105 protein-coding genes, 1 other RNA gene and 1 pseudogene (1 of these 107 running past the window's edge) are annotated in these 115343 nt (G+C 40.3%); 78 read left to right on the top strand and 29 right to left on the bottom strand.

Features of this window, described 5'->3' with window-relative positions; translation table 11 throughout:
- From fldA to ACSLUK_RS06590, 4 genes are all read right to left on the bottom strand, one after another.
- A protein-coding gene (gene fldA / locus ACSLUK_RS06605; RefSeq protein ID WP_448547751.1) for a flavodoxin FldA crosses the window boundary here: on the bottom strand, positions 1-48 show its beginning. The gene continues 480 nt to the left of window position 1, outside the view; 48 of the gene's 528 nt are visible here — the first part of the coding sequence; its start codon is at positions 46-48; the stop codon falls past the left edge of the window.
- 33 nt (positions 49-81) lie between these two features.
- Positions 82-363 (bottom strand): LexA regulated protein, encoded by a 282-nt coding sequence (gene ybfE / locus ACSLUK_RS06600; protein WP_448547750.1) that lies wholly within the window; start codon positions 361-363, stop codon positions 82-84.
- A 3-nt stretch (positions 364-366) separates the two neighbouring features.
- A complete protein-coding gene (locus tag ACSLUK_RS06595; RefSeq protein WP_448547749.1) occupies positions 367-588 on the bottom strand; it encodes a DUF2788 domain-containing protein in 222 nt (73 codons plus the stop codon).
- A gap of 174 nt (positions 589-762) precedes the next feature.
- Positions 763-1527 (bottom strand): alpha/beta fold hydrolase, encoded by a 765-nt coding sequence (locus ACSLUK_RS06590; protein WP_448547748.1) that lies wholly within the window; start codon positions 1525-1527, stop codon positions 763-765.
- Positions 1528-1699: 172 nt separating this feature from the next.
- Between ACSLUK_RS06590 and seqA the strand changes: the two genes are divergently transcribed.
- From seqA to ACSLUK_RS06510, 16 genes are all read left to right on the top strand, one after another.
- Positions 1700-2269 carry a replication initiation negative regulator SeqA gene (gene seqA / locus ACSLUK_RS06585; RefSeq protein WP_448547747.1) on the top strand — a complete coding sequence of 190 codons (570 nt, stop codon included), beginning with the start codon at positions 1700-1702 and terminating at the stop codon, positions 2267-2269.
- Between the two features lie 18 nt (positions 2270-2287).
- Entirely contained in the window at positions 2288-3940 is a 1653-nt protein-coding gene (gene pgm, locus ACSLUK_RS06580) for a phosphoglucomutase (alpha-D-glucose-1,6-bisphosphate-dependent) (RefSeq protein ID WP_448547746.1), read from the top strand.
- Between the two features lie 244 nt (positions 3941-4184).
- Positions 4185-6581, top strand: coding sequence for an ATP-binding protein (locus ACSLUK_RS06575; protein ID WP_448547745.1), 2397 nt, complete (start codon positions 4185-4187; stop codon positions 6579-6581).
- On the top strand, positions 6553-7329 hold the full coding sequence (locus ACSLUK_RS06570; protein ID WP_448547743.1) for a response regulator transcription factor: 777 nt from the start codon (positions 6553-6555) through the stop codon (positions 7327-7329). The genes ACSLUK_RS06575 and ACSLUK_RS06570 overlap by 29 nt, the downstream gene beginning before the upstream one ends.
- 191 nt (positions 7330-7520) lie before the next feature.
- The gene (locus ACSLUK_RS06565; protein WP_448547742.1) at positions 7521-8438 is read left to right on the top strand and encodes a helix-turn-helix transcriptional regulator; all 918 of its coding nucleotides are present in this window, start codon (positions 7521-7523) and stop codon (positions 8436-8438) included.
- Positions 8439-8672: 234 nt separating this feature from the next.
- On the top strand, positions 8673-9161 hold the full coding sequence (gene nusG / locus ACSLUK_RS06560) for a transcription termination/antitermination protein NusG (RefSeq protein ID WP_448547741.1): 489 nt from the start codon (positions 8673-8675) through the stop codon (positions 9159-9161).
- Between the two features lie 127 nt (positions 9162-9288).
- Positions 9289-10092 (top strand): hypothetical protein, encoded by an 804-nt coding sequence (locus tag ACSLUK_RS06555; RefSeq protein ID WP_448547740.1) that lies wholly within the window; start codon positions 9289-9291, stop codon positions 10090-10092.
- Between the two features lie 324 nt (positions 10093-10416).
- Positions 10417-11031, top strand: a complete 615-nt coding sequence (locus ACSLUK_RS06550) for a hypothetical protein (RefSeq protein ID WP_448547739.1) — start codon at positions 10417-10419, stop codon at positions 11029-11031.
- A 687-nt stretch (positions 11032-11718) separates the two neighbouring features.
- Positions 11719-12180, top strand: a complete 462-nt coding sequence (locus ACSLUK_RS06545) for a hypothetical protein (RefSeq protein ID WP_448547738.1) — start codon at positions 11719-11721, stop codon at positions 12178-12180.
- Positions 12181-12404: 224 nt separating this feature from the next.
- Complete coding sequence (locus ACSLUK_RS06540; RefSeq protein WP_448547737.1) at positions 12405-15299, top strand: DUF6603 domain-containing protein; 2895 nt, start codon at positions 12405-12407, stop codon at positions 15297-15299.
- A gap of 29 nt (positions 15300-15328) precedes the next feature.
- The gene (locus ACSLUK_RS06535) at positions 15329-17686 is read left to right on the top strand and encodes a hypothetical protein (protein ID WP_448547736.1); all 2358 of its coding nucleotides are present in this window, start codon (positions 15329-15331) and stop codon (positions 17684-17686) included.
- On the top strand, positions 17679-21257 hold the full coding sequence (locus ACSLUK_RS06530) for a hypothetical protein (RefSeq protein ID WP_448547735.1): 3579 nt from the start codon (positions 17679-17681) through the stop codon (positions 21255-21257). The genes ACSLUK_RS06535 and ACSLUK_RS06530 overlap by 8 nt, the downstream gene beginning before the upstream one ends.
- Positions 21258-21263: 6 nt before the next feature.
- Positions 21264-22922, top strand: a complete 1659-nt coding sequence (locus ACSLUK_RS06525) for a hypothetical protein (RefSeq protein WP_448547734.1) — start codon at positions 21264-21266, stop codon at positions 22920-22922.
- Positions 22923-23236: 314 nt separating this feature from the next.
- Positions 23237-23458, top strand: a complete 222-nt coding sequence (locus ACSLUK_RS06520; protein WP_448547732.1) for a hypothetical protein — start codon at positions 23237-23239, stop codon at positions 23456-23458.
- A gap of 208 nt (positions 23459-23666) precedes the next feature.
- Positions 23667-24203 (top strand): hypothetical protein, encoded by a 537-nt coding sequence (locus ACSLUK_RS06515; RefSeq protein ID WP_448547731.1) that lies wholly within the window; start codon positions 23667-23669, stop codon positions 24201-24203.
- Positions 24204-24451: 248 nt separating this feature from the next.
- On the top strand, positions 24452-25432 hold the full coding sequence (locus ACSLUK_RS06510) for a transposase (protein WP_448547730.1): 981 nt from the start codon (positions 24452-24454) through the stop codon (positions 25430-25432).
- 330 nt (positions 25433-25762) lie between these two features.
- On the opposite strand, the gene ACSLUK_RS06505 is transcribed toward ACSLUK_RS06510, so the two are convergent.
- Both ACSLUK_RS06505 and ACSLUK_RS06500 read right to left on the bottom strand, forming a co-directional pair.
- Positions 25763-25885, bottom strand: coding sequence for a PEP-CTERM sorting domain-containing protein (locus ACSLUK_RS06505; RefSeq protein WP_448547729.1), 123 nt, complete (start codon positions 25883-25885; stop codon positions 25763-25765).
- Positions 25860-26594, bottom strand: a complete 735-nt coding sequence (locus ACSLUK_RS06500; protein WP_448547728.1) for a hypothetical protein — start codon at positions 26592-26594, stop codon at positions 25860-25862. The genes ACSLUK_RS06505 and ACSLUK_RS06500 overlap by 26 nt, the downstream gene beginning before the upstream one ends.
- Before the next feature lie 244 nt (positions 26595-26838).
- Between ACSLUK_RS06500 and ACSLUK_RS06495 the strand changes: the two genes are divergently transcribed.
- Positions 26839-27960: an IS4 family transposase gene (locus ACSLUK_RS06495; RefSeq protein ID WP_448547727.1), complete on the top strand. Its 1122-nt coding sequence runs from the start codon at positions 26839-26841 to the stop codon at positions 27958-27960.
- Positions 27961-28004: 44 nt separating this feature from the next.
- Here the strand turns inward: ACSLUK_RS06495 and ACSLUK_RS06490 are convergent, their stop codons facing one another.
- Positions 28005-28799 (bottom strand): hypothetical protein, encoded by a 795-nt coding sequence (locus ACSLUK_RS06490; protein ID WP_448547726.1) that lies wholly within the window; start codon positions 28797-28799, stop codon positions 28005-28007.
- A gap of 439 nt (positions 28800-29238) precedes the next feature.
- Here ACSLUK_RS06490 and astE point away from each other — a divergent pair, with 439 nt between their 5' ends.
- From astE to ACSLUK_RS06470, 4 genes are all read left to right on the top strand, one after another.
- Entirely contained in the window at positions 29239-30309 is a 1071-nt protein-coding gene (gene astE, locus ACSLUK_RS06485) for a succinylglutamate desuccinylase (protein ID WP_448547725.1), read from the top strand.
- A 490-nt stretch (positions 30310-30799) separates the two neighbouring features.
- Complete coding sequence (locus tag ACSLUK_RS06480) at positions 30800-31984, top strand: thiamine pyrophosphate-dependent dehydrogenase E1 component subunit alpha (protein WP_448547724.1); 1185 nt, start codon at positions 30800-30802, stop codon at positions 31982-31984.
- Positions 31984-32961: an alpha-ketoacid dehydrogenase subunit beta gene (locus tag ACSLUK_RS06475; protein WP_448547723.1), complete on the top strand. Its 978-nt coding sequence runs from the start codon at positions 31984-31986 to the stop codon at positions 32959-32961. Before ACSLUK_RS06480 ends, ACSLUK_RS06475 begins: the two co-directional genes overlap by 1 nt.
- Positions 32962-32971: 10 nt before the next feature.
- A complete protein-coding gene (locus ACSLUK_RS06470) occupies positions 32972-34531 on the top strand; it encodes a dihydrolipoyllysine-residue acetyltransferase (protein WP_448547722.1) in 1560 nt (519 codons plus the stop codon).
- Positions 34532-34660: 129 nt separating this feature from the next.
- On the opposite strand, the gene ACSLUK_RS06465 is transcribed toward ACSLUK_RS06470, so the two are convergent.
- Positions 34661-35635, bottom strand: coding sequence for an ABC transporter substrate-binding protein (locus ACSLUK_RS06465; RefSeq protein ID WP_448547721.1), 975 nt, complete (start codon positions 35633-35635; stop codon positions 34661-34663).
- Between the two features lie 141 nt (positions 35636-35776).
- On the opposite strand from ACSLUK_RS06465, the gene ACSLUK_RS06460 reads away from it, so the two are divergent.
- Complete coding sequence (locus ACSLUK_RS06460; protein WP_448547720.1) at positions 35777-36451, top strand: oxygenase MpaB family protein; 675 nt, start codon at positions 35777-35779, stop codon at positions 36449-36451.
- Positions 36452-36568: 117 nt separating this feature from the next.
- Here the strand turns inward: ACSLUK_RS06460 and metK are convergent, their stop codons facing one another.
- Both metK and murI read right to left on the bottom strand, forming a co-directional pair.
- The gene (gene metK, locus ACSLUK_RS06455; RefSeq protein WP_448547719.1) at positions 36569-37756 is read right to left on the bottom strand and encodes a methionine adenosyltransferase; all 1188 of its coding nucleotides are present in this window, start codon (positions 37754-37756) and stop codon (positions 36569-36571) included.
- Positions 37757-38034: 278 nt separating this feature from the next.
- Positions 38035-38868: a glutamate racemase gene (murI, locus tag ACSLUK_RS06450; RefSeq protein WP_448547718.1), complete on the bottom strand. Its 834-nt coding sequence runs from the start codon at positions 38866-38868 to the stop codon at positions 38035-38037.
- Positions 38869-39005: 137 nt separating this feature from the next.
- On the opposite strand from murI, the gene ACSLUK_RS06445 reads away from it, so the two are divergent.
- Positions 39006-40277, top strand: a complete 1272-nt coding sequence (locus tag ACSLUK_RS06445) for an MDR family MFS transporter (RefSeq protein WP_448547717.1) — start codon at positions 39006-39008, stop codon at positions 40275-40277.
- A 37-nt stretch (positions 40278-40314) separates the two neighbouring features.
- Here ACSLUK_RS06445 and ssrS read toward each other — a convergent pair.
- Both ssrS and ACSLUK_RS06435 read right to left on the bottom strand, forming a co-directional pair.
- Positions 40315-40497: non-coding RNA, 6S RNA (gene ssrS / locus ACSLUK_RS06440), on the bottom strand.
- Positions 40498-40655: 158 nt separating this feature from the next.
- Positions 40656-40967 carry a cell division protein ZapA gene (locus ACSLUK_RS06435; protein WP_448547716.1) on the bottom strand — a complete coding sequence of 104 codons (312 nt, stop codon included), beginning with the start codon at positions 40965-40967 and terminating at the stop codon, positions 40656-40658.
- 232 nt (positions 40968-41199) lie between these two features.
- Here ACSLUK_RS06435 and ACSLUK_RS06430 point away from each other — a divergent pair, with 232 nt between their 5' ends.
- The 10 genes from ACSLUK_RS06430 to ACSLUK_RS06385 all read left to right on the top strand — a co-directional run bounded on the left by ACSLUK_RS06430 (position 41200) and on the right by ACSLUK_RS06385 (position 52133).
- The gene (locus ACSLUK_RS06430) at positions 41200-41769 is read left to right on the top strand and encodes a UPF0149 family protein (protein WP_448547715.1); all 570 of its coding nucleotides are present in this window, start codon (positions 41200-41202) and stop codon (positions 41767-41769) included.
- Positions 41770-41825: 56 nt separating this feature from the next.
- The gene (gene pepP, locus ACSLUK_RS06425) at positions 41826-43166 is read left to right on the top strand and encodes a Xaa-Pro aminopeptidase (protein WP_448547714.1); all 1341 of its coding nucleotides are present in this window, start codon (positions 41826-41828) and stop codon (positions 43164-43166) included.
- 33 nt (positions 43167-43199) lie between these two features.
- Positions 43200-44426, top strand: a complete 1227-nt coding sequence (ubiH, locus tag ACSLUK_RS06420; RefSeq protein WP_448547713.1) for a 2-octaprenyl-6-methoxyphenyl hydroxylase — start codon at positions 43200-43202, stop codon at positions 44424-44426.
- A 35-nt stretch (positions 44427-44461) separates the two neighbouring features.
- A complete protein-coding gene (locus ACSLUK_RS06415; protein ID WP_448547712.1) occupies positions 44462-45694 on the top strand; it encodes a UbiH/UbiF/VisC/COQ6 family ubiquinone biosynthesis hydroxylase in 1233 nt (410 codons plus the stop codon).
- A 236-nt stretch (positions 45695-45930) separates the two neighbouring features.
- Positions 45931-47019 (top strand): glycine cleavage system aminomethyltransferase GcvT, encoded by a 1089-nt coding sequence (gene gcvT, locus ACSLUK_RS06410; RefSeq protein WP_448547711.1) that lies wholly within the window; start codon positions 45931-45933, stop codon positions 47017-47019.
- 120 nt (positions 47020-47139) lie between these two features.
- Positions 47140-47529, top strand: a complete 390-nt coding sequence (gcvH, locus tag ACSLUK_RS06405) for a glycine cleavage system protein GcvH (protein ID WP_448547710.1) — start codon at positions 47140-47142, stop codon at positions 47527-47529.
- A gap of 123 nt (positions 47530-47652) precedes the next feature.
- Positions 47653-50541, top strand: coding sequence for an aminomethyl-transferring glycine dehydrogenase (gcvP, locus tag ACSLUK_RS06400; RefSeq protein WP_448547709.1), 2889 nt, complete (start codon positions 47653-47655; stop codon positions 50539-50541).
- Positions 50542-50994: 453 nt separating this feature from the next.
- The gene (locus ACSLUK_RS06395; protein WP_448547708.1) at positions 50995-51246 is read left to right on the top strand and encodes a ribbon-helix-helix domain-containing protein; all 252 of its coding nucleotides are present in this window, start codon (positions 50995-50997) and stop codon (positions 51244-51246) included.
- Positions 51233-51520, top strand: coding sequence for a type II toxin-antitoxin system RelE/ParE family toxin (locus ACSLUK_RS06390; protein WP_448547707.1), 288 nt, complete (start codon positions 51233-51235; stop codon positions 51518-51520). Before ACSLUK_RS06395 ends, ACSLUK_RS06390 begins: the two co-directional genes overlap by 14 nt.
- A gap of 175 nt (positions 51521-51695) precedes the next feature.
- Complete coding sequence (locus ACSLUK_RS06385) at positions 51696-52133, top strand: FAD-binding oxidoreductase (protein WP_448547706.1); 438 nt, start codon at positions 51696-51698, stop codon at positions 52131-52133.
- A gap of 89 nt (positions 52134-52222) precedes the next feature.
- Here ACSLUK_RS06385 and ACSLUK_RS06380 read toward each other — a convergent pair whose 3' ends face one another.
- Positions 52223-52588, bottom strand: a complete 366-nt coding sequence (locus ACSLUK_RS06380; protein WP_448547705.1) for a hypothetical protein — start codon at positions 52586-52588, stop codon at positions 52223-52225.
- 467 nt (positions 52589-53055) lie between these two features.
- Here ACSLUK_RS06380 and ACSLUK_RS06375 point away from each other — a divergent pair, with 467 nt between their 5' ends.
- A complete protein-coding gene (locus tag ACSLUK_RS06375; RefSeq protein ID WP_448547704.1) occupies positions 53056-54216 on the top strand; it encodes an alpha/beta hydrolase-fold protein in 1161 nt (386 codons plus the stop codon).
- Positions 54217-54367: 151 nt separating this feature from the next.
- Here the strand turns inward: ACSLUK_RS06375 and ACSLUK_RS06370 are convergent, their stop codons facing one another.
- The gene (locus ACSLUK_RS06370) at positions 54368-55327 is read right to left on the bottom strand and encodes a helix-turn-helix transcriptional regulator (RefSeq protein WP_448547703.1); all 960 of its coding nucleotides are present in this window, start codon (positions 55325-55327) and stop codon (positions 54368-54370) included.
- A gap of 106 nt (positions 55328-55433) precedes the next feature.
- On the opposite strand from ACSLUK_RS06370, the gene ACSLUK_RS06365 reads away from it, so the two are divergent.
- Positions 55434-56087 (top strand): glutathione S-transferase family protein, encoded by a 654-nt coding sequence (locus tag ACSLUK_RS06365; RefSeq protein WP_448547702.1) that lies wholly within the window; start codon positions 55434-55436, stop codon positions 56085-56087.
- 215 nt (positions 56088-56302) lie between these two features.
- Here ACSLUK_RS06365 and ACSLUK_RS06360 read toward each other — a convergent pair whose 3' ends face one another.
- Positions 56303-59224, bottom strand: a complete 2922-nt coding sequence (locus ACSLUK_RS06360; protein ID WP_448547700.1) for a putative Ig domain-containing protein — start codon at positions 59222-59224, stop codon at positions 56303-56305.
- 357 nt (positions 59225-59581) lie between these two features.
- Here ACSLUK_RS06360 and ACSLUK_RS06355 point away from each other — a divergent pair, with 357 nt between their 5' ends.
- A complete protein-coding gene (locus ACSLUK_RS06355; protein WP_448547699.1) occupies positions 59582-60190 on the top strand; it encodes a PEP-CTERM sorting domain-containing protein in 609 nt (202 codons plus the stop codon).
- 137 nt (positions 60191-60327) lie between these two features.
- On the opposite strand, the gene ACSLUK_RS06350 is transcribed toward ACSLUK_RS06355, so the two are convergent.
- On the bottom strand, positions 60328-60492 hold the full coding sequence (locus ACSLUK_RS06350) for a DUF2986 domain-containing protein (RefSeq protein WP_448547698.1): 165 nt from the start codon (positions 60490-60492) through the stop codon (positions 60328-60330).
- A gap of 358 nt (positions 60493-60850) precedes the next feature.
- Between ACSLUK_RS06350 and ACSLUK_RS06345 the strand changes: the two genes are divergently transcribed.
- The 8 genes from ACSLUK_RS06345 (at position 60851) to ACSLUK_RS06310 (ending at position 70754) form a co-directional block, all read left to right on the top strand.
- On the top strand, positions 60851-61273 hold the full coding sequence (locus ACSLUK_RS06345) for a hypothetical protein (RefSeq protein ID WP_448547697.1): 423 nt from the start codon (positions 60851-60853) through the stop codon (positions 61271-61273).
- Positions 61274-61383: 110 nt separating this feature from the next.
- Positions 61384-61881: a DUF411 domain-containing protein gene (locus tag ACSLUK_RS06340; protein ID WP_448547696.1), complete on the top strand. Its 498-nt coding sequence runs from the start codon at positions 61384-61386 to the stop codon at positions 61879-61881.
- Positions 61882-61940: 59 nt separating this feature from the next.
- Positions 61941-63320: a TolC family protein gene (locus ACSLUK_RS06335; RefSeq protein WP_448547961.1), complete on the top strand. Its 1380-nt coding sequence runs from the start codon at positions 61941-61943 to the stop codon at positions 63318-63320.
- Positions 63320-65113 (top strand): efflux RND transporter periplasmic adaptor subunit, encoded by a 1794-nt coding sequence (locus ACSLUK_RS06330; RefSeq protein ID WP_448547695.1) that lies wholly within the window; start codon positions 63320-63322, stop codon positions 65111-65113. Before ACSLUK_RS06335 ends, ACSLUK_RS06330 begins: the two co-directional genes overlap by 1 nt.
- A 17-nt stretch (positions 65114-65130) precedes the next feature.
- Positions 65131-68295 carry an efflux RND transporter permease subunit gene (locus tag ACSLUK_RS06325; protein ID WP_448547694.1) on the top strand — a complete coding sequence of 1055 codons (3165 nt, stop codon included), beginning with the start codon at positions 65131-65133 and terminating at the stop codon, positions 68293-68295.
- On the top strand, positions 68288-69013 hold the full coding sequence (locus ACSLUK_RS06320; protein ID WP_448547693.1) for a PepSY domain-containing protein: 726 nt from the start codon (positions 68288-68290) through the stop codon (positions 69011-69013). The genes ACSLUK_RS06325 and ACSLUK_RS06320 overlap by 8 nt, the downstream gene beginning before the upstream one ends.
- A complete protein-coding gene (locus ACSLUK_RS06315) occupies positions 68995-69726 on the top strand; it encodes a PepSY domain-containing protein (RefSeq protein WP_448547692.1) in 732 nt (243 codons plus the stop codon). Before ACSLUK_RS06320 ends, ACSLUK_RS06315 begins: the two co-directional genes overlap by 19 nt.
- 158 nt (positions 69727-69884) lie before the next feature.
- On the top strand, positions 69885-70754 hold the full coding sequence (locus ACSLUK_RS06310; protein ID WP_448547691.1) for a TIGR02285 family protein: 870 nt from the start codon (positions 69885-69887) through the stop codon (positions 70752-70754).
- 346 nt (positions 70755-71100) lie between these two features.
- Here ACSLUK_RS06310 and ACSLUK_RS06305 read toward each other — a convergent pair whose 3' ends face one another.
- Entirely contained in the window at positions 71101-72861 is a 1761-nt protein-coding gene (locus ACSLUK_RS06305) for an amidohydrolase (RefSeq protein ID WP_448547690.1), read from the bottom strand.
- Positions 72862-73037: 176 nt separating this feature from the next.
- On the opposite strand from ACSLUK_RS06305, the gene ACSLUK_RS06300 reads away from it, so the two are divergent.
- From ACSLUK_RS06300 to ACSLUK_RS06290, 3 genes are all read left to right on the top strand, one after another.
- On the top strand, positions 73038-73700 hold the full coding sequence (locus ACSLUK_RS06300) for a response regulator transcription factor (protein WP_448547689.1): 663 nt from the start codon (positions 73038-73040) through the stop codon (positions 73698-73700).
- The gene (locus ACSLUK_RS06295) at positions 73700-74983 is read left to right on the top strand and encodes a sensor histidine kinase (RefSeq protein ID WP_448547688.1); all 1284 of its coding nucleotides are present in this window, start codon (positions 73700-73702) and stop codon (positions 74981-74983) included. Before ACSLUK_RS06300 ends, ACSLUK_RS06295 begins: the two co-directional genes overlap by 1 nt.
- Before the next feature lie 610 nt (positions 74984-75593).
- Positions 75594-76808, top strand: a complete 1215-nt coding sequence (locus ACSLUK_RS06290) for a type III PLP-dependent enzyme (RefSeq protein ID WP_448547687.1) — start codon at positions 75594-75596, stop codon at positions 76806-76808.
- A 79-nt stretch (positions 76809-76887) separates the two neighbouring features.
- Here ACSLUK_RS06290 and ACSLUK_RS06285 read toward each other — a convergent pair whose 3' ends face one another.
- Complete coding sequence (locus ACSLUK_RS06285; protein WP_448547686.1) at positions 76888-77451, bottom strand: lipid-binding SYLF domain-containing protein; 564 nt, start codon at positions 77449-77451, stop codon at positions 76888-76890.
- A 329-nt stretch (positions 77452-77780) separates the two neighbouring features.
- Between ACSLUK_RS06285 and ACSLUK_RS06280 the strand changes: the two genes are divergently transcribed.
- A complete protein-coding gene (locus ACSLUK_RS06280; protein ID WP_448547685.1) occupies positions 77781-79724 on the top strand; it encodes a BCCT family transporter in 1944 nt (647 codons plus the stop codon).
- Positions 79725-80023: 299 nt separating this feature from the next.
- Complete coding sequence (locus ACSLUK_RS06275) at positions 80024-80848, top strand: M90 family metallopeptidase (protein ID WP_448547684.1); 825 nt, start codon at positions 80024-80026, stop codon at positions 80846-80848.
- 203 nt (positions 80849-81051) lie between these two features.
- Here ACSLUK_RS06275 and ACSLUK_RS06270 read toward each other — a convergent pair whose 3' ends face one another.
- The 4 genes from ACSLUK_RS06270 to ACSLUK_RS06255 form a co-directional block, all read right to left on the bottom strand.
- Positions 81052-81690, bottom strand: a complete 639-nt coding sequence (locus ACSLUK_RS06270) for a DMP19 family protein (protein WP_448547683.1) — start codon at positions 81688-81690, stop codon at positions 81052-81054.
- Between the two features lie 91 nt (positions 81691-81781).
- Entirely contained in the window at positions 81782-83029 is a 1248-nt protein-coding gene (locus tag ACSLUK_RS06265) for a hypothetical protein (RefSeq protein WP_448547682.1), read from the bottom strand.
- Positions 83030-83200: 171 nt separating this feature from the next.
- Positions 83201-83626: a hypothetical protein gene (locus tag ACSLUK_RS06260; RefSeq protein WP_448547681.1), complete on the bottom strand. Its 426-nt coding sequence runs from the start codon at positions 83624-83626 to the stop codon at positions 83201-83203.
- Between the two features lie 152 nt (positions 83627-83778).
- Positions 83779-86043, bottom strand: a complete 2265-nt coding sequence (locus ACSLUK_RS06255) for a TonB-dependent receptor (RefSeq protein WP_448547680.1) — start codon at positions 86041-86043, stop codon at positions 83779-83781.
- A gap of 249 nt (positions 86044-86292) precedes the next feature.
- On the opposite strand from ACSLUK_RS06255, the gene ACSLUK_RS06250 reads away from it, so the two are divergent.
- From ACSLUK_RS06250 to ACSLUK_RS06215, 8 genes are all read left to right on the top strand, one after another.
- Positions 86293-87345, top strand: coding sequence for a LacI family DNA-binding transcriptional regulator (locus ACSLUK_RS06250; protein ID WP_448547679.1), 1053 nt, complete (start codon positions 86293-86295; stop codon positions 87343-87345).
- A gap of 167 nt (positions 87346-87512) precedes the next feature.
- A complete protein-coding gene (locus tag ACSLUK_RS06245) occupies positions 87513-88751 on the top strand; it encodes an MFS transporter (RefSeq protein ID WP_448547678.1) in 1239 nt (412 codons plus the stop codon).
- Positions 88752-88804: 53 nt separating this feature from the next.
- Positions 88805-90376 carry an alpha,alpha-trehalase TreF gene (gene treF / locus ACSLUK_RS06240; protein WP_448547677.1) on the top strand — a complete coding sequence of 524 codons (1572 nt, stop codon included), beginning with the start codon at positions 88805-88807 and terminating at the stop codon, positions 90374-90376.
- Positions 90377-90617: 241 nt separating this feature from the next.
- The gene (locus ACSLUK_RS06235; protein WP_448547676.1) at positions 90618-92237 is read left to right on the top strand and encodes a PAS domain-containing protein; all 1620 of its coding nucleotides are present in this window, start codon (positions 90618-90620) and stop codon (positions 92235-92237) included.
- On the top strand, positions 92224-93951 hold the full coding sequence (locus ACSLUK_RS06230; RefSeq protein WP_448547675.1) for a sensor histidine kinase: 1728 nt from the start codon (positions 92224-92226) through the stop codon (positions 93949-93951). Before ACSLUK_RS06235 ends, ACSLUK_RS06230 begins: the two co-directional genes overlap by 14 nt.
- 64 nt (positions 93952-94015) lie before the next feature.
- Positions 94016-94432, top strand: a complete 417-nt coding sequence (locus ACSLUK_RS06225) for a response regulator (protein ID WP_448547674.1) — start codon at positions 94016-94018, stop codon at positions 94430-94432.
- 66 nt (positions 94433-94498) lie between these two features.
- Positions 94499-96193, top strand: a complete 1695-nt coding sequence (locus ACSLUK_RS06220) for a putative bifunctional diguanylate cyclase/phosphodiesterase (RefSeq protein ID WP_448547673.1) — start codon at positions 94499-94501, stop codon at positions 96191-96193.
- Between the two features lie 190 nt (positions 96194-96383).
- Complete coding sequence (locus ACSLUK_RS06215) at positions 96384-98573, top strand: OsmC domain/YcaO domain-containing protein (RefSeq protein ID WP_448547672.1); 2190 nt, start codon at positions 96384-96386, stop codon at positions 98571-98573.
- Between the two features lie 119 nt (positions 98574-98692).
- On the opposite strand, the gene ACSLUK_RS06210 is transcribed toward ACSLUK_RS06215, so the two are convergent.
- On the bottom strand, positions 98693-99331 hold the full coding sequence (locus ACSLUK_RS06210) for a dioxygenase family protein (RefSeq protein WP_448547671.1): 639 nt from the start codon (positions 99329-99331) through the stop codon (positions 98693-98695).
- A 351-nt stretch (positions 99332-99682) separates the two neighbouring features.
- On the opposite strand from ACSLUK_RS06210, the gene ACSLUK_RS06205 reads away from it, so the two are divergent.
- The 11 genes from ACSLUK_RS06205 to ACSLUK_RS06155 all read left to right on the top strand — a co-directional run bounded on the left by ACSLUK_RS06205 (position 99683) and on the right by ACSLUK_RS06155 (position 107090).
- Complete coding sequence (locus ACSLUK_RS06205; RefSeq protein WP_448547670.1) at positions 99683-100357, top strand: substrate-binding periplasmic protein; 675 nt, start codon at positions 99683-99685, stop codon at positions 100355-100357.
- Between the two features lie 77 nt (positions 100358-100434).
- Entirely contained in the window at positions 100435-101166 is a 732-nt protein-coding gene (locus tag ACSLUK_RS06200) for a DUF4097 family beta strand repeat-containing protein (RefSeq protein ID WP_448547669.1), read from the top strand.
- Positions 101167-101632: 466 nt separating this feature from the next.
- Positions 101633-102169 (top strand): NUDIX hydrolase, encoded by a 537-nt coding sequence (locus ACSLUK_RS06195; RefSeq protein WP_448547668.1) that lies wholly within the window; start codon positions 101633-101635, stop codon positions 102167-102169.
- Positions 102170-102193: 24 nt separating this feature from the next.
- Positions 102194-102724: a hypothetical protein gene (locus tag ACSLUK_RS06190; RefSeq protein WP_448547667.1), complete on the top strand. Its 531-nt coding sequence runs from the start codon at positions 102194-102196 to the stop codon at positions 102722-102724.
- Positions 102725-102748: 24 nt separating this feature from the next.
- Positions 102749-103390, top strand: a complete 642-nt coding sequence (locus ACSLUK_RS06185; protein ID WP_448547666.1) for a glutathione S-transferase family protein — start codon at positions 102749-102751, stop codon at positions 103388-103390.
- A 756-nt stretch (positions 103391-104146) separates the two neighbouring features.
- Positions 104147-104488: a hypothetical protein gene (locus ACSLUK_RS06180; protein WP_448547665.1), complete on the top strand. Its 342-nt coding sequence runs from the start codon at positions 104147-104149 to the stop codon at positions 104486-104488.
- Between the two features lie 114 nt (positions 104489-104602).
- The gene (locus tag ACSLUK_RS06175; RefSeq protein ID WP_448547664.1) at positions 104603-105136 is read left to right on the top strand and encodes a DUF6985 domain-containing protein; all 534 of its coding nucleotides are present in this window, start codon (positions 104603-104605) and stop codon (positions 105134-105136) included.
- A gap of 148 nt (positions 105137-105284) precedes the next feature.
- Positions 105285-105635: a zinc ribbon domain-containing protein gene (locus ACSLUK_RS06170; RefSeq protein WP_448547663.1), complete on the top strand. Its 351-nt coding sequence runs from the start codon at positions 105285-105287 to the stop codon at positions 105633-105635.
- A gap of 134 nt (positions 105636-105769) precedes the next feature.
- Positions 105770-106207, top strand: a complete 438-nt coding sequence (locus tag ACSLUK_RS06165) for a hypothetical protein (protein WP_448547662.1) — start codon at positions 105770-105772, stop codon at positions 106205-106207.
- Between the two features lie 120 nt (positions 106208-106327).
- The gene (locus ACSLUK_RS06160; RefSeq protein WP_448547661.1) at positions 106328-106621 is read left to right on the top strand and encodes a hypothetical protein; all 294 of its coding nucleotides are present in this window, start codon (positions 106328-106330) and stop codon (positions 106619-106621) included.
- Between the two features lie 127 nt (positions 106622-106748).
- Positions 106749-107090 (top strand): hypothetical protein, encoded by a 342-nt coding sequence (locus ACSLUK_RS06155; protein ID WP_448547660.1) that lies wholly within the window; start codon positions 106749-106751, stop codon positions 107088-107090.
- Between the two features lie 91 nt (positions 107091-107181).
- On the opposite strand, the gene ACSLUK_RS06150 is transcribed toward ACSLUK_RS06155, so the two are convergent.
- Together ACSLUK_RS06150 and ACSLUK_RS06145 are read right to left on the bottom strand one after the other, a co-directional pair.
- A complete protein-coding gene (locus ACSLUK_RS06150) occupies positions 107182-107499 on the bottom strand; it encodes a CcdB family protein (protein WP_448547659.1) in 318 nt (105 codons plus the stop codon).
- Complete coding sequence (locus tag ACSLUK_RS06145; protein ID WP_448547658.1) at positions 107499-107744, bottom strand: type II toxin-antitoxin system CcdA family antitoxin; 246 nt, start codon at positions 107742-107744, stop codon at positions 107499-107501. The genes ACSLUK_RS06150 and ACSLUK_RS06145 overlap by 1 nt, the downstream gene beginning before the upstream one ends.
- A 168-nt stretch (positions 107745-107912) precedes the next feature.
- Between ACSLUK_RS06145 and ACSLUK_RS06140 the strand changes: the two genes are divergently transcribed.
- The 3 genes from ACSLUK_RS06140 to ACSLUK_RS06130 all read left to right on the top strand — a co-directional run bounded on the left by ACSLUK_RS06140 (position 107913) and on the right by ACSLUK_RS06130 (position 109734).
- Positions 107913-108254, top strand: coding sequence for a hypothetical protein (locus ACSLUK_RS06140; protein WP_448547657.1), 342 nt, complete (start codon positions 107913-107915; stop codon positions 108252-108254).
- 597 nt (positions 108255-108851) lie between these two features.
- Positions 108852-109184, top strand: a complete 333-nt coding sequence (locus tag ACSLUK_RS06135) for a hypothetical protein (RefSeq protein ID WP_448547656.1) — start codon at positions 108852-108854, stop codon at positions 109182-109184.
- 121 nt (positions 109185-109305) lie between these two features.
- Positions 109306-109734 (top strand): hypothetical protein, encoded by a 429-nt coding sequence (locus ACSLUK_RS06130; protein WP_448547655.1) that lies wholly within the window; start codon positions 109306-109308, stop codon positions 109732-109734.
- 134 nt (positions 109735-109868) lie between these two features.
- Here the strand turns inward: ACSLUK_RS06130 and ACSLUK_RS06125 are convergent.
- Positions 109869-110102, bottom strand: a pseudogene (locus ACSLUK_RS06125) (type II toxin-antitoxin system RelE family toxin); the annotation flags it as partial.
- A gap of 43 nt (positions 110103-110145) precedes the next feature.
- Entirely contained in the window at positions 110146-110394 is a 249-nt protein-coding gene (locus ACSLUK_RS06120; protein ID WP_448547654.1) for a type II toxin-antitoxin system Phd/YefM family antitoxin, read from the bottom strand.
- A gap of 172 nt (positions 110395-110566) precedes the next feature.
- Here ACSLUK_RS06120 and ACSLUK_RS06115 point away from each other — a divergent pair, with 172 nt between their 5' ends.
- Complete coding sequence (locus ACSLUK_RS06115; protein ID WP_448547653.1) at positions 110567-110986, top strand: helix-turn-helix domain-containing protein; 420 nt, start codon at positions 110567-110569, stop codon at positions 110984-110986.
- A gap of 71 nt (positions 110987-111057) precedes the next feature.
- Positions 111058-111471, top strand: coding sequence for a VOC family protein (locus tag ACSLUK_RS06110; protein WP_448547652.1), 414 nt, complete (start codon positions 111058-111060; stop codon positions 111469-111471).
- Between the two features lie 98 nt (positions 111472-111569).
- Here ACSLUK_RS06110 and ACSLUK_RS06105 read toward each other — a convergent pair whose 3' ends face one another.
- Both ACSLUK_RS06105 and ACSLUK_RS06100 read right to left on the bottom strand, forming a co-directional pair.
- Positions 111570-111863, bottom strand: coding sequence for a type II toxin-antitoxin system RelE/ParE family toxin (locus tag ACSLUK_RS06105; RefSeq protein WP_448547651.1), 294 nt, complete (start codon positions 111861-111863; stop codon positions 111570-111572).
- A complete protein-coding gene (locus ACSLUK_RS06100; RefSeq protein WP_448547650.1) occupies positions 111863-112102 on the bottom strand; it encodes a type II toxin-antitoxin system ParD family antitoxin in 240 nt (79 codons plus the stop codon). Before ACSLUK_RS06100 ends, ACSLUK_RS06105 begins: the two co-directional genes overlap by 1 nt.
- Before the next feature lie 161 nt (positions 112103-112263).
- On the opposite strand from ACSLUK_RS06100, the gene ACSLUK_RS06095 reads away from it, so the two are divergent.
- From ACSLUK_RS06095 to ACSLUK_RS06075, 5 genes are all read left to right on the top strand, one after another.
- The gene (locus ACSLUK_RS06095; protein WP_448547649.1) at positions 112264-112620 is read left to right on the top strand and encodes a hypothetical protein; all 357 of its coding nucleotides are present in this window, start codon (positions 112264-112266) and stop codon (positions 112618-112620) included.
- A 13-nt stretch (positions 112621-112633) separates the two neighbouring features.
- The gene (locus ACSLUK_RS06090; protein WP_448547648.1) at positions 112634-113713 is read left to right on the top strand and encodes a serine hydrolase domain-containing protein; all 1080 of its coding nucleotides are present in this window, start codon (positions 112634-112636) and stop codon (positions 113711-113713) included.
- A 152-nt stretch (positions 113714-113865) separates the two neighbouring features.
- The gene (locus ACSLUK_RS06085) at positions 113866-114081 is read left to right on the top strand and encodes a hypothetical protein (RefSeq protein WP_448547647.1); all 216 of its coding nucleotides are present in this window, start codon (positions 113866-113868) and stop codon (positions 114079-114081) included.
- A 400-nt stretch (positions 114082-114481) separates the two neighbouring features.
- Positions 114482-114763: a hypothetical protein gene (locus tag ACSLUK_RS06080; protein WP_448547646.1), complete on the top strand. Its 282-nt coding sequence runs from the start codon at positions 114482-114484 to the stop codon at positions 114761-114763.
- Between the two features lie 41 nt (positions 114764-114804).
- Entirely contained in the window at positions 114805-115167 is a 363-nt protein-coding gene (locus ACSLUK_RS06075; protein WP_448547645.1) for a hypothetical protein, read from the top strand.
- The last annotated feature ends 176 nt before the right edge of the window (positions 115168-115343 follow it).

Genomic DNA, 115343 nt, shown 5'->3' with positions numbered 1-115343 from the left:
TTCGGTGTTACCTGTATCGCTTCCGAAGAATAAGCCTACAATTGCCATCGAAAATAACCTTAATTCTAACTTTGAAAAAATTTACTGTTGTTCGTCTGCCAGTGCTTTCACTAGCAAAGTCTCAATTAACTCACCTCGGTTAACGCCTTTGTCTTTAGCCATGGCATCTAACCGCTCAAATAAACTCAAATGAACCTTAAATTCAACGCGCTTTAGTCCGTTAGTGCGGTCGCGTTTTACTTGGTTGCGTTTATTTATTTTAACTTGAACACTGCGCGAGTGCGGATTAGTTCGTGGTCGACCCGGGCGTTTGTCGTCACTGAACAAATCAATCGTTGTGACATCTGCTGCTTCTTTCGCCATAAATCAACCTACGCCCTGGCTTTCCCACACAAATTGGATCACGCCTTTAGCAACAAAGCCTGCGCATCCCAAAAATAAAACGAAGTAGACAACGTATCGCCCCATTTTAGGTACATCATTTTTCTTCATAACGTCATTTATCGATAACCCTATGAAAACAAAGATGAAAGCAAAAAATAAATTTAGCCCAATGGCCTCTATTAATTCAAAATGTTCCGCTAACATATACCACCCTAAAATTTTCAGGGCGCACTATACCACAAGCGATGCGTGAAACACATAAATTTTAACCCTTATAATGTTGCATATGCAACAAGTGGGCGGTTGCGGTATAGCACCTTTACTGTAAAATTTTGTTTACTGTGTTTTTTACTGGTATCTCTGTGGGCTGAGTTATCGTTATTTTTGCAAAAAATCACTGACAATTTTATTGAAGGCAGTCGTTTTTTCCGCATGCAACCAATGCCCCGCGCCTTGAATAATCTTGGCTTGGCTTTGTGGAAAATGCTGCATGATTTTGCTTCGATGTGCACTGGTAATGTAGTCTGAATTTCCACCTTTAACAAATAAGGTTGGTTTATCAAAGGTATTATCACCATCGTATCCAACGACAATTTGAGGATAGTTTCTTGCGATAAAATCTAATGCGCAACGAAAATAAAAGCGACCATTCTCTTGTGCTAAATTACGCAGCAGAAATTGGCGTACACCTGCTTCTTCAACATATTTTGCTAGCTGTGCATCAGCATCTTTTCTACTTTTTACAATGCTCAGGTCAATAGACTGCAATCCTTCAATAATTTGATTGTGATGCTGTGGGTATTCGACAGGGGCAATGTCAGCCACAATCAACTTGCTGATAGGTGAGGGCTCGTTTAGTGCCATTTGCATTGCAACCTTTCCACCCATGCTATGACCGAGCAATGCGTATTTGGTGATGCCAAGAGACGCCAATGTTTCTAATACATCGTTGGCTAACTCGCTATATGTCATTGAATCTTGGTGAAATGATTGGCCATGGTTGCGTACATCTACGCTAGTAACAAGGTAATGTTGCGCAAGGCCTTTGGCAACCATATTGAGGTTTTCTAAACTGCCAAAAAGTCCGTGAATTAATACCACGTCTTCACCTTGACCTTGTTGCTGATAATGTAAAATACCCATAAGAAATAAGAAACAGTGCTAAATGAGGCTATTGTCCTGATTTTATCCGTATGATGCAATTGTCATAAAAGTTTCGCTTGAAAAAATGTAAACTAAATTGAATCTTAGCTAGAGACTTAACGGCAAGGTTAGTATAATCACGCCCGTTATCTGAATATCTCCAAGGTTATCAATGAAAAACATCGAAATAGACGAAGAACTATATCAATACATTGCTTCTAAAACTCAATACATAGGGGAAAGCGCCTCTTCTATTATTAGACGCTTATTGACCTTGCCCGATGCTGCATCAGATCAAGACACCGCAACGACAGCGGAACAAGAACTAAAAGTAACGTCGACGCAAGAAACAACAGTAGAAGAAAACACACAGGCGCCCAAAGAGCAGAAAGCGCGTGACACGGCTAAATCAGTATTCAATGTGATTAACAAAGAAGAACTGGCGATGCAACGTGGCGCTGTGGGTAGATTCCTGATCATATTATCAGCGCTTCATCGTGTGCACAGTGAAGATTTTGACGCGGTGTGTGATGTGCGAGGTCGTGACAGATTGTACTTTGCTGACAGTGAAGACAAACTGGCTGAAAGTGGTAGCAGCACTAAACCGCGCCAAATCCCCGATAGCCCTTACTGGGTGATTACTAATTCAAATACTACCCGTAAAAAAATGATGCTGACAGAAGCTGCTAAGATTTTAGGGTACTCGCAGGCTGAAATAGAAAAAATTCGCGATTTACTGTAAATCAACCAAGGACTGACAATGACAGTACATGAACACGCTGGAAAACCCGTAAGACCACAAGATAGAATTAATATTGGTCGGCTAGTGAGTGACTATTTCAATTTACAGCCAAACGTAGCTCAAGCAACTGAAAAAGTCACATTTGGAACTTCTGGTCATCGTGGCAATGCCAGTAAAAAGAGTTTCAACGAAGTTCATATTGTCGCAATTTGTCAGGCCGTTGCTGAATATCGGCAGCAACAAAATCACCAAGGCCCCCTGTATTTAGGTAAAGACACACATGCGTTATCGGAGCCTGCTTTTGCCAGCGCATTGTCGGTACTTATTGCGAATAATGTAGCTGTGGTCATACAGGATGATGAAGGCTTTACGCCAACGCCTGTTGTGTCGCGTTTGATAATTGCTCATAACAAACGGCATCAGGCAAGAAGTGCCGACGGTTTGATTATCACCCCGTCACATAATCCACCAACGGATGGCGGGATTAAATATAACCCGCCTCATGGTGGACCTGCTGAAGGCGAAGTTACCAGTGTTATTGAACAGCGCGCCAATGCCATTATTGCAGATGGTTTAAAAGACGTTAAACGCGTGACTGTAGGCCAAGCAATGGTTTCATCTTTGTTAACCAAACAAGATTTTAAAACGTTTTATGCCAAAGAGTTATCACAAGTAATTGACTTAGCAGCAATTGCTAAAGCAGGCGTAAATATTGGTGTTGATCCACTTGGTGGGTCTGGCATTGAGTATTGGCCGGTAATTGCTGATATGTATGGCTTGAAACTGACCGTAGTTAATCCTGTGGTTGACGGTAGTTTTGCATTTATGCCGCTTGATAAAGATGGCAAAATTCGCATGGATTGTTCGTCGCCCTATGCCATGGCTGGCTTGATCGCCATGAAAGATGACTTTGATGTGGCAGTAGGTAATGACCCTGACTTTGATCGTCACGGTATAGTAACCCGAACGGGTGGGTTGATGAACCCAAATCATTATCTCGCGGTTGCGATTCATTATTTGATGACACATCGCAATTGGTCGTCCGACAAAAAAATTGGCAAAACGCTGGTTTCCAGCTCGTTGATTGATCGAGTAGCTAAACTCATTGACCGTCCAGTATCCGAAGTGCCGGTTGGTTTTAAGTGGTTTGTAGATGGTCTACGTAATGGCAGTTATGCCTTTGGTGGTGAAGAAAGTGCTGGCGCTTCATTCATCGCCAAAGACGGTTCGTGTTGGACAACTGATAAAGACGGTTTTGTGATGACACTTCTTGCGGCTGAAATGATCGCTGTTACTGGTAAAGATCCATACGAGTTATACCTAGCTTTGGTTGAACAACTGGGACAACCATTTTATGGCCGAGTAGAAGCGCCTGCTAACTTTGCACAAAAAGAAGTATTAAAATCACTGACCATTGCTGATGTCACGATGGATACACTTGCAGGTGAGAAAATTGACCAAGTGTTATCGCGCGCACCTGGCAATGATGCTGCCATTGGTGGGGTAAAAGTGTTAACGGAAAATGGCTGGTTTGCCGCACGTCCTTCTGGCACTGAAGATATCTATAAGATATATGCTGAAAGCTTTATTAGCGAACAACATCTTCAACAGATTATTAGCGATGCGCAGGTATTAATAACAAGTGTATTTGAGCAGAAAGGCTTGAACTAATTCTCGCACAGTTTATTGGGAGTAAAAAAGCGCAAATGGTTTATGCCTTTGCGCTTTTTTGATGCGTGAGCCTATTAATCGGCTAGCGAAATAATGATTGCTACCAGCTTTGGCGCTTCTTAAATTGCTTCGTTCCAAGTTCAATTAATTTAGTTTGTGCGCTTATGGTTTTAGACTGGATGCCAATATTAGGATGGATTTTTTTAACTATCCTTCTCATTTTAGCATTGAATTGGAGATATTCATGTTGGATGTACTCGATATACCGACATTATGGATCATGTCGGTATTTAGTATGTTATTTTGCACTGTGATCATGTTTTTTATCTGGTATCTGAATATAAAAATTGCAGGAAGCTTTGCGTGGTTTATGGGCATGTTAAGTTTCTCAGCCTGCTTAGTCTTGTTGACTGTATTTAGCCTTGCGGGTCACGCCAATTCCGATTTGCTCTCACTATTAGTAAAAGAATGTACCTTAGTTGGTTATATTTTTATTCTGTTAGGGACGCGGCAGTTTTTTTCATTTCACCGTTACAATAAAATAATATTCTATTCGCTACTGGTTAGTTTCAGTACATTGTTGATAGTGTTTAAAATGTGGCTGATGAATGAGTCTTTTGCTTTGGCTTTGATGAGTATAGCTTCCATTAGTATTTTTGGTTGGAGTTTCATCACTATATTACAAGGTTATATAAATTCACCAGCGTCTGAGCGTGTCTTAACTGGCAGTATTTTCTTGGGTTTCGTTTTATTGGCGACTATTCCAAAAGATATCTACCAGATTCTGCTCGTCTTGTCCGAGCCCCTTCAATCGCAGTTTGTACCTAGCTTACTTAATATTTTGTTAGCATTTTATGCTATCTATTTGCCTATGGTTCTGCTAGTAAGTTTTGCGATTCTATGCAATGAGAGAAAAGAGAATAGTTTGAAGAAGTTGCATCAACAATCAAAAGAGCATGTAGCACAACGTAGTCGTTTTCTAGCAACCATGAGCCATGAAATAAGAACACCGTTAAATGGTATTATGGGCATCGCTCAGCTAATGCAAGCAAGCCATAATGAGCCCGATATTCAAAATGACTGTCAGACAATAGTACATTCTGCTGAGCTATTGAGTGAGTTAGCAAATAATGTGCTTGAGTATTCTAAATTAGATTATTCAGACATTCCCCTAGAAGAGTCGGATACAGACTTAAGCCAGTGTCTGAATGAGATTATCTTATTAACTGAGCCTTTAGCTCAAAGCAAATCAATTAATCTTTTGATAGAACCCTCCAAAAAGCTGAATCAGTATTATTTTTTTGATAACAATAAATTACGCCAGATACTCCTTAATTTGGTTGGCAATGCAATCAAATTTACTCATCAGGGAGAAGTCACATTAAAGGTTGAATTGATCAAACGTAATTTACCCACCCGTGGAAACGAAAATGAAATGACAAGCGATAGCTTGTTATTTAGTGTGCGAGATACAGGTATAGGGATTCCAGTTGAAGAACAAGAGAATATTCTTGAACCTTTTCGTCAAGCTTCCAATTCAGCCTGTCAATATCCGGGCTCTGGCTTAGGTTTGGCAATCTCCGATAAATTACTTAAATTGATGGGGTCTAGCCTCCAATTTAGCAGTGAACTATATATTGGAAGTTGTTTTTATTTTCAATTGACATTACCGCATGGTGATGCGGAGCTGGCAAGGTTAAATGAGTCGATCGCAAGTTCAGCTATACAAAACACCTCCGAAATTACAGGGCTCAACGTACTCCTTATTGAAGATCTGCCTCTTATTCAATTTGTCGCCATTAATTTACTAGCGCAAGACAAGCATAAGGTGACACTTGCTAGTGAAATACTTCAAGCTATTGCTTTAGTAGGTGAAACTAAATTCGACATAATTTTTACTGATATTAATTTGCCAGATGGCAATGGTATTGAATTGAGTCATTTGGTTAGAAATGGAAATAGCTTAAACAAAGATACACCTATTGTAGCAATGACTGCAAGAGTATCGAAAGTCGACCTACAAACGTATCATCAAGCTGGTATGTATTATTGTGCAACTAAACCAATCAAATTAAGTCAACTGCAATCTGTGATAAAGCAGGCACTAGGGCTGTACGACACTTCTAATCTTAATTGTTTTGCTAACGCTAATGAATCTGAAGTAAAAAAACATTCTAGTGCTGAATTTATGCAGTATTTCAATAGTCAGCTTTCTGTATTTAACCCCAAAATACTTGAAAGCTTAGTTGAGACAATAGAGTCTGCTGTTTTCCAACAACTGATTGAACAATTGGAACCGCAACTTGAACAATTTTGGCAACAAGTATTAACAGCGCGAAATTGCAACGAACTACGAACAGTACGAGAAGCATTGCACAAATGTGCCGGTACAGCTGCACAACTTGGCTTTGAACAATTAACTGACGCGTGTAGTCAATTAGAAAAACTAACGGATCTACGACTACGACAAGAATTTGTCGTAGACAATCAAGTTTCGAAGCAGCTCGATGCGCTAATTGAATTGAGTTTGCATCAGCTCAACGACTATAAAGTGCATTTAACGAGCAAGCAAAGATATTACGGGAATATGGCGAACAGGGAGTTAAAAAAGCATGTTGGACCTACTTTTCACACACGGTAAGCAAGGTGTCCATGACATATTACAGTTCTCTGAACAACAGCCACATGTGGTGATCGTGGAAGATGATCAGGTTCTGTTAGAGTTTTTGGTTAGCTATTTTAAACAAAACAACTTTCACGTTAGTCATTTTAGTAGCACTATTGGCGTGATCGACTGGGTTAAGAAGCAAATGGTAGATCCATTAGCACGACTAGACGTAATCATTAGTGATGTTGAATTGCCTAATGGTAGTGGCCTCGAAATTTTAGAAAAACTTCATGGGTTTACTGGCCTTGGTAAAATATTGATTTCTGTTCGTAACGAAGAAGCTGATCGTATTAAAGGGCTAAAACTAGGCGCTGATGACTATGTTTGCAAACCATTGAATCCGGAAGAGCTGTTATTACGAACCCAAAGTTTAATACGAAAGTTAGGTTTTACAACCTATAATCCTGACAGAGAAAGTTATATCCAATTTGGACGTTGTTTGTTGCATCCAGAAACGCGTTTATTACTGTTTGAACAGAGAAAGCTATTGCTAACTGAAGGAGAGCTACAAATATTGTTAAGCTTGATCGGGCGACAAGGAAAGATAGTTAGTCGCGATGAACTAGCTATGTCACTGGGAAAGAAAGCAATCAATTTATCTAGTAGATCTATTGATGTATTGGTAGGGCGGTTACGAAGAAAGTTAGAAGACAGCGCCCGTATACCTGAGCAAATAATCACTTGTCGTGGCAAAGGTTATATGCTCAGTAGCAGCGAATAATTTAATCCAAATCTAACCAGTTGGCTTAATTGCAGCTAGGTGAACTTGTTAATTTCAATAATTCTCACAGTGAGGCATTTACATTTATTATACATCTTGTATCCACTTGTGTAATACTTTGTAAACGGAAAAGTTTTGATTGTTTTGTATCAAATAGGCTAAAGGGACTAATAACCCATGGTCGCTTAGATATGAAAAACAACTTTTTCCAAACACTATTACTAGTGGAATTTGAACTGCCAATCGCTCATTCATTTACACGGGTATTACTTGAACCGCAAGTTAATATAGACCAACTTAAACCGTACAATATTGAGCGAGTAAGTCTTATCGATTTAAAAACTAAGCTTAGTTTTTTAAAACAGCAAAAAATCGAAACGGTCGTCATAGTAAATTGCCTAAATAGAGTTAACTCTTCGCTAACAATTGTAAAAGACTTGCGGTTTACTAACGAACAATCACCTGCAATTCTAGCATTAGTCAAAGACGATAAACTTTCCAAACAAAGAGTTTTAGAACTAGGAGCTACCGACTATCTTACGTTTCCAATGATCACTCCAGAAATACAAAGACGTGTTTCACAGCAAGTGCAGCTAATTCAACTAAAAAAACAAGTGAATTTTCAGTTGTCGATATCCAATCAAACATTACCTGAACAAACAAACACTAGCTCCAAATTACTGAGTGAGCCTAAATCTTTGAACAAAATTCAAATCGATAAACAGTGGGGCTTTGGTCTGAAAGACCAATTACTTACGTACAGCAAAGAACATGCATTGGCACAAAAGACTGCAGGTTATCTGTTGGAAAACCTTTCACAAGAAATAAGCTTAGACAGACTGGCCAAACAAATGGGAACCAATAGAACCAAGCTGACGAGTGTATTTAAAACCAGTTTTGGTCAAACCATTATTAGCTGGCTACGTGAGCAGCGTATGTTAGTCGCTGCTGACTTCTTGAGCCAGAGTCATACTTCAATCATTGAAATCGCGGAGCAGGTTGGTTATTCAGATTCTAATAACTTTTCGACTGCATTCAAGCGACAATTCGATGTTTCACCTAGACAATACAGGTTGCAATGTAGGCAAACAAATGACTTTGTAGTGTAACAATGTTGTGTAGAGTACTTACTGCTTAAATCAAAGGTTTTACTGATTAAATCAAAGGATCAGACCCTAAGCAGGGATCTATGATAATTGAGACGTAAGTTAAATGGCTACTGGTATTCAAGAGTCGATTTAATACTAATTACAGCATTAAGGGTAGGTTTTTTACCCAAACACAGGTCAATGACTTTAACTTCCAACTAGTTAAAGTGGCGGAGCCTGCTCAAAGGAATAACTATGAGTCAAATGCAGTGGTACGCGATTAGAACAAAACCCAAAGCTGAAATTAAAGTCTTTCAGCAGGCTGAACGTAAACTATCCGAAGTGGGTGGTAGCCAAGCATATTTACCGATGGAAGATAAGGGTGAAATGTTGCAGCCTTTGTTCAAAGGGTATGTTTTTGTGAAACATGATGATTCTGGTTTCCATGCACTCAAATATACCCCAGGTGTGCGGGATTATGTACGGTTTAGCCAGTTTCCAACTCCCATACCTGAACAGGAGATTGAATTGGTCAAGAAAATGGAAGCTCATTTTAATCACGTAGCGCTAATTGACTCATGTTTAGTAAAGGGAAGCAGAGTAAAAGTTATCAGAGGAATCCTAGCCGGAAGGGAAGGTATACTTAGCCAAGATCAAAAAGGCAAGAAAATAGCAATTCAACTTTTCTCAATTGGCAAAAGTGCAGTGTTGCAAGTTTCAGGCAGTGATGTGGTGGCAATTTAGTTATATATCAATCAAAGAGTAAATATAGGTTTGTAATAGTATTACATGCGTAGTATTAAACTCAGGATGAAGTGTCTTAGGAAATTAATGATTGCAGCAGTAAATTAAAACCAAGTAAGGAAATAAAATGTTAGAAGCAAACAACGATAGAATACATGGTTATAACCCCTTGTATAATTCACCTGAAAACTCAGAGCCTAGCCAGTATAGGTGCTTCGAGCTTAAAAAAAAAGTGGATAAAAATGAATATGAGCCCGGGGGATTTAGGGATAATTTGGTACCTGGAGATTACGATAACTCAAACAAATTTCAATATAAAGTGAAAGATCACCAAGGTCATATAGTGCCGCAAAAAATGCTACTAGACATACTTCGGCCTATTGCAGAAGATGTATGTAGCTATTTTGAAGAAGGAGAGCCTGGTAGTGAAACTGAATTGACTTTAGATAATCTAACTAAATACTTACAGGCCAAATACAAAGAATTACATTTCAAAAACGTCACCAAGTACATACAAAAGCAATTAATGGGAGAGGGAAAGGCAACAGAAAAACTGTTTTTGGCGAAAGATGCTGAAAGCGTTGATGGTAAGGTTGGTGGGTACTTCTCAGTAATTGTCTGGAATCCTGTTAATATTTGTAGGGCACCTGAAGATAGTCACAGGGGGAATTATCCAGCAAATGATATAGACGACAAAGTTCGTAAATTCTTAACGCAAAAAGCCGATGTTCAAGGAATACCCCTACCAGAAACTATGCTGAAAGCTCTGAATGATCTAGGAACTTCTCCTGACGAAGAAAAGCAGAAAAAATACATAACTAGTTGCAACGATGCTTTACTAGAGATTCAATCTAAACAAATGGGATACTATTCCTTTGATTGGCAGCAAAGCCTAAATAATTTAAATATACTTGAACCAAAGGCTCAGTAGCCTATAACAAAACCTAAGAAATAGCTCCGGCTAGGAAGCTGTAGTCGAAAAGGAAAGCCCATAAAACAAAGTTAAATCTAATTTAAGGGGGATGATAAATATGCCGGTATCGGACGTGAAGAAGGCATAGCACCAAACAACCAATATAATTTATTTTTAGCCCCTGTGTATTGATGCTTTTTTTATGTGAAGCAAATTCCTTTATCGATTTTTTTCATCAGTTGGAGAGGTTGCAAGTGACCCATAATATATAGAGTCATAAAGTATGAATTTACTGAATGGTTTAACAACAAACTAAGCTACAAATTAAAATGAGAATTTACTATGGATATTGTTGAATGGAATAACGCTGTAATTGCATTTAGGACTGCTCTTCTTGGAGATGTTGGTAATAATAATGGTTTTGGCGCTTACCTTATGTACGAGCCTAGGGGGGGGGAGATTATTGATTACGCATTTCCCGTTAATTGTGGAAACCTATCAGGCCAACATATCGCTGTGAAAGGAGATGAATCATATGTTTACGGTTATAGAGAAAATGGCAGATGGCTTTTAATGAAAGACGGTCAAGCTTATCCTGACGGCCTAACCACCGTTTGTAATCCCCACGATGATGCCGATTTTAAAGCTGCGTATGAAACACCAAATGAGAACGCCGCTGCTTCATTGGAAATATTAACTTCGATAATAGGACGGATGTTTATTGGCGAAAATAAAAAAGCCGAAAAAGCAGATGTAGATGCCTTCATACTACTTATTGTTGAACCCGCTAGGTCAGAACAAATTCGTTTGAAAATGGAACAAAAACTTATGACGGTCGAAAACCCCTTGATAAATCTACATAAGTTGTGGGGGGCCGCACAGCACTGGCAAAAGGGAAGGGGTCCTAAAACTAGAGATGATGAGATAAAGATGGAAGAAGCGATAAACGCGCTTTGATTAATTAGTGAACTCGTCTCGTCAGATTAAACTAGGGAGCGTTGGCGGTATAACTTTGCGCTGAAAGCAAGGTTATTCGAGGATATAGGCCAAGGTCTAAAAATGCCAGCGCTTAATGTTCGTAAAAAGCAAACTTTCAAGTTATAAATTGGTGACAACGTCATTTAAAATGATATGAAGAATAATAGTTTTATACAAAACCAGGAACTACCTTACCTGACAAATCTTACCTGCTCCAATTAACCAGCTCATCTAGACTAGACGTTTCGAAATGGAAAGTAATGCTTAATACAAAACCATTTTTCTCGCTTTAGTTTTTTAGTGGTTAATAAGCGCCTATATAGGTTGTCTGTGGGCAAGTTATCAATGGTGCTATTGGCTAATAAACAGGATATTTAACTGAAGATTAAAACGGCAGAAAAAACAAACCAGCCAGACCTAGGCTTACAATTTAATGTACCGGCTAGTAATAGAGCGTAATTAAATTGCTAAAGACCTATACCCCAAATAATTGGAGACAACAAGTTAATAAGCGAATTCAATCCCTTGAGCTTAGCTCACTATGAGACAAGGGGGAATAAGCCTAGTCAACGCAACTGCGTATTCAGGTAACAAGGGGGATATGGGTTGCACCTATATCGTTAGTACAAGCAAATATAATTTAAATATAAAAAAGAGGATAACAGGATGAGTGTTTCTGTTGATGCGTCACTTAAATTGAACTTAGGTACCGATAAATATGATATTACGCTGGGTATTCCAGCTGTAGCTCCTGATAAGGACAATCCATATATTTTTAAAGTCGACTCGGTTGAAGGTACGAATAAAAATACTTTGTTAGGTATCGCTGTAGGGGATGACAAACATTATTATGCTAAGGTAGCTCCACCGAAGAGTGCTTTAAATAGCGTGAATGAAATAGATGATGTGTCTATAACGGTAATAAATGGTTGGTCAGATAAATCTCATATTCCCGGGTACTCTGATCAGGACAGTTCTGATCCGGGCAGTGGTGCTGGTAGCAAACATCAAGATGCCCAAGGCGACGATACTGGCCAAGGACAACAGAAGGGAGGTAGTGCCCCCGCCAACTCAGCTACTCCATCAAAAATGCAGAAAAACCCTAGCCCCAAAAATAATGGGGAATAGAAAATATAGTTAATCCGTTCAAAACTAATAGAAAGTTCAACCAGCGCTTTTGGTTAAAGCGCTGTAACTTATTGATGTAATTAGCTGAGCAAAAAAACACCTTTAAAGCTCAAGTTTTAAAGGTGGTTTTTCGAAGGTGATAAAGCTAGGTTCTAGTGCCAAATATTGAACTTATCTTCTATTTATGAGTTGAATTGCTTGAAAATGTTTGCAGGAGAAGGGAATTGTCACTAAGTTCATTTCTTAAAATTGGCTTTAATATTGGCACAGAGCGTAATTTATTCCAGGTGTCTGCAAACTTAGTCAGAACAAACAAAGAAGTTGATATTGTAGCGACTTACAAGGGAGAAGAATTTGAAATTGGTTACACCCCTGAACAAAGAATAACAGCTAAGTGGGTAGTTAAAGGTCAAGGTAAATACCTGTCCTTAAAAGAAATTGCAAATTTCTTTGGTATTGATATTCCGGATTTACCTAAGAAACTAAATTTAAATTTGAAATCGGCTTCATTTACCTATGATTCAACACGCTCAATTATAGTAATGGAAGCTGAATCGCTTAAATACGGTAAGGCGGTACTAGTTGCCCGAAAAAATAGCCAGCAGCACTGGGAGTTCTACTTCGGGATTAAGGTTGATAATACGATAAATCTGTCGAACTTGCCTTTGATCAAGCAAGAACTTGACCCTAATGAAACACTTGCGATCAAAGAATTACAGGTATTAATTACGACAATTAAGCTGACTCCAAATGACGACTCTGTGCGAGGAAGTATTAAGCAGATCAATGAACTTATTGCTCCTGAATACCCTAAGCTACCACTGAGCCTGACTAATCAGGTAGCTGTTACAGCCGTACTCGACCTTGCAGGCGATACTGTTCCATTAGCTATAGGGGCAAGTAAAGGCTCTGCTTCTGACGTTAATAATAACAGAACAACAGCTGTGCTCCCCTCAAGCAGTAACAATACGCCGCATAAGGGAAATAAAGACGTTGGCGCTCACCCTGCTAACCATGCTGCTGATGGAACGACTTGGTTTGAAGTACAAAAAAACTTCGGTCCTGTTCACGTTCAAAAGATCGGTATCAAATATCAGCACGACAAGTTGTGGTTCCTAGTAAACGCTTCACTTGATGCAGCTGGCCTTGATATCTCTGTTATTGGTTTATCGATTGGTTCTTCGTTGGCTGATTTTTCTCCCCAGTTTAATATCGAAGGACTTGGACTGTCGTATCAGGAGCCCTCTTTGACTATATCGGGCGCCTTTGAGAAAATTCCACTCAAGGCACCTGTCATTATGGCCTTCTCTGGCTGTGCCATTGTACAAACTGAAGAAATGGGTATAACTGCGATAGGATCTTATGCCGAGTTTGGCGATCATTCATCGATGTTTTTATTCGCTGATGTAAAAGGTGATTTTGGCGGGCCGGGGTGCTTTTTTATTACGGGACTTTGTGGAGGTTTAGGTTATAACAGTAAGCTGCGAATACCCAAGCAGAATGAAATCTATCAGTTTCCATTTGTTAAAGCAACATTGCCCAGTGCAAATCCTGGCGATAAGACGACCCCAAGTAGTGTATCAAGTGAGCTGTCTGATAATGCGTGGATAACCCCCTCAGCAGGTGATATGTGGATCTGTGCTGGTTTGCAGTTCACCACCTATGAGATGATTAATTCAACTGCAATGTTGATAGCTGAACTTGGCAGCAAGTTTCAACTCGCGTTAGTGGGCCAGTCCAACGCCAGGTTTCCTCTGGATGGTAACGAAGTCTATGCCTATATAGAATTGCAGCTTGAAGCCTTATTTGAACCTAAAGACGGCTATGTTTCCTTTACAGCCGTATTATCGCGAAACTCTTATTTGTATGATCCTGATTGTCACTTGACTGGTGGATTTGCAATGGAATATTGGTTTGGTGAAAACCAGCATGCTGGTGACTATGTACTAACGCTGGGTGGATACAGCCCTTACTTTAACATACCTAAACATTATCCCAGTGAACCCAGGCTGGCATTTAACTGGGCTGTAGACTCATCTACGTCTATTTCAGGCGGAGTGTACTTTGCGCTAACCCCCGCAGCTATTATGGCCGGTGGGACATTAGATATACGTTTTCATGATGGTAAGTTAAAGGCCTGGTTTACTGCCCATGCTGATGTTCTCGTCTGGTACCACCCGTTTCATTTTGTTGCTGATGTTGGTGTTGATATTGGTGCTTCATACAAGTTATTTGGTAAGACATTTAGTGTTGATCTTGGCGCAGATCTCACACTTTGGGGACCCGCTACAGGGGGTAAAGCCAAAATACATTGGTGGGTGATCTCATTTACCGTAGAGTTTGGCGCGAGTGCTACTCAGTCGAGCGGTATACTAACTTGGCAACAGTTTGCCAAGCTTCTGCCTGCCAAACAGAGCGCTGTTAAAATAACTCCTTCGAAAGGGTTAGCGACGGCATCCAATAATAAGATGGAAGAGGCTGCTTGGACTGTAAGAAGTGAAGGTTTTCAGTTCATAACCCGAGCCAGTATGCCTATCACTGAGCTATATCTTGGTGATGCTAATAACCCTAGATATAAAAAAGATAAAGTTAATATCAAGCCTATGGCACAAGCTGAGTTGGTTTCTAGTCAGGTGCTGCGTATTTACAAGGAGAGTGAAATTGGGGCGGGGAAAGAAGATGTCAATCTAACTTCATGGTGTGATGAAGGCGAGGTGGCAGCAATTTACGCTAACTTACCGAGTGCATTGTGGGGGAGTGGCGAGTACAGCATGGCTGACCACCTAATTGAAGATCAACTTATTGGCTTAAAGGTAACAGTCCCAAAAGCCAAGCCAGGAAAAAGTACAGGGGTGATCAAGCGTAAATTTCTGCAATCTGATCCGCTAGCGCCGGGCGAGAATCCATTGTTTACGCAAACAAGATTAACAACAGATAGCACGACCCAACTCGTTAACGAAATACCTGACCTCTCAGCAACTGAAATAAGCCAACAACAGAGTTTATTGGCATCATTAAAACGGATGAACTTAAAAAACTTAGCTGGTGTTGATTTTGCGAAACTTCCACTTAAGTCAGAAACTAAAGTAAGCGTAGAGTCTTTTTTATTAACGAGCTGATAACGCTTAATTTAAACAGGTTTTTATCTATGAACGAAGCCAATGGCACCGGTCTTACGGTGGAAGATGTAGAGTTTTTTGACAATTATGTTCCGGCGTTAGATGACGGTAACTATACCATAGAAGTTACGTCTAAACTTGCTGGCTTAGAAGAAGCTGATAGCTATTTTAGTACACCTATTAGTCAAGCGTTTCAGGTTAGAGGGCCTCAGTTTTCTTTACCAGTAAGTGAGATCCATAGCTGTTACCCACCGATAAATAGTAACTCAACTTATGACCAATACTTGCCTAACTTGGTCTTTAACCGAAGAATCCTGCCGTGGGAGCGTTCCTTTAAACCAGGTGAAATAGTTAATGAGCAAAATGACAGCAGAATACCTTGGTTATGTCTATTGGTATTTAAAGAAGGGGAGATTGATGTTTATAAATCAACGCAGTCCTCATTGAAAACGATTAAGGTGGCAGATTTTTTTGATCAGACAGACGAAGATTCGCTAAAGCCAGAGATCAATCGGGACTCGATACCTTTAGATATATTAGCTTCCAGCTGTAGTTATATCTCAATTAAGGCTGAGGTTTTTCAAGCTTTGGCACCTAAAATTGATGAACTACGCTATTTGGCTCATGTCAGGCAGGTGGATATAAGTGCACAGGCCATTAGTGATACAGAAAGCGGTAACTGGTTTAGTGTGATTAGCGGTAATCGATTGTTAAAAACGACGGGGCAAGCAGGTCAACGCTTCTACGTACACCTTGTATCCCTTGAAGGCTATTATAATTTAATGAAGGATTACTCATCCTGGCCAAAGCAACATTCTACGCCCGAGCGGGGTAAAAACATAAATTTGATCTCCTTGTATAACTGGTCATTTTTATCACAACCCGAAACTCTAAACTTTAAGCAGCTGGTTGAGAATTTTGCTGAGCAATCAAAAAAAACATCGCTCCTGCGGATAGAATCGCAAGCGGATAATAACCAGGTTTTCCAACAACGGCTAAAAATGGGGTCTGTCCCTATGAGGCACGATACAGCTAGCGGTGAAAAAACTATCGCCTGGTATCGCAGCCCCTTAGTGCCTGTTGTTGTTCCACCGCTACCTAGACCCGATCCTGGGTATCATTTCCCATCCGCGGCATCGCTGATGAATTACGACAGTGCTACAGGCTTGTTTGATCAAACGTATGCGGCTGCTTGGTCTATGGGACGGGCACTTGCTTTGGCAGATGTTGTTTTCTCTCAATCCTTATTGCGGCTTAGGCGTAAATCTTATGCTGTTATTGGCAAACTTATGGATAGATTACCCGAAATGAGTAACGAAACTGAGCAAGATTTCAATAAGTTAATAAACTCTAGCGCAGTTCGCGATGCAATCAAAAATCAGGTGTCTGGAGAGCTAGGATCTCTAATTTCCGCTATGATGACTAACCCGGATCACGCTTTGAACGGCCAATTTATATCGGACGAACAAATTCCAGCAAATAAATCTATCGAAAAGAAACCTGTTGAGTTGATAAAGCAATTTTTGTCATCCAGTCAGGTTCAGGTATTTCTGAAAGAAGAAATTAAAACTGATTTGTTAGCTATAGCTGAATGGTTGGCAAGAAAACAAGCGTTATACGATGTGCCCTTTAATCATCTGGTTCCGGAGCAGTCAATGTTACCGGTAGAGTCTTTGCGCTTTTTCTACCTTGACCAAAATTGGCTGGATGTGTTGGTAGATGGTGCATTAAGTATAGGTATGCAAACATCTAAAGACGCTTTTTATACTCGGGCCATGCGAGGAATACTCAATGACGCTATTGCTACTGAATTGCAATTCATTCGTGACAAACTAATGGGAAGCGGCGCAGGTGATACGGATACAGCTGATGGTAAAAATACTATGTGTGGCATATTACTTCGTTCATCTGTGGTGTCAGGTTGGCCAGGCCTGGCTGTTAAAGCTTATAAAGGTAACGCCTTAACAGGGCAGCAGCTTAAAACTATACGTATGGAGCGCCTGTCTCCCAGTGTACTGCTTTGTATTTTCCTGGATATTCCAGACACTATTACTTTGGCCGAGCCTTCACAGGGATTGTGTTTTGGCGTTGAGGACGACAACATTATTCAACTTAGGAAACTAACTGAGTCCGTTGGTAAACCTACTGGGATAAACTTCCCAGATTCAGGCTCGTTCGCATCTTTTTTTCGGTCAAACACAATTGGCGTCGGTGATGATGTACTCAATATCAATGACGGTAAAAAAAGCCTGGTTCAAACAATGACAAATAGTCAAAACCTTGATCAACCTATCACGCCTGGACAATTTGCCCTGCAAATGGTGAAAGCACCCGAAGCAATTTCATTCATTTCAAAAACAAGCTTTGCTGGAGATACAAATGACTGACACACTCTTTGTACCTATGGACGTTCAGGCTTTGCTGGTTAATGACGAAGTAAGAAAAGGGCAGAATTTTCAGCGTTGGCAAGCTGACTATGGTTCTTTGAACCACTACATCAGCCCCACCCCAAAACCTTTTTCTGGGACTAGCGAATGGAATGAAGACCCTAAGGCAAATGGCATCTATTTAAAATGGACACTACCTCATGCACTTCGAACAGGCAAACACACCCAAAATAACGCCGAGACCAAATACTCTTTGGTTCCCAATCGTTGGTTAGTTGTACGTCACTATGGTGATAAAAGTGAAAGGGAAGCTAAAGCTTGGGTTGTAGAAAGTGACTTTCTTGATCCTGAAAACGCAACTTCACCTTATATTGACCCAAAGTCGAAAGAGGGGCAAGCAACCTACATAGGGAAAAAGGTCGATCTTAATTATTGGCAAGAAGTCGCCGATCAGGATTTATTTTTGACGGCAATAGGGCCTGATGATTTAACATTTTCGGTGTTTCAGCCAAGCAATGAGAATGTTTTTTCAATTCATGACCCATTAAGCGATGTCCCAGAGCAAGATGTTATTAGCTATTTGGTTGTTGGTTGGTATTCAGATCCAACAAAAGATATTTTAGCTGATGTAGCCGATCAAGAGGCTTTTCGTGAAAAGTTAAGAGAACTCAATTGGCGACTGGACAACACAACTGGTACTTCATGCGCTCTATCTATATATCATGGCTTTGTTCATAGTATTCAGTGGGATAAAAATGGAGAGATCCCTATATCGGAGCGACCCACTAAGGTGTCCTTATCTTCTCCTGATTCCGAAGTCTCGCTTGCCGTTGGTAATAGCGCAATTGATGCATTAACAGCACTGATAACGCAGCAAGCTAAGTCAAGTGAACAACCGATAACTCCCAGATTGTTGGAAGCTTTCCAATATAATCTATTGCCTTTGCTCGATCTGCCGCAAGGTGAAGATCTGTTAAACCAAGCTATTCATAAGGCCTGGTTTGGCAGCTACCCAGGTGGTTACGAGTGGATTGTGGTAAAAAAAACAAACGATGAGCGTGTTGGAAATGACCAAGCGGCATCTGTTAATACCTCAGCTGATTGGACAGACCCTTATTTACATCCAGCTTGGTTAGATAAGTTAAATCAAACTCAGGCAAGTTATGACGAGAAAGTCAGAGAGTTACATTATTTGCAATGGCAGCTTTATTGCGTGTGGTGGACAAAAGGCAAATATCAAAACCTTTCAGGAATTAAAAAGAAGTATTTAGGAGCACAATACTCTGAGCAAAAGTTTGAGGGTGAGTTAAATGTAAATAAAGCAAACTCTCTGGCTCAAAAAGTTCAAATCAAGCTCGACGAGCTGACGAAACTGTTATCCCGTTTGCCAAAAGATAACGAATTGGAAGTGCGGAGTAACAGTTTAGTTACCAGTAATATGACGTTGCCAAATCAAAATTATCAGCTAAAACGTATTCCCAAAGCGCCATTTTATAAAGCCAATGACCCTGTCGTATTGATTTCTGGTTCCAAAGCATCGGGCACACTAACTGACGATAAGCCGCTTCGCTGTCGATTGTTGAACCAGTTAATTTCGGGGGTAAAACTCGAAAATACCGAGGTGTATAGTACTGCCTTAAAAAACTCAATACCATCGTTAGACTTAAGCCGAGTACCATCTCAGGTAACTTTGCTGCTACAGGAGGCATTTTTTCTCGATCCCAATAATTCCAGTCTTATAGCAACTCAGGTGGAGTCAAGACTTGCAAACTCAGTAAAACATGATCCGATAGGTGTACGACCTGATTTTTCATTAGATAATTGGCAACAGCCTTGGTCACCACTTTTCTTAATGTGGGAAGCCTATTACTACCCAATTAAATATAAAGAAAATAAAAAGAAAAATTGGGAATTTTGCGAACAAGAATATCACCTATCTGATAACAATTTGTCTGAGTCAAAACATATTACGTTAAGTGGTACCACTTTATTAACGCCTAAGAGTCAATTTAATTTTAAGCGTCGATTAGAGGCATTTATCGCAGCCCATCCTGAGTTAGATGCTAAAGAGTTAAGTGAAATTAATAAATTTATCAGTGAAACTGATCATTGGGATTTTCTTTCGCAATCTTTGGATGGCTTTATGTATCAACTGATTTGCCGCGAACATGAAAGAAACACTATCCCAACTTCTGACTGTCCGATTGCCAAATTAGTAGGGGAGCAGTTGTATTTAGTGCCGGAGCTGGGCGATGTTTCTGTTCCTTTTTACGGTTTCCCACAGTCCAAATTTCAACAGTGTCGTGGTGGGCAGTTTTGTTTCGAAAAACTACTGGTGGTTGACAGCTTTGGTCAATCTATCGAACTATCGACAAGCCTAACTTATCTGGAAAATAAACAAATCGTTATCGCGCCTTCTATTAAGGCAAAATTTACCGTGTCAACTGAAGAGGCATATCGCTTTATTCAATTGCCTCCAAGGCTGCTACAACCGGCAAGATTGAATTTTGATTTTGTTTGTGCCGAGAGTGATGAATATTTAATCAGCTTGAATGGCGAAAGGAATCCTGTTTGTGCTTGGATTATCCCCAATCATATCGACAAAACACTTGCTTGTTATGACGCTGAAGGGAAAGCGCTTGGTGCTCTAGGTGTTATTTCTTTGTCTGAGAACGAAAATAGGATCCATTGGATTCCTGCGCCAAATTCTATTTATACCAGCATCGAGAGGATAACCAGCCGCTTTCCCCACCTAGGTCAAATGTTGACTGGATTAATTGAACAGGGGGCTGACGCTTACTATAGTTTTTACCAAACCATTGATGAGACGCTGTGGTCTATTGATCCTTTGGGAGCCAGAAGCGATCAAAACCTCTCCGTTTTAGCGGGGAGACCTTTGGCTTTGGTCAGAGCAAGATTAAAGTATGAATTGGATGGCCCAGCAGTAACCGACCCGAGTTGGCGCTATGTATTTGAACCAGCTAATGTCGAATTTACTGAATATGAATTTCCCGTAAAATTAGGTCAGCTTAAGCTCCAGAATGATGGGTTACTGGGGTATTTTCTCAGTTCTGACTATAGCACATTTAATTGTGTACAGTTACCACCAGAGGTGGGGCAGGCGCCTGCTTATCTTAAGCAAATAAAAAAAGACAACCTTATCGATTTATCTTTCGACAAAGGTAGTGAAGCGTTTATTTCCATGTTGATTGATCCTAGGGCTTCCGTTCATGCGACAAATCATATTTTGCCCGATACAACCTTAGCGTTACCGGAAAAATATGTTCAACCCGCGCTCAGTGCTATGGAAATAATGATTCATGCAGGTCCTTTATTAGCTACCGAGCAGGTGATGAATTCAGTCGGTAACACTGCAAAGGAAAATGTATTAACCCTGATACCAAAACCAGCAGAAACTAATGGTGAATGGCGCTGGCTGCAACATGAAGACGGTGTCTGGAATGATCTTGCGATTAAGCACACTAATGCAAAAGCAAATTTTTCTAACTTAGCTTTAAAACTCCAGACTGGAATACTCAAACTGTCAAATTCTATAAAAACAGGGGAATAAAACAATATGTCAACAACTATTTATAGTGATAATCAAGGATTATTAGATTATGCCATTACAACCAGCCCAAAACCAATCTCGGTCAGTCCAAAAGAGGGCCCCCCGTCCTTGCTTTCACTATGTGTCACTGTTTCAAATAATACAAATGATCCTATATATTGTGACAAGGTCATTTTTACTATACCCATTAGCGATCTTGCTCAGAGTTTAGCCTCCACAGCAGATGGTATTGTATGTCAGGCGGAAGCTGATACCGATTGGAAAATTAGTGAATCTGGACCGGGTGAATATACTGCAACTCCTAAGCGAAAACGGGATCAGAAAATAACAACTAAAGGTCTGGTTTTTCAGTTTTACCATATTCAAGTAAATAAACAGCCCGGCACTTTTACCTTATGGATCACGGAAAACTCTTCTACTGATAACAAAACATTCAGTAACAGAGATAATGCTTTTAACCTGGCTAAATTCCCTTATGGGTTTTATCTGGATGGCTTTACTGCATCAGCACCACAGGTAGAAGATAAAGGCACAGTAACCTTAAGCTGGAATGGTTCTGAAATTGCCGATTATTTTATCCATTTTCAAGATCAGAAGGTTAATGTTTCTGAAGTTCGGAGTTGGACATCTCCTATGTTGGATGAAACTACAACATTCGCTTTGCAAGCACTCTATCAAGGTCTGGGGGAAAATATTGATACCTATATGTACTTGACGGTTATTGTTAACAAGCCCGATTTAACCTGTACTAGTCTTGCCGTTGATAAAGGTGCCAAAATTGAGGGTTCCCTTGCTGTTAAACACGAAATCTCTGGTGTAGGTATTACACCTCCGGGTGGGATTATTATATATGGTGGACGTATAGAAACCTTTGACGAAAATGGTAAAGGAAAGTTAGGAACAAAAACTGAGGGATGGCAAATCTGTAATGGAGAAAATGGGGCTCCTGATCTCCGGGATAGGTTTATTGTGGGTGCTGGGAGTTCTTATAACTCAGGTAGCACTGGTGGTGACAAGGAAGTAACTTTGACTGAAAAACAGCTACCTCCTCATCGTCATACTGATGAAAGTTCAGCGCCTATATATGTAAATACCAATGGAGAAACATATAAATTAGTTTATTCCAAATTTAGCTATAAAGACACTGATAGTGGCCGTAATGTTGCCTGCTTTCAAAATGTTACATCATCAAAAACAGACTACATCCAAGCGGAGGTTTCTCATGCGAGTGCAGGTGGTGGGAATGCATTTGATAATCGCCCTCCATATTATGCTCTGTACTATATTATGAAGATGCCCAAAAACAATCTAAAGCCAACGGAGTACCTTGCACCCGGAGAGAGACTTGTTTCTGCTAACGGTCAATATGAAATGGTATTTCAGGGTGACGGTAATTTGGTTATCTACACTATTGATAGTGGTGATATCATACATAGCTTTGGTACCAACTGCGATAATCCCGTAAAGGCTGTTATGCAGAGTGACGGCTATTTTGTTGTTTATCGAAAAGACGCGAATAAAGAGAAGTCAGTTGATTTTAGTAACCCCAAAGAAGGCGCGTTAGGTGTATGGGCAGAAGGCAGTAATCCGACCTTAACCTTAAAAGATGATGGAACGGTAGAGATAATAAACAGTAAAGGCATAGAAACTTATCCTGCCACTTAATAGTGGATAGAGTCTTGCTAATCAGAACCCATATTCCATACCAACGGCGTTACAAAATCTTTATATGTAAATCTAGTTTGAAATTACTCTTCAAGAATAGAAAACCCTCCTGATTATTGGATTAGTCACGGCGTTTTTTCAAGGTGGTTGTCACTAATTTGTACTGTATCCGTCTGGTGAGCAACAGCTAGCTTAAACTAGCGTTCCAAGAATAGGGAGGTAAGGGTAAAGTCCGTTGTGGGTTTTTAACAGGTGTTATGGGCAATGAATAAAATTCATATTAAAAATGAAAACGAATTTAAATAGGAGAAATAATGGCTAGATATAAAGTACGTATTAGACCTGGAAGTGATATGAAAGAACTAGGTTTTAAAAGTGATTTTGAAACCAAAATAGATGTTAATGACAACGAAAATATAGCTGATGAAGCTGCTATGGTGTGGTACAACCATCTAGAATTTAATGAAAGTGCACCAAACAGTGAAGACTTTTACAGGGCAATTTTAACATGTTCTTTCGAATGGCGGGAAATTTAATAGTTTGGTTAATTTGTACTAGCTCAGACTTGACTGACAGTTACTCGTTTTTCAATCGGTGACTGACAGTTTAGACTTGACCTCAACTCTTCTCAGCCCAAATTTGCAATAACCTTTTTTGTAACAATCAAAAATATAGACTTGGCACTACAACAGCCAAGCTTCCAAGAAATAAAACACACCAATTTTCCATAATTAAGGAATATAAATGCGCCAGATACATATTTTAAATAACAACAGCAATATCTTAGTAGAAAAGTTTGATGACAGAACTTTGTCCGATAGTGCGAAAAAACTTATAAGTGAAATAGCGAAAACAAATGATAAATATATCGATATTCAGTCGATAAAGCTTAGTGTTTTAGTTGAAGTCTCGAAATACTTCGATACAGAAATGGGGGTTGCTAAAAGTCAAGGCTGGCTTCATTTGATCAAGGGCAGAGCAGCTAGTGGAGATAAGGTTGGTAGAGTGTCTTTAAGTGATGGACCCGCTGGTGCTACGATGCTGATCCATACCCACCCTACATGGCAAAACTACCGTTCGCATTTCGAGCAGGATTTAGCTGTAGCCGAAGAAGAGGTTATGGAAGCGGTGGTTAATTGGAGCGAGCAGATTGTTGTATATGCTAAAGGCGAAATCAAAAATAAAAAAGATAGTTCAGGCAGTGGAAAATTACAGGCATTGAAGTATGGCGATGAATTTTATCCTAATTTTATTAATATTAATGGAATAATTCAACCGTAACCGCTGTTTGTGTGCGTTATGAAAAGCGAGGGCGGCCAGTACACCGAGCTAAATCGGTAGACGGTTGGAGGTGACAGCCCGCTATTTTGTAAGACCTAGTACCTTCTAGAGGCTTTCATCATACCCCCGGTTTTGCTGGTGTGATGGTTGAGTTTGGATCAATAATCGGGACACCCACTTTTCTGGCGCATCGATAATCTTCGACTAGACTTTTGAAAACGGAAATTTTAACCAGTCTAGGAGAAACAATGCCCAAACCGAGGGAGCAGCAGATTAGTTTGAGCGACACACCGTATTATCACGTGTGTAGTCGTGTGGTAAGAAAAGCCTTTTTATGTGGGGTTGATGAAAGTAGTGGGGTTAACTACGAACATCGCAGAGCGTGGGTTGAAGAGCGCATCCATCAACTATCACAAGTGTATTCTATTGATATTTGTGCTTATGCGGTAATGCACAATCATCTTCACCTTGTCCTTCATGTTAATGTAAAACAAGCCAAGACTTGGTCAGATTGGGAAGTCGCAAGTCGTAGGCATAAATTGTTCAAAGGCACGATATTAACCCAGCGATTTGCAAGGCAAGAGTCATTGCAAAGCTTTGGATTGGAAACGGTTGAAAGTAGTATTTCAATATATCGTGAACGATTAGCTGATATCAGTTGGTTCATGCTCTCGCTCAATGAATTCATCGCGCGCAAAGCAAATGCGGAAGATAATTGTACAGGCAGGTTTTGGGAAGGACGCTTTAAATCACAAGCTTTGCGCGACGAAGCTGCGTTACTTGCTTGTATGAGCTGCGTTAATTTAAATCCTGTTAGAGCGAAAATTGCCACGACACCAGAGCAGTCAGACTTTACAAGCATTCAATTACGAGTGAGACCCGCATTAAAAGGTGAACAACCGAAAGTGCTGGCAAAATTCATCGGAAATGAACATGAAAGCAAAATAAAAGGGTTACCATTTAGTTTGGCAGATTACTTAACACTCGTGGATGCCACAGGCCGCGTAATAAGAGACGATAAACGCGGTGCCATTGAAGCACAAACTAAACATATTCTCTTACAGTTAAATATCTCGGAAGATAACTGGCTAAAAATCGCCACGGAATTTGAGCGAGTATTTAGTGGTGCTGTGGAGGCACCAGATAAACTAAGTGAATATTATGGTAATATAGGATTATCGCGCCGTCATGGAATATCCAGCAGTGTTAAGTGGTTGAACACAGGGTAGTTTTTCACGTTAAGTAAATACGTCAAATCTCCACCATAGTACTTGGGCTTTTGATTTAAGTCCTGTATTCCTATTGCCGAAAGTTACTGAAACATTAAACATTCGTCGAAGAAAGGCGAGCATTTAACTCTAATAAACTAATTCAAAGAAAAACTTGTACGAGTTATAACAAATAAACTGCTTTAGTCGAGAATTCTCTAACGGTGGGTGGCTAACTTCAATTCAGAAGGGCTTGAACTAATTCTTGCACAGTTAACTTGAGATCAAAAAAAAGCGCAATTGGTTTCAACTATTGCGCTTTTTTATCGGGTGAGCCCATTTAAATAATATTTACGACAAATTCGGGCGCTTTCTAAAACGCAATAATCCCATTATTCCTGCAGCAAATATGGCAAGTGTGGATGGTTCAGGTACGCTACCTGCTTGATTATTTCTCACGAGCAAACTGCCCATTTATACGAATATTACTTAAGCCATGTAGTCTAATAGCAAAAGTAATGATACTTATAAGCAAGAGAATTACTATAGGCGGCTCTGTTACCTTGATTGCTTGTCTTGATAATAGTCGAACATTAATTAAATTGGCCTCACCTACCTCAAAATCGTTCATGTTATTTGCTAAACTATATCTCCATGTGAATATGTCTACATTACTTTCATAACCACCACTTAATCCAAATAAGCTACTGTAAAATTCGATTGCAAAATATTCCTCAAATACCCAACTCAAAAGGCGTCGGTGCCCCTCTCCATAAATGCTGCTATGAACCATTCCTTTCGCACCAAAGTCGACGTTGCCGCCATCAGCCGTTAATCGAGGGATATCAATGAAGTCAGGGAAGGAAAATTCAATATCTGTTGAATAAAAATATTGAACCAAGCCTTCATAAGTTCTATTACAATTAAGATTAGGGATAACGGCTGGATCTGTACATAATGGCAATGAAGTATCACTAAAGTAATCCTCTCTTATGGGACCTACCTCTTGATATTTAACGTTAAACTCAATCGAATCGCCTGCTGAATACAAGAAGTAATCTCCTCGTACATCTGCAACATCCATACTCCACTTTTCTACAACTAATGTTGCAAAGGCTTGGACTGAAATAAAAAAACTAATAAATGGTACGACTATTATTAATCTAAGGCTGTTCTTTAGCATTACTTTTCCTTATAAAAAAAACAAATCAATGCAAATAAATGGGATCACAAATAAATGGGGCCAGGTACTGAGCTATCCCCACAAAAATATTCTTGAGTAATGAGGGAACATTCATAGTGTTTGGTGATCTGATCAATCGCCAAACCAACCAATATCAACCAAAACCACTATGAATGCCGATACTATTTTGAATCAGATCGTTAGCTTTGTCACTCCAACAATCCATAAAACTCGAAGAAATGCTGTGATAGCTTGCATTAAGAGCCTGATGTATGGGGCAGACGCTAGTGTCACGAGTATTGGCCGTGGCATTCAAACTAATGCCTATGAAAAACACAATATAAAACGAGCAGACAGGTTACTTTCAAACCAACGGTTATTGTCCGAACTTCCTTTAATATACAAAGCACTTTGTCAGTGGCTGGGTTTGATATCTTCAGAGCCAATTATTCATGTTGATTGGTCTGATTTAGATCCGAATAAGCGCCATTTTCTAATTAGAGCGTCACTATTATTTTCTGGACGGTCACTAACCCTTTATCAGGAAGTGCACGACTTAGGTTCTAAGGAAAAGCCTGCAACACACAAAGTCTTTCTTGGCACATTAGCCCAAATGTTAGGGCAAGATATTAAACCAACAATCGTCACAGATGCAGGGTTTAAAGTGCCATGGTTTCGTCAAGTATTAAACTTAGGTTGGAACTATGTTGGCCGAGTTCGTAAGCCTAATTTCTATCGCGTTCAAGGAGTTGAGTGGCGATGCATTAGTCACCTTTATCAGTTAGCTTCACCAACGCCAAAAGTACTTGAAGGTCAGTTATGCCGCTCGAATACGCTAGCGACTAATTTGGTGTTGTTTAAGGATAGAATGAAAGGACGTGTATCGCTTGGTTGCGCAGGACAAAGGCGAATGAATAGTAATGATAGAAAGTATTCGAAAAGTGCTAAAGATCCTTGGTTGCTAGCAACCTCACTGTCTTCAACCTCTACTCTAGCAAAGCGAGTCGTGAATATTTACAGTTCAAGAATGCAAATAGAAGAAGCGTTTAGAGACATGAAATCCCAGCAGTTTGGTTTGGGTTATATGGTCAATAAAAGTAAAAAATTACCGCGCGTATCTATATTGGTGATGCTGGTAAGCTTAGCCAATTTTATACTTGTAATGATAGGGTTATCACTTGATACATCGGGTAAAACAAAGCATTTCCAAGCAAATACGGTAAGATATAAACGAGTACTATCCTTCCATACACTTGGTATAAGGGCTGTAAGAAATAGGCGATTCAAAGTGACGGTAAGGCAATGGAAAAACACCTTAGATCGACTATCTGAATATATTCAGGGAGCCGACTATGATGTCATTTGAATTTCGTGGGGATCTCTCAGTGCCTGACCCCATTAAAACGATATTTACGATAAATCTTGGCGCTTTCTAAAACGCAATAACCCTATCATTCCAGCAGCAAATATTGCGAGTGTGGATGGTTCATGTACGCTAACGGCTTGATTATTTCTTACAAGCAAACTTCCCATTTCACTTCGACCTTCGCTTTTTAATTCTGTCCAATTGTCATCATGGTGTCCCATATTCGCGCCATATATATCACTAATGAAGCCAATAGGGCCACTTCCTTGCAGGTACGATGTTTCGGTAGTGTTTGTTAAAACATTATAGGCATTGAAGTCACTATAATAGCTATCTGCGTAGAATATCGTTGCACCGCAGGTTTGTAACTCGTCGGTTGAGCATTCAAAGTCATCACCATAAATAAAATAAGAATAATCTTGGCTAGTAAAAATCGCGCCGGTTTCTGTATTATCTATCCGATCGGCTCCATAGCCAGTATCAAATGCAAGCCCGCCAAAATTTTCGATAAACCACTTTGAACCGTCAGCGTTACCAGAACTGCCGCCAGAATACACACCATCCCACAATGAATTTATTAAAATCTCAACCTCTGCTCTAGTTGCAAAGCGCCAATCATCTGCCGCCCAGGTAGTACCGAAACGGTCGGTAAAGCCATTTTCAATGTCATTGCGACTAAATCCAGCAGTATGATCTAGCGTCATCCATTCTAAGCCCTGTAAGTCAACCGACTTACCTTCGTCCGTAAAATGATCACCTGAAATGATGCTCGCAGAGGCTGTATTTGTTACTAATAGAATAGAGGTTAAAGCCAAAAATTGACGAATATTTGATTTCATTAGAATATCCTTTTCATTGATTTAATTGATAATTTGTTAACTTAACTTTCAATACTTCCTTTATATTTATACATTAATTGACGACATTAAATTATTCAAGACGAATAATCTTGTGTTTGAATTCATTCTTAAATAAATCACAGAAGCACTTTTTAATGGCATCTTTAATATTTTCCACTCTGAATAAAAATGAAGCTCAACAATTCTATATGTTATTAGGCAGAAGTCAGCGCGAGAAAGCACCATATATACATCTTGCGACTATTCATTTTCATGGCGTATACAGTAAATAATCACCAATAGTGTATAGTTATTGATTTTCTTCACATTGAATTATGGAAGATTTTACTTATCCCTTATTTTATAAGGCATTGGACGTTATTTTTAATTTAATCCTTGCTATAATATTGCGCAAAATTTCTCAAAAAGAGCGCATGTTTTGGACAATATTCAGCAATATCTTCAATCAACTGGTGACTTCCTTTCAATCACTCGCAAGTACGAGTATCAACTGCCAGAAACGTTTACATTCACATTGCACGAAGCGAATCCTGTTAAAGCGACTAAAGTTTCGGTAATTGAAACGGGTCTCATTTGCTTTGAGCCAGTTGGCAGAGCAACCGGTAAAGATATTGTTTTGTCGAGCGGTGTACATGGTAATGAAACAGCGCCTATCGAGATTTGCACGGAACTCATTCAAAAACTCATTTTAGGTGAGTTGATCGTTTCTGAGCGGGTATTATTTATATTCGGCAATCCAGCGTCGATGAATATTGCGGAGCGTTTCGTTGATGAAAATATGAATCGCCTTTTCTCTGGCGGACATTCACAAGATCAAGGGCAGGGAGCGGGCTTAATCAACAAAGAACGCCACCGTGCACTTTTACTTGAAAATACGGTACGTGACTTTTTTGAGCAAGGTGGTCCTGCCGAAGCGCGTGAACGTTTCCATTACGATTTACATACCGCAATTCGTGGTTCTAAAAACGATAAATTTGCTGTTTATCCATTCTTGCATGGAAAGCCACGCAAAAAAGAACAACTGCAATTCATGTTAGCGTGCGGCGTGAACACCATATTGTTATCAAACGCGCCAACCACTACATTCAGTTATTTCTCGTCGAATGAATTTGGCGCCGATGCCTTTACGGTTGAACTGGGCAAAGTAAGACCATTTGGTGAAAATGATATGAGCAAATTTGTCGACGTGAAAGAAATGCTGACGCGCTTTATTACGGGTCAAGACTTGCAGCTCAAGCCATATGATAAAGCAGACTTTCATTTGTATAAGATTTATCAAACGATTAATCGTACGCAGGAAAAATTCTCACTTACCTTTGCTGACGACGTAGAAAACTTCTCTGATTTTCCTGCGGGCAGTGTTATTGCGATCGACGGTGAGGAAGAAATTAAAACCAAAGTAGATGGCGAAGCTATAATCTTTCCCAATGCTAACGTCGCCATTGGTCAGCGTGCGATGCTAACTGTTATCCCAACTGATCTTGACTAAGTAGCTACAACGCCTGTTTTGTGTTCGTATTTAACAGACAGGCGTCTCTAGTTTCTATTTCTTTCTCTCTTTATTCATTTCTTTCTTTTCCATATTCAATTCTTGTCAATACAAATACATTGACGAATAAAAATGCCATCTCGCTGACTTTTTATTTGTTACTTCACTGAACTGCCTCGTTATTTTCGGTAACCAATCATTAACACTTGTATTCTCTTTTTGATGAAATCTTTTTAATTAACAACGTGTTACTATGTTCTTACTTCTTTTTTATTGGAAATTTATTGACCATTTAGTCACGCTATTTTCGAGCGTATTCGTGATTAAAAACTTGTATTTCAGTTTACGTAAAGGTAAAGTCTGAACGATTATTACAAACAACGTACGATAATAACGCGGCAAATGTACTTGTTATAATGGCTGACTATACTGGTTAGTCATGAGTATGTATTGTCGACCTTGATTTCAAGGAACATAAAAAGAGAAGGCTATGAACACTGAAATATATAAAGAAAGCCCTACGGTGCATGAAGCGGCTTTTATTGATGGTCATTCAGTTGAAATCCCCATCCTCAAAATCTTACAGCAAGATGGCACAGTTTATGACGGTGCACAATTACCCGATATTGACCAAGAATTAGCAACAAAAATATACAAGTCATTGGCTTTTCATCGTGTGCTTGATGAGCGAATGATTGCTGCGCAGCGTCAAGGCCGAATTAGCTTTTACATGGCGGCACTTGGCGAAGAAGCAACAACGGTTGGTGGCGCGGCAGCGTTAGAACCACAAGACATGATCATGGCGCAATACCGTGAGCAAGGTGCGTTAATTTATCGCGGATTTAGCCTTGAAAACTTCATGAACCAAATGTTCAGCAATGAAAAAGACTTAGGTAAAGGTCGCCAAATGCCAATTCACTATGGCAGTGCTGAACTTAACTATATGACAATTTCTTCGCCACTTGGTACGCAAATCCCACAGGCGTCAGGTTATGCTTATGGCCAGAAACTTGAAGGCAAAGATGCGGTAACGATTTGTTATTTCGGTGAAGGTGCAGCGTCTGAAGGCGATTTTCATGCCGGCTTAAACATGGCAGCGGTGCATAAAGCACCTGTTATTTTCTTCTGCCGCAACAATGGTTACGCTATTTCAACACCTGCTGATGAGCAATATATCGGTAATGGTATTGCATCACGTGGCGTAGGGTATGGCATCAAAACCATCCGCATTGACGGCAACGATATTTTAGCGGTACTTAAAGCAGTACAACTTGCACGTAAACACGCTATTGAGCATGCAGAGCCTGTATTAATTGAAGCGATGTCATATCGTTTAGGTGCGCACTCTACGTCAGACGATCCTTCTGGTTATCGTACACGTGAAGAAGAAGCTAAGTGGCACGCACATGATCCTATTTCTCGTATGAAGAGTTGGATGCTTGCACAAGGTTGGTGGACAGAAGAGCAAGACACGGCAACCTTTGAAAAGATGCGTGAAGAAGTACTAGCTGCGGTTAAAGTGGCTGAAAAAATTGATAAGCCACCATTAGAAGATTTAGTGTCAGATGTGTACGATCAAGTGCCTCCACACCTGCAAGCGCAATATGAAGCCGTGAAAGAGCATATCAAAAAGTATCCTGAAGCATATCCGTTTACCGCAGGGAGAATTAAATAATGGCACAAATGAACCTATTACAAGCGATCAACAATGCGCTTGATATCGCTATGGCGGAAAACGATCGTGCGCTATGTTTTGGTGAAGACGTTGGCCACTTCGGTGGTGTATTCCGTGCAACTAGCGGCCTACAAGAAAAATATGGTAAGTCTCGTTGTTTTAACACCCCACTAGTTGAGCAAGGTATCATTGGTTTTGCCAATGGTTTAGCTGCTCAGGGCAGTACGCCAATTGCTGAAATTCAGTTTGCTGATTATATCTTCCCAGCGTTTGACCAAATCGTAAATGAGTCGGCTAAATTCCGCTATCGTAGCGGTAACGAATTCAATGTAGGCAAGTTGACAATTCGTACACCATACGGTGGCGGTATTGCGGGTGGTTTATATCATAGCCAATCACCTGAAGCTTATTTTGCTCACACACCAGGTTTAAAGCTTGTTGTGCCTCGTAACCCATATCAAGCGAAAGGCTTGTTATTGGCGTCAATTCGTGACGACAACCCAGTGATTTACTTTGAACCTAAACGTTTATACCGCGCATCAGTAGGTGAAGTACCTGAAGAAGACTACCAATTACCAATTGGTAAAGCAGAAGTCATGCAAACAGGTAGTGACATCACGTTGTTAGCGTGGGGCGCTCAATTAGAAATCGTTGAAAAAGCGGCTGCTAAAGCGTCTGAAGACGGTATTTCATGCGAAATTATTGACTTACGTACTATTCTTCCATGGGACGTTGAAACCGTTGCAAACTCTGTACTTAAAACGGGTCGTTTATTGGTTAGCCAAGAAGCGCCAATTACGGCAGGCTTTGCGAGTGAAATTGCAGCAACTATTCAGCAAGAGTGTTTCTTGCACTTAGAGTCTCCAATTGAGCGCGTATGTGGTTTAGATACACCATATCCGTTATCGCTTGAGCGTGAATACGCACCAGATCACTTAAAGATCTACGAAGCAATTAAACGCAGCGTTAACTACTAAGGTGAGAAAAATGAGTATTGATTTTATTTTACCCGACATTGGCGAAGGTATCGTCGAATGTGAATTAGTGGAATGGTTAGTAAGCGAAGGCGACACCATTGTTGAAGATCAGCCAATCGCTGACGTAATGACAGACAAAGCATTAGTGCAAATCCCTGCGATGCACTCAGGCATTGTTGATCGTCTTTATTATGAAAAAGGTGATATTGCCAAGGTACATCAACCGTTATTTGCGATGACACCAAACGATAGTGCTGCTAGTGCACCAGCCGAAAAAGCTGAAGCGCCAAAGGCACAAGAAGTGAGCAATGAAAACGCTACTGGTACTATCGTTGAAGACTTCATTTTACCTGATATTGGTGAAGGTATTGTTGAGTGTGAAATCGTTGAATGGTTAGTGGCTGAAGGTGATGTGATCGAAGAAGATCAGCCAGTTGCTGATGTAATGACTGATAAAGCGCTTGTACAAATTCCTGCCATGCACGCAGGTACAGTAGTTAAGCTTTATTATGCAAAAGGTGATATCGCTAAAGTACATGCGCCATTGTTTGCTATTGAACGTGCTGCGAACAGCGGTGAATCAGCGCCAAAAGCAGCTGAAGCACCGGCACCTGCGGCAAAAGCAGAAAATAAGCCTACACCGCAAACTGCAAATAATACACCAGCAAAAGATAACAAGCCTGCTGCTAAACCGAATGGTAAAGCCGTTGCCAGTCCAGCTGTACGTCGCGTTGCGCGTGAGTTAAACGTGAACATTCACGCAGTACCGGGCACTGGTAAAAAAGGTCGTGTTTATAAAGAAGATGTTATTGCATTTAGCGAAGGCGGTTCAGCCGTACAACCAGTTGCGCAAGTAGTTAGTGGTGGTACGCGAGTAGAGCCAATTCGTGGCGTGAAAGCCGCAATGGCAAAAGCAATGGTTAAGTCAGTATCTACCATACCTCACTTCACTTATTGTGAAGAAATCGACATGACAAAGCTAATTGCACTACGTGGTGAACTGAAAGAAGTTTACGCAAAGCAAGATATCAAGTTAACAATGATGCCATTCTTTATGAAAGCAATGTCATTAGCGTTGAAAGAGTTCCCAATTGTTAATGCGCGTGTGAACGAAGATTGCTCTGAACTAACGTATTTTGATGATCACAACATTGGTATGGCGGTAGACTCGAAAGTTGGTCTATTGGTGCCAAATGTGAAGCAAGTTCAGCAAAAATCGTTAGTTGACCTTGCGGTTGATATTACGAAGTTGACGAATGATGCGCGTTCAGGTCGTGTTTCTAGTGACGACTTAAAAGGTGGCACAATCACCATTTCAAACATTGGTGCGATCGGTGGAACAGTGGCAACACCAATCATTAACAATGGTGAGTTAGCGATTGTGGCACTAGGTAAACTGCAGCAATTACCACGCTTTAATGCGCAAGGTGAAGTGGAAGCTCGCTCAATTATGCAAGTGAGTTGGTCAGGCGATCATCGTATCATCGATGGTGGCACTATTGCTCGCTTCTGTAACTTGTGGAAGTCTTTCCTTGAAGAGCCAAGCACAATGTTGATGCATATGGCGTAACACATTAAGTGTTATTGCTTGAAATATCAAAACCCGCAATCTCGCGGGTTTTTTTGTATTCATTTGAAGGTACGCCGCTTGCAGAGCCGCAGAATTTTGCTTCCTGATTCTTAACCCTTACTTTTAACCTTAACTACTCAATTCACAATCGCTTGGAACCCAACTTGCAATTTCCTTTGCATATTTCTTAGAGAATACGGCTGCAGCGTTTTCTTCTGAATGCTCTTCTGCTACGACTAGGTAGGCGGCATAGGCAACCATTTCATGAGTAAAATTAACGCGCTCAATCAGCTTGTAAACGCAGGGGAACGATGCAACTAAACTAGGTGCTGCTGCTTTCTTTAACCAGCCATTACGCATATTGCCACAATCATCAACCAACGTGGGATTTAGCCCCCATTCAGGCTTTGTAGGACAGTCAGGTTCGTACGCAGGAAATTCTATAAACTTGCCTATTTCGTCTATGTCTGTCCAATTAGGGCTCCAATTGAGTAATAGAATAGGGCGGTGGTGCTCTATGGCTGCTTTGAGTTCATCCCACAGACTCATCGCATCATTTTTACGTTCAATCGTATATTCGAGATTGAGTGCACGAATAATAGACGCGTCGCTATAGTACCATGGGCCGCCGTAATAGATGCCTTTACTAGACTCAAACGTCCCTTTAAAAAGGTGGCTACATTTATTAAGTGTGCGCCAATTCGGTAGTTCGGGACAGTAGTTTTCAACATATTTTGGGTACCACCACTCTTCTGCAACGCGTGCGTCATGCGTCCCCATGTCAATTATATTGCCACTCGCAACGTGTGCTGTGAAATCTTTCTCCATAGACGGCTGCCAAATTTCAATTTGAAAGTGCACCAAGCCGCGTTGCATAGCTCCCCACTGTTCATCTGACGAAATATTTAGGTAGGTGACAGGTGTTCCAGCATCACTGATTATTTTGCCCACTACATGAGATAAAACGCGTTGGCTTGTCCATCGGTTTAATGGAATATTGATGCGTTGTTCATTAAGGGGGGGCAATGTATTTGCAGTCGAGGTTAGCGCTGCATTAGATACTAGCAGGAAAAATAACAAAATATGTTGTCGCCATCTTTTCATAATGCGCTCTAACTGTGGCTAATAAGCTGATAATTTTTGATACATTATTAGACTAATTGTAGCGGCATTTCGAAAAATTTGGTTGTATATACGCAATGGCTATTTGATACTAACCCACATAATGGATAAAGCTGATAACTGATGGACATTCAGACGCTATATTACGTCAAATACCGCAATACGTTTCGACTTGGAACATATATCGCGCTGCTCAAAACAATGAGTATCGCGCATTTAGTAGAGCAACTTTATGGTAACAGCCAGTTAAACCAGCAAACTTACGAGCGTTTAAGTAAAACTAGAGATTTTATTAAAACAATCATATCGTCAGGAATTGACAGCGAGCAAAGTCGGGCAACGTTCTCTCATATCAACCGAGTGCATGCCAATTTACCTGCGTCCAACGATGATTTCCTCTATGTACTTTCTACATTCATCTTAGAGCCAGTTCGATTCAATCGACAATTTAGTCGATACCAACTAGCGGATGACGAAATTGACGTCTTGCTTACTTTTTGGAGTGAAGTAGGCCAACGAATGCGCATAACGGACATACCTGAAACTGAAGGACAATGGCACAAATTTCAACGCGCATATGAAGCTAAATGCCAAGCATATTCACCTGAAGGTAATGCACTTGCGAAGAAGTCGCTAAATCAAGTGGTGAAACTGTCTTTGCCGTTCGGCACAAGATTCATTGCTAAGCAATTAATTACAGGGGCATTGTCGGTAAACACGTTAGCGGCACTTGGACTCAATAAACCTAGGATACCCGCTAACCTATCTGCACGAGTATTAATTGTTAATAGAGGCTAGCTCGGTGAGCGAATTCATTACTTAGTCAAATAGTATTGAGATGGGACGCCTCAAAACGAAAAAGAGCCAATAAAGGCTCTTTTTTAGTTTGACTTAGCTTATTTAAAGTCTGGCTGATTACAAACCAGCAGCAGCGCGCAAATCGTCTGCTTTGTCTGTTTTTTCCCACGAAAACGCGGTAAACGTATCATCACCAACGGTCATTTCATACGGCTCACGACCAAAGTGTCCGTAAGCAGCTGTTTGTTGATACATTGGGTGAAGTAAGTCGAGCATTTTCGTAATGCCATAAGGACGCAAATCAAAGTGCTCACGTACTAATTCAACAAGCTTTTCTTCGCTGACTTTGCCTGTACCAAATGTTTCAACTGAGATTGATGTTGGCTCAGCAACACCGATAGCGTAAGAAACTTGAATCTCACAGCGATCAGCAAGGCCAGCAGCAACAATGTTCTTCGCCACATAACGACCTGCGTATGCTGCGCTTCTGTCTACCTTTGATGGATCTTTACCAGAGAACGCACCACCACCGTGACGAGCCATACCGCCATAGGTATCAACAATGATCTTACGACCAGTCAATCCACAGTCACCTACTGGGCCACCAATGACAAAGCTTCCTGTTGGGTTAATGAAGTACTTTGTTTCAGGCGTTAATAATTCAGCTGGCAACGTGTGCTTAATGATGTTTTCCATCACAGCGTCATGAAGATCTGCTTGCTTAATATCTGGATTATGCTGTGTAGAAAGTACCACAGTGTCAATCGCAACAGGCTTATCATCTTCATAAATGAACGTTACCTGGCTTTTTGCATCAGGACGTAACCAAGGCAAAATACCTGATTTACGTGCTTCTGCTTGACGCTCAACTAATCGATGTGAATAGTACAAAGGAGCAGGCATTAATGTTTCAGTTTCGTTTGTGGCATAACCAAACATTAACCCTTGGTCACCAGCACCTTGCTCTTCAGGGCTTGTGCGGTCAACACCTTGGGCAATCTCTGAAGATTGTTGGCCAATTAAGTTCATGATGCCACAAGTTTCACCGTCAAAGCCTACATCTGAAGAGGTGTAACCGATATCGCTGATAACTTTACGTGTAAGCTTTTCTAAATCTACCCAAGCAGATGTTGAGATTTCACCAGAAATAATCGCGACACCTGTTTTGACCATAGTTTCACAGGCAACACGCGCATTTTTATCTTGGGCAATAATTGCATCTAATACAGCATCCGATATTTGATCGGCGATTTTATCCGGATGACCTTCAGAGACTGACTCTGAGGTAAACAAGTGTCTAGACATAATTCCTCTGTAAATATTCTTGATCAATTCGCTACAACGGATTGATATAAGTTAGGGTGTACTACCAATCTTAATTAAGCGATTGAATTCTCGAAAATGGCGAAGTTAATCTATTGATAAATATAGAATACTTGGCCTTTTTTCGATTCATCTCTAGACGATTCGCTTCGTTAAATTGGCATAGTTAGGCATATTGTAACGGTTATTTTGAAATTTGCTACTTTTTTTACGCCTAGACGTCTAAATGGCTTTATTGGATTTGTACGGATGTGCTAAAGCTAGATTTGAATATGGCGAATATCGGGGATGTCTAAAGCAAGTAACTGCGACACTAAACGAGATAACTGCTCAGAAGGATTACTCGCCCAGAACGATAATTCAGGGTTATTTGACGACTGATTTAATAGCGCATATTTCGCTAGTTGGCGTATTAGCTGTTCTGTGACCGGCCGTGCGGTTTCCATTAAAGCAATGTTAGCACCTACAATTCTCTCTATCATTGGTGCTAAAAACGGATAGTGTGTACATCCTAGTACTATCGTATCGACCCCAGCGTAAATCAGTGGTGTTAAGTATTGAAGCAATAATTTATGACATTCGTCACTCTGATGTTGTCCTTGCTCAATGAGATCGACCAAGCCGGGACAAGGCTGTATCAACACTTCAGCACTGTCGGCATATCGCGCCACAAGTTGCTTAAAGCGGCTGTTGTTTGCGGTGGCAGACGTAACTAGCAATCCAACTTTGTTGGTTTTACTTTGCTCTACCGCAGGTTTTATCGCGGGCTCAACGCCTATGATGGGGATGTGATATTGCTCGCGCAGTTTTTCGATGGAAGAAGCTGTGGCCGTATTACATGCGACAACAATTGCCTTTACCTTTTGCACATGAAACCACTGACCAATTTGTAATACTCTAGCGTTTATTTCTTCCTCAGTTTTACAACCATATGGTGCATAGGCATTGTCAGCCACATAAATAATATGCTCATTTGGCAACATTTGGCTAATACAACGCTGAATAGACAAACCACCCAAACCTGAATCAAACACGCCGATTGGGCGCTGTGCAAGCGATGTATTTGCAGTGCTAGATAGGGTCAACTGAGACATGTATGACGGGCTGATCTTTATTGATAAAACTAGTTGGGAGTTATATTGATTTTTGTGGCGAATGTAAAGGTATGATTCAAGCAATATTTAGTATATAACTAGCGTTTTTAGAAATTCATGAGTAAAGGATGTAGTACATGAGCCGGCGACAACAGCTAAAATCATTTCCAGCATTAATGTGGGTGCTTATATTTGGCGCTTTCATTACACGTGGAAGTTATTATATGGTTTGGCCGTTCCTTGCGATCATTCTTTATGATTCTTTTCAGCTTTCCGCAACGTCAGTGGGCGTTATTTTGTCAGCGGCTGCATTGGTGTCGGTATTCGTTGGCTTTGTTGGTGGTACATTGTCAGACAAATATGGCCGCAAAAACATTATGTATGCGAGCGGTATACTGTACATCATTTCATTTATAGCGTTGGCTGAGGTGACAAGCCTTACGGGGTATGTCGTTATAATAACGCTATGTTCAATTGCAAAAGCCATATGGGAACCTCCAACTTCGGCATTAATCGGTGACATCGTCAAGGATGAAGATGCGAGAGAGCTGGCGATGCAAATACGCTATTTCAGTGTAAATGTTGGCGCTGCGTTGGGGCCAATGGGAGGCGTTTGGTTAGGATTAACAGGGCAGCAATCCAGTTTTGTGATCACTGCATATGCGTTTTTATTGTTCTTAGTCGTGTTGGCTTGGGGCTTTAAGCAACAAGCTGGGCTTAATAATATTGAGCTGGAATCTACTGCTAACAGTGACTTAACCGTAGATAACAATCAGAAACAAGGGCATTTTTCTGTCGTGTGGCAGGTACTTAAGCAAGACCGCCTGCTTCAATGTTTGATTTTAGCCAACATGACCTGCATGTTAATTTATGCGCAAATGGACACAACATTGGTGCAATACCTTAAACGTGCAGATGCGCCGGATGTTTTACTACTGGTGTCCTCATTAATCTTGACTAATGCACTAGTGATTGTTTGTTTTCAATTCATTTTACTTAAAGTGATGGCAAGCTTAACTTTGGTTAAGCGGATTCAGATTGCATTAGCTGTGCTAGCCATTTCACAAGTATGGTTAGCTTTCAATCCGTTGACTTGGTTTTGGGGTTGGGTGGGCGCAATAGTTTTGATGAGCTTAGCGGAAGCGGTATTGTTTCCAACAATGAATGTGCACATTGATCGCATCGCACCCAAACACCTGCGAGGCGCATACTTTGGTGCCGCTTCGTTTTATTCGGTTGGCTATGCAATCGCACCATTTATTGGTGGTGTATTGTTAGATTCAGTTGGGGTTTGGTTATTTTTGATTGGTGCAGCGGGTTGCTTGTGGGTGATCTATTTGTATTCAATATTGGATAAATTGCCTCGGCCAGAGATTGCGCTAAATACAGCATCGATTGATAAAGCGTGATGTAAACGAAACATACGAATATGGTAGGTAAGGGGAGTAAGCTTCCAGAATGCCGTAGTCAACGTCAGCCCTTGAACACCGTGTGTTCAAGGCGGAAATCGCACAATACCCGTAGGCTTCCCGATGCGAGTCGGGCCTGCTCAATAGACACTGATAAATTCCCTTAGGTAAAACTTATCGGCTCAGGGACATAGTTAATCTACGCACATCCCAGAAGTCTTGAATGGCATTATAGCTAATATCATCGCTAGGGTTAAACAATTTTAACTGTTAAAAAGTGTGTTTGCTGATTTTGCCAACAAGATCAGTCTATTGTTTAACAGGCAGGCCAGTTTTTTTATGCTGTTTGGATGAAGATTGTGCTGGTTAAGGGCGAGGTTAGGCTTGTTTGCTGCTTTTTTCTTGCAATGCTTGCTCAATGGTTGATTGCAGTAAATCAATCTTACTTTGCATTTCAATAAGTTCAGCTTTGTGTGCCTTTTTGGCTTGAATTAGGTCATTCGCTAAATTCAATGCCGTCATTAGCATGGCTTGTTCAGGCGTTTTTACCGAATTCTGATTTTTTTTGTCGAGTGACAAACGCTGGTTGAGTTCTTCTGCCGCTAGCAATAACGCAGACTCTTGTCCTTGAGGACAAGCGACTTTTAATCGTCTATTGGCTACTTCAATAGAAACATTATGCGGCTTCATTTATTACAACAATCCAGAATTTTGTGTGAATGCATTATTGCTTTCACTACATATTACGTATTTGTTTGTAAAATATACACAAATTACAAACATACTAGCTGGTCAACTATAACGGTCACAGATCAAGTATGCAATAGCCTAATTGTGTTTTTTTATGTCTGTACACGCTAGTAAGAATGAATGTGCAGTGGTACGATAACCGTAAGAAACAACTTAAGTTAAAAAGTGATTAATGACTGAACAATCCTCCCTTGAATTTTCGTCGATACAGGCGATTATTACCACCGAAAACGTTAAAGCTCACGCGTCAGAAATTCATGGCTTACTTACTGGTTTAATTTGTGGTGGCTATGAATTTGAAAAAAATGACTACCTGCAAATTATCAATGACATGTTTAACAACGGTGAAGATATTCCCGCGCAAGTTCGTATGACATTAAAGCTGTTATTTGGTCAAGTTTGGCAGAGCCTTCTGGATGATTCATATACGTTTGCCTTACTACTACCAGATGATGACGACTCTATGGCTGAACGCGGCCATGCATTAGGTGTTTGGGTACAAGGTTTTAATTTGGGCATGGGTCTACAGCAAAAGAACAACGCGATATTGTCGGAAGACGTGAAGGAAGTGCTATCTGACTTTGCTGAAATCGCTAATCTGTCTGAAGAAGTTGACGAAGACGAAGATACTGAGCAGGCCTACTTTGAAATTTCTGAGTATGTACGCATTTCTGCGCTACTCTGCTTTACCGAGCTAGGCACGCCGCCAGAGAATAAGCAAACGAGTGATACTATTCACTGAAATACGATATTATTCAATGAATTGACGGCTAAATTGCATAGGAATTTGTGAATAGAATGACACAGCCATATCAAATTTCGAATGAAGAGTTTGCGCAGCGCAGGCAAGCGCTCTTTGACGCGATGCCGCCACATAGTGTGGCCATTTTCGCGGCAAATGAAGAGGTGACACGTAGCAATGACACCGAATACCCGTTTTGTCAGAATAAAGATTTTTATTATTTAACGGGATTTAATGAACCTGAAGCGGTTCTGGCACTAATCAAACAAGACATTGGGCAAACGCTTACGGTGTTATTTTGTCGCGGCAAAAATCCAATCGAAGAAGTTTGGCATGGGCGACGCATCGGCCCAGAGCAAGCCGTTACCGACTACGGATTTGACCGCGCATTCGCTTTATCAGAACTAGACGCCATGATGCCGTCTTATCTGGAAAACCAAGCACAGCTTTGGTTAATGCGTCAAAGCTCACCTGAGTTGGCTGCGAAGGCTGACGATTGGCTGGCAGACATAAGTGCGCGCGTACGACAAGGCGTTAAGCCGCCTATGACACTAGTCGATTGCACAGGCATAGTTCACGAGATGCGTTTGTTAAAGTCAGAACATGAACTAACGATTATGCGTCAGGCAAACGTGATCAGCGGCGGTGCACATCATCGAGCGATGCGTGTCTGCAAGCCGGGCATGTTCGAATATCAGATTGAAGCTGAATTACATCATGAGTTCACATTCAATAACGCACGTAGTCCTGCTTATGGCAGTATTGTGGCAGGTGGTGACAACGCTAATATATTGCATTACACCGCCAATGCTGACGAGCTGAGATCGGGTGATTTATTGCTGATTGATGCTGGTGGGGAAGTGGCTGGTTATGCGGCAGATATTACCCGTACTTTTCCCATTAACGGTAAATTTACTGAGCATCAGGCGATAATTTATCAATTGGTACTGGATGCGCAAAATCTTGCTATTGAAGCGATAAAACCTGGGCAAACTCTGGCCGAATTAAATCGCATGGTGGGCGAGTTTTTTACAACAGAACTTCATAAACTAGGTATATTACAGGGCGATTTAGCTTCGCTGATTGAAGAAAATGCCTGTAAACGCTACTTCATTCATGGGCTAGGGCACTGGTTAGGGCTTGATGTTCATGATGTTGGCGATTATGGCATTGTTGATAAACAGCAGTGCCGCCCATTTGAAACGGGCATGGTAATGACCATTGAACCGGGGCTATATTTCCCACTAAATGATGACAGTATAGCGCCACATTGGCGTGGTATTGCGGTAAGAATAGAAGACAACATTGCCGTTATTGATCAAGGTCATGAGAATCTAACTGCACATGTGGTTAAATCAATCGCCGATATCGAACAATTAATGGCGAGCGACAAATAGCGTATCGCTACGAATTAGTGGATGACAAATTAAATGCGTCATGAAAACTACGACATTGTTATAGCAGGTGGGGGGCTTTCAGGGTTACTCACAGCGCTAAGTATTGCTAAACAATGCCAAACAACTCAAACGCGTCAATTGAGTATCGCGATAATTGAGCCACAACCGATTAAGCACGAGCCAAATTTGGGGTTTGATGCGCGGGTATTGGCATTATCGCATGGCACAGTGAGTTTCCTTGCTTCTTTAGGCTGTTGGCCGGCCATTGCTAAACATGCTGAGCCAATAAAGCGCATTCATATTTCAGACCGTGGCTATTACGGTAAGGCCAGGATCAACGCAGCAGATCATGATGTTGATGCGTTAGGTTACGTTGTTGAAATGGCTATTATTGGCAAAGCGCTTTATCAAGCATTGCAGCAAGAGCCAAATATTCATTGGTATTGTCCTAATACCATCGAACAAATTGACTGGCAGCAAGATAAGGTTGCGCTATCGCTTAATGACAGTAGTGAGAAAGGCAAGCTAACATTAAACGCCCAGTTGCTGCTGGGGTGTGATGGTGCCCAATCGGTGTGCCGCCAACACGCAAATATTCAGCTTCGCCACAAAGATTATCAGCAGAGTGCCTTGATCTGTAACGTACAAATGGCAAGGCCTCATCAAAATTTGGCTTACGAGCGATTTACCCAACATGGGCCATTGGCCATGCTACCAATGAGTGACGGTTCGGCTAACAGTCATACGTGTTCGCTGGTATGGACATTAACGCCTGAAGAAGCGCAAACACATTTAGCGCAATCAGAAGAAGCATTTAAGCAAGCACTGTTTAAAGCCTTTGGTAGTTGGTTAGGCGAAGTTAAAGCCAGTAGCTCACGGTACGTTTTTCCATTAAGCTTAGTGCAAGCTGAAGAGTCGGTGTTTCATCGCATGGCACTTGTTGGCAACGCATCGCATACGATTCATCCCATTGCTGGGCAAGGGTTTAATTTGGGCGTGAGGGATGTGGCTTATTTATCTCGGTTGGTTGTTGAAAAACTAAAAAACTCAGAAGATATTGGAAGTTTTGCCATGCTCAATGAATATGCGCAGCACCGAAAGCAAGATCACCAAAGAGTCATTAGTTTGACAGACTCACTAGTTACGTTATTTTCGAATGATCTACCGCCTTTGGTTGCCGGACGAAATATTGGCTTAAAGATACTTAATTATTTGCCGCCATTGAAGTCCGCCTTTGTTAATAAAACAATGGGCTATTAAGCGCCACAAAAAATTAGGAAAAATACAGAGAACCCATGCAAAAATTTGATGTGCTCATTGTTGGCGGCGGTATGGTTGGTTTATCGCTTGCTTTAGCAATTCGTAAACAAACAACACTGTCGGTTGCCGTGGTTGATAAGAGTGAACCCTCGCCACTCGCAAACGAGCCGGAATTACGCGTCAGCGCGATTAATGCAGTAAGTCAGCAGTTATTCAGTGCGCTCGATGTTTGGCCACTAATTCAGGCACAGCGATCGCAACCGTATACCGCAATGCATGTATGGGATAAAGATGGCATAGGGCAAATAGGTTTTTCAACTAGCGATATCCCTTCGTCACTTCACGCAAGTGCGTTAGGAAGCATTATCGAAAACTCGGTGATTAGAACGGCACTCTGGCAAAAGGCAGCCAACGTCAGTGGCATCACCTTAATTACCGGCGACAAAATAACTAACATTAGCCATAGCGACAACGAGTCATTTGTTAGCTTCACTAGCCAACCTCCAGCGCTCGCAAAACTTATTGTCGGGGCTGATGGTGCTAATTCATGGGTTCGCGAACAAACACAAATCACGCATACTTTCCGTGATTATGATCACCACGCCATTGTTGCAACGGTTGAGTGTAAGCTTGGGCATCAAGATACGGCATGGCAAGTATTTTTACCTACTGGCCCCCTGGCATTCTTACCGCTTTATCAAAACAATGCGTGCTCAATTGTGTGGTCTACGGCACCAGAAGAAGCCAAACGGTTATGCGCTTTATCGCCGGAAGAATTCGGCAAAGAACTTACCATGCAAAGCGATGGTAAGTTAGGCAATGTAACCCTTGCCAGTGAAAGACTAACATTTCCACTGCGCATGCGTATGGCGCACCAGTTTGTTGAAGGGCGCGTTGTCTTGGTAGGTGACGCTGCCCATACTATTCATCCATTAGCTGGACAAGGGGTAAATTTAGGCTTGCTTGATGCTGCTGCGCTAGCAGAAACACTTGCTCAAGCTCAGGAAAAATACGGCGATAGTTGGTGCAATGTGAAATCGCTACGTGCATTTGAGCGTTGGCGTAAAGCAGATGCTGTAGAGATGATTGCTGCAATGGAAGCCATTAAGCAAACATTCACGCCTCAATTATCACTAGTTAAGTTGATGCGAGGTATAGGTATGAGCTTGTTAAATAAAGCAACGCCAATCAAATCAATAATGCTAAAACAGGCGATGGGAGATAAAGGTAAACTCCCTGAATTAATGCAAGCTAATCGCACCGTATAAACCCCACTAAAAATAATAACTGGCTAACCGTGAATTTATATCAAAAACCCTGCAATTTTTTGTGGGGTTTTTGTTTTTTATTTATCTAAAGTTGTGTTTTCCGAATTTTGTTTCGTTTCTGACTGTTAAGTCAGTTTTAATTTGAAAATCATGCGTTATTTTGTTGAATCGCACAGGTCTCGTGGCTATAATTGCCGCAATCTTGTAATTATATCCAATGAAGTGGAACACAAACGATGACAAGCAAAACTGTATTACATGCAAAGCACCTTGAAGCTGGTGCAAAAATGGTAGACTTCCATGGTTGGGAAATGCCTATTAATTATGGTTCTCAAATTGAAGAGCATCATGCCGTAAGACAAGACGCTGGAATGTTTGATGTTTCGCACATGACAATTGTTGACATCAAAGGTGCTGATGCAAAAGCATTTTTACGTCGCTTAGTGATTAATGACGTTGAAAAGCTTGCCCTAACAGGTAAGGCGCTTTACACCGGGATGTGTAACCACGAAGGTGGTGTAATTGACGACCTAATCATTTACTTCTTCTCTGACACTGACTACCGTTTGGTTGTTAACTCTGCAACACGTGAAAAAGACTTAGCGTGGATGAATGAGCAAATTGCAGACTTTGACGTAACTATTACTGAACGTCCTGAGTTTGGCATGATCGCGGTTCAAGGTCCTAAAGCGAAAGCAAAAGTAGCCACAATTCTAAGCACTGAACAACAAGCTGTTGTTGAAGACATGAAGCCATTCTTTGGTGTTCAAGCGGGCGATTTATTCATCGCTACGACTGGTTATACAGGTGAAGACGGTTATGAAATCGTTGTTCCTGAAGCACAGGCGGCAGATTTGTGGCAACAACTATTAGACGCTGGTGTTAAGCCATGTGGTTTAGGTGCGCGCGACACATTGCGTTTAGAAGCAGGCATGAACTTATACGGTTTAGATATGGATGAAACAGTTTCACCATTAGCTGCTAACATGGCGTGGACAATTAGCTGGGAACCAACAGACCGTAACTTTAATGGTCGTGAAGTACTTGCTGCTCAACGTGAAGCGGGCGATCAACCTAAGCTTGTAGGTTTAGTGCTTGAAGAAAAAGGCGTATTGCGTACAGGTCTTAAAGTAGTCAGCGAAGCGGGTGAAGGTGTAATTACCTCGGGTACGTTCTCTCCAACATTAGGTCATAGCATAGCGATGGCTCGTGTACCAAGAAGTGTGAAAATTGGTGACACTGTTGAAGTGGAAATGCGTAAAAAGTTAGTTAAAGTTCAAGTGGTTAAGCCAAGTTTCGTAAGAAATGGTGCAAAGGTTTTTTAATCACTAGATGACATTAAGAATTTTCGGTCTATAGTATGTATTAGCGTTGGCTAGTGAGTAGGCTAACCATACTATCCGTAAACAATATTATTTTAATTAGAATTATTAGGAACAATAAAAATGAGCAACATTCCTTCAGAGTTAAGATACGCAACATCACACGAATGGGTACGTAATGAAGGTGACGGCATTGTTACTGTTGGTATTACTGAACATGCACAAGAACTTTTGGGCGACATGGTATTTGTTGAGCTACCAGAAGTAGGCGACGCCGTAACAGTTGGTGACGACGTAGCAGTTGCTGAATCAGTAAAAGCTGCTTCTGACATATATGCTCCAGTTTCTGGTGAAATTGTTGAAGTAAACGAAGATTTAGAAGATTCTCCTGAACTTGTTAACTCTGATGCGTACGGCGATGGCTGGATGTTCAAAGTGAAGTTAGAAGATGAAGGTGAATTGGCTAACCTTTTGGATGCAGAAGGTTACGAAAACTCAATTGACGAAGACTAATCGTTAATTAACATATAATTAAAGCCTCGATTTTTGATCGGGGCTTTCTTTTTATTACAGATATTTTAGTGGTGTTGTTAGCATGTTGCTGGCAATCCGAGTATTTACTAGGTAACGCTGTTTATGACTACTCAATCGTTAGACGCTCTAGAGCAAAATCAAGATTTTATTCGTCGCCATATTGGCCCAGACGAAGCGCAAACCCAAGCTATGTTAAATGATATCGGTGCAGAATCTGTAGATGCATTGATCGATGAAATTGTACCGGCCAACATTCGTTTAGCTGATTTACCAGCGATTGAAGAAAGCAAAACAGAAGTTAAAGCGCTGAGCGACTTAAGAGCTGTAGCGAGCCAGAACAAAGTAAACACCACTTATATTGGTTTAGGTTATTACGGCACATTAACACCAAACGTTATTCTACGTAATGTATTAGAAAACCCAGGCTGGTACACAGCGTACACGCCTTACCAGCCAGAAATTGCACAAGGTCGTTTAGAATCACTTCTTAACTATCAGCAAATGTGTTTAGACCTAACAGGTTTAGACTTAGCGTCTGCTTCATTACTTGATGAAGGTACGGCAGCCGCTGAAGCGATGGCGCTTGCTAAGCGTGTGTCTAAAAACAAAAAATCAAACGTATTTTTTGTCGCTGAAGAAGTTTACCCACAAACAATCGACGTGGTTAAAAACCGTGCCGAGTTCTTTGGTTTTGATTTAGTTGTTGCACCAGCAGCAGACGTTGTGAATCACGACGTGTTTGGTGCGTTATTACAATACCCTGCAGCATCAGGTGAAGTAACAGATATTTCAGGCTTAATTGAAGCAGTGCACGCTAACAAAGGTATTGTGGCTGTAGCAGCTGATATTATGAGTTTGGTGTTACTTAAAGCGCCAGGCGATCTAGGTGCCGACGTAGTAATTGGTTCAAGCCAACGCTTTGGTGTACCAATGGGCTACGGTGGCCCACACGCGGCATTCTTCACTACGTCTGACAAATACAAGCGTTCGATGCCGGGTCGTATTATCGGTGTATCAAAAGATACGCGTGGCAACAACGCACTTCGCATGGCAATGCAAACGCGTGAACAACACATTCGTCGTGAAAAAGCGAACTCAAATATTTGTACGGCACAAGTATTACTTGCCAATATGGCGGCATTCTATGCGGTTTACCATGGTCCAAAAGGCCTGAAAGTTATTGCTAACCGTATTCACCGTTTAGCGGATATTTTGTGTTTAGGTACTGCAAGCAAAGGCTTAACAGCGGATCACGCTAACTACTTCGATACATTAACGTTTACTGTTGATAACAAAGAAGAAATTGTAGCTCGTGCGCTAGCTGCAGGCATTAACCTACGTACTGACGTAGACGGCAAAGTAGCGGTTTCACTTGACGAAACAACGACACGTGACGATGTTGCAGCATTGTTTGATGTGTTCTTAGGCGAAGGCCATGGTTTAGATGTTGCAGCATTAGACAAGCAAATCGTTGATTGCGGTCATTCTTCAATTCCTGCGGCATTAGTACGTGAATCTGAAATTTTAACGCACAAAGTATTCAACTCGTATCATTCAGAAACTGAAATGTTACGTTACATCAAAAAGTTAGAAAACAAAGACCTAGCGCTTAATCACTCAATGATTTCATTAGGTTCATGTACGATGAAGCTTAATGCAACAGCGCAAATGATCCCTGTTTCATGGCCTGAATTTGCGAATATGCACCCATTTGCACCAATTGACCAAGCACAAGGTTACAAGCAAATGATCGACGAGCTAGGCAAATGGTTAGTTGAGCTAACAGGCTACGACAATATTTCGATGCAGCCTAACTCAGGTGCACAGGGTGAGTATGCGGGCTTAATCGCGATTCATAAATACCATGAAAGTCGTGGTGAATCGCATCGTAATATTTGTTTGATCCCATCTTCAGCACACGGTACTAACCCTGCTTCAGCGCAAATGGTTGGTATGAAAGTTGTGGTTGTAGACTGTGACTCAAGCGGTAACGTTGACATGGCTGATTTGAAAGCGAAAGCGGAAGAAATGGCTGACAACTTATCGTGTATCATGATCACTTACCCGTCAACGCACGGTGTTTATGAAGAAACCATTCGTGATATTTGTGACATCGTTCACGCCAATGGCGGTCAGGTTTATCTTGACGGTGCCAATATGAACGCCCAAGTAGGTATTACTTCACCGGGCTTCATAGGTGCTGACGTTTCTCACCTTAACTTACACAAGACTTTTGCCATTCCACACGGTGGCGGTGGCCCAGGTATGGGACCAATCGGTGTTAAATCTCACTTAGCGCCATTCTTGCCAGATCACCCATTAGTGACTGTAAATGAAGACACTAAAGGTAACGGTGCCGTTTCAGCAGCACCATTTGGTAGCGCAGGTATCTTATGTATTTCTTACCTTTACATTGCATTGTTAGGCAAAAAAGGTGTTACTGATTCAACGAAATATGCGATCACTAATGCTAACTACTTAGCGCACAAGTTAAGCCAACACTACCCAATTCTTTACACTGGCAACAATGGCCGTGTAGCGCATGAATGTATTGTTGATTTACGTCCACTTAAAGAAGCTTCAGGTATTACTGAAATGGACGTGGCAAAACGCTTAATGGATTATGGTTTCCACGCACCAACTATGTCATTCCCAGTAGCAGGCACACTAATGATCGAGCCAACTGAGTCTGAAAGCAAAGTTGAAATCGACCGTTTCATTGAAGCGATGGTATGCATTCGTGATGAAATCCGCAAAGTTGAAAAGGGCGAGTGGACGTTAGAAGACAATCCGCTTCACAATGCACCGCACACGCTTGCAGATATCACAGATCCAGAATGGAACCGTGGATACTCAGTAGCAGAAGCTGTATTCCCTGTACCAGCTGCTGCAGCTAACAAATTCTGGCCAACAGTTAACCGTATCGACGATGTATACGGTGACCGTAACCTAGTTTGTTCTTGCCCTGCAACGGATACGTATAAGGATTAATAGTTGTTGTTGAGGATCATTAATTAAGTTTGTCAATTGACTTAATTGTCAATCAATTTTTAAAAAGCGAACCAGAAATGGTTCGCTTTTTTTATGCATTCAATGAAAATGCCAGAAAGCGCCACATCACAATACATAAAGTTGAAGCAGAACTAATAAATTGAGTTAGTTCTTTTTCATTCAACTTAATAAAGAAGCTATTGTTATGTCAAAAGCAAAAATTAATTCGCCGATATTGAGGAGCATCTTAGACTAGACATAGAGCTATACGGACCTCACTTTTAATTAATTTCTAGATGCAAAATTAGGTAGTACATTGACACTGGTTATGGATGCAATTTAACACAAAGTTTTAAAATGAACTTTGAGGAGAACTGTACTAGAATTAAAATGGTAGTATAAAGTAGGATTATATCCGTAAAAGGTTTCTTTCATTGGAGGTAAATTATGGCAATGGTAAAGAAAAGTATCACAGTAACGGAGCAACAAGAACAATGGATGCAAGCTCAACTTGCAACTGGTAATTATGCTAGTGACAGTGAGTTATTACGAGATTTGATCAGAAAAGAGCAAATGCGAGCAGCAGAGATTGAAGCTATACGTATTAAACTAATCGAAGCTGAGCAAAGCGGCTTTGTTGAAAAATCACCTAGTGAAATGTTAGCTAGCTTTAAGGAAGAAGCGCGCAAGAATGGGAAGTTATAAACTTAGCAAAGAAGCAGAATCTGATTTAAAACGGATTTGGCTACGTGGTCTTGATAACTTTGGCGAAAGGCAAGCAGATGCTTATTATTTTAAATTTTTTGCTCGTTTCGAGCAATTAGCGCAGCAGCCTTATTTAGCACCTTCCGTAGATGAAATACGTCAAGGTTATCGTCGAGCTATTTGTGGTGTAGATAGTATCTATTACCGTATTCACGGGGACAATATTGAGATAATGCGGGTGCTAGGTAGACAAGATGCTCAACTTAACCTTTAACGGTTTTTAGAAAAGATAAAATGAGCAATAGTTCACTGTCAAATAGGCTCTTAGAAATTGATAATCGACTTCAGAAACTTACAACCTACAAAGGGGGCGGTGACAAACAATTCTCATTTGTCACCGACCCCTATTTTATTTTGAAGCGAGTTATGATGTTAGAGAGCTTGAACCCATGAGTCGTAGGGAAGAAACTTATGTGTTGAGAGAGTACTTTGTTCCTGTTGCACGGTTTGATAGCTTTTCAGCAAAGATGTCAGCCATTTTCAAAGAACATGAGGTTAATGTCCTTAATGTATCAGTTCGCCATGCTTTGCCTGATACTGGCTCATTGCTAGCTTGGGCGAAAGAAGAAGTATTTGCTTTTGTTGTCTATTATCGCCAAGGAACATCTGAAGTGGACAAAGAGGAAGTTAAAGCATGGAGCCGAAAGATGGTAGATGCTGCTATTTCTGAAGGTGGAGCGTATTACTTGCCATACCAGCTACATGCCACAACTGAGCAATTTCATGCAGCTTATCCAAGAGCGAAAGCGCTCTTTGCATTGAAGAAAAATCTAGATCCTAATAATCGTTTCAGCAATAAGCTATGGGAGCAGCATTATGGGAAATAAAGTAAGTAGTAGTCTTAATGCTTTTGTCAAAAATAGGTAGGTTTTTATGATACGTTAGTACGTGTCATGTTATGAGTTTCGTATTTAATTTATTGCTCTTCTGTAGACGTAAGGAACTTTACAGTAAAAGACAATCCACTCTCTTTTAATAGTTCCTCAATAATAGTTAAGTGAATATTGCTATTCACCAAATAAATCACATGCTGGCAACCGTTCGCTTTACACCAAACGAAAAAACTTGAAACCTCTTCAAAAGAGTCATGAGTAAGTAAGGTGTGAGATGGCAGTTTTATCAGTAAACTCCATGACTCTCTTGATAATTCATTTACCTTTTGTTTTACTCCTGAATTCGCGGATTGAACACCTTGCAGGTTAAATTCTCCGTTTAGCTCTAAAACTATTCTTTCTTCTGTTGTATAAACTTTAAATTCGCCATGAGGGTCGTTAATCATCATTCGCTCCAAGCATTTACGCGCTTAAACGATGGTTATTGTTTAGTGTCGTATAACTTGTGTTTGCTTTAGCTAAGTAACAAATTATATTGACAGAGGAGTCACTCGTCTTGAGTTTTATTATGGCTCACTTTGTAGAATGAGCAATTAAATGAAGGTACGAGATATAGCATTAAAATTGTTACAATTCCTAATCAAGGGAAAAAGGGTCTAGAGTGAACAAAGGGGTCGGTGACAAATAATTCACATTTGTCTCCGCCCCCTTTATTTTTAAAACTAGAACTAATTTCTACGCTAAAGTGAGTTAAAAAATACACCTTAGCGCAGTTATAAATGCAAACTTTCTGTAATCCTTTCATATTTCAAGATTTATTCAGGTAATTAGGTTAATGTAGAGGTCAATGAAACACTGACATGCTAGTAGCACGCATTAACTACATTGAATATTATTTAAATCAAAGGGAAATATAATGATAAGAATATTAACGATATTTATATTGCTCACTGTTTGTTCTTGGAACTCAGCAATTGGTGAGGAAATAGTCATTGGGGAAAGTGAAACACTACACTCAAAAGTATTGAATGAAAAACGCCTAATATTTGTTAGCTTACCTGAAGGCTATGAGGAAAATGATTATTCCTATCCGGTCTTGTATTTTACTGACGCCGAAGCTCATTTTGAAATAATGGTAAGTACGGTTAACTTTTTAAGAAAATCCAATATAATTCCGCCGATTATTCTTGTTGGTATTCAAAGTGGCGCAAATAGAACACGCGACTTAACACCTCGAGTATTTAATGAAGAAGACAAAAAACACCCTTGGTTTCAAAGTGTTGAGTATGGCGGAGCTAACAAATTTTTAACTTTCATTGAACAAGAGCTGCTCCCACATGTAGACAAAAAATATAGAACGGCTGATTTTAGGGTGTTTTCAGGTCACTCCTTTGGTGGTCTGTTTAGTATCTACGCTTATGTAAACAAGCCTGAGCTATTTGATGGATTTATGGCAATCAGTCCATCGTTAGGTTGGGATGATGAACGCATTGTCAAAGAAGCCAAACAAAAGATTGAACAAAACGCTCTCCCAAAAAAATCTATATACATCAGTAAGGGGAGCGAGCAAGGCACTACAGCGGCAAGCTATAAATCAATAATGAGCTTGTTCGAGAAAAACACTTCCTATCCAATCACATCACAAGAGTTTCCTGAAGAAAGCCACCTTACCGTTGTCTTTGATGCTCAATTTCACGGACTCAAAGCGATTTTTAACGAGTGGGAGTTACCATACGTAGAAAGCGCTAAAGGTTTAGGTGAGGTTAAAGCTCATAACAAAAACGTAAAAGAGGCGTATAAAATTGATTTCACTTCGGAAAGTTGGTTGATAAACCTCGGAAACAGTCTTTATTACAAGAAAAACTACGATTCAGCCATTGAAGCATATGAATACAATATAAGTTTGTTTCCAAGTCACGCATATTCGTATTTTCAGTTAGCAAAGACATATGAAGAAAAGAAAGAGCATAAGCTGGCACGCATTAACTATGAAAAAGCCAACAAATTGGTTCCAACTACCAGTCCTTACAAAGAAATCTATGAAAAGGCAGTTCAAAAAATACAGAGCGAAGAGTAATTAGTTCCCAGAATACAGAGGGTCAAAAGGGGTCGGTGACAAATAATTCTCATTTGTCACAGACCCCTTTATTTGGGAAATTTTAGTGAGTTTGAGCACTTGCAGATAGTGACTGAATATATTTGCCGAAGCAAGGTTTAATAGCTGTTAGTCATTTGTATTGCTCTGCCATGTCGGCCAGTACTTTTCTTACAGCCACTCGCAAATCTTCAGGTGCCGCCACTACAGCATCGGGTCCTAACCTAAGAATATCTACTATGGTGTGATCATGTTTGCCTGCTGGTAGGCTAACATGCGTCCACCCTTTTTCATCTGATGAGATCACACTCGTGTGCTGGCGCACATAAGGCGAGCTAAAGTAGTGGAGTAATTTAAGGCCTTTACTGGTGAGTTTTAGCTGAATATTGTTTGGGTACAGGCTCTTTTCTAGCGCAGCCGTGGAGTTTTTCCAGTAGTTGGACAAGTCAAAACTCGTACTCTGTTCGAATACTTGGTTGAGCACAGACAGCTGTTTTATTCTTGATACCTTAAAGGTTTTAATTTCATGATCGCTGTTAGCAACTAGATACCAGACTCCGCTCTTTAGCACGAGTCCGTAAGGTTCAATCGTGCGCATTCGACAGGCTCGCCAGCTTTGATATTCTATTTCTACTCTCTGCTGATTCCACGCTGCTGACATAAGTTGTGGTAGGTAATCAACCTCTTCATTCTCGTTAAACCAAGCGGGTGAATCGAGCAAAAAGCAAGAATGAAAACGCTCAGCATCGTCCCTCAAGTGTTTTGGCAGTGCTGCCAACAGTTTTAGTCGGGCTTCTGACATGGCAGGCGCCAACCCGAGTTTCTCTGCCGGATCAGACAGGCCTAACAAGAATAAAGATTCGGCTTCAGATTTTGACAAACCGTTGAGCTGAGTTCGATATCCATCTAGTAGTTGATAACCACCATTACTACCTTGTTCACTATAAACCGGAATGCCAAGGCTACTGAGGGTTTCTATGTCTCGGTAGATGCTGCGTACGGATACCTGACAATCTTGAGCTAATTCACCTGCGGTAACTCGGCCTTTAGATTGTAGTTTCATCAGTATGGTTAATAGCCTGCTTGCGCGCATTTGGAATTCTCGAAAATAATTGCAATTTTATAATGTAAACCTGACAAAAGTTGTCAGGTATGGTCACTATAGTGTGATTGATTTTACACAGCAATAGGAAATTACTATGACAAATCAATCACCCATTCTCTTTCATGCGCCTCAGTCTCGTTCGTTAAGTGTGCTAATTTTACTGAAGGAATTGAATATTGAATTCGACCTACATGTTTTGAATATACACAAGCAAGAAAATTTGAAACCCGAATTTTTGGCGGTTAACCCTCTTGGAAAAGTCCCTACTTTACAGCATCACGAAGCTATAGTGACTGAACAGGCGGCGATTTACATGTATATTGCCGACTTATATTCGTTAGGTAATCTGGCACCAGCCATTGATGATCCACTTCGGGGCCCTTATGTGCGATGGCTTACTTTTTATTCGGGCTGTTTTGAGCCTGCACTATGTGACAAAGGGCAAAACCGAGAGCCAGGCCCGAGAAATATGAATCCTTATGGCGAGTTTGATGCAGTAATAGGCGCTGTACAGGCGCAACTTGAGCAAGGGCCTTTCTTGTTGGGAGACCGATTTACTGCGGCAGATTTGCTTTGGGGAACTGCGTTGTGGTGGTGTACTTCTTTTGGTCTAGTAGAGTCTACACCTGCTATAAAGCGCTATATAGAGCAAATAGTGCATCGTCCGAGTTTTGTCGAAGCAAATAATATAGATGCTGATTTGGTTGCGAAGCAGGAGACCGAGCAAGAAAAAGCGGTTAACGCTTAAATTATTACTTAGTATCAAACTTTCAATAACGATATTTGAGTGAGACAAAATCTAAATCGCGAGCTTTGTCCCGCTCTGCATTGTGTTTACACAGTCAGAGCGGGATTGGCTAAATGTTTTAGGTATCTTATCGGCGACGTAAATGGCTCGGTAATTACCTATTTATCCACCTTTAGCTTGAAGCTGCCGTGCGCTTTAGTCATCGATTAATGTTTTTATTCTACATTGCTAGTGCGCTGTGTTGTCACGTTTATACGAATAAACGTTAATATAAGCGTTAAAGCTAGTAACCATGACAATGCTCCCCCTGGCGCTTTATCAGCAGGTGGTTGTTCTTCGCCTGTCACCGGAGCACTCTTTTTGACCTCAATATTAAATGGAGGCAATAGCGATCTAAAAACGCCGTCATAAACACTGATAATGATATTTTCAGTGGTAACTACGTCTCTTTCTAATGTTGGCGTACCTGATAGCTCTCCAGTCTCCGTATTAAAGGAAGCCCAACTAGGTTTGTTTTTAATGGAAAACGTTAAAGTGTCGTTTTCAAATTCACTAACTGTTGGAGTAAAGCTATAAAGTTCATTTTGAATAACCGTTTGGGCTGGTTGTCCCTCTATTAACGCAGGGTTACCGGAGAGGTTTGTCTTTATTAGCTCATAGCCTAAGTATTTGTTTCCAATGTAAACATCGTTAGTGCCAAAATAATCGTTATCGATTTGTGCAACAAAACTGACTTCGTCTTCGATGGAGCTAAATGTGTTAGTGTTATTATCGTATATTATCGTTTGATAATTAGTAAGCTCACCAATAGATAACCCATATTTTCCAGTGAAAAATAACTTATCTTGAACCACTTTGGGAAAGCGGAGAACAATACTATATGGCGTTTCAATCTTTGTTAATGATTCATTTGATTCGTCATATGCCCATAATACGGAATTGGGAACTACAGAGTCCACTTCATAGCTACTGGTAAAAAACAACTGTTCTTGATAAACAATAAAGCTACTCAGTCTCTTGGAGACATAATGATCTGCACTTGAAGGTATGTTAGCAACCGATACAGCTTCTTTTGTATTGTCATCATATGCCCATAATACTTGGTAGCTGGTGTCCTGCACGTCTAAAGACGAAGTAGTGAAATAAAGTTTATTCTTATAAACGGTTAAGTTCTCAATGGCGGACTCACTATTATCTGCATTGACCTCAGATACTAGTGCTAATTTGTTATCGCTGTCGTCATATACATACAGACTAAGTCCTTTGTTTCCACTGTAGGCAGTGAAAAATAACTTATTATTATAAACAGCGAATTCGTCAATGTTGGAATAGTTACGGCTAGTGCTAATTTCCGCAACGGTATCAATGGATTTAGTCGCATTGTTGTATTTATGGATAAATTGTAGTGAGCCGTTATTTGCTAACTCTGACGATATAAAATATAAGTCCTCATTTACACTAATAAGTTTTATACCATTAGAGAAGATGTTATTGCTGAGCTCACTATCTGTTACCCGTACTATTTTGTTTGTTTCACTTTCGTAATACCAAAGCTGCTGTTTATTTGAGCTTGCTTTGGCAACAAAAAAGAGCTTGCTATTATGAGCGGTTAGGGCATAAGGGAATTTGATTTCATTAGAATGGTTGAGATTATCAACGTCTTGCAATAGGTTAGGTTTATCAGCAACAGGATCATACACCCATAGTCGTGTACGCTCCTCACCGAAGGCGGTAAAATAAAGTTGCTGATTGTATTCAATTATATTGTTTGGCGATGAGCCGCGGTTTTCTTGGTAAAGATCTAAAACCCTACTTGGAGCGTTTTCCATTGCGGAAATTGCGTAGGGTTCGTAATTGCCTGTGTTCTCACGAGCTCCCTGAAAGTAGAGTTGGTCATCATGCACAGCTATAGTGGAGTCTTGTCTCGAATAACCATATTCAACAGGCTGTGTACTATGAGTTTGTGTGTCATATAGCCATAGTGATCTTTGTTCAAAATAGTTTGTAGGGTAAGCCCAGAAATATATTTTTTTATCAAATATCGTTAGGTTAGAAGGGAAAGAACTACCATAGCCAATTTCACTATCGGTAAATTCGGTGTTAATATTGGCAACCAAGTTAATTTCGTTGGTTTCACTGTTATAGCTCATTAATTCGTAGTCTTCAGAGCCATCCATATCTCCAGCGAAATATAAGATATTGTCATAAACCACGTAATCATTAACACTAGCCTCGCCAACATTCCTTACTTGGCCTGTGGCTTTATTATATGCTTTAAGTGCTTTTTTATTGGGGCCGAGGATTGGATTACTAGCGTATTGAACCTCTACAAAATATAACTCTTCATTATATACAGCGGAGATCCTTATATGATCAGAACCTTCAGTTGCTTCAATAATTTTTGTATTGGCGTTAGTTTTAAAGTTGTATGCCCAAACCTCAGGTGTACCTTTTGAACTTTTATTGCTATAAAAAAGTTTATCGTCGTATATAAAAGTCGTATTTCTGGGATGATCATTACGCTCTACATAAATGCTTACGTTATCAAGTCGTTCGACGCTGTTATCTGATTCGTTTAGCGTCCATAATCCAGCATTGAAGGATGAAGTTCCGTAATATTCTCCAAGATCAGAATCATCACCCAAGGCAAAATACAATTTGTCATTATATTGCGTAAAGTTTGCTATATAGTGGGTTTTGAACTGCTTAATTAAGGTTGTTTGCTGCGTGCTATCATCATGAACCCATAAAAAGCTAGTCCTGTCGCTGCGATAAGCCTTGTTAATCATTGTAGTGAAGTAAAGTTTATCGTTAACCACAATAAAGTTATCAAACCAACCACCATATTCTTTGAAATCTTTAATCAGTTTGTGCTTTTTAGTGTTATTGTCGTAGTTCCATAAGGCATTTTCAGCAAGTTTTCCTTCAAAAACACCTTTGCCAGTAAAGTAAAGCTTGTCGTTTAATGAAACAAAGTTATCTGGTGATGAACCTGCAGGATATTCTATTTTATTAATATCATACGCAGTTGTAGTTAAAGAAGAAGCGAAAGCAAGCATAGGGATAAGCAGTAACATGATAGTTACACTTCTAATCATGTTGCCAAAGTGCATGTTGATTTTTGTCTGTTTTTTCATTGAGCTTCCTTACTATAGTAATTTACTGATACAACACTGATTAAATTAAGTTCCATTTCTGACACAGTATATGTTTTGCAAAAAGATTGTAAACGAAATTTGTCGTAAAAATCTAAAGTTTGTAAGCGATGAGGTAAAATTAACGATAACAAAGGGGTCGGTGACAAATAATTCTCCGACCCCTTTGTTATTTCGTCATTTTATACTGCGGTAACATGACTTACTGTCAAATTATTTTACATGTATTCGTTCAATTATTGTGCATTAGACGTTTAACCTAGTAAAAACAAGTGGCTAGAATGTTGGAACGTTTCGTGCTTTGAACTATTGTCTAAGTTTATTTAAAAAGGGTGTAAAATGAAGAATATGGTATTGTTTGTATCACTTATGCTTTCTAGTTCAGCATTTGCGGGACTAATTGATTTTAATACAAACCCTGACAACAATTATTGGGATACGCCTATAAGCTCGAATGGATTCTTATTTACTGATATTACAGGTCAAGGTTCGCTTGGTACGGCTTCCAACCTTGACAATGCAAGTGTTGATAATGGTACCGTACATTTAATGGATTGGGTGAATTCAGGTAATTTATCATCAGTCAGAATGGAAGCAATAGATAACTCGCTGTTTAGTTTGAATATGTTTGATTTTACTAGTGGCTATTTAAGTGGAAGTGAGATCGCTACGCAATTGTCTGTGAGTGGCTTTGATATAGGTGGAAACCTTGTTGCTAGTGCTGTTTTCTTATCAAATAGCTACAGTCATCTTTCTTTTACAACGCTTAATTTAAGTAATGCTTTTCAAAACTTAAGATATGTTATTTTTGACGCAACAGGGAGTAATAATCGCGTTGGGTATGACAATATTGTTGTAAACAATGCTGTATCTGTTCCTGAACCTTCTTCACTCGTAATACTCGCTCTTGGGTTACTTGGCCTTTCAAGAAAAAATAAGATTATCTAGAAGCCATATACCTTTTAAAGCCTTGTGTTAACAAGGCTTTATTCCCTATATTCCTCGACCACTTTATTCTTTGGATATCGAATCAGATCTGGAATGTTATATCCGCAATTCGCACCTAGCCAGTATTTAAAATAAACCTATTGCTCAGTATTAGTTTGTGAATTCTCGTTTTCTGTTTGCTCAGTTAGCTTCGCTCTTTCCGCCTTAGCAATATATTTGGGTTTATTGCTTTTATGCACCTTAGCATTGGCTTTTTTCTTCTTCGCCAGCAGAGTGGTTTTGATTTTCTTTTTACGGTTCATTGAATATTTTGTTTATCAGTACTAGAAAAATAATGCTTAAACTTGTGAATTTTTATTTTATCAAGAATAAAGTGGTATTACCCACAAAAAGTTAACACCCTCATTATGCGTATCTTTGCGCATACTCCATCGGGCTCAAATCCGCCTATGAAGCGTGCCGGCGTATTCAATTGTAAAATGTCTATGTATGCAAATATACTCGCTTCGATTGTTCAATCGACTGGTATTTTTCAAAAAAAATGGGGGGCGACAAATAAATATCATTTGCACTAATGATAGCTACAAAACACCTAACCCCCATATTTACTTTTATCCCGATTTCACATATCCTCGTTGGATTGTCGTTTTTGGGAAGTTTATGTTGAATTCATTTTCTAAAGTTTTAGTCGTTGTTGCTATGCTGATTGCCTTTGTTGGGCAAGCGTTGGCGAATACGTCTATGTCTTGTGAAATGTCAGCTAAATCTCACCAACCATATATGGCAATGGATCAGTCAACAATGGATCATTCAACGATGGACCACTCCTCGATGGAACATGCTTCAATGGACCATGGCGGCATGAATCATTCCATGATGAACAATAGTGATACGCAAAGCCACGAAGAGTGTTGCGGAGCAGACTGTGCTTGTCCTGTAAGTGCTTGCTCAACGTTAAGTATTGTGAGTTCAGTGCCGAGTACTGCTGTTTTGGCGCGTCTTAGTGAAGGCGTAATGCGTCAGCAAACCAACCAAACAAAATCAATTTCTTCTTCTTTATTTCGTCCACCCATTATCGCCTAACACAGGGTTAGTGCGCCTGCTTTTTGTCAAAAGCTAATTTCGCGCACGTTGTAAAGTTTATACATTAAGCGTAAATGCGCTTAAGATATTCCAGATTTTCTGGGGGCGAAATGATTACTAAATATTTGAAAATAACCATATTAGCGCTATTTCTATCGGTGCTTATTTATGATGATGCTCAAGCTCAAGCTCAAGAGCAAAAACAAACAGCGAAAGCGTTATTCGTTTATAAAACCCCAACTTGCGGATGTTGTAAAAAGTGGATTAGTCACATTACCGAACAGGGAATTGTCGCGTATTCAAAAGACTATAACAGCCTAGATTTTATTAAGAATAAGTATGGCATCAAGCCAAATCTCCGTTCATGCCACACTGCTGTGACACAAGATGGCTTCGCCTTTGAAGGGCATGTGCCAGCCAAGTTTATTCAGCAATTTCTCTCTAAGCAGCACCCAAATGCGATTGGTTTGTCGGTACCTGCAATGCCATTAGGCTCTCCCGGGATGGAAGTCGGCGATCGATTTATGCCATATAAAGTGTTGCTCCTCAATAAAGACGGCACGAGTGAGGTTTATGCGCAGGTAAATACTTATGAGGAACAATTCTAATGGATCCCGTACTAACAAAATTATCGGCTGTTAATTTTTTAAAACTAACCATAGGGTTAATGGTGGGCTGTTCGGTGTTTTCAGTGAATGCACAGAAAGTTATATCACTAGATCAGGCGATTTCACTGGCACAACAAAACGATCCTTGGCTACATGGCAGCCAGCTAAAACAAAAAGCGGTTGAACACCGAAGCGTGGCGTCTGGCGCATTACCTGATCCGAAAATTTCTATCAGCATGATGAACGTGCCAACCGATACATGGAATTTAGACCAAGAAGGTATGACCCAATTTAAAGTTGGACTGTCACAAATGTTCCCAAGGGGCGACAGTTTAGCGATAAAAGAAAGTCAGCTGAAAATTGAAGCATCTAAGTTTCCATTATTACGTGAAGAGCGCAAAGCAAAGTTAAAAACGATGGTGACTGAGCTTTGGCTGGAAGCCTATTTAGCGCAACGAACGATTAGCTTAATAGAGTCTGACAGGGCGCTGTTTGAACAAATGGCTGAGGTGGCAATAGCAAGTTATTCGAGTGCCGTTGGAAAAACCCGCCAGCAAGACGTTATTCGTGCCCAACTGGAAATCGTTCAACTAGAAGACAGGTTAACCGGGCAAAAACTAAAATTAGAGTCGGCAATTGCACGTTTAAATGAGTGGCTACATCTTTATGACAGCAGCAACTTATCATACGACTTTAATTATGACTCACAACCTAGTGCCTATAGCGAGGAAGAATATAATCCATTTGAAGTGTCAAAAACGTTACCCGCGATTAGCTTAGACAATCCCACTATTTTAAAGGCGGATCAGTACTCGAGAAATAAGCTAGCACAGGAACTGGCAAACCATCCTGCGGTATTGGCTATTGATGTAAAGAGAAAAGTGTTTGAAAAAAGCATTGAGCTGGCAAAACAACAATATAAGCCACAATGGGGCGTAAATGCGAGTTACGGTTATCGAGACGATATGCTGTCAGGCGAAAGTCGAGCTGACTTGTTTTCAGTGGGGGTATCATTTGATTTGCCGCTCTTTACAGAAAACAGACAAGACAAACAACTAGCCGCATCCGTTGCGGAATCTGAAGCAGTAAAAACCGAAAAACTATTGCTGACAAAACAAATGATAAGTGCGATAGAAAAAGAGCTGAGGCAGTTACATCGCCTATCTGAGCGGCAGGCTCTTTATCAAGATCAATTACTTAAACAAACGCATGATCAAGCAGAGGCATCACTCACTGCATACACCAATGATGACGGTGACTTTGCAGAAGTTGTTAGAGCCAGAATTGCCGAACTAAATGCTCGTATTTCAGCGTTGCAAATCGATGTTGAAGCCTTGAAAACAGTGGCGCGTATTAATTATTTTTTTGCCGAGGCGTCAATTGCTAATTCAAGAATGTCAAACCACGCTCAATCTGCCCAGCAAGTTGGAGACAAATAATGTCAGTTAATACCAAATCCTCAAACCTAAAACTTATCGCAGTGGCAGTTATCGGTGCATTGCTAGGCGCAGGTGCGTTGTCTGTTTTTCAGGACTCGCCAAGCATGGGCGATGATTCAACGGCGTCAGGCGAGAAAAAGCCGCTCTATTGGGTGGCTCCGATGGACGCAAACTATCGTAGAGACAAGCCGGGCAAGTCGCCCATGGGCATGGACTTAATTCCTGTTTATGAAGAAGATGCATCAGGTGCTGACGCGGGACCGGGTGTTGTTAAAATTTCGCCGCACGTGGTTAATAACCTCGGTGTACGCACTGCACCTGTTGAATTTAAAAACATGCATTCAGCAATAGAAACCGTTGGCTATGTACAATACGACGAAGACCAGCTAGTTCATATACACCCGCGAGTTGATGGCTGGATTGAGAAGCTTTATGTTAAAGCGGCGGGAAATCCTGTCGAAAAAGGACAGCCACTTTACACACTCTATTCGCCACAATTGGTGAACGCGCAAGAGGAGCTGTTAATCGCGCTAAAACGAAATAACCAATCGTTGATTACGGCCGCTAAAGATCGATTAAAGGCATTGCAGCTTTCTGAAGAGTTCATCTCGCAATTGGCAAAATCTGGCAAAGTACAGCAAACCGTTACTTTTTATTCACCGCAGTCAGGCGTGGTCGACGGTTTGCAAATCAGAGAGGGGTTTTTTGTTCAGCCCGGTAATACACTGCTTAGCATAGGTAAACTCGATCAAGTTTGGGTTGAGGCTGAAGTGTTCGAGCGTGATGCCGCACTTATTAAAAAAGGGCTTCCTGTATCGATGACACTTGATTACTTGCCAAGTGAAGAATGGGTGGGGGTGGTAGATTACGTTTATCCCACCTTAAATAGCCAAACCCGAACCCTGCGCGTTCGTTTAAAGTTTGACAACCCTGAACACCAACTTAAACCAAACATGTTTGCGCAGGTTGTTATTCGTGCCAATAACGATGAGCGCGTTATCTTGGTACCTAAAGAAGCTGTGATCAGAACAGGGAAACAAGACCGTGTGGTACTTGCACTGGGCGAAGGTCAGTTTAAATCGATTGAAGTTAATATTGGTCGGGTAGACCAAGACCACATCGAGATATTAAGTGGCTTAAATGAAGATGACGTTGTTGTTACCTCTGCGCAGTTCTTAATTGATTCGGAATCCAGTAAAAACTCTGATTTCAAACGAATGACGCATGACGAAGAACCGAGCGCTGTTTGGATGGAAGGGGAAATCAACAGCGTGATGACAGGCCATCGCATGGCAAATATTACTCATGGCCCTGCCGAAGCATGGGGCTGGCCTGAAATGACCATGGATTTCACGGTAGCTGACAGCGTTGATATTGATGCGTTAAAAGCGGGGCAGACTTTGCATTTTGAAGTGAGTAAAACGGCAGAAGGCGGCTATGAAATTACTGGCATTCATATTATGACTGAGCCTGAAAATGGCCCCGAACAGGTATCGTCTGCGACGGTATCGGGTGTAATCAATGCAATAGATTCATCAACTCGCACGTTAAATATCAGCCGAGGCCCAATTGAAAAATGGAACAGGCCTGCGGCAACGATGGACTTTGTGCTTGCCAACGACATTGAAATTAGCGATTTCAGTGTCGGTGAACCAATCATATTTACGTTTGAAATTCGCGATGATTTTGTCATTACTGAAATTTCTCTTGATACGTCTGATGTGAATTCAGACGACGCAGGTAGCGATGATGCTGAACACGCACAACATGCGCAACCACAGCACCACGAATAAGCGTAAAGGACGTCGATATGATTGAATCAATTATTAGGTGGTCTGTTGGCAATCGATTCTTTGTGGTGTTAATCACGTTGATCATTGCTTTTGGTGGACTATATTCCTTAAAGAACACACCTGTTGACGCTATTCCTGATTTGTCTGATGTGCAGGTGATTATTAAAACGAGTTACCCCGGCCAAGCGCCACAAGTCGTTCAGGATCAGGTCACTTTTCCGTTGACCACCGCCATGTTGTCTGTGCCAGGCGCGCAAACGGTTAGGGGCTACTCATTCTTTGGTGACTCGTACGTATACATTATTTTTGATGATGATACTGACTTGTATTGGGCAAGAAGCCGCGTACTTGAATACCTGAGCCAAGTAGCGTCAAGCCTACCAGATTCGGCAAAACCGCAATTAGGCCCAGACGCCACTGGAGTAGGTTGGGTTTATATTTACGCGCTAACAGACAAAACAGGCAACCATGATTTGAGCCAGTTAAGAAGTATTCAAGATTGGTTCTTAAAGTACGAATTGCAGACTGTCCCCGGTGTGTCAGAAGTTGCTGCCGTTGGCGGTATGGTTAAACAATATCAGGTGCAGGTTGACCCTGATAAACTCAGGGCATACAACGTACCGCTTGACCATATACAAACCGCGCTGAAAAGAGGCAATAAGGAAACGGGCGCGTCTGTGGTGGAAATGGCGGAAGCCGAGTATATGGTGACTGCTACCGGATATATTCAATCTGTGCAAGACATAGAAAAGATCCCGCTTGGTATTAATGAACAAGGAACACCGCTGCGCATTGGAGATGTCGCTGACGTGAATCTTGGCCCGCAAATGCGTCGTGGTATAGCCGAACTAAACGGTGAAGGTGAAGTGGTTGGTGGTGTTGTGGTAATGCGATTTGGCGAGAATGCCCAGCAAACGATTGACGGTGTAAAAGCCAAGCTGGCGTCGCTTAAGTCGTCACTGCCTGAAGGCGTTGAAGTGGTAACGGTTTACGACCGTTCAAATTTAATCGACCGAGCCGTAGATAACTTGTGGAGCAAGTTGCTTGAAGAACTGGCAGTAGTCGCACTGGTTTGTGTGGCGTTCCTGTTCCACTTGCGTTCATCTATTGTTGCTGTTGTCACGTTACCTTTGGGCATTTTGGTGTCGTTTATCATCATGAACATGCAAGGAATTAACGCTAACATCATGTCGCTTGGTGGTATTGCGATTGCAATCGGTGCCATGACAGATGGTGCGATTGTGATGATTGAAAACATGCACAAGCATATGGAAGCACTGGCTAAAAAAGGTGAAGCATTAACTGACGAAAATCGTTGGCAGGTGGTGACAAAGGCCGCTAGTGAAGTGGGGCCAGCGCTGTTTTTTAGTTTGTTAATTATTACCGTATCGTTTTTGCCGGTATTTATTCTCGAAGCGCAAGAAGGCAGAATGTTTGCACCACTTGCTTATACCAAAACCTATGCCATGGCAGCATCGGCTGGTTTGGCAATTACCTTAGTGCCTGTACTGATGGGATACTTCATTCGTGGCAAGGTCATTTCTGAGAAGAAAAACCCGCTTAATCGCCTACTTATCGCTACCTATATGCCGATATTACGACAAGTGATGAAGTTTCCTAAGTCGACGATTGTGGGCGCATTACTGGTGACAATCGTGGGCTTTTGGCCGATCGACAAAATTGGTAGTGAATTCATTCCTCCGCTCGATGAAGGTGATCTCATGTATATGCCAACCACCTATCCCGGCATTTCTATAGGTAAAGCGCGAGAGCTGTTACAACAAACCGACAAACTAATTAGAACCGTGCCCGAAGTGGAAAACGTGTTTGGTAAAGTAGGGCGTGCTGAAACAGCCACCGATCCTGCGCCGCTAACGATGATTGAAACTTTTATTCAATTAAAGCCGCAAGACCAATGGCGGGAAGGGGTAACAACCGAATCATTAAAAGCTGAATTAGATAAATTGGTGAAGTTTCCGGGATTAACTAACGCTTGGGTTATGCCAATAAAAACACGGATTGATATGCTGGCAACGGGGATTAAAACACCAGTTGGTATCAAGGTGGCGGGCCCAGATCTTGATACCATTCAAATAATTGGTCAACAAATTGAGCAGCTATTACCGCAAGTGAATGGCACGGCATCGGTATACTCTGAACGCGTAGCGGGCGGACGTTATATTAAGGTCGATATCTCTCGAGAAAAGGCGAGTCGCTTTGGCTTAAATATTGAAGATGTTCAGCAGGTGGTTTCTACCGCGATTGGCGGCATGAATGTTACGCAAACCGTTGAGGGGCAAGAGCGTTATCCTGTTAATTTACGTTACCCCCAAGATTACCGTGACTCACCTGAACAACTAGCTAGATTACCTGTAGTAACACCTAATGGCCAACGTATTGCACTGGGTGATGTTGCCAATATTCGCATAGAAAATGGCCCTCCGGGGATTAAGAGTGAAAATGCACGCATAAATGGCTGGACTTTCATCGATATTGACGGTGTTGATGTTGGCACCTATGTGGAAAATGCCAAGGAATATTTAGCTAACAACTTAGCATTACCAGCAGGTTATTCCATCAATTGGGCAGGGCAATATGAATACATGGAAAGAGCCAAAGATAAACTTACCTATGTGTTGCCATTAACACTCGCGATAATTGTAATCTTACTTTACTTAAACTTCAGAGCGTTTAGTGAAGTCGCAATTATCATGGTGACCTTACCAATGGCAATGATTGGGGGGTTATGGTTGATGTATTTCGAAGGCTTTAATTTTTCGGTAGCGGTTGGCGTAGGCTTTATTGCGCTTGCTGGTGTGGCCGTTGAAATAGGCGTTATCATGCTTGTTTATCTCAACCAAGCGTTAAAAGATCTCAAAGAAAAGGCGCAACGGGAGTTGACATCAATCACCGCAACAGAGTATCAAGAAGCATTAATACAAGGAGCAGGCTTGCGCGTTCGTCCAGTGATGATGACAGTCGCCACTATTATAATCGGTTTAATGCCAATTCTGTATGGTACTGGCACAGGTTCTGAAGTGATGAGCCGAATCGCAGCGCCAATGGTGGGCGGCATGGCAAGTGCTGTAGTGCTTACGTTGATTGTATTACCAGCGATCTATTCGTTGGTTAAAAAATCGGAAGTGACGTCATTTAATAACAGGTTGGTAAACAATGATTAGATGGGCAAGGAAATACCACAAATGGTTGATGGTTTTTGTGGGACTACAGTTTCTTTTTTGGTCGATTTCGGGGGTATATATGGTGAGTATGGACATTCACTATATCCACGGTGAATCTTTGGCTAAACGTGATAGTGAAAAATTGAACTTGGCAAGCGTGAGCCACTCGATTAATGCACTTGTTGAAAACTACCCTGATGCAACGGGTATTGTACTCACTCAGCATTTAGGTAAGCCAGTATACAGGTTTACTGATGGTGAAAATGGTAAGTTGACCGTTGACGCCACGACAGGGGGGCAATTGCCTGCGGTTGACGAAGCTAAGGCGAGAGATATCGCGCATTATTACTACACTGAGCAGCAAAACATCAACGAAATACGGCTAATAAGCCAAGTGTCAGATATGCCAGCAGAGCTTTCGCCAAGACACTTACCTGTTTGGCGAGTCACTTTTGACAACATGGCAACGCCTACTTTTTATATCAACCAACAAACCGGCGCAATCGTTGCAAAACGCCATGATTACTGGCGATTGTTCGACTGGATGTGGCGTTTTCATATTATGGATTACGATGATGGTGAGAACGTTGCCAACTGGTTCCTAATGGTGGTAGCAATACTTGGGCTATTGGCTGCTTTGGCAGGAGCGGTATTAACCTATCACCGAATATTTTTAGCGAATAAAAGAGGGGCAGTTTTATGCAGGCCTTCAAATTAAACATTGCCGTTCATAAGTGGTTGTCGTTAATAGTTGGTTTGCAGTTACTCATTTGGTTGGCAACAGGTTTGTATTTCAACTTGATGGATCACAGCAAAGCGACTGGCAATGCCTTTCGAGTGCATGCGCACCACGAAGGTAATTTACCAAGCTTTGATTTAGTTGCGACGAGCGAACTCCAAAGCGAGCCACCGTTAGAGCTAAAACTAGTTTGGCTATTACAACAGCCATACTATCATTTGATTTATGAACGAGGACAACATAATTACCAATCGCGTCACTCAACGCTGTTCGATGCAACTACGGGAAAACAACACGCACTAACTGCACAGCAAGTATTCACGCTGGCACAAGACTCATATTCGGGTACGGGCAAGCTCAATACACCCGTATTGGCCGAGCCACCATTTTCGGATTATGTTGGTCAGCAAAATTCAATGTGGATGGTAGCAGTAGATGATGAGGTAAATACTACCATCTACATGGATGCAGTAACGGGACAAGTATTGCGTCATGCCAATGACGACTCCAGATTAAAAGACTTAATGATGAAGCTGCATTTTATGGATTACGGCAATTCGGGCGGTTTTAATCATTGGCTGATTATTGTGTTCGCCATTGCAACATTAATTTTGTCAAGCACTGGTGTTATCTGGCTTGTGCAGCAATATCGGAAAGGGGCACTAAAGTTTAGTCGACGGAAAAAGCGCTAAGCCAGTTGACCAAATACTTGCTATCGCTCGTTATGACTTACTACGCGTGTGTTTTGCCTCTTTTACATTGCGGATAAAGCACTTTTGTGAACAAATCAGACCACAATTGCGTAAATCTTAATGACGAGTTATATTTTATTTACCCTAAGTAGTAATAAATGGTAACTTCATTGCTCGTTAGAAATTTCATCTACACTATACTCCTATTATCTTTGTTAATGCCGTTTGCGAGTTATAGTAAAGGTGTCATCAACTGGCAAACTTATCACCGTCCACCGGGGATCATTAAAACGGGACCAGAGCAAGGTGAGGGCTTTGTGCAAAAGGTACTCGATCTCATCATAGAGAGAATGCCTGAGTATGAACATAGGATGCCACTTGCTTCAATTGGTCGTGCTATTTCGGATATGAAAGCAGGCAAGCGTGTGTGTCACCCTGCGCTTTTTATAACGCCGGAGCGTAAGAAATATATGGTGTTTTCTAACGCCTCAATGGTTAACCCAAGTAACCGGATAATTGCAAAACAAGGTGTGTTAGATGGTTTTTTAGTTGATGGCAATGTGGATTTTGAGGCTGTTCTGAAATCAGATTTGTTCACATTTGCATTGGTTAAGGAGCGATCGTACACTGAGTCTATCGATGAAATATTCACTAGGTTTTCAAATAATGACAAAGTGAAATTGATATCAAATACCGATTTATCCTCAATCTTTCAACTTATTCACCTTAATCGCGTTGATTTATCCATTCTTTATCCCTTCGAATTAGAGTATTTCTTACAACATACCGAAATCCCAAAACATTCTTTAGTCAGTTTTAAAATCAACGGTGTAGCGCCTTTTAACTCTGGATCAATTGCTTGTCCGAATAATGCGTGGGGTAGAGCAGTGATTAAACAAGTTAATGTCGTATTAAAGCAAATAAAACACACTGATGAATACCGACAAGCTGTCACTACATGGTGGCGTAAAGAGGCTGAAACAGAAGAATTTTCAAAGTATTACCGTGACGTGTTTCTGGTGAGGTAGTTCATTTTAAAATCGATTATTTACTATGTTGCTTGCTGGCAGTTCTCTGTTTTCAGCAAAAGGGCAAAGCGTAATGGTTGTGACTTAAACTCACCATTTGTCAGGGGAAATGCCCGCTAATTTCAACTTGTGTTCAAAAGGGGCTAGTTGAGTTCTCACATTTTTCCACGCATCAATTGATGAGTGATAAATGGCACCTCTAACTTGTGACGTACTGGCGGTTGCGCTGGCATTGGTATTTCTACTGATATCGACAAAATCCTGTTTAAAGTTTAGAGCGAGATATTAACATGAGCGAACATATACCTGTAGCGGGTGATAAACGAAGGCATAATTCATACTGGGATCATTTACGGTAGATTAATTCACCGTCAAAGTAGGTCATGAGCACTTTGGTTTGGTTGATATCTTCTTTATCAACTTCAAATAGGTTACGGTCGATTACGATGAGATCAGCGAGTTTACCTACTTCAATTGAACCTACTTTATCTTCTTGACGCATAGCATAAGCGCTGTTGAGCGTATAGGCTTTGATGGCATCAGCGAGTGAAATGTTCTGTGGCGCTCGTGTGATCGCATTCTGCAAACCAATAAATGGATTGAAAGGACTAACGTTCCAATCACTACTTAGCGTTAATCGGGCGTTTGCTTGAACTAGCGATTTAATTGGAACTGCATTGTTGGCTCTAATTCTACCCAATAAACCAACGTTTTCTTCCCAATGTGCAGGGTTGGTAAATTCGCCAGCAACTTGTGCGTCAGCAATAACGTTGAGCTTGGCAAATCGCGCTAAATCTTTAGGGGCTATGACCTCCAAATGAGTCAATCTGTGTCGACCTTTACCAAAACTAGCTTTTTCTATCGCATTCAATGCTTCATGTATACCCCGATCGCCAATAGCGTGAATATTGAAATCGAAACCTACTGTCTCTAGTTCTTTTATGTAATACGCTAATCTTGCTTGATCGAAGTAGTTTAAGCCGCGATTACCTGCCAATCCAATCAAGTCAACATTGTACGGGGCAAGCATTGCCGCGGTTCCATTGACTAAAATACCATCGGAATATAATTTTATTTGATTAAATTTTAGATAGCTATCAGAGTCATTCGAATACATTGACTTAAGCTTGGCGAGCTGCTCGGTGTCAGTCATATTGGGATAAGCCCACAAGCCAACATTCACTCTCGCGGTCAGCTCTTCATTATCACTAGCTTTTATCCAAGTTAAGTGGTCGTCGCGCTGCCAAAAGCTACGGGCATCACTTATGGACGTAATTCCATGTTTAGCAAGTTCAGGCAGGGTATATTCAATGAGTCCTTCATAGTCTTTTTGTTGTCGTTTAGCGGTTGGCCGCATCGCAATATCCATCACCAAGTTTCCGGCATTGTCGATTAAAATTCCATTAGGTTCCCCTGTTAATTCATCTCGCAAGATCACTCCGCCGATGGGATCTGGTGAATCGATGTCTATTCCGGCAATTTCCATTGCGGCCGAGTTAACCCACATCGAATGTGAGGTTTGCTCCATGATAATAACGGGACGGTCTGGCACGACATCATCAATAATATCAATTGGCAGTCTCTCTGCGTCGAGCAACGTCGCAATTGTGTGACCATAGCCAATTAACCAATCTGCACTTGGGTTGTTTTCGGCAGCGTCGGCTATCGTATCAGCAAAATTTTCTGGGTCTGTTTCTTCAGTGTTTAAGGTAAATAAGGTATTTTCTGACGCTGACTCAATTGGATGCATATGAACATCATGAAAGCCGGGCAACATCATCTTTCCATTAAGATTGGTAATGGAGGTTTTATCGTTGGCAAGTTTTAATGCATCGGCTGAAGTACCAACGTAAATGATCCTATTGTCTCTTAAGGCAACTGCTTCGGCCCATGGCTGTTTGGGGTTCACTGTATAGATAGAGCCATGGATAAATATTTCCGTAGCCGTTTGTGAGTTAGTTGAATCGGCTAAGAGGAGCGTGTTTTTAGCAGAACTAGAAGTACTTGCTACCAACAATACGGCACTCAAGAAAAAAGTACACAATCCATATGTTGTTTTTTCTTTTGATGTTTTATTTAAGGTATTGTTTTTAAGTGATAAAAGCATCTTTTTGTTCCGGGGAGGCTAGCATTGATTCATTAAGTATAGTGTGTAAAAGGTAACTGTTAGGTAACCTTGCTGAATATTGGTGTGCCATAATGGCAAGTTATATACCTTATAATCTGTAGGGCGAACTATAAGAGCGTGTATTTATTCAGGTGCAACAAGATTAGGAGTGAAGCATGTTGGTGCTTTTGGCAGAAGATGAAGCTGATTTGGCAGAGTTAACGATAGACTATCTCGAAGATGAAGGAATTGAGTGTGATTACGCTGCTGATGGCAAAATGGCGATTAATTTGCTGGAGTCAACACGTTACGATGTCATTGTTTTAGATGTCAACATGCCGAAAGCGGACGGTTTTACCGTATGTAACTGGTTAAAAGAACAGCTTATCGACACTCCGGTTATTTTTCTCACGGCGAGAGACAGCATTGACGATAAATTGTTGGGGTTTGAAACTGGTGCTGATGATTATTTAACGAAACCTTTTGAGCTTGACGAACTTGTGGCGCGACTAAAGGTACTTGCTAGGCGAAAAAACGAAGCTCGGCGTGTGTTCAAGTTAGAGGACTTAACCATCGATTACGCTGCGCACATAGTGACCCGAAATAATGAAGAAATAAGTCTTCAGCCCGCACAATGGCAGCTATTGTGCTTGCTAGCGAAACATAGCCCCAATGTGGTGTCTAAACTCGATATTGAAGGGCATGTTTGGCCTGATCAAGATGTTAACAAAGATATGCTCAAAACATTGATATTTAGGTTGCGTACTGCCATTGATCGCGAAGGACAGCATGCGTTAATTCATACAATAAGAGGCGCAGGTATCGCGCTAAGAGCATAATGAAACATCAGTCACTTGCGCACTATTTAAATCGTCGCTATTTATTGATTCTTGCGCTTATTATCGCCGCATTTACGGCGCTCATAAGTTTCATGAATTGGTCTGGCATGGATGATACCACCGAATATTACATGTTTTATGAAGCGGAAGTTTTAACTGAACACTATCAGCCAAATCAAACGGTTGTTGAGTTTGATAGTGGCAGGAAAGAGTATTATTGGGGAAAGAATAATTTACCTGCACGCTATATAAAGTTGATTGAAGAAGACAACATTGAGCTTGATGAAGCTTCATTGTTTTTTGTAGAAAACCAATACATTTATATTTTGCCGTTTAGTTTACCAGCACTAAATACAGTATTTTATGTCATACACATATTTAGCCAAGATGATTATGCAAAGAGCAATCAGTCGGTCAGATTGAGCTTAAGTTTTGTTTCATTCTTGCTATTCGTACTTTTGATTTTTCTCGTCACCCGTTTAAACCGTAAAGTGACTGATCAAATTAATTTGTTTGACCGTTGGATGACCAAAATATCTGAGCAATCAGCCAATGCATACCCTGATACGGCAATCCCTGAAAAGATCAATTTTCGCGAATTAGTGAAAGCGGCAAGTCGACTGAAAACCAGTTTGCAATCACAATACGAATTACGGCAGATTGAAAGTGAACGGGTTAAACGAGAAAAAGACTTTCTTAGTAGCTTGAGCCACGAGTTAAGAACGCCAATATCAGTTATCGCTGCGGCGATCGCGGTATTGAAGAAACGTAATCAATTATCAGAGAAAGACGCTAAAGTTCTCGACAAGCTCGCTAGGGCAAACAGCAACATGAAGTTGATGACGGGCACGCTGTTACAAGTATGGCGCAAACAAAAATCAGCCAATGAGCCTGTTAATCTTGTTTTATCAGAACAATTGGCACATCTTGTTGAAGAGAGTGAAGTGTATTGCTCGGCAACCGTACAATTTCACCTTGATATTTGTTCACATGAGCCAATTCAGGCAGATATCAGCTTGATTGAAATAACGCTTGGAAATTTATTGCGCAATGCTTGCCAATATACCGCTGATAATAACGTGCATATTTCAGTCACCCAAAGCACTGTTACCGTTAGCAATGCATTTGAACAGGAGCATCAACACATAGATTTAAACTACGGTTTTGGATTTGGCCTTTACTTAGTAGAAACCATTTGTAAGCAACAAAACTGGCAATTTACTGTAGATAAAAATAAGAACCGTTTTGTGGTAGAAATCGAGTTCAGTGAACCCGTCGCGTAAGTATTACGATTTGGAGTCAAATTTGACGTCATTGAAACAAATAATAAAACCTGCAATTAACACATCAATCAAGTCTTTAGAGCAGTCTTTGCATGAGCTGATTGGCTTAATTGGAGGTGAAGGGTTCTGGCAAGCGCCTGCTCATAAAGCTTGCATGAAGGATTGGAGCGCTTTGAAGTGCTGTTCGAAGAATGTATAAAGCAAAATTAAGTGATATTGAATTTTATCTATGATGCTTGGTGTTGAATTAAGTCGAATTCAATCACATAAGGCGCGGTGGTAGCTTTGCTATCACCCACCGAGATCTTTGTGACCGTTCATGTTTAAATCACGCTAATAAAAGCAAAAACCCTTTCTCAAATCTTAAACAAATATTTTTTCTTGTAACGACAAAAATGATTCGTGCAAATAATAATTGCGCTGAAAAAATAAAGCATTAATATCGCCACGCTTCTTGTTGATAGCCAATCCGAGTACATCGCATTTTCGCGACAAGGCGATAGAGCAACTATCCAAGAGTGAACTTAAGTATTTAATTATTAAATTATTTTTGAATCGCTCAAGCCCGGTGTGGGTGGAATAGCTTTGTTGAACTTGTAGGGATATGGTGATGTCTGTTACGTCTATTTTAACACCTTTAAATATTAATGCGCATAACGGTGTAGATGCGCTTGCATGTGAAGAATTTTCCACCCAGCGCGCTGAAGCATTGGTTGCTCAATTTGGTTCGCCGTTAATGGTGCTAGATTGCAATCAGGTTAGAGCACAGTATCGTGCATTGAAAAATGCCTTACCGAATGTCGACTTGTACTATGCGCTAAAGCCATTACCACATCCGGCCGTAGTATCTGTTTTGTTAGCAGAAGGCGCTTATTTTGATTTGGCGACAAATGGTGAAGTCGACTTAGTTGCCTCAGTTGGTGTGCCGAGCGAACGTACTATTCAAACCCACCCAATAAAACGTGATCTAGATATTCAGCATGCGTTGGCTTATGGCTGTAATGTGTTTGTTGTAGATAACATTAATGAACTGGAAAAGTTTGTCGCGTATAAAGACGAAGTTGAAATTCTGGTTCGCGTTAGCTTTCCTAATGCCGATGTACTTGCCGATTTGTCGAAAAAGTTTGGCTGTAAACCAGAGAACGCGTTGGCACTTATTCGTCATGCTTTTTCATTGGGTATTCGCATTAAAGGGTTGTCGTTTCATGTAGGATCACAAACACGTAGCGGCGAAAAGTATGCGACTGCGATTACAAAATGTCAGCACATTATGCAGCAAGTGATTGATGCCGGATTACCAGCATTGAGTACGTTAGATATTGGCGGTGGCTTTCCTGTTCAATATACATCGGATGTTATGCCGATTGATGAATTTTGCCAGCCTATTAATCAAGCGTTATCTTTGTTACCAGAAACGGTGCGCGTAATTGCGGAACCAGGACGCTTTATTGTTGCCTCCGCAGTAACTAATATTGCGTCGGTGATGGGGCAAGCTGAGCGTAATGGTCAAACATGGTATTACTTAGACGACGGAATCTATGGCTCATTCAGCGGGCTAATGTTTGATGAAGCAAGGTACGACATAAAAAGTGCGGTGCAATCTGAAGAGCAATTTACATCGGTATTGGCAGGTCCAACATGTGATAGCATTGACGTAATTTCGGAATCAATCATGTTGCCAAAACTTAATAATGGTGATCTCATTATTAGTTCAATGATGGGCGCTTATACTGCGTGTACTGCAACTGATTTCAACTTCTTCAAACGAGCAGAATTTGTTGTGTTAAACGAACAGTTGCCAGTAAGCAATGTGATCAGCGCTTAATCGCTAATGGAATAGGGCAGCAAATCTTCTTTTAGATGAGCTGCCTTTTTTGACGCTAGTTATTCATCGTTAAATCAAACTAATTCAATTCCTTATCTTTCCAGAATTTAGTCCCCTTAATCGTTGCCTGTAATGCTAAGCCGCTCTCGGTAAACGTATATACAGTAACATCTCCGAAGTAGGCTTCTCCTTCGACCGAGGCACCTTTGCCACTAGCGCGTGCTGCTGCGTCGGCATTGCCACCAAATGTCCAACCCGAATGGATGAAGTGCTCCATAGCCTTTGTCGTATGAAACACCATGACAATGCGGTAATCTTTGGCACCTAATCCTAGGCCAAAACCGCCTTCCGCCATATTCATATAAGTGTGTTTTCCTGTAGCCCTGTTTTTTACCACACCATAGCCAGTACCCGCAGCCACAAATATCAAGTTGATGTTGGCGTTCGAAAAAACCGCATAACCAGGGGCGGCGTTGAGTTGTGCTCGAGTATCAGGCTTGCTTGAGAACAGTTGCGTGAGCACCTCATCTTTCATCGTTAATATCGCCTGCTGTTTGTCAGCAACGGAACCTTCACCCATAGAGGCACAGGCCACTAGAAAAATAAGCGGAAACACTAATCTGATTCGGTTGATGTTGAACATGTGAGTGCCTTTTTGCAGAGAGCTTTGCTACTTGGTATCAATTAACTGTAGAAAATGGCGCGATTTTATTCAAACTTACGTCTGAGTGAGTTGCATGTTAAAACGAATAAAAATGATCATATTCACTTGAGCGAAAAAGATGATAGTGCGGGAGTTAATTTAACTTGCTTATTTGCCTAAAGTTTTTTGCTAGTAGTTTGTGATCTAACTAAAATTGTGGCTAGTGTTAAATGTTGTTCGGTATGTTTTGGTTGGTTGATGCGCTATAATGACAGGTTGAAGTGTATTTCTTTTAATTTGTATTCAAAGTATTTGTTGTCTTGAGGTATATGAAAATCGACACCCGCAAACTTAATAAACCTGTCTTCTTGTCATCTTCAATTGTTATTGTCAGTCTACTCGCGTTAACTTTCTACTCGCCTGCTTTTGCTGAACACCTATTCGGTCAAATTCAATCGAGCATTATTACCAATGGAAGTTGGTTCTATGTGTTAGCGGTTACTATTATCTTAGGCTTTGTCACCTATCTAAGTTTGTCGCGCTTTGGTGAAATAAAATTAGGGCCAGATCATGCAACGCCCGATTATAAGCTTTCTACTTGGATCGCGATGTTATTTGCCGCTGGCATGGGAATAGGCTTGATGTTTTTTGGCGTGGCTGAACCAGTCATGCATTATTTGTCGCCACCCACCGCTGAACAGGGGTCTTTAGAGGCGATTAAAGAGGCGATGAAAATTACCTTTTTTCATTGGGGGCTTCATGCATGGGCAGTTTATGCGATTGTTGCTTTAGTGCTCGCTTACTTTTGTTATCGACATAAGTTACCACTTACACTTCGTTCTGCGCTTCACCCGTTAATTGGTGATCGAATTTATGGCTGGCCTGGTCATCTGGTAGACATATTTGCGGTAGTTGGCACTGTATTTGGTGTTGCAACATCGCTTGGTTTAGGGGCAACGCAAGTAAATGCTGGCCTTAACTACATAATGTCTATTGAAATCAGTGAAATGAATCAAATAGTTATCATGCTATGTATTACAGCGCTCGCATCAATATCTGTTGCCACAGGCTTAGATAAAGGCATCAAAATATTATCAGAAGTTAATATGGTTTTAGCCATCGCACTGCTATTGCTTGTATTTATTCTTGGCCCTACTGTGTTTTTACTCAAGGCTTATGTGCAAAATACTGGGGCTTATTTAGCTGATTTAGTGTCAAATACCTTGAACTTATTTGCCTACGAAAAGAAAGCTTGGATTGGCGGCTGGACAATATTTTACTGGGGGTGGTGGTTAGCTTGGGCGCCATTTGTCGGTTTGTTTATTGCCCGAATATCGAAAGGTCGCACCATTCGTGAATTCGTTGCTGGCGTGATGATAGTACCAGCAGCTTTTACGTTATTATGGATGACGGTATTTGGTAATTCAGCTATTTCGCTCATTGTTGACAATGGCATAGTGCAACTGGGCGAAATGATCAATAACAATGCATCCGTTGGGTTATTCGTATTCTTAGAAAACTTTCCGTGGTCAGGCATGCTGACCGTACTTTCAATTGTCATGATCGTTATATTCTTCGTTACATCTTGTGATTCGGGGGCCATGGTAATTGATATGTTGTGCTCTAATGGAGAAAACGATACACCACTTTGGCAAAGATTATACTGGGCGATTTGTGTTGGCGCTGTAGCAGCCATACTAACCTTAGTTGGAGGATTAGAAGCACTGCAAGCGATGACGATAGCCAGTGCACTGCCATTTTCTATTGTGTTGCTGTTAGCGTGCTATGGCTTGCTAAAAGCATTGCGTGTTGAGTCAGCCAAAAAAGAAAGTTTTCAGTTGAACACTATGACAACGATGACAGGAGATAAAAGCGAAAATTGGCAAAGTCGGCTTGATAATATCTTAGCGACGCCCGGTAAACGCAGTGTTGATTCGTTTATTTCCAAAGTAGTTGAAAGATCGTTTAATCAACTGGTCACACAATTTCTTGATCGTGATATTAAAGCTAAAGTGACCAAAAAAACTAACGGTATTGAGCTGAAGGTTTACCATGGTGATGAACATGACTTTGTGTACGGCGTATATAAGAGCATGCAAGCTCAGCCCGATTTTAGCATAGAGGATGATGGCGACACCTACTATCGTGCTGAAGTTCACTTAGTTGAGGGCGGGCAGGACTACGACATTATGGGCTGGTCTGAAGATGCTGTAATTAATGACATTATTGACCAATATCAGAAACACTTACATTTCCTTCACTTAGTGCGTTGATGCTTAGCCTGTTCACTTTGAATATCGACACTTTGAATCATGACAGCCTTGCTGTCATGACTCACAGGTGAATCGTTGGTATTGGTCATTATACCGACGATATGAATGCCTTTAGATTAAGTAAACAATGGTTAATGAATTCCAAATAATTACTTTACGCATAAGATTATTTAGACAATTTTTACAATCCAAAAACAACACGATTTTGTCGAGTGATGTCGTCAGTAATTCAATTGGCAACTTGAAATATTAACACTTTGCACCAACGTCATAGTAAGAAATTGTTATGTTGGATTGTAATGCTGTCGTATTTTTTACCTATATTTATTGCTTGTTTGCTTATTGGTTATTCTGCGGGCAAACCACTATATCGTGATTATCAGCGTCGAAAAATCAAACAACGACCATTCAAAAAGGAGTGGCGAAAAATTATTCAGCGACGTATCCCTTATTTCAGACAAATGCCTGCAGATTTGCAGTTGCAATTGAAGCAGCATATTCAGGTATTTTTAGCGGAAAAGTCGTTTGTTGGTTGCAATGGTATTCAAATTACCGACGAAATTCGCGTGACGATTGCCGCCCAAGCGTGCTTATTGCTACTCAACAGAAAAACGGACTATTACCCTAAACTTCAAACGATACTTGTATACCCTCGGGCTTTTGTAAAAGCACAACAATCGGTAAATTTTGATGGCGTACATCACACCAGCAATATCGCGCTAGCTGGTGAGTCTTGGGATTTTGGCAAGGTAGTGCTGTCATGGCAAGACACGCTTGTTGGCGCACAAATACCCGATGACGGGCGCAATGTGGTGATTCATGAGTTTGCTCACCAACTCGATCAGGAAAATGGCACAGCGAACGGCGCACCTATTTTAAGTAAAGAACAAAATTACAATGAATGGTCGCACGTGTTTAACGAACAGTTTGAGCTCCTACAGCGCCATGCTGCTAATGGCACAGAGTCTTTGTTCGACTATTACGGGGCTACGAATCCCGCTGAGTTCTTTGCTGTGGCCAGTGAAGTGTTTTTTGAACAGTCGCAGCAATTTCATCAAGAATACCCATTACTTTATCGTCAATTAAAGCAGTTCTATCGGGTTGACCCCGTGCATTGGTGTTAAACATCATTCGTTTGTATATTGTCATGGTAGATATAAAAAAAGCGAACCAAAGTCAAGCCTGTACGGATAATTGGATCTGATGGCAATATCTAAAAAGAAGCCTTGCAGGAAACTGTAAGGCTTTTTCGTTATATAGTTACAAAGTCGTTTCAGTAAAATCTGACAAAATTAAATTTTAAGATATTATTTTCACAATTAAAAATTCAGACTTTTTGATTTTGAGTCTGATTCTTTGGCTTGATAAACGCTTTAATTAGTCCGCTGGATTCCGCATAATTTGAAAGCAATTCACTTATATTATCTGGATCTTCCCAATACTCTTCATCTATTTTTTCAAGCTCGTAACTCCAATCTGGAGTTGGAGCACTGTCAGATTCAGGGTATTGCTTCATTTCATTATTGCGTAAGTAAAAATCCTTTGAAGGTTTTATGTTTCCAAATAAAACCTTTGTTGCTCTTCTGAGAAGCCAAAGTGAGTTAGTTGCCCCCAGAGTATTCAGCCCATTCACAACTTCATCATACAAGTCACCTGAGCTATTGCCAAAAAACTGATGCATTCCACCGTTGTACACTTCTCCATCGAGCAAACCTACAGCAAAATAAACCTGCTCTTCCTCTGAAAGAATATAGAAATTATCATCATTAGAGTGAACCTTATCCACAAGGTATGTCCATAGCTCTCTAAAAGGGTCATATTCTTTTTGTTTACGATAAAACTCTTTAGAGCTTTCGATACTTTCACGGTTTCCTTGTTTACATGGCATACAAAGTCCACCGTTGCGCTCTGCTGTTGAAGGCAGAATCATTGCATCACATGTATTACACTTTACTTTTTCTGTCATCAAATTAGTTATATTTACGTTTCCATTCGAAACAATAATAATATGGAAGCTAGCTTCAATAAATACCTAAATGAAATTACAAGCTTTTGTTTCACTTATTGTACTTTTCAAAATAAATAATTTTCTCAACATCAACAAGTCCCTTTGCTAAGCCTAATTTCATAGCTGGCGTAGCTTTATGCTTTTTGTCTACTTCACAGTAATTGAAATATACCCTAAATATCTCACCGAGCTTCGTATAAAGCTCAGGGTTGTAAGGCTGGTAGCCATACCATGTACCTTTGATTCCACTGCCTGTACGGGCTGGTCTAGCAAATGGGCTAAGAGATGCCCTTATTTGATTGAAAAACCTGTCTATGGCGTGCAGAGAGGCTTTACGGTAGAGGTTGGCTTGATGATCTAAGTCATATCGTTGAATATTAGTAACGGCTGCTATCCGTTTATCCACTTCATTCAAGCTAGGCATTGGGTTTCTGACCCAAGCTTCATAAGCGTTACGTGGCCTCGTTGGATTTTCCATGCTAACTTTGATCATGTCTCTGATAGCAATATTAAGCTCCTGATTGGTTAACGAACTGTATTTCTTGCCACAAAAGGCTGAGACTTCAAGCTTACGATCTCTGGCTATTTTTCGCTTCTCGTCAATGGTTAAGTGTTTCGTCATAGACACAGCAAACCCATCTGAATTGCCAGCTCTAATCTGCTCCTTGAATGCAGCTTTGTAGGAGTTACTCAAGCCTTCATCTAGATCCATAAAGAACCTTGTTTTCTCAACGCCTTCAGTCAATGTATTTATCAGGTGAAAATGAGCTGCCATCGTATAATCGTTGTGTATTTCCATGCCCTTAGTAGGTAACTGATTAGACTTTCCATATGACTCAGAAGCACTGTCAGGATCATAGAGTTCATTAAAGGCTATCTGCTGTTCAAGGTCTTCTTTTAAGGATGCTCCTTTTGCTGGGTGCTTCTTTCCCTTAGTTGCTTTAATCGCTTCAAAATCTCTCTTTAGCCAAGCTCTGGCGTACTGGCGGTGATGTTTCATTTTCTCGTGTTCACCTAACTCCTCAGCATGTCGTTCCACTTCTTCAGGGTTAAGACTTGGATCGTAGTTGAAGTTGTAAGCGAGAATATAGCTACTTGTAAGGTCAGCAGTTCCAATGACATAGAACTCACAGTTTTTCTTCTCTTTTCGATTAACCCAGTTAGAAATATAAACTTGCCTGTCGGTGCATAGGTACATCCGTTCATACTTCTTGCTGACTAGCCTTCGTTCTCGGTTTGCTACAAACTCAACACACTTGCGATGAATAAAGTCAATTCTTCTATACAGGGTGGGCATACTAATGCCATACAACTTCGCTATGCGTGCTAAGGGCGTTCTAGATACCAAGGTTCTGAAAAAGTAGATGTCTATTTGGGTATTGTCATGGACTCTATCTATTGGTTTCCCAGTGAATGATGTTTTACAGACGTTGCAATAATAACGCTGAGTACCTTTGGGAGTCTTTCCTCATTTTTTAATGGATACTGGCTTAGTCCCTAAGCTACTTTCACAGTCTGCATTTACACATTTTGAGCCTGTTTTTGTAAGATAAGCGGCAATACGCTCGTATTCTTCGTATATGCCTTTATTACTTTTGAGAGAGTAGGAAGTTTGGTTCTTGTATGGTGATGTTCGGGCGAACTCAAGGCAACCTTTACAAATGATTGATGTAGACTTAGGGCCAGTCCCATGAAGCGTATAAAATGTGTTTAGTTTAACAGATTGACGCTTTCCATCTTTTTCAATATATTTATTCGAAAGCGTTTTTTCTTCTATTTCCTCTGGCGTTAAGCCAAAGTTCTCGCACATCGTAAATTTGCAACAATTGAACTGAATTCCATTATGAGCAAAGGGGATTTTGGGTGGTTTGTCTTGGCAAGATTTCTTGCTCATAAAAAAAGTGCTATACCTGTAAATAATTACAGTAAATATAGCACTTTATTTCGCTAAGCCAAGCTTTTAGATCCAATTATCCGTATAGGCTTGAACCAAAGTTCGCTTTTTGTTTATCAATATTGATGTATTCTTAAAAGATAACTCGATAACTAAAATTGATAACTCACGCTCAAATCGATGCTTCTAGGTAGTATATAGCGGCCATTTGCCGATAGTGCACTTCGCGGATCACCTTCGGTTAAAGCATCTTCATCGGTTAGGTTGCTTACAGATAATTGCACCTCAACTTGATCAGATAAGTTTAAGATCATACCAACATCAATCTTTTCATAGCCGGGTAGAGTAACGGTATTTTCGTTATTGGCAAAACGGTCGCCTACCGCTGAGAAATTACCATAAATAGTTGCGTACATACCGTTGTCAAATTCAATGTCGTAGCTTGGCGTAACCCTTACTTGCCAGCTTGGTTGACGTTGTGCTTCATTACCTAAGTTATCTGGACTTTCAGTGATTTCTGTTTCTTGAACCGTCGAATTTAAATTGACTGAAAAGCCATTGTCAGCGTAGTAATTGAAGTCAATTTCAACCCCGTAGGCTTCATTCGTCAGTATTTCTGCAGGCGCACCGGGTTGTCTAACAAATGTGTCACCCTTTACTTCATTGAAAAAAGCAGTGGCGTAAAGGTTATAGTTATCTCTTGCGAGCTTATAGCCAAGTTCAAACTGAGAGACTTCTTTGATCAAGTCTTCACCTTGTTGGTATGCGCCATAATTATCTCTAAAGTCGTCGAAAAACGGCATTTTGCTACCATCGCTGATTCGCGCAAAAATGCCTTGTTTTTCGGCAAACATCCAGTTTATACCGGCTGTCCATGCCAATTCAGTTTCATCATATGAGACGACTTGGTTAATGGTGCCGTCTAAATCTTCATCTACGGTATACTCGATTTGATGGTTTTCATTGCGAATACCCGCATCTATGGTTAACTGGCTGGTGATTTCGTATGACGCAGCAAAGTATAGTGCATCTGTTGATCCGTCTCCGATGCTATTAATGTCGTAGTTCCAACCGCAGCTGTCTTGATTGTCATTACAGTCGATACCCGTAAGCATTTCACCACCAGACTCCACAACATGATATGCCTGATTGCCTAGTGCCCACCAGTCTTTAGCCTCAAAAGTGGTATGGTAATAACCGGCCGTAAATGAGCCTTTGTCGAAGGTTTTTGTGATGGCTAAGTCGTTAGTAAATGCCTCAATTTCTTTTTTAACCACCCAACGGCCAATTTGTTGCACCATGGTATCGCCGCTATATTGAGCGCCTGTTACGGCACCTGTGGCACTAGTGCCATTATCGGCAACATTCGCTAATTCGGTTGGATCGCCATTTGGTACTAATCCGTAGGTGTCAGCATCGCCCTTAGTGTAGATGAAGCGATTGACTAAGCCCCAACCATTGTCGAATGTTAGGTCGATACTACCGCCCGAAACAGAGCCATCCCAGCCGCGACCTTGGCCAAAGTCTATGGTTTCAGATGTTCCATCTAGGCCATATTGAATGGTTGCATGACGGTTATTGGTACCAATTTGTGTATATTGGTTGTCAACACCTTCTACGTTCAGTGGAGAGGGGAGATACCAAACACCATGGTCGTCGGTTTGGCGAGTAAAAATGTTTATTTTACCGTTATCAAGCTCTTTGGTGATGTTGATAGTAAATTGATGACCTTTCTCAGCATTAAAGCCTGCGTCTCTCACGCCCGGTGAGCTTTTGATATAACCACCTGCCATGAAGTATAAGTCGTCAGCTAAGCTACCACTGATAACACCGTCGATTCGGTGTAAACCATAGTCAGATGTGGAGTACTTAACGAGTCCTTCAGTATCCTCAGAACCTTCTTTTAATAAAAAGTTGGTCGTTAAACCGGGCTGACCATTAGACACAACTGCATTTGGTCCACCGCGTAGCGCTTCCATGAACTCTACGGTTTCATCTAGTCGAAATAGCGTAGAGTTTTCCAAGAATGAGAGGGTTGGTGGTGGAAATATAGGTGCGCCTTGAACTTGAACAGTTAAGAAAGGTGCATCTCCACCACCGGGGAAGCCACGAACGAATACATTAGCGCCAGAAACACCACCTGAACTTTCAACCCAAATGCCCGGTACTGCTTTTAATAGATCTGCTGTGCTTTTTGGTGATAGCTTTTCAATGTCATCTTCAGAGAAAGAGCTGATCGCAAAACTCGCTTCCTCTTTTTTTACACTCTTACCACTGAAGGTTCCGGTGACAACGATTTGCTCAACCTTTTCTTCAGCGGTGTTGGAAGTGTTTGGTGCGTTTTCAGCGGCAATTGCCACGCTTGCTTGACCACAAAGCGCTAATGCGATTGCAGATAGCTTGAATTTCTTCGTCATTATTATGCCCTCAATGCTGATATCTGCATTTTGCCATATCAGCTCATTATTATAATAAGGGTGTGCTGAGCTTTCCTAGTGGCTCTAAGCCTATCAAAAGTTCAACACACGCTAGCTTCAATTCCTTCCCCACGATCAATATAGTTACGTTTGCAAACGTTTGCAATAGCAAAATGCAAACGTTTGCTAAAAAGTGTTTTTTCAATTGCATTACTGGCAACTTATGCAATAATCCCTGACTAACATGAGATGGAATCATTAACTGGAGCTCGTAAGTCTTTGTCTTCTGAAAATAAATTAACCTTGGCTGGTTTAGCGAAACTGGCGGGCGTGTCAATATCTACAGTATCACGGGCGTTGAACGATAACCCTTTGATTAAAAAGGAGACTCGTGAAAAATTGCAAGCGTTGGCAAAGGAGCATAACTTCAGTTTAAATCGCGCGGCCAGTCGTTTGCGTACACAGAAAACCAATGTAGTGGCCGTCATACTGAATTTAACCGACAGCACAGATCAAAGCATTAGTGATCCCTTTTTGTTAAAAGTAGTTGGTGACCTCAATCAGGCACTTAATCGGCAAGGTTATGAATTGTTGCTATCTAACTCGCTGATGGCGGCTGAAGATTGGGCAAATTACTTTATAAATAGCAGTCGTGCTGATGGCATTATCGTAATCGGTCAGGGGAAAAGTACGGAAAAAATTGAACAAGTCGCTCAAGCTGGAGCGCCGTTGGTGGTATGGGGCGATCCTAAAGTAACAGCAGATTATGCTGTTGTAGGGAGTAACAATGAACTCGGTGGCTTTATTGCGACTGAGCACTTAATTAAAGGGGGAAGCCAACGAATATTATTTTTGGGTGACCCAGAGCATGCTGAGATGAGTGAACGATATAAAGGCTATCAACGCGCTATCGAGATTCATGGTTTATTGCATGACAATACATTGACGTTGTCTTGTGATATCACCAGTAAAGCGGCGTACGAGACCATCGCTCAAGCTATTTTGGACAAAGGGTTACATTTTGACGGCATAGTCGCAACTAGCGACATGGTGGCGCTTGGTGCAATGAAGGCGCTGAAAGAGCGCTATATTAGCATTCCCAGTGATGTTGGTATTGTCGGCTATGACGATATTGCAATGGCTGAACTGCTTCATCCTGCACTTACTACGGTAAAACAAGATACCAAAATCGCATCAGATATCATGGTAGAACAGCTGATAAAACAATTTCAGGGGCAAAGTGCGACATCTGCCGTTGTTGATATAGAACTGATCCCACGTAAATCTACTCGCCCGGTATAAACAGTCACACAGAAGGCACCTTGTTGTTAGATATTCCGGCTATTGGCCTATAATCAATGTACGTTATGAGCTATTGAACAACTTTATTTTAAATTTACAAATGCAAACGTTTGCATTTGTTGATTTTCGAATATAGACTGAAAGAAAAATCACACTGAGAGTATTTCATGTCACGCGCTTTAACGATTACTGCAATTGCTGCCTGTTACTTTGTATTTGCTATTTTGCTTAATAGCGTAGGCACCGTCATCCTCCAGTCTATCAACAGTTTTGATGTTAGTAAGCCTGAGGCGAGTACTTTGGAAGGGTTTAAAGATCTGTCCATTGCTTGTGTGTCTTTTTTCGTTGCGTCTGTTATTCCCAGAGTAGGTTACAAGTTAACATTATTGATTGGCTTAGCAATTGTTACCATTGCTTGCGTGCTCACGCCAAACGTAGGCCAGTTTTGGGTGATTAAATTGTTGTTTGCCTGCATTGGCGTAGCATTTGCACTGGTTAAAGTGTCGGTTTATGCCATTATTGGTCAACTGTCTACTTCGGTTAAGTCACATTCATCGATTTTAAATACGATAGAAGGTATTTTTATGCTGGGTAGCCTATCTGGTTACTGGTTGTTTAGTTTTTATGTTGATCCCAATGCAAGCCATTCATTAGCATGGCTTAATGTATATTATCCACTCGCAGGGATCATCCTCGTGGCTATGCTCCTTGTCGGTGTGTCATCGATACCTGATTCGCGAGAAGGCAACAACACCCAAGGCGTAGTTAAAGACTTTGTTGAAATGGTAAAAATGAGTTATCAGCCACTTGTGTTAGTGTTTGTTTTTTCAATATTTCTCTATGTATTGATTGAACAAGGAATAGGAACTTGGCTACCTACTTTCAACAGCGAAGTGCTTGGGCTACCGAATCATGTCAGCGTGCAAATCACCAGCATTTTCGCAGCTTCACTGGCGATAGGTCGATTACTGGCTGGGCAAGTGCTAAGGCGTGTACATTGGTATCCTTTTCTTAATGTTTGTTTAGTCGGTATGGGCTTGATTATTGTTGTTTTGTTGCCGCTTACTGAGCTTTCTTCAACATCATCCGTAAATCACATTGCTGAAGCTCCGATTGTCGCCTATTTGCTGCCGCTAATTGGTTTAATGATGGCACCTATTTATCCAGTGCTTAATTCTGTGATGTTGAGTAGTTTGGAGCGATCTAAACATGCTGCAATGACTGGATTAATTGTGGTTTTCTCTGCGCTGGGCGGAACAACCGGCTCAATCATCACCGGTTTTACCTTTGAGGCGTTTGGTGGGCAAAATGCATTTTATCTGTCGTTGTTACCAATGGTGCTGATCATGGCATGTTTGTATGGGTTTAACCGGACGTCACAAAAGCAACTCGCAATTTCTTCTTAATTTTACTTGCTATTTATTCTCTCAATTTTCTCGTGCTTAGTTCAGGAACAGACATGGTTGCAGCAAACAACAAACAAATTATCGACCAAACGACGACAGACTTTTTCGCGTCTGCATTATTTAAGCAAGTGCAAATGAGTGGACTATTTGCTGATAGCAAAACTTTTGTGGATGCTACGCCTAAGTTACCACTCAATGAAATACTCAAAAAGTTTAGCGAACTACAAACACAAAGCCAGCAAGAGGCCGTAGCTTCTTCCGAGTTGTTATCGTTTGTAGAACAATATTTTACGCTGCCTGATCAGACAGAGATAACATTAACTTCAGCTAGTAACAGTATAGAACAGCACATTTTTGAACTGTGGCCTGTGCTAACTAAACCTGCAGATAAACCTTCATATGATTCGCTATTAGCACTGAGTAAACCGTACGTAGTACCGGGTGGACGCTTTCGTGAAATTTACTATTGGGATAGCTATTTTACGGCGCTGGGCCTCATTGCTTCAGGTCGTCAATCAACTGTTGTGGCCATGTTAGACAATTTTGTCAGTTTGCAATCACGCTATGGTTGTATCCCTAATGGCAATCGGAGTTATTACCTGACACGTTCCCAGCCGCCCATTTTGGGTTTGTTAGTCGAACTATTGTTGCCCTTTCAAACGGACAAAGCATCTTTTATTAAGCAATATATTGGGAGCATTGAAAAAGAATATGCGTTTTGGATGGATGGAGACCACCTGTTAAATAATGACATAACGGCATATCGACGTGTAGTACGTATGCCCGATGGCAGTATTCTCAATCGCTATTGGGATGATAGCGATACACCTCGACCTGAATCTTACCGAGAAGATGTTGAGTTGTTTAGTGAGGCGTCGCCAGAAAAGCAGGAAGATTTTTTTCGAAATATTAGGGCGGCTTGCGAATCTGGTTGGGATTTCAGCACTCGTTGGCTTGGGCAAGATTACACTTTAGCTTCAATTCGAACCACACGGATAGTGCCTGTTGATTTGAATAGTTTGTTGTACAAAATAGAGTGTTTGTTACGTGAGTTTATGCTGGTACTTGGTCACACAAAGAAAAGCCACGACTATCAGCAAAAAGCACAGCGGCGTCAGCAAGCAATAAATCGTTATATGTGGTCTAGTGACCATGGTTTTTTTGTTGATTACGATATTGATTGCCAAGAACAGCAGAGTCGCCCTGTGCTGTCGTTAGCTGGTGCTGTACCTTTATTTGTGGCGTTAGCCAGTGACGACCAGGCTCAGCTTGTTGCCAAAAAGCTAGAACATGACTTCTTAAAAACCGGTGGTTTGGTGACAACGCTGGTTGAGAGCAAACAACAGTGGGATTCACCAAATGGTTGGGCGCCCCTACATTGGTTTGCTATTCAGGGATTGCTGAATTACGAAAATACAACACTCGCTGTAGACATTGCCACACGTTGGAACCGCACCGTTAAACAGTTTTTTGAGCAATCCGGAAAACTAATGGAGAAATATAATGTATGTCAGCTTCAGAGCAAGGCCAGTGGCGGCGAATATGATGTACAAGAAGGCTTTGGTTGGACTAACGGTGTGTACTTGGTGTTGGAAGCACTCATACAAAACACCCAAGAGAAATAGTTGTCTGAAAAGACGAGTTATCAATGCGTGTTAATTACCCCTAATTTATTGTATCGCATACAAGTTCACCAACGCATTACCCCAAGAAAAATAAAAGCATTTCATGATTTGGGGTTTCTAAAAATAGCCTCCTATACTTGTAACATCAAAAGAAGTATTAGGCGTGTGAAAACATACGCCAATACTTGCAAATTTAACCGCATGAACACAACTATTACAAAGTAGGATAGGGAACCGCCTTATGGACACTCGAACGGCATTCGTTGAAAAACAATCTACTCAACAGGCTTCTGACTATGCGCGAAGTCTGATTGAAGCGAGTCTTGATCCGCTCGTAACTATTAACCCTGAAGGTAAAATTACCGATGTTAACGAGGCCACTATCAAAGTCACCGGTGTTGCGCGACAAGACTTGATTGGCACTGATTTTTCAAATTACTTTACTGAGCCACAAAAAGCGCGTGAAGGGTATCAAAAAGTTTTCGATGAAGGTGCGGTAATTGATTACCCGCTAACGATTCGCCATAAAAACATGCGCTTGGTTGACGTGCTTTACAATGCGTCAGTGTATAAAGATGAAAATGGCAATGTACTTGGGGTGTTTGCTGCCGCGCGCGATGTTACAGAGCAAAAACATGCTTCTCAGTACGCACGTAGTTTAATTGAAGCAAGTTTGGACCCCTTAGTTACCATCAGCCCAGAAGGTAAAATTACCGATGTAAACCAAGCGACTATCAAAGTAACCGGTGTTGCGCGTGAAGAATTAATTGGTACTGATTTTTCAAACTACTTCACTGAACCGCAAAAAGCTCGGGAAGGCTACCAAAAGGTTTTTGAAGAAGGTTCGGTAATTGATTACCCATTAACAATTCGCCATAAAGATAAAAGCCTCACCGATGTGCTTTATAACGCATCTGTTTATAAAGACGACAAGGGTAATGTACTCGGTGTATTTGCGGCCGCTCGCGACGTTACTGAACAAAAACAAGCTTCCCAATATGCACGTAGTTTAATCGAAGCAAGTTTAGATCCATTGGTCACCATCAGCCCTGAAGGTAAAATAACCGATGTAAACCAAGCCACGATAAACGTAACGGGCATTACGCGTGAAGGCTTGATTGGCACTGACTTTTCCAACTATTTCACTAAACCTCAAGAAGCGCGAGAAGGTTACCAAAAAGTATTCGAAAAAGGCTTCGTCACGGATTATCCATTAACTATCAGACACAAAGATGGGCGTTTAATCGACGTACTATATAACGCATCTGTCTATAAAGATGTAACGGGCAATGTACTCGGGGTATTTGCGGCAGCTCGTGACGTAACAGAACAAAAACAAGCATCGCAATACGCACGTAGTTTGATTGAAGCAAGTTTAGACCCGCTGGTAACCATTAGCCCTGAGGGTAAAATTACTGACGTAAACCAAGCGACAATAAACGTAACAGGCATTACCCGCGAGGGCTTGATTGGCACCGACTTTTCTAACTATTTCACCAAACCGCAAGAAGCACGAGAAGGTTACCAAAAAGTTTTCGAAAAAGGATTTGTCACTGACTATCCATTAACTATCCGACATAAAGATGGCCGCTTAATCGATGTACTGTATAACGCGTCTGTTTATAAAGATGTAACGGGCAATGTACTCGGGGTGTTTGCGGCTGCTCGTGATGTGACTGCCCAACGTCAGGCAGAAGCAGAGGTCGCAGAACAGCGTCAGAAAGAGCTAGAGCGTTTAGCGGAATTGGAGCGATTCAGAAAACTGACGGTAGGCCGCGAACTTAAGATGATTGAGTTGAAGAAAGAAATTGCTGAACTTCGTAGCTTAATGGATCAAAAGGACATCAATGAGCAAATATAGCGTATCAGAAGTGCCAAGTTTCAGCACAACGGAAAAAGAACTTCAAGATCTGGAAGAAATGCAGCGGGCGACGCTCAACATTTTGGAAGATTTTGATGACGAAAAAAATGGGCTGGAGGATTTTCAACGCGCTACGTTTAACATTCTGGAAGACTTTAATCTTGAAAAGCGAGGGTTGGAAGAGTTTCAGCGAGCCACGTTTAACATTCTTGAAGATTTCAATCATGAAAAGCAAGGGTTGGAAGAGTTTCAGCGAGCCACCTTTAACATTCTTGAAGACTTCAATCATGAAAAGCAAGGATTAGAAGAGTTCCAACGCGCTACATTTAACATCCTTGAAGATCTTAACGACGAGAAACAACAACTTGAGCAAACACAACGCGCCACATTGAATATTCTTGAAGACTTCAATACAGAAAAAGAGCGTCTTGAAGATACCCAAAAGGCAACGCTCAATATACTAGAAGATTTTAACGCTGAAAAAGAAAAAGTAACCCAAGCTTACGAGGCGTTGCAAAAAGAAGTTAATGCACGAGAAGAAGCAGAAAAGTCGCGATTCTATTTGGCTTCAATTGTTGATTCGGCTGAAGATGCGGTATTCAGTAAGAGTTTAGACGGCACATTAACGAGCTGGAACAATGGCGCGGAAAAGCTGTATGGTTATACGGCTGAAGAGGCGATTGGTCAGCACATTTCTTTCTTAGTACCCGAAGGGCACAAAGACGAAGTGGCAAAATTCCTAAAACGGGTGATGAAAAACCAGAAAGTAGAGCACTATGAAACAGAACGCGTAAGAAAAGACGGTAGTGTAGTGAGTGTGTCACTGACCTTATCTCCGATAAAAGATGGCCAAGGACGTACCATTGGTGTGTCGACAATTGCCAGAGATATTACCGAGAAAAAGCGCGCAGAAGAAAATTTAAGACGAGCACGAGACCATTTGGAATTGCGCGTAAAAGAACGAACGCAGCAATTAGAACACGAACGTGAAGCACTGGCACGTTCGAATGCTGACTTAGAGGAATTCGCTTATATAGCCAGCCACGACCTTAAAACACCGCTACGAAATATTCAAAGTTTGTCTCGTTGGATAGAAGAAGACTTAGGGGATACGCTTACGGGTGAGCCGAAGAAAAACATGGAAATGTTAAAATCACGGGTGCGGCAGTTAAATACGCTGTTAGATGATTTACTCGCGTATTCTCGTATAGGAAGAATGTCTGAAACGGTTGCTATAGTTGATAGTTATCAACTGGTCACCGACATTGTCTCGCTGTTTGAAAACGATGAACTTGATTTGCATGTAAGTATTGACAAAAGCCTGCCCAAGTTTGCTACCCAGAAAGCCGTTATCGAACTCGTGTTTCGCAATCTCATTAACAATGCCATAAAGCACCATGACCAAAACATAATACATTTGCAGATAAAGTGTGTAGATAAGCAAAGCTTTTATACGTTTTCGGTTTCTGATGATGGCCCAGGCATACCAGAACAATATCACAAACGCATCTTTGGCATGTTTAAAACTTTGAAAACGCGCGATAAGGTTGAAGGTAGTGGTATGGGACTCGCCATTATTAAGCGAGCAATAGAAAGTCAAGGCGGGCAAATTCGTGTTAAATCTAAAGAAGGCACACGTGGCTCTGCTTTCAGCTTTGATATTAAAAAGCTCGATGATGACGGTGAGTTTATACAAAAGGGTAATTTAATTTAAGGTGCAGGGTGATGTAATGATAGCAGAGCAAAGTACAATAATAATCGCAAAGAAGGAGGCACATATGGCCAAAAAGGAAGTAAGCTTTTTGCTGGTTGAGGATAATGAAGTTGATATTATGGACGTACAACGAAGTTTTAGAAAAGCAAAGGTAGCCAATCCAATTCATGTAGCCAGAGATGGACTTGAAGCGCTTGAATTGTTACGCAGTGGAAAAATTCCTAGTCCTTATATTGTTTTGATGGACTTGAATATGCCGCGTATGGATGGCATCGAATGTATTAAGGAGATTCGAAACGATGATGCTTTGCGCCGTTCAGTCATTTTCGTTTTGACAACATCTGCTGCCGATGAAGATAAATTCAAAGCGTATGACTTCAATATTGCGGGTTATATCGTTAAAACGGAGTCTGGCGAAGCATTTACCGATGCCATTACGATGCTCGATAGTTATTGGCGAGTGGTCGAATTGCCTTGTTAGTAGGTCAGGCTAACCTCACATGAAACAACAAGTGCAAGCGAGTACCAACAAGCGTCAGGGCGGTTCATGAGAATATTGATTATTGACGACAATAGTGTTGATCGAGAAGAGACAAAGCGAGCATTATTAGATGCTTCAGTAGAATGTCAGTTTTGTGAGGCTGAATCGGTAAAAGAAGGCTTAAATTTACTGAGCAATCAACCCTTTGATGTTGTTTTATTGGACTACCTTATGCCTGAGCAAGATGGCATTGAATTTTTGCATGAGCTCAACGCGCATCCTTTGGAAGCAGCCACCGCAATTATTATGGTCAGTGCGGTTGAAAATGAAATGCTTGCACTAGAATGTATCCGAGCTGGTGCCCAAGACTTTCTGGTTAAGTCAAAAATAACTGAACATCTACTTTGGCGTAGTATCATTCATGCGCAAGCACGTTTTGAACTAAAACTGCAACTTCGAGAAAGTTACTTGAGTGCCAAAAGGTTATCAGAAAGAGACGCATTAACTGGCCTAATGAACCGACGCTCTTTTGAAAAAACGCGACAAATAGCCGTTACCAACTTGCCTCGCGGCACGGGCATGATGGCAATTTTGCTGATTGACATCGATAACTTCAAAAGTGTGAATGATAACTATGGTCACGGCGTTGGCGATGAATTGTTAAAACAAATCGCTCGTAGAATACAAGGCGTAATGCGAGGACATGAGTTACTTGCTCGCATCGGTGGAGATGAGTTCGCCATCATTCTCACAAATATCAGCAAGTTTAAAATTGCAGGTGACATTGCCAAACGTATTCTCAATTTATTTAAAACACCATTCATCGTTAATAAAAACACCATCGACAGTGCGTGTAGTATTGGTATTGCACTGCATCCAACCGCCGAACATAGTCCGGAAGATCTCATTAAATTTGCCGATCTAGCAATGTATCGCGCTAAGTGTTTAGGCAAAAATCAATTGTGCTTTTTTGAAGAAGGCATGCAAAAAGATTTTCAAAAACGGATTAGGTTGGAGCAAGAGCTAAAAGTTGCCATAGAAAAATCCGAATTTTTTCTCGAGTATCAGCCCATATTTGACACTAGTCAAAATGACATTATTGGCGTAGAAGCGTTAATCCGTTGGCACAAGAACAATGAAATACGTTATCCTGAACGTTTTATTGCCGCTGCTGAAAGCTCTAAACTTATGGATGAAATAGGGCTGTGGGTCATTGACGAAGCAATCTCACAATTTGCGAAATGGCAATCCCTAGGAAATGTAGACCTATTCCTGTCAATAAATTTGTCTGTGATTCAATTGATTGAATCCGATTTAGTAGCAGCACTTCTTGAGATATTGAGAAAACACGGAATAAATCCAGATCGCTTAGTTTTTGAAATTACAGAAAAGGCATTAATGTTAGAACAGTTTAAAGAAAAACCAAGCGAAACAATTACCCAATTAAGTCAGTTGGGATGTAACATTGCGTTAGATGATTTTGGTACGGGATATTCTTCTCTCTACTATTTACAAAACTTTCCAATTGACTGTGTAAAGATTGATAAGTCGCTTATTTTGGCATGCGAAGAACCTGAAGCGAAAAAGGTGCTGAACGCCATAGCCAACATGGTACAGTCTTTAGGTTTAGACTTAATTGCGGAAGGCATTGAAACACAAGAAAGTTTGGCAATGTGTAGAAGTATAGGTATGCATAAAGTTCAAGGGTTTTATTTGTCTAAGCCGGTAAGCGCTGAAAAAATTACTATGTTGTTGAGTTAGTGTAATTTCATACCTTTTGATATTTACATATGCGCATTTATTTCATTGAAGACGAAATTTATCCAAGACTATTGCCTCGAAAACAAGGATAATTAGCACAATTGTAATTTTTGCGATTAGCTGATGCTCTCTGAATATCAAATTTGAGCCATACCTGCTAACTTGCTGCTGCTAAATTAGGCACTATCCTATGGAAATCAAAGTAAATTTTCTCGATAACCTTAGAATCGAAGCGAAGTTTGACGACTTCACCGTGATTGCTGATCAACCGATTCGCTATAAAGGGGACGGTTCAGCGCCAAGCCCATTTGACTATTTTCTTGCATCATCTGCACTTTGTGCGGCTTATTTTGTGCGTGTTTACTGCTTATCGCGTGACATTCCTACAGATAATATACGCCTATCACAGAATAATATTGTTGACCCTGAAAACCGATATAACCAAATTTTTCAAATCCAAGTGGAATTGCCCGAAAGTATTTCTGAAAAGGATCGTGAAGGTATTTTACGTTCTATTGATCGTTGTACCGTTAAGAAAGTTGTGCAGACAGGGCCTGAATTTAGAATTGAATCTGTAGAAAGTTTGGAAGAAGACGCGCAAGCAATGTTAATGGGACAACCAGATGACAATGCGAGCACGTTTATCCTAGGTAAAGATTTACCGCTTGAACAAACAATCAAAAACATGACGGGGATTTTGGCTGAACTCGGCATGAAGATTGAAATTGCGTCATGGCGTAATATTGTACCGAATGTATGGTCGTTGCATATTCGAGATGCAGCGTCGCCAATGTGTTTTACCAATGGTAAAGGTGCAACCAAAGAAAGTGCATTGTGCTCTGCACTTGGCGAGTTTATTGAACGTTTAAACTGCAATTTTTTCTATAACGATCAGTATTTCGGTCCAGAAATCGCTAACAGTGAGTTTGTTCATTACCCCAACGAAAAATGGTTTACGCCAGGGGAAAATGATGAACTACCCGAAGGGATTCTTGATGACTATTGTTTGGAAATATATAACCCAGATGGTGAACTTCAGGGCAGCAATTTAATCGATACCAACTCAGGTAACAAGGCGCGTGGCATTTGTGCGATTCCTTATGTGCGTCAGTCTGATGGTGAAACAGTATATTTTCCTTCAAACCTTATCGAAAACCTGTTTTTAAGCAATGGTATGAGTGCAGGTAATAACCTGTATGAAGCGCAAGTACAATGCTTGTCAGAAATATTTGAACGTGCAGTGAAACGTCAAATTATTGAGCAAGAAATTGTGCTACCAGATGTGCCTCAAGCAGTACTAGAAAAGTACCCAAACATATTAGCGGGTATTAAAGGGTTGGAAGAACAAGGTTTTCCTGTGGTGGTGAAAGACGCCTCACTAGGTGGGCAATTCCCTGTGATGTGTGTCACATTGATGAACCCTAGAACTGGTGGTGTGTTTGCTTCTTTTGGTGCTCATCCTAGTCTTGAGGTGGCGCTTGAGCGCAGCCTAACTGAACTCTTACAAGGCAGAAGTTTTGAAGGGCTTAATGATGTACCTAAGCCAACGTTCAACAGTATGGCGGTGTCAGAGCCAGAAAATTTTGTCGAGCATTTTATCGATTCAACTGGTGTAATTTCATGGCGCTTTTTCAGTAATAAGTCTGATTATGAATTTTGTGAGTGGGATTTTTCTGGCACCAACGAAGAAGAAAACGATTGCTTGATGGGAATTTTAGAGTCGTTAGGTAAAGAAGTTTATATCGCCGTTTTTGACCAGTTGGGCGCGACCGCGTGTCGTATTTTAGTGCCTGATTACTCAGAAGTTTATCCTGTGGAAGATTTGGTGTGGGATAATACGAACAAAGCCTTAGATTACCGCGAAGACATCTTAAATCTGCATAAGCTAGATGATGAAGCATTAGTCAGCTTAGCTGAGCGCTTAGAAGAAAGTCAGCAAGATAATTACATTGATATTCGCACCTTAATCGGTATTGAGTTTGACGAGAATACGGTGTGGGGACAACTGACTATTCTTGAGCTGAAAATATTGATTTATTTGGCGATAGGCGAACTGGAAGCTGCCATTGAATTGGTAGAAGAGTTTCTGCAATTCAATGACAATACCGTTGAGCGAGGATTATTCTATCAAGCTGTGCATGCAGTGTTAGAAGTCACGTTAGATGAAGAGCTTGAATTAGATGATTTTATTGATAACTTCAATCGCATGTTTGGCGAAGAAAAAATGCGTAATGTGGTAGGCTCGGTAACTGGTGATGTGCGTTTCTATGGCCTAACACCAACCAGCATTAATTTAGAAGGGCTTGATAAACACTTGCGCCTCATTGAAAGCTATAAAAAGTTACATCAGGCGCGCAAACGTTTAGCTTCTAACGCTTAGCCTGAAAAATTTAATTTAATCCATAGCGCTTATTCAAACAAGATACGAATAAGCGCTTTGCTGTTCTTCTAACTCATAGTCATTAGCTACTACATTTCCTATCGATACACCGCTAGTTTCTACACTTTTTCCATGTAAATGTTATAGATAAATTGATTTGTGCCTGCTATTTTCTGAGCAGTCATTAATTTTTGTTGCTCGGATGATTTTCGTTGATATAACCCATCTGTTTGATTTAATGGTTGGTCTGTAAAATACATTTGGGTGAGTATGGCTTCATAACCGTGCTTACCAATTTTAAAGTGGATATGTGGCGTGCGTTGATTTTTCGCGCCCATAGGGTAAGCGCCGGGCATGACTGTTTTAAATTTGAATTTGCCCTGCGCACCACTTTGAATAATCGCCCAAGATTGAAAATTTTCATCAACGGGTGCATCGCTGTCGTCATGAGGGTGATGGTATTTGCCGAACGAGTTTGCTTGCCACAAATCAATGGTAGCGCCTTCCACGGGATTGCCGTTAGTATCGAATACCTGACCAAATACCTCGATAATTGTACCTTTGGCTACACCCGATTTACCGGCAACTTTTGTTAAGTCGGCATCTTTATCTTTTTGCGGGGTGATAGGGTAATAGGGCCCTTGTGCATCTCTTGGCGTACTCATTTGCGTTTGAGCGAGGGAACTCGCCGCAATAAAAGTAGCCACAGAGCCTGCAAAACCTTGCTTAAGAAAATTACGGCGTTTTTTTGATTCCATTTATTATTCTCTCTTTAAGTTCAGCTAAGTTAAAAACGCTTAGCTCGCTCATACATCTGTGTTGGCGAGCGTTTATGTTACAAGTTATAAGCTTAAAGTTAGTTGTAAAGGCGCTATTAATCCTAAAATTAATCTAATATTGGCAAAAAATAGAAAAATTATAACTTTTGATTATGTTAAGGCGAACCGTTGAAAGGCTCAGTGCGGCACTCAAATTGGTATGATATGAGTATCATCAACTATGCTTGCAAATATGCATTTGATTAGTGGGTAAATTTTGCCCTGTTATTTTTGGTTGATTTGTGTACAATACGCGGCCGATAACGACGTGTCTTTTAAGTAGGTTTTAGCTTGAAGCAGTATAGGCTCATCATCTTTTTCTGTTTGCTGTTTTCCGTGTTTGCGTTGCGATGTGTTGCGATGTCGTCACTAACGCTGATGGCTTACGATATTCCAGATGTTTTACAGTCGAACAAACAAGGCATGTACGACAAGCTAATTGCAAAAGCGGCAAGCAACCAGCAGCAGCCATGGGACTATACTATTGCCCCTCCTGCACGAGTTGATGAAATGTTCAATCAAAAACTTGTTGATTGCATAATTCCTTTTGACACGGCATTTCACCAAAATAAACAAACTATCAATACGTTACCGCTTTACGTGGCCACAGCTAGAATATACTCTCGTCGTCAAATTATCCAACAGCTACAAGATTTGAAAGGGCTTAGAGTAGGTGCGAGAAAAGGGATGCTTTATGGCCCCGAATTCGACAAATTAAAATTAAACGTTAATTATGTTACACGGATTGAACAAAATATTGATATGCTGTCGGCTGACCGCATAGATGCCTTTGTTGCATGGTCGCCTGATGCAGAAGCAGCGATGAATAAAAAAGCCGTAACATTTTTGAGAAGTGAACCGTTTATTGCGCATAATGACGCATTTTTATGTCATGACACGCCAAAAACTCGTGCCTTTGTTGCACAATTTAATCAGGGGCTCAAAAGCATCACTAAAAAAAATTAAATTGCGTTTAAACCTTTTGTGTATAACGCGCGACTAAATGGAAAACTCACACAATAATAATTCGTTAAGGACAATACATGAAAAAACTACTAGGGGTATCTTTACTCATAGCCAGTGGAACAATTTTCGCTTTCGCTCACGACAATAGCGACGAACGTAATGGACATAAAAAACATATCGAACATAGACATCACGATTACAATTATGTTGAATCAAAAACGCTTTCTATGGATGCGTCTGCGTTCAAACAATTTGTTATTGAAGCTGGTGCGGGTAGTTTAAATATTATTGGTAGTGATCAAACTGACATTACCGTAACTGCCGATGTGTTTAAAAAGTCAGACGATACGGATTACTGTTTGTCATTAGAGGCACACAATAAAGAAGTGATCGAATTGGCTGCCAATACCTGTGAACAAAAAAGCATGGTTGCAGATACGTTAATTGATTTGGAAGTTAAGGTACCATCTTCAATGCTAACGAAGGTGACAGACTCATCTGGTTCGTTACGTATTGAAAATGCAAGCATTGTATCGATTAAGGATGGCTCAGGATCAATCAAGGTAGCGCGTAATCACTCGTCACTTACCATAGACGACGGTTCAGGTAGTATCACCATCGCCAATGTTAATGGTGATCTTTCGATTGAAGATGGTTCAGGCAGTATTAGTATTGAACATGTCGTAGGGCACGTAACAATTGATGATGGCTCTGGTAGTATTTCTGTTAACGATGCAACCAAATTCACATTAATTGACGATAGCTCGGGCAGTGTTAGCCTACGTAATATTAAAGAGAGTACTCACTAGCATTAATCGAGTTAGTGAATAAGAACTAAGGCAATCTAGCAGGTTGCCTTTTTTAATTGTTACCTAATAACATAAAAATTACTGACCTGTTACACCACATTCGAGTAGAATAAGCGCCAATTTTAGTAGTAATACCAAGTGAAATAAATATTTGACCAGTTCAGAGCTATGTCAGGGAAGTTAGAACAAAGCAAATTGATGCTGTTGTAGTCATTCTCCACCAAAGAAATTTGTGAAGTTATCACTTTCCTAACAAGCTCCCAAGGGCGAGTTTAAAAGGCTTATATGCGGCGTTATTGATTTTAACAAGGGAATAACCATTCTTTGCAATCAATGCCTTGCCTCTAAGCCTTTTAATTCTCGCTGAATGATCAAATACTTAATTCAATTGGTATAAGTTAGCGCATGCGCTTCAGTAACACATCTAAGCTGTTAAGTGATTAAGCGCATAGCCGATGAGATAATTATGCGATTGTTACAATCTACCGTTCATCCTGCAATAACCGATTTATCGGCTTCAAGTTTTAATCGAAAAGCGACCCGCGCAATTGTTCTTAATGGCGAAGATATACTGCTACTCTTTACTGAGCGATATAACGACTACAGCTTACCTGGCGGTGGCATAGACCAAGGAGAGTCTCACATAGATGGTTTGATTCGTGAATTGAAAGAGGAAACTGGCGCGCAGAATATTCGCAACATCAAAGCCTTTGGATTATATGAAGAGTTTCGACCGTGGTACAAGAAAGACTACGACATTGTGCACATGGAGTCGTATTGTTATCAGTGCGACATCGATGAAACGCTGCTATCGCCGAAGTTGGAATCTTATGAAATAAGCAATGGTATGCGCCCGATATGGATCAACATTCATCAGGCCATTGCACATAATGAACTCACGATGGCTGAAAGTGAAAAGAAAGGACTTTCGATAGAGCGAGAAACCTTTTTGTTAAAGCGAATCGTTGATGAACTTATTGTTGAAACCACGCTAGTAGACTAATCAAACCAGCAAGGACGCGGCCTAATGAAAACAGTTAACATCCCCAAATTCTTACATGAAGTACTTGGCGAGCGTCAGTCGAAGATTGAAGTAATTGCCATACTAATGTTTGCCGGTATTGGCGGATTTGCGATATTTAACTTGGCTGACTTGTCTTTGAATCGCTGGCCTCCCATTATCGCTTTTATTCTTATTGTTGACGTACTAGCTGGCTGCATTGCCAATTTCACACGAGGCACGAATAACTTTTATGCCGCCAGACCTAAAAACCGCATAGTTTTTATTGCCATTCATATTCATTTATTAGCCATTGCTTGGTTGCTTGAAGCTCCGTTGATTGACGCATTTGTGATATGGGGCTACACAATGATTAGTGCACTGATTGTTAATCATTTATATGGTAAAAAATACCAGCATTTCATTGCGGCTAATTTAATGTGTTATGGCCTATTACTGTCGGTGTTTTTGTCTCTTGAACAGTGGTTTTTATTGGTGAGCTTGTTTTTCATGATTAAAGTTATGTACAGCTTTGCCGTTGATCACTATTCAGAATAAGCATTGATTAAACAAAAGGAGAATGTGTTGTACAAGTTATATTACTATCCGTTAAACGCCAGTATGGCACCGCATATTGTGCTCAAAGTACTGGGCGTTGATTTTGAATTACTAACCGTTGATAGAGATAATAATGCCCAGAAATCGAAAGAATACTTGGCGCTAAATCCAGCAGGGCGTATTCCAACACTTGTTGCTGGTGAGCAAGCGATATTTGAGAGTCCTGCCATTTGCGTATATTTAGCTGAAACTCATCCAGAAGCAAAACTGATCCCATCGATAGGAGATATTAATAGACCACAGTTCTTTCAATGGTTGATGTATCTCACCAATACGCTACAAGCAGAGCAAATGGTTTATTTTTATCCGGCGAGACATACATCGGATGATTCAGCAGTTGACGCCATTCGCGCAACACAAGCACAGCGTGTTGCAGACATTTTTGCGTTATTGGATAACGAGTTGGTCGGTAAGGATTATTTAGTCGGCGACTCGGCAACAGTGTGTGATTATTTCTTATTTATGCTGGTTTTTTGGTCGGATGGATTCAAAAAAATGGCATTAGATTATCCACACTTAACTAAGTATTTTCAGCACCTAGTGCAAGACTCTGCGGTAAAGCACGTTTGTGAAGTTGAAGACTGTGATTTGTCGGATTTTCAATAAACGTATTATAAAAAGGCTTTCGAACGCTTAAAACGATTGAGAAAGTTAGTTAATAACTGCTTCACAGCCTTCAATTAAATTATACATAGAGTAAACGGAATCAATTAGATGAATGATAAGTTCGACGACTAAGACCAGTTAGTTGCAGAGCTTAACGCGCTAAGAGTAAACACGAGAACATTCATTTATTACGCAATTTGCGTAATATTGTTTTTCTTATTTCAGTATTTTTATTTGGAAACAGATATGAGCACAAATAGCCTATATCTAGTGTTTATTTTTGTGCTTGGCATATTTCGAGGTGAGTATGCTAATAGTGTGAAGTTGAATCAACGCATTGACTTGATTATAGAAAATAACAAGACCAACTAGTAAGTATGAGTGACTACGTTAAAACGGTTTATGGCAGCTTGTGCGTATAACATCACGCTGTATTTGACGAAGTTGAAGTGAACTTTCGGCTCGCTACGTAAAACAACAGAATGGCTCGAATATCTAATAGCAAACTATAGCTTATTGAATTTCCGATTAATTTTTATCTATAGAACTCTACATAGCGAGCCATTCGTATTCTCGAATAAGTAATAGGCACGCTATGTAAAAATAGCAAATCGTTGAAGGTATCGTTGTTACGTGCTAAGTTCTTAAAATTATTAGACTAAAGCGTGGATTCACATGTCAAAAATTTTAGATTGTCGACAGTTTAATTCGGTATTCACGCTAATGAGCTGTTATAAGCCCTCGAAGGATTGATTCATGATTCAAAATTTTGCTAAGGCAGTTGGTTCATTATGTCTGCTAGCAGCATTTATCGTAGTTTTACTCATCCTAATAACGATGTTTCAAGTCTTATATACTCCAGATGCAGTTGGTGCTGTAGCCGTTGTTAAAGATTTTTTATCTGCACAACTTCCGTTAATTTCTTCTGACATTAAGGGGAGTAGTGACAATATTAATGTAGACCCTTCGGCTAGATTAATTGTAGTTTATTTTGTTGCCACAATAGGGTTGTTGGCATTGAGTGGAGTTCTGAGTACTTTAATTAGGGGCGGTGTAATGCTTTTAAAATTTGCACCAACAGATGATAAGGGCATATAACAAGTCAATAATAGTGATTCCTTAAATTTGGCATTTTTAATTGCAAACGGCGCAATAAAACTGCCAAACTACGTCACACAATATTGAAGCGTTATATTCACCAAGGAGAGTATCGTGTTTAACGTTAAGGAATTGGAATTTCCTGAAATCACTACTGATGAATTTTTTAAATATACTTATAAAAAAGTAGATGGATTTTCTGGTTTGCAAGTTCGTAACGGTGCATACGGAGCTATTTCAAGTCCTGATAAATCTGATGGTCGAGTTCACTTTTGTTGCGATAAAGAGTTATCAACAGAGGTATTTTTCGATGTTATAAAATGGATAGAGCAAAATGGACGTGAAATATTACGTCTTTCGCTTGATTCGTTTGTCGACCAATATTGGGAAATGCGTGAATTGGTAATTGAAAGTCTTATCGATGAAAAACCAGATGATGTAGTTCCACATATTTCTAATTCCATAGAGCTTAAGAATTTATGCGGCATTGTTGCTGTCCACGTAAAGGGGAGTGGTTCACCAACTCAGCCACGTTTTGGTATCGAGTTTGGTTGTAACTGGGAAGATGAGCATGGTGCAGGTTCGGCTTTTGAAGGACTTAACTTAATTGAAAGTGGGTACGCCTCAGATGCTTTTGACTTTGAGTAAAGGTGAATATAACAAGGCAATAATTGAGATTCCTTAAATTTGTCATTTTATATTGCAAACAACGCAATTAAACTGCCAAACTACGTCACACAATATTGAAGCGTTAGGTTACTCAGAAGTTTGGTAGTAAATATAAGGATAGTAGTAAATGAGGGATTTCTTAAGATTTTTTGGACCACTGTGTGTTGTTGTCGGTGGTGTCTTCGCAATAATTGGCTTTGTTAGCTTCTTTCGAGCATTTGGGAATCATGGAACGGCAGAGTATTTTTGGTGTGCGTTTGTAGGACTCCCTTTGGTTGGCGTAGGGGTTAAAATGTGCAAAATAGGTTATCTCAAACCTATCGCTGATTATGTGGTGAATGAAACAGGAGGAGCTTTATCAAAAGCTAGTAGCATAATTAAAAATGCTAATACTACTAATTCCTTCTGTACAAGTTGTGGGAATGAAAATAGTCAGAGTTCAAAATTTTGTAGTAGCTGTGGCGCAAAAGTAACCTAACAAGCCAATGAATCAGATTCACCAGGCATGTCATGCCATTTGCTGAGCAAATCGCCCGCCAGCACTTGGTTCACTTATTATTGGGGCGTTATATTGCTAAAAAAGTATGGTGTATTTTCAGCTTTGGAGAATAAATGAAAAAGGAACTTACAGATATATTTGAAATTGATTCAGTTCTAAAAACTCTCGGTCTTTGTGTGCTAACAATAGGATCATATTTAATATATAAACTTTACCGTTTTTCAAGCCAAATCAATGAGCATACAGAGCTTAAAATACCTAATTATTTTATTCTTACTACAGTGATTTTATTTACCATTTCATTAGGTAGTTTGATTTACGGTTTAGTTAATATTCATGATTTATCGATTTTAAAAAGCTCAATTGGTATTCATTTGGTTTCAAGTGTTTTTGATGTAACGTGGATAATTATGGTCCGCAATCGTATAAACCAAATTTCAGGTTCAAATAAAGGTGACATACTTTGGTTAAATCCATTTATTACATCAATTTTTCATGTAATCTATATGCAACATAAAATTAATCAAAGTTTGGTTAAAGCCGCAATATAACAAGGCAATTATGCGAGGGACGTCTAAAGCTTGGCTGGCGCTCATTCTTCGCTAATTTTAGCCAAGCTTAATACGCCCCATATTGCGGCGTTATAAGTAATCAAAGGATAGGAGTCACGGATGAATTTCAGAGCTTTTTCGATAAAGCGTTTTCTGGTTTTATCTTTAATATTTAATCTGCCACCAATACTTGCTGTGACAAAAATTGGGCTATTATTTTTGCCTTTATTGTTCTGGGTAAATATCCCCGTTTTGTGGACAGGTGTTGCAAAAGCAATGGGTGAAGCACATTTTAAAATCGAAGAGTTTGGTGCATTACCTCAGTCAGTGACAGCGTATGTAGTTATAATTTTATTTTGGCTTTTGTTGGCGGGTTTGATTACCTTAATAACAAGTAAAAAGAAGCAAGAGTAAATTACTTATAACAAGCGCATTAAGTATTGGACGCAAAACACTTGGCTTGCGTTCGTACCTCACTGATTTTAGCCAAGTATTTTCGCGCCACTTATGCGGGCGTTATAAGCCCTCGAAGGATTGATTCATGATTCAAAATTTTGCTAAGGCAGTTGGTTCATTATGTCTGCTAGCAGCATTTATCGTAGTTTTACTCATCCTAATAACGATATTTCAAGTCTTATATACTCCAGATGCAGTTGGTGCTGTAGCCGTTGTTAAAGATTTTTTATCTGCACAACTTCCGTTAATTTCTTCTGACATTAAGGGGAGTAGTGACAATATTAATGTAGACCCTTCGGCTAGATTAATTGTAGTTTATTTTGTTGCCACAATAGGGTTGTTAGCATTGAGTGGAGTTCTGAGTACTTTAATTAGGGGCGGTGTAATGCTTTTAAAATTTGCACCAACAGATGATAAGGGCATATAACAAGTCAATAATAGTGATTCCTTAAATTTGGCATTTTTAATTGCAAACGGCGCAATAAAACTGCCAAACTACGTCACACAATATTGAAGCGTTATATGCCCGTAATGGCAAAGTCGATCGCTGCAATAATCTCGTCTCTTAATGACTCAACTGATCCAACAGGATCTTTGAGTAATTTGGATGGCATTGAAGCAATTTGAGGTGTGAGTAAAATATACTGTTCATTTTCATATTCAATCAATGGAGTTAAACCATCCATTTGCTCATTTTTAAAATGCTTGAATTTTCCTAAAGGGATCACAATTCTTGTTGTAATATCGCTAATTAAAGCATTCTGAATATCAATAATATACGGATATGCATCGCGGCTTTTTTTACTTGGGTTTGTATATACATCAAACTGCGACATTAGAATTCTCTAAATTCATCGCCAAAACACCCATTCTCACCCACAAAATCATTGTAGGCTTGTATGGCATTTTTATTTTCTTTTACCCACTTTTTAGCTTCAATACTCTTTAATTTATCCTTTAATGCTTGCTCTAAAGTTGCAGATAAATTAATGTTAAGTGCTCTTGTTCTTTTTAGTAAGTCACTATTTAGGCTAAGATTTGTTGCCTTTTTTGGGGCATCAAAGTCGTATAATGATTGCATAATATGTCTCCAAGTAATTATTGCATTAAGTATGCGCATTCTAATGCGTATTGTAAAGGGCATATAACAAGGCCATCAAGAACGGACATAAATTAGTAGGCCATGTTCGTTCCTCACAATTTTAGCCAACTAATTTAGGCCGCTTATGGCGGCGTTAGAGTTCCTTAGATGTCATACGATAAAATCATAGTCAGTGAAAATGGCGAAGAGTTTCCATATTCAGAATCATTTGACGATGACTCATATTATTACGAAGTGAGTATCGTTCTTGATGATCGAGATGGTGAACTGTTTATTTCAAAGTGGGGCTCCCATATTGAATTTGATGATGACGGAAGTTGGTTAGATTTTAAAATCGCACCTAACGAATTTTTTCCAAATCAAAAAGAGTTAACGCATGACAATATACTCTCTTACATGGGGACTTTGCTAGATAGAGAGTCTGAAGGTAAGGTATTGTCAAAAGAGGAGGTAGAGAAGCATTACCACAGGTTTTTAAAATCAGAGTAATGAAACTCTAACAAGAGAATTAATCGTGATTCGCCATAGTTTGTCATTTTTAGTTGCAAACAGCGCAATAAAATTGCCAAACTACGCTCACACATTATTCAGGCGTTAGGTGAACTACAGGGAAAGGTGTATTGAATAGGTTTTTGTTCAAATATTATTGGTTAGCATCCTCTTTAACCGCTAAACTATTTTGGTTAATTGTCCCCTTGATATTCATATCAATTGAATTGTTCATTCCGTTTTTAATATTCGTCATTGCGTTCGGCTGGTCTTCAATTCTAATTTCTTTTTTCTTCAAATGCCCAAGCTGCGATAAACGTGCTCTAGTGCATACGGGGAAGGTTAAAAAACTGATAACCTCGAGCCGTAGTAAATTTAAAGTTTGGCTTGTTCCTAACGAGCTAATTTTTAGCTATTTTTATTGCTGCAAGTGTGGTCATAAAATAGAATCAAAGGCATAGTTTGGTGTATTATCCATACAAGGCCATGAAGAACGGAACCGTAATTGTTGGCTCGGTTTCGCTTCGCTTCACATTGTAGCCAACAATTACTTGTCCACTTATGGTGGCGTTAGCTTACTAAACGGAATTCCCCAAATTGAAGAAGTTATTCTTAATCATAATCAAACCATTAGAGTGGCACATTTATTTGATTGCGATTCTATGTATTGTTTGGCTGTACTTAGTTATTGTTTTATGTCCAACCTTCATCTTAACTTTTGTTGGGGCGCTTTGTTTAAATTTTGTATTTACTGATATGTCTTTAGAAACACTATATTACTTAGCTGCAATTGGTGCCGTACTGGGGCTTATATGGGCAGAAAATATCAGAAGGAATATGGGCATACTGACTTTTCATTCATACTTGTTATCTACTCCTGAAATTGATGGTTGGAGAAATAAAAAAGGTGAAAGAATAGTTAGAACGTAAGCTAACAAGAATTAATCGTGATTCGCCATAGTTTTTCATTTTTAGTTGCAAACAGCGCAATAAAATTGCCAAACTACGCTCACACATTATTCAGGCGTTATAAGCCCTCGAAGGAGTTAAGTTGGAACCCGAAGGAATTTTATTATCAATATTTCGCTATTTTTATAAAAAAAGAAAAGCGACATTTGTTGAAGAAACTAAGCCTAAGCTAAAGTGGTTTCCCAAGTATGTGGTTCCACTTAATCTACCAATAGGTATTACTATAGATGCCGACACCTTAGAGGTTATCCTTGCTGCTTCTGGTTTCACATTTCAATATACCACGAAAAATAATATTTACTTCTCAAGAGGAAAAGCATGGGGTGATCTTTCAATTAATTATATAAAAATAAACCTCATATTTAATAAAGAACTGAATAGAAACTCACTGATACAAGTAGAAGTGGCGGACGTTTGTTTATTCGATACTGGTGATTTGTGGACATTATCATCCGAACTCGCAACGTGTTTTTCCGAGTACAAGCAAGTCGAAAAATTAAAAGCTAGCTGAGTATGGAGTAATATACAGCTAACACATATGAGCCGTAGCTCTGTCAATAAGCAATAGTGTTTCATTTTTAGTTGCAAACAGCGCAATAAAATTGCCGAACTACGCTCACACATTATTCAAGCGTTATGAGTTTCTTAGTTGTTGCGCTTCATTGCAGCCTTGTAAACTTTTCCGTTGTCTCGCTTACCTACTGAAATTACCGTTACAGTTATCACTTCATCGTTTACTTCGTAAACTAAACGGTAACTGGCTTGTCTGAGCTTTATTTTATAAAGCTCATTGGCGCCAGATAGTTTTTCGCTTGGAATGTGTGGATTTTCTAAAATTTCAGATAACTTTTTCTTAAACTGGTTTTGTGTCGTGGCGTCAAGCTTCTTCCATTATTTCAGCGCAGATTTTTTAAATTGCAGTTCATAGCTCATCTAAATTAACCTTTATGCTTTCCTCGTTCTTGCGACTTTCGGCAATACTTAATAGCTCAAGGTCTTCTATATGATCCATTAAAAACTCGTATGTATCTGCTGGTATGCAATAAAAAGCAGGCTCGTTTCTATTTAGCACTGCAATAGGTTCACCGTTTGCGCTTAATGCAACTTTCATAGGGTTTGCTTTCAACTCACTAATACTAGCGGCTGTTTCAGTTAAAATTCTAGTAGTCATGCTAACCTCGGTATTATTAACAGGTCTTTTAGTTGGTCTTATTGTAGCTCTCGAAACATACAAGGCAATTAAACGGACAAAAAACAGTTGGCTGTTCTCACTGCAATCGTTATTCTAACCAAAAGTTTTTTGCCGCTCATGCGGGCGTTAGTCGAACAAATAAGCGTATTTCATGGCTACGAACTATAAATTTAAAAGATTGAATGCTGGCAGGGATTATATTGCCGACAATTATCAAGCGCCGATAAGCTTATCTGATATGGCAAAGAACTCATACATGTCGCCTTATCATTTTTTGCGTGTTTTCAAAGAGACTTATGGAGAAACGCCTAACGAGTTCTTAATTCGGCTTAGAGTCGAACAAGCTAAAAAAATGCTTATTACGGAGAATTTTAGTGTCTCAGAAGTCTGTGAGAAAGTCGGTTACGCAAGTCTTGGTAGCTTTTCTTCTTTGTTTTTGAAACAAACCGGTATGGCACCTACTTTATATCGTCGTAAGCTTTGGGCTTTATCTACTGAAGCATACTGTTTTCCTTCGCAAGTTATACCTGCATGCTACGCCTACCATTTTTTGGGTAAATTAGCTAAATGAGCAATATTGGAGAAATATCGTTTTTATTATTTCTATAAAATAAAGATGAATTAACAACAGGGAACAAATAGATGATCACATCCATAGCACATACAACAATATATGTACTTAATCAGGAAGAAGCGCTTAATTTTTATAAAAACAAGCTCGGTTTCGAGGTCGGTGACGACATGAAAATTGAAGGAGGCTTTCGATGGCTAACGGTATACCCGAAATCTAAACCACAAACTCAGCTAGTTTTGGCAGAGCCAAAAGAAGGGCCGATGTTCACCAAAGACTCAGCCGAAAAAATACGAAGTTTAATCGAAGACGGCGCATTTGGAGCGGGCGTTTTCGAAACTGAAAATTGCCAAAAAACGTACGAAGAGCTAATGTCTAAAGGCGTGGAGTTTATCCAACCTCCGACAGAAGAGCTATACGGCGTCGAAGCTATGGCCGTTGACAACTCTGGGAACTGGTTTAGTTTGGTTCAACGGGTAAAATAAAATATAAGTTACTTAAACGAACGCTACACAGTTGGTTGGTGTTCGTTCCTCACTATTTTAACCAACTATTATACGCCGGTTAAGCGCGCGTTTTGTTTTCAGAGAGCTTGGTTAACGTCCATACTTTTGTGTAAAATTCTCACAATCAAAATTTGGTTTGTTTTGTGCTCTTTATAAAAAATTATATGAATACCTTGAGGGGGCTTTCGATAGCCTTCTATTACATAATCGCAATTTACTCCTAACATAGGCGCATCAGCAAGCTGATGAAAAGAATTATCTAACTGTTTTAAATATTCATTCCTTTGCGCTGTTCCCCAAGTTAATTGAGTATATTTGGCTATTTGAATTAAATCGCTCTTGGCTTTTGCTGATAGCTCAAATTTTGACATTAGTGGTTTTCTTTATCTAGCTCTGAAATTAAAGAATCATATGAATAATCAGCGACGCCACTGTTTTCGCCTTCGACAAGCATATTACGTAAATTAAGCATTTTTACTTCCTGATCTTCCAGTGCTCTTAAGCCTGCACGAACCACTTCACTAGCGGAACCATACCGACCAGAGCTAACTAGCTGACTTATAAACTGATCAAAATGTTCACCTAATGTTACGCTTGTATTTTTCGCCATAATATAAAACCTTACAAGTACCAATATATATTGGATTATGGTATAAAAAATATCGCAAGGCAATTAAGCGGACAAAAACAATTGGTTTTTGCTCCTTCGCCGCTAATTTTAACCAACTATTTTTAGCCTCTAATGAGGCGTTAGCAGTTTCAGAGGTTCATTTGAAGTACGAAGTAGTTGGTAATTGGTTCGAAGATGATTTTGCTAATTTAGACCCGTTACTGCAAAAATTACATATATCAGGCGGAGAGCTCAGCGGAAAGATTGAAATCTCATACGGAAATGGAGTTGCTGGTTTAATTGGCAAAAGACTAGCTAAAAAAAAGAAACTTCCTTCTCAAGGAGTACACGATTTATCAGTTTCTATTTCGCATTCTGACGCAGGGCTCCATTGGAATAGAAAATTTAATGATAACAACATAGTTGAATCATTATTTGTACCTTCTGGTAATAAAAAAGTGGCCATTGGATCGAAACTACCGGTCGTTGGCAGCAGTTCAAAGCAAGTTTTAATCTAGGAAGGAGCTAGTAGTGCGTAAATTCACAACTCAAATGCTTTTGTTTTTATTTCTCAATTTAATAAGTTTTATTTCTCTAGCTAGCAATGAACCGCAAGACAATAAAAACTCTCTTGTGGATAAACTAAATCAAATTTTGTCAATGCAAGAAGAAGATAGACCAGGAATTAGTGTACTTGTTAAAAAAGACAATGATGTGATATTTAAATTAAGTAAAGGGCTTGCAAATAAAGGAAAGAATCTATCAATAAATACCAATACGGGATTTAGAATAGGCTCAATTAGTAAGATTTTTACTGCGTTGGCAATTATGACATTAGTGGAGCAGAAACAGATTTCTCTAAGCGATCAAGTAACTGATTATGTTCCAGAATTACCCGTAGGTTGGAAAGATATTACGATAAATCATTTGCTATCTCATAGGGTATATCTTTCTGACGACTTCTTCTCAGACTCAAACCTAAATTTAGCAAACTTGTCTACAAACCAAGATGTTATAAAATTTATTTCCTCAAATGAAATTAAGGTTAAACCACAAGCTTTCGACCAAGCGGTTTATTGTAATAGTTGTTACGTATTGTTAGCTGAAGTTATTGCAAAAGTAAGTCGAATTAGTTTTTCCGAATATTTGAGTGAGAATATTTTTGTTCCTGCAAATATGAGCAGTAGCTACATCGTCGAGAAGGGCGTCACTATTAAACTTAGTGACGCCCTTAATTATGCCAAAACGGAATCTTTTTTTGGAATAAATCAATTTACCACTGGGGCAATGGCACAAGTTAGTAGTATTGAAGACTTGAATAATTTTATAGTTGCATTGAAAGAGGGAGAAATTATTAGTCAAAAGTCGTTAAGTTTAATGACTAAAGTTCATAGTTATACAGGCGACGATGGCACCTTTGGTCTCGGTTGGGTTGTAGGTTGGGGGGATGAGCCGTTTTATTCTCATGGCGGTTCACAAGATGGTTATCAAACAGAGTTGTTTTTTCATCCGAAGCACGATCTTGAAGTTGCTATTTTAACGAATGGTGGTGATAAGACTTATGAGCTAAAAGCGAAAGTGATGAGAACAATTATTACCCACTATAATTAAGTTTTGTTTAATACCGTCTAACATGAGTTTTTAAGTCGGACAAACTATTGTTGGCTTTTTGTTCGTTCTTCACTTATTTTAGCCAATAGCCATTTTCCGCTTAAAACGGCTTTCAGCCTATTATGAGTATGATTTTCAACTGGAGAAATGAAATGGATTCGAATTCGAAAGTAAACAAAAATAAAAATATTCCAATATTAATGTTAAGTTGCGGTTTGTCAGTAGGTACAGGGGTAGGGATATCATTAGGCGTTGTCTTTGGTAATATTTCTATTGGTATTTCCATTGGCGCAGGTGCAGGATTAACATTTGGTATGTTTCTATATCAATATTTCAACTCTAGAATTTGTTGCGACAAAGCAAAATAGCGTAAAAAAACATAATAAGCTGTTTCACATGGATTATTCTCAAAAAATTGTCATTTTAAGTTGCAAACAACGCAATAAAACTGCCAAACTACGCCACGCTATATTGAAGTGTTAGAAGTCATAGTTTGTCGGTCAAATATCGAAAACTAAAAGGAATTGTTGTGTTTTATTTTGAAGCTATTGCATCTGTACTTTTTGTCATTTTAACAGTGGTAGGGTATAGAAAGAATAGTCGTAATTTGATGCTTGTAGCGTCAATTTTTTTGTTAATGGGCCTTGCAGGCCCTGACTTTGTGAAAGGATTTCAAGACGGCTATCATGCTAGCGGTAAAGCTTAGTAACAAACTGATTAGTAAGAATAATACTCTTAGCATGGCGATACTTAACGGAGGTTTATCAGATGGAATTGAATTCAATTGAAGATGTCAATGCGCTAACCGAATATCAAAAAGTAGCGCAAATTCAACACATAGAGAAAAAAATTCATCGACTTAGTTTCGTTCCAGAAATTACATGCGCAATATTAATCTGCTGGGCGTTTTGGGAGATGTGGTTGGGTCAACCTAATTGGTCACCCGTAAATATTTTTTTCATTGCATCAGCGCTTGTTACTATTGGCCATTCAAATGTACAACGCACAGACTTATTACGGCAGCTATTTGAGTTAAAATACGGCAAGTAGTTTACGTATTACACGGGAATTTTGTATTAAACGCAAAACACTTGGCTTGCGTTCGTATACAACTGATTTTAGCCAAGTATTTTTACGCTGCTTATGTAGGCGTGAGTTTTCAAAGAGGATTTGAAGCTGTGGATATTTTAAACTATATGGATAGTTGGATTGCTGTATTTGTTGTAATAGGAGTGGTAAACGTATTACTACGAGTTGCAATATCAAAGGGCTACTTTGTTAAAGTTGAATATAGTCATTCAAAAAGATTATTTTGGGCTTTGTTAAATTCAGCCATCATTTCATCAATGTATTTTATTTCGGGAAGTATCTATTTTCTTGTTTTAGCCGTTGTATGTGGTCTTTATGTGTATTCAAGAACACATCACCATGCATTTAGGCCTAATAAAAACTAACAAACCATTTAAGCGGGACATTATTCTTAATCTGCTTTGGTGAACATCTTGTAGTGGTCAAGTAAAATTGGCCACGGTTTTATAGTTTTCCCAGTATCTTTTTTCAGATTCGTTTGGAGTTAAGCCTCCGTTGTATTGATGCGGTCGCAATTGATTATAGTAACCCACAATATATC

The organism is Thalassotalea fusca, from assembly GCF_053485835.1.
This window is presented reverse-complemented; position numbering and strand designations above follow the sequence as displayed.

Coding starts and splice junctions, on each gene's coding strand:
- ACSLUK_RS06505 (WP_448547729.1), bottom strand. CDS start 25,885: ATGGGCAGTTTGCTCGTGAGAAATAATCAAGCAGGTAGCGTACCTGAA.
- ACSLUK_RS06085 (WP_448547647.1), top strand. CDS start 113,866: ATGGATTCGAATTCGAAAGTAAACAAAAATAAAAATATTCCAATATTA.
- ACSLUK_RS06555 (WP_448547740.1), top strand. CDS start 9,289: ATGTTAGAAGCAAACAACGATAGAATACATGGTTATAACCCCTTGTAT.
- ACSLUK_RS06195 (WP_448547668.1), top strand. CDS start 101,633: ATGCGATTGTTACAATCTACCGTTCATCCTGCAATAACCGATTTATCG.
- ACSLUK_RS06340 (WP_448547696.1), top strand. CDS start 61,384: ATGATTACTAAATATTTGAAAATAACCATATTAGCGCTATTTCTATCG.
- ACSLUK_RS06315 (WP_448547692.1), top strand. CDS start 68,995: ATGCAGGCCTTCAAATTAAACATTGCCGTTCATAAGTGGTTGTCGTTA.
- ACSLUK_RS06330 (WP_448547695.1), top strand. CDS start 63,320: ATGTCAGTTAATACCAAATCCTCAAACCTAAAACTTATCGCAGTGGCA.
- ACSLUK_RS06470 (WP_448547722.1), top strand. CDS start 32,972: ATGAGTATTGATTTTATTTTACCCGACATTGGCGAAGGTATCGTCGAA.
- ACSLUK_RS06475 (WP_448547723.1), top strand. CDS start 31,984: ATGGCACAAATGAACCTATTACAAGCGATCAACAATGCGCTTGATATC.
- pgm (WP_448547746.1), top strand. CDS start 2,288: ATGACAGTACATGAACACGCTGGAAAACCCGTAAGACCACAAGATAGA.
- ACSLUK_RS06235 (WP_448547676.1), top strand. CDS start 90,618: ATGGACACTCGAACGGCATTCGTTGAAAAACAATCTACTCAACAGGCT.
- ACSLUK_RS06590 (WP_448547748.1), bottom strand. CDS start 1,527: ATGGGTATTTTACATTATCAGCAACAAGGTCAAGGTGAAGACGTGGTA.
- ACSLUK_RS06225 (WP_448547674.1), top strand. CDS start 94,016: ATGGCCAAAAAGGAAGTAAGCTTTTTGCTGGTTGAGGATAATGAAGTT.
- ACSLUK_RS06220 (WP_448547673.1), top strand. CDS start 94,499: ATGAGAATATTGATTATTGACGACAATAGTGTTGATCGAGAAGAGACA.
- ACSLUK_RS06200 (WP_448547669.1), top strand. CDS start 100,435: ATGAAAAAACTACTAGGGGTATCTTTACTCATAGCCAGTGGAACAATT.
- ACSLUK_RS06430 (WP_448547715.1), top strand. CDS start 41,200: ATGACTGAACAATCCTCCCTTGAATTTTCGTCGATACAGGCGATTATT.
- ACSLUK_RS06525 (WP_448547734.1), top strand. CDS start 21,264: ATGTCAACAACTATTTATAGTGATAATCAAGGATTATTAGATTATGCC.
- metK (WP_448547719.1), bottom strand. CDS start 37,756: ATGTCTAGACACTTGTTTACCTCAGAGTCAGTCTCTGAAGGTCATCCG.
- ACSLUK_RS06535 (WP_448547736.1), top strand. CDS start 15,329: ATGAACGAAGCCAATGGCACCGGTCTTACGGTGGAAGATGTAGAGTTT.
- ACSLUK_RS06415 (WP_448547712.1), top strand. CDS start 44,462: ATGCAAAAATTTGATGTGCTCATTGTTGGCGGCGGTATGGTTGGTTTA.
- ACSLUK_RS06275 (WP_448547684.1), top strand. CDS start 80,024: ATGCTGTCGTATTTTTTACCTATATTTATTGCTTGTTTGCTTATTGGT.
- seqA (WP_448547747.1), top strand. CDS start 1,700: ATGAAAAACATCGAAATAGACGAAGAACTATATCAATACATTGCTTCT.
- ACSLUK_RS06190 (WP_448547667.1), top strand. CDS start 102,194: ATGAAAACAGTTAACATCCCCAAATTCTTACATGAAGTACTTGGCGAG.
- ACSLUK_RS06295 (WP_448547688.1), top strand. CDS start 73,700: ATGAAACATCAGTCACTTGCGCACTATTTAAATCGTCGCTATTTATTG.
- ACSLUK_RS06570 (WP_448547743.1), top strand. CDS start 6,553: ATGTTGGACCTACTTTTCACACACGGTAAGCAAGGTGTCCATGACATA.
- ACSLUK_RS06165 (WP_448547662.1), top strand. CDS start 105,770: ATGAAAAAGGAACTTACAGATATATTTGAAATTGATTCAGTTCTAAAA.
- ACSLUK_RS06445 (WP_448547717.1), top strand. CDS start 39,006: ATGAGCCGGCGACAACAGCTAAAATCATTTCCAGCATTAATGTGGGTG.
- ACSLUK_RS06160 (WP_448547661.1), top strand. CDS start 106,328: ATGAATTTCAGAGCTTTTTCGATAAAGCGTTTTCTGGTTTTATCTTTA.
- ACSLUK_RS06280 (WP_448547685.1), top strand. CDS start 77,781: ATGAAAATCGACACCCGCAAACTTAATAAACCTGTCTTCTTGTCATCT.
- gcvH (WP_448547710.1), top strand. CDS start 47,140: ATGAGCAACATTCCTTCAGAGTTAAGATACGCAACATCACACGAATGG.
- ACSLUK_RS06300 (WP_448547689.1), top strand. CDS start 73,038: ATGTTGGTGCTTTTGGCAGAAGATGAAGCTGATTTGGCAGAGTTAACG.
- ACSLUK_RS06550 (WP_448547739.1), top strand. CDS start 10,417: ATGGATATTGTTGAATGGAATAACGCTGTAATTGCATTTAGGACTGCT.
- ACSLUK_RS06270 (WP_448547683.1), bottom strand. CDS start 81,690: ATGACAGAAAAAGTAAAGTGTAATACATGTGATGCAATGATTCTGCCT.
- ACSLUK_RS06265 (WP_448547682.1), bottom strand. CDS start 83,029: ATGCCCACCCTGTATAGAAGAATTGACTTTATTCATCGCAAGTGTGTT.
- ACSLUK_RS06250 (WP_448547679.1), top strand. CDS start 86,293: ATGGAATCATTAACTGGAGCTCGTAAGTCTTTGTCTTCTGAAAATAAA.
- ACSLUK_RS06500 (WP_448547728.1), bottom strand. CDS start 26,594: ATGCTAAAGAACAGCCTTAGATTAATAATAGTCGTACCATTTATTAGT.
- ACSLUK_RS06145 (WP_448547658.1), bottom strand. CDS start 107,744: ATGCAATCATTATACGACTTTGATGCCCCAAAAAAGGCAACAAATCTT.
- ACSLUK_RS06115 (WP_448547653.1), top strand. CDS start 110,567: ATGGCTACGAACTATAAATTTAAAAGATTGAATGCTGGCAGGGATTAT.
- ACSLUK_RS06080 (WP_448547646.1), top strand. CDS start 114,482: ATGGAATTGAATTCAATTGAAGATGTCAATGCGCTAACCGAATATCAA.
- ACSLUK_RS06320 (WP_448547693.1), top strand. CDS start 68,288: ATGATTAGATGGGCAAGGAAATACCACAAATGGTTGATGGTTTTTGTG.
- ACSLUK_RS06110 (WP_448547652.1), top strand. CDS start 111,058: ATGATCACATCCATAGCACATACAACAATATATGTACTTAATCAGGAA.
- ACSLUK_RS06255 (WP_448547680.1), bottom strand. CDS start 86,043: ATGACGAAGAAATTCAAGCTATCTGCAATCGCATTAGCGCTTTGTGGT.
- nusG (WP_448547741.1), top strand. CDS start 8,673: ATGAGTCAAATGCAGTGGTACGCGATTAGAACAAAACCCAAAGCTGAA.
- ACSLUK_RS06575 (WP_448547745.1), top strand. CDS start 4,185: ATGTTGGATGTACTCGATATACCGACATTATGGATCATGTCGGTATTT.
- ACSLUK_RS06245 (WP_448547678.1), top strand. CDS start 87,513: ATGTCACGCGCTTTAACGATTACTGCAATTGCTGCCTGTTACTTTGTA.
- ACSLUK_RS06480 (WP_448547724.1), top strand. CDS start 30,800: ATGAACACTGAAATATATAAAGAAAGCCCTACGGTGCATGAAGCGGCT.
- treF (WP_448547677.1), top strand. CDS start 88,805: ATGGTTGCAGCAAACAACAAACAAATTATCGACCAAACGACGACAGAC.
- ACSLUK_RS06150 (WP_448547659.1), bottom strand. CDS start 107,499: ATGTCGCAGTTTGATGTATATACAAACCCAAGTAAAAAAAGCCGCGAT.
- ACSLUK_RS06465 (WP_448547721.1), bottom strand. CDS start 35,635: ATGAAAAGATGGCGACAACATATTTTGTTATTTTTCCTGCTAGTATCT.
- ACSLUK_RS06350 (WP_448547698.1), bottom strand. CDS start 60,492: ATGAACCGTAAAAAGAAAATCAAAACCACTCTGCTGGCGAAGAAGAAA.
- ybfE (WP_448547750.1), bottom strand. CDS start 363: ATGGCGAAAGAAGCAGCAGATGTCACAACGATTGATTTGTTCAGTGAC.
- gcvP (WP_448547709.1), top strand. CDS start 47,653: ATGACTACTCAATCGTTAGACGCTCTAGAGCAAAATCAAGATTTTATT.
- ACSLUK_RS06335 (WP_448547961.1), top strand. CDS start 61,941: ATGGTGGGCTGTTCGGTGTTTTCAGTGAATGCACAGAAAGTTATATCA.
- ACSLUK_RS06520 (WP_448547732.1), top strand. CDS start 23,237: ATGGCTAGATATAAAGTACGTATTAGACCTGGAAGTGATATGAAAGAA.
- ACSLUK_RS06490 (WP_448547726.1), bottom strand. CDS start 28,799: ATGAAATCAAATATTCGTCAATTTTTGGCTTTAACCTCTATTCTATTA.
- ACSLUK_RS06170 (WP_448547663.1), top strand. CDS start 105,285: ATGAGGGATTTCTTAAGATTTTTTGGACCACTGTGTGTTGTTGTCGGT.
- ACSLUK_RS06230 (WP_448547675.1), top strand. CDS start 92,224: ATGAGCAAATATAGCGTATCAGAAGTGCCAAGTTTCAGCACAACGGAA.
- ACSLUK_RS06105 (WP_448547651.1), bottom strand. CDS start 111,863: ATGTCAAAATTTGAGCTATCAGCAAAAGCCAAGAGCGATTTAATTCAA.
- ACSLUK_RS06155 (WP_448547660.1), top strand. CDS start 106,749: ATGATTCAAAATTTTGCTAAGGCAGTTGGTTCATTATGTCTGCTAGCA.
- ACSLUK_RS06290 (WP_448547687.1), top strand. CDS start 75,594: ATGTCTGTTACGTCTATTTTAACACCTTTAAATATTAATGCGCATAAC.
- ACSLUK_RS06460 (WP_448547720.1), top strand. CDS start 35,777: ATGGACATTCAGACGCTATATTACGTCAAATACCGCAATACGTTTCGA.
- ACSLUK_RS06285 (WP_448547686.1), bottom strand. CDS start 77,451: ATGTTCAACATCAACCGAATCAGATTAGTGTTTCCGCTTATTTTTCTA.
- ACSLUK_RS06120 (WP_448547654.1), bottom strand. CDS start 110,394: ATGACTACTAGAATTTTAACTGAAACAGCCGCTAGTATTAGTGAGTTG.
- ACSLUK_RS06355 (WP_448547699.1), top strand. CDS start 59,582: ATGAAGAATATGGTATTGTTTGTATCACTTATGCTTTCTAGTTCAGCA.
- pepP (WP_448547714.1), top strand. CDS start 41,826: ATGACACAGCCATATCAAATTTCGAATGAAGAGTTTGCGCAGCGCAGG.
- ACSLUK_RS06365 (WP_448547702.1), top strand. CDS start 55,434: ATGACAAATCAATCACCCATTCTCTTTCATGCGCCTCAGTCTCGTTCG.
- ACSLUK_RS06305 (WP_448547690.1), bottom strand. CDS start 72,861: ATGCTTTTATCACTTAAAAACAATACCTTAAATAAAACATCAAAAGAA.
- ACSLUK_RS06530 (WP_448547735.1), top strand. CDS start 17,679: ATGACTGACACACTCTTTGTACCTATGGACGTTCAGGCTTTGCTGGTT.
- ACSLUK_RS06565 (WP_448547742.1), top strand. CDS start 7,521: ATGAAAAACAACTTTTTCCAAACACTATTACTAGTGGAATTTGAACTG.
- ACSLUK_RS06395 (WP_448547708.1), top strand. CDS start 50,995: ATGGTAAAGAAAAGTATCACAGTAACGGAGCAACAAGAACAATGGATG.
- ubiH (WP_448547713.1), top strand. CDS start 43,200: ATGCGTCATGAAAACTACGACATTGTTATAGCAGGTGGGGGGCTTTCA.
- ACSLUK_RS06140 (WP_448547657.1), top strand. CDS start 107,913: ATGTCATACGATAAAATCATAGTCAGTGAAAATGGCGAAGAGTTTCCA.
- ACSLUK_RS06435 (WP_448547716.1), bottom strand. CDS start 40,967: ATGAAGCCGCATAATGTTTCTATTGAAGTAGCCAATAGACGATTAAAA.
- ACSLUK_RS06515 (WP_448547731.1), top strand. CDS start 23,667: ATGCGCCAGATACATATTTTAAATAACAACAGCAATATCTTAGTAGAA.
- ACSLUK_RS06100 (WP_448547650.1), bottom strand. CDS start 112,102: ATGGCGAAAAATACAAGCGTAACATTAGGTGAACATTTTGATCAGTTT.
- ACSLUK_RS06595 (WP_448547749.1), bottom strand. CDS start 588: ATGTTAGCGGAACATTTTGAATTAATAGAGGCCATTGGGCTAAATTTA.
- ACSLUK_RS06325 (WP_448547694.1), top strand. CDS start 65,131: ATGATTGAATCAATTATTAGGTGGTCTGTTGGCAATCGATTCTTTGTG.
- ACSLUK_RS06375 (WP_448547704.1), top strand. CDS start 53,056: ATGATAAGAATATTAACGATATTTATATTGCTCACTGTTTGTTCTTGG.
- ACSLUK_RS06260 (WP_448547681.1), bottom strand. CDS start 83,626: ATGAGCAAGAAATCTTGCCAAGACAAACCACCCAAAATCCCCTTTGCT.
- ACSLUK_RS06385 (WP_448547706.1), top strand. CDS start 51,696: ATGAGTCGTAGGGAAGAAACTTATGTGTTGAGAGAGTACTTTGTTCCT.
- gcvT (WP_448547711.1), top strand. CDS start 45,931: ATGACAAGCAAAACTGTATTACATGCAAAGCACCTTGAAGCTGGTGCA.
- ACSLUK_RS06310 (WP_448547691.1), top strand. CDS start 69,885: ATGGTAACTTCATTGCTCGTTAGAAATTTCATCTACACTATACTCCTA.
- ACSLUK_RS06360 (WP_448547700.1), bottom strand. CDS start 59,224: ATGAAAAAACAGACAAAAATCAACATGCACTTTGGCAACATGATTAGA.
- ACSLUK_RS06370 (WP_448547703.1), bottom strand. CDS start 55,327: ATGCGCGCAAGCAGGCTATTAACCATACTGATGAAACTACAATCTAAA.
- murI (WP_448547718.1), bottom strand. CDS start 38,868: ATGTCTCAGTTGACCCTATCTAGCACTGCAAATACATCGCTTGCACAG.
- ACSLUK_RS06210 (WP_448547671.1), bottom strand. CDS start 99,331: ATGGAATCAAAAAAACGCCGTAATTTTCTTAAGCAAGGTTTTGCAGGC.
- ACSLUK_RS06390 (WP_448547707.1), top strand. CDS start 51,233: ATGGGAAGTTATAAACTTAGCAAAGAAGCAGAATCTGATTTAAAACGG.
- ACSLUK_RS06180 (WP_448547665.1), top strand. CDS start 104,147: ATGATTCAAAATTTTGCTAAGGCAGTTGGTTCATTATGTCTGCTAGCA.
- ACSLUK_RS06380 (WP_448547705.1), bottom strand. CDS start 52,588: ATGATGATTAACGACCCTCATGGCGAATTTAAAGTTTATACAACAGAA.
- ACSLUK_RS06345 (WP_448547697.1), top strand. CDS start 60,851: ATGTTGAATTCATTTTCTAAAGTTTTAGTCGTTGTTGCTATGCTGATT.
- ACSLUK_RS06545 (WP_448547738.1), top strand. CDS start 11,719: ATGAGTGTTTCTGTTGATGCGTCACTTAAATTGAACTTAGGTACCGAT.
- ACSLUK_RS06510 (WP_448547730.1), top strand. CDS start 24,452: ATGCCCAAACCGAGGGAGCAGCAGATTAGTTTGAGCGACACACCGTAT.
- ACSLUK_RS06215 (WP_448547672.1), top strand. CDS start 96,384: ATGGAAATCAAAGTAAATTTTCTCGATAACCTTAGAATCGAAGCGAAG.